At 70.1% G+C, this 106,759-nt stretch carries 101 protein-coding genes and 4 tRNA genes; 43 read left to right on the forward strand and 62 right to left on the reverse strand.

Going from position 1 to position 106,759, the window contains the following annotated elements; all coding sequences use genetic code 11:
• Positions 1–94: 94 nt before the first annotated feature.
• Together ACK4LS_RS04355 and ACK4LS_RS04360 are read right to left on the reverse strand one after the other, a co-directional pair.
• On the reverse strand, positions 95–757 hold the full coding sequence (locus ACK4LS_RS04355; RefSeq protein WP_409713707.1) for a DUF3027 domain-containing protein: 663 nt from the start codon (positions 755–757) through the stop codon (positions 95–97).
• Positions 741–1,124, reverse strand: a complete 384-nt coding sequence (locus tag ACK4LS_RS04360) for a cold-shock protein (protein WP_295781691.1) — start codon at positions 1,122–1,124, stop codon at positions 741–743. The genes ACK4LS_RS04355 and ACK4LS_RS04360 overlap by 17 nt, the downstream gene beginning before the upstream one ends.
• A 106-nt stretch (positions 1,125–1,230) precedes the next feature.
• Between ACK4LS_RS04360 and ACK4LS_RS04365 the strand changes: the two genes are divergently transcribed.
• The 5 genes from ACK4LS_RS04365 (at position 1,231) to ACK4LS_RS04385 (ending at position 7,600) form a co-directional block, all read left to right on the forward strand.
• Complete coding sequence (locus ACK4LS_RS04365; RefSeq protein WP_409713710.1) at positions 1,231–1,512, forward strand: multidrug ABC transporter ATPase; 282 nt, start codon at positions 1,231–1,233, stop codon at positions 1,510–1,512.
• A 1-nt stretch (position 1,513) separates the two neighbouring features.
• Entirely contained in the window at positions 1,514–3,241 is a 1,728-nt protein-coding gene (locus ACK4LS_RS04370; RefSeq protein WP_409713713.1) for a helicase-associated domain-containing protein, read from the forward strand.
• Between the two features lie 137 nt (positions 3,242–3,378).
• Positions 3,379–5,028: a DNA repair helicase XPB gene (locus ACK4LS_RS04375; RefSeq protein ID WP_409713716.1), complete on the forward strand. Its 1,650-nt coding sequence runs from the start codon at positions 3,379–3,381 to the stop codon at positions 5,026–5,028.
• A gap of 69 nt (positions 5,029–5,097) precedes the next feature.
• Positions 5,098–5,790, forward strand: coding sequence for a response regulator transcription factor (locus tag ACK4LS_RS04380; RefSeq protein WP_055838218.1), 693 nt, complete (start codon positions 5,098–5,100; stop codon positions 5,788–5,790).
• A 133-nt stretch (positions 5,791–5,923) separates the two neighbouring features.
• A complete protein-coding gene (locus tag ACK4LS_RS04385) occupies positions 5,924–7,600 on the forward strand; it encodes a sensor histidine kinase (RefSeq protein WP_409713987.1) in 1,677 nt (558 codons plus the stop codon).
• Between the two features lie 228 nt (positions 7,601–7,828).
• Here the strand turns inward: ACK4LS_RS04385 and groL are convergent, their stop codons facing one another.
• The 5 genes from groL to ACK4LS_RS04410 form a co-directional block, all read right to left on the reverse strand.
• On the reverse strand, positions 7,829–9,448 hold the full coding sequence (groL, locus tag ACK4LS_RS04390) for a chaperonin GroEL (RefSeq protein ID WP_409713721.1): 1,620 nt from the start codon (positions 9,446–9,448) through the stop codon (positions 7,829–7,831).
• Between the two features lie 170 nt (positions 9,449–9,618).
• Entirely contained in the window at positions 9,619–9,819 is a 201-nt protein-coding gene (locus tag ACK4LS_RS04395) for a cold-shock protein (RefSeq protein ID WP_108317321.1), read from the reverse strand.
• A gap of 130 nt (positions 9,820–9,949) precedes the next feature.
• Positions 9,950–10,552, reverse strand: a complete 603-nt coding sequence (locus ACK4LS_RS04400) for a LytR C-terminal domain-containing protein (RefSeq protein WP_409713724.1) — start codon at positions 10,550–10,552, stop codon at positions 9,950–9,952.
• Between the two features lie 36 nt (positions 10,553–10,588).
• Positions 10,589–10,843: a DUF3263 domain-containing protein gene (locus tag ACK4LS_RS04405; protein ID WP_409713727.1), complete on the reverse strand. Its 255-nt coding sequence runs from the start codon at positions 10,841–10,843 to the stop codon at positions 10,589–10,591.
• Between the two features lie 9 nt (positions 10,844–10,852).
• The gene (locus ACK4LS_RS04410; RefSeq protein WP_409713730.1) at positions 10,853–11,842 is read right to left on the reverse strand and encodes a DUF2332 family protein; all 990 of its coding nucleotides are present in this window, start codon (positions 11,840–11,842) and stop codon (positions 10,853–10,855) included.
• 71 nt (positions 11,843–11,913) lie between these two features.
• On the opposite strand from ACK4LS_RS04410, the gene msrB reads away from it, so the two are divergent.
• Together msrB and ACK4LS_RS04420 are read left to right on the forward strand one after the other, a co-directional pair.
• Complete coding sequence (gene msrB / locus ACK4LS_RS04415; protein WP_409713733.1) at positions 11,914–12,321, forward strand: peptide-methionine (R)-S-oxide reductase MsrB; 408 nt, start codon at positions 11,914–11,916, stop codon at positions 12,319–12,321.
• Between the two features lie 14 nt (positions 12,322–12,335).
• Entirely contained in the window at positions 12,336–12,884 is a 549-nt protein-coding gene (locus ACK4LS_RS04420) for a nitroreductase family protein (RefSeq protein ID WP_409713990.1), read from the forward strand.
• Between the two features lie 94 nt (positions 12,885–12,978).
• Here the strand turns inward: ACK4LS_RS04420 and ACK4LS_RS04425 are convergent, their stop codons facing one another.
• Entirely contained in the window at positions 12,979–13,920 is a 942-nt protein-coding gene (locus ACK4LS_RS04425) for a DMT family transporter (RefSeq protein ID WP_409713736.1), read from the reverse strand.
• Between the two features lie 208 nt (positions 13,921–14,128).
• Between ACK4LS_RS04425 and ACK4LS_RS04430 the strand changes: the two genes are divergently transcribed.
• A complete protein-coding gene (locus tag ACK4LS_RS04430) occupies positions 14,129–15,967 on the forward strand; it encodes an amylosucrase (protein ID WP_409713993.1) in 1,839 nt (612 codons plus the stop codon).
• A 13-nt stretch (positions 15,968–15,980) separates the two neighbouring features.
• On the forward strand, positions 15,981–16,262 hold the full coding sequence (locus tag ACK4LS_RS04435) for a hypothetical protein (protein WP_409713739.1): 282 nt from the start codon (positions 15,981–15,983) through the stop codon (positions 16,260–16,262).
• A 30-nt stretch (positions 16,263–16,292) separates the two neighbouring features.
• On the opposite strand, the gene ACK4LS_RS04440 is transcribed toward ACK4LS_RS04435, so the two are convergent.
• The 3 genes from ACK4LS_RS04440 to ACK4LS_RS04450 form a co-directional block, all read right to left on the reverse strand.
• Positions 16,293–16,365: transfer RNA gene (locus tag ACK4LS_RS04440), tRNA-Thr, on the reverse strand.
• 56 nt (positions 16,366–16,421) lie between these two features.
• The gene (locus ACK4LS_RS04445; protein ID WP_409713743.1) at positions 16,422–16,799 is read right to left on the reverse strand and encodes a hypothetical protein; all 378 of its coding nucleotides are present in this window, start codon (positions 16,797–16,799) and stop codon (positions 16,422–16,424) included.
• Between the two features lie 42 nt (positions 16,800–16,841).
• Entirely contained in the window at positions 16,842–17,801 is a 960-nt protein-coding gene (locus ACK4LS_RS04450) for a DsbA family protein (protein ID WP_409713746.1), read from the reverse strand.
• Between the two features lie 211 nt (positions 17,802–18,012).
• On the opposite strand from ACK4LS_RS04450, the gene ACK4LS_RS04455 reads away from it, so the two are divergent.
• On the forward strand, positions 18,013–19,116 hold the full coding sequence (locus ACK4LS_RS04455; RefSeq protein WP_409713749.1) for an ABC transporter ATP-binding protein: 1,104 nt from the start codon (positions 18,013–18,015) through the stop codon (positions 19,114–19,116).
• A gap of 81 nt (positions 19,117–19,197) precedes the next feature.
• Positions 19,198–20,520, forward strand: a complete 1,323-nt coding sequence (locus ACK4LS_RS04460; RefSeq protein ID WP_409713752.1) for a DUF4032 domain-containing protein — start codon at positions 19,198–19,200, stop codon at positions 20,518–20,520.
• Positions 20,521–20,583: 63 nt separating this feature from the next.
• Here ACK4LS_RS04460 and ACK4LS_RS04465 read toward each other — a convergent pair whose 3' ends face one another.
• The 3 genes from ACK4LS_RS04465 to cysS are packed head-to-tail and all read right to left on the reverse strand — an operon-like array spanning position 20,584 to position 23,639.
• On the reverse strand, positions 20,584–21,225 hold the full coding sequence (locus ACK4LS_RS04465) for an NAD(P)-dependent oxidoreductase (RefSeq protein ID WP_409713755.1): 642 nt from the start codon (positions 21,223–21,225) through the stop codon (positions 20,584–20,586).
• Between the two features lie 25 nt (positions 21,226–21,250).
• A complete protein-coding gene (rlmB, locus tag ACK4LS_RS04470) occupies positions 21,251–22,246 on the reverse strand; it encodes a 23S rRNA (guanosine(2251)-2'-O)-methyltransferase RlmB (protein ID WP_409713758.1) in 996 nt (331 codons plus the stop codon).
• Positions 22,239–23,639 (reverse strand): cysteine--tRNA ligase, encoded by a 1,401-nt coding sequence (gene cysS / locus ACK4LS_RS04475; protein ID WP_409713761.1) that lies wholly within the window; start codon positions 23,637–23,639, stop codon positions 22,239–22,241. Before cysS ends, rlmB begins: the two co-directional genes overlap by 8 nt.
• 68 nt (positions 23,640–23,707) lie before the next feature.
• Between cysS and ACK4LS_RS04480 the strand changes: the two genes are divergently transcribed.
• On the forward strand, positions 23,708–24,169 hold the full coding sequence (locus ACK4LS_RS04480) for a GNAT family N-acetyltransferase (protein ID WP_409713764.1): 462 nt from the start codon (positions 23,708–23,710) through the stop codon (positions 24,167–24,169).
• Here ACK4LS_RS04480 and ispD read toward each other — a convergent pair.
• Positions 24,166–25,368 carry a 2-C-methyl-D-erythritol 4-phosphate cytidylyltransferase gene (ispD, locus tag ACK4LS_RS04485; protein WP_409713767.1) on the reverse strand — a complete coding sequence of 401 codons (1,203 nt, stop codon included), beginning with the start codon at positions 25,366–25,368 and terminating at the stop codon, positions 24,166–24,168. The two genes, ACK4LS_RS04480 and ispD, sit on opposite strands and share 4 nt — an antisense overlap.
• Positions 25,369–25,414: 46 nt before the next feature.
• A complete protein-coding gene (locus ACK4LS_RS04490) occupies positions 25,415–25,897 on the reverse strand; it encodes a CarD family transcriptional regulator (protein ID WP_409713770.1) in 483 nt (160 codons plus the stop codon).
• Between the two features lie 145 nt (positions 25,898–26,042).
• Here ACK4LS_RS04490 and ACK4LS_RS04495 point away from each other — a divergent pair, with 145 nt between their 5' ends.
• Positions 26,043–26,618 (forward strand): DNA modification methylase, encoded by a 576-nt coding sequence (locus ACK4LS_RS04495; RefSeq protein ID WP_409713773.1) that lies wholly within the window; start codon positions 26,043–26,045, stop codon positions 26,616–26,618.
• Between the two features lie 57 nt (positions 26,619–26,675).
• Here ACK4LS_RS04495 and ACK4LS_RS04500 read toward each other — a convergent pair whose 3' ends face one another.
• Together ACK4LS_RS04500 and ACK4LS_RS04505 are read right to left on the reverse strand one after the other, a co-directional pair.
• Positions 26,676–27,359 (reverse strand): response regulator, encoded by a 684-nt coding sequence (locus tag ACK4LS_RS04500; RefSeq protein ID WP_409713775.1) that lies wholly within the window; start codon positions 27,357–27,359, stop codon positions 26,676–26,678.
• Entirely contained in the window at positions 27,356–28,570 is a 1,215-nt protein-coding gene (locus ACK4LS_RS04505; RefSeq protein WP_409713778.1) for a sensor histidine kinase, read from the reverse strand. Before ACK4LS_RS04505 ends, ACK4LS_RS04500 begins: the two co-directional genes overlap by 4 nt.
• 173 nt (positions 28,571–28,743) lie before the next feature.
• Between ACK4LS_RS04505 and phoU the strand changes: the two genes are divergently transcribed.
• Positions 28,744–29,421 carry a phosphate signaling complex protein PhoU gene (gene phoU, locus ACK4LS_RS04510; protein ID WP_409713781.1) on the forward strand — a complete coding sequence of 226 codons (678 nt, stop codon included), beginning with the start codon at positions 28,744–28,746 and terminating at the stop codon, positions 29,419–29,421.
• A gap of 57 nt (positions 29,422–29,478) precedes the next feature.
• On the opposite strand, the gene ACK4LS_RS04515 is transcribed toward phoU, so the two are convergent.
• Positions 29,479–30,231: a phosphoglyceromutase gene (locus ACK4LS_RS04515; RefSeq protein ID WP_409713784.1), complete on the reverse strand. Its 753-nt coding sequence runs from the start codon at positions 30,229–30,231 to the stop codon at positions 29,479–29,481.
• A 63-nt stretch (positions 30,232–30,294) separates the two neighbouring features.
• On the opposite strand from ACK4LS_RS04515, the gene ACK4LS_RS04520 reads away from it, so the two are divergent.
• On the forward strand, positions 30,295–31,083 hold the full coding sequence (locus ACK4LS_RS04520) for a class I SAM-dependent methyltransferase (protein ID WP_409713787.1): 789 nt from the start codon (positions 30,295–30,297) through the stop codon (positions 31,081–31,083).
• Position 31,084: 1 nt separating this feature from the next.
• On the opposite strand, the gene ACK4LS_RS04525 is transcribed toward ACK4LS_RS04520, so the two are convergent.
• From ACK4LS_RS04525 to ACK4LS_RS04540, 4 genes are all read right to left on the reverse strand, one after another.
• Complete coding sequence (locus ACK4LS_RS04525) at positions 31,085–32,194, reverse strand: FUSC family protein (RefSeq protein WP_409713790.1); 1,110 nt, start codon at positions 32,192–32,194, stop codon at positions 31,085–31,087.
• The gene (locus tag ACK4LS_RS04530; RefSeq protein WP_409713793.1) at positions 32,191–33,279 is read right to left on the reverse strand and encodes a YgfZ/GcvT domain-containing protein; all 1,089 of its coding nucleotides are present in this window, start codon (positions 33,277–33,279) and stop codon (positions 32,191–32,193) included. The genes ACK4LS_RS04525 and ACK4LS_RS04530 overlap by 4 nt, the downstream gene beginning before the upstream one ends.
• Before the next feature lies 1 nt (position 33,280).
• Positions 33,281–33,880 (reverse strand): FABP family protein, encoded by a 600-nt coding sequence (locus ACK4LS_RS04535; protein ID WP_409713796.1) that lies wholly within the window; start codon positions 33,878–33,880, stop codon positions 33,281–33,283.
• A gap of 130 nt (positions 33,881–34,010) precedes the next feature.
• A complete protein-coding gene (locus tag ACK4LS_RS04540; protein ID WP_409713799.1) occupies positions 34,011–34,301 on the reverse strand; it encodes a hypothetical protein in 291 nt (96 codons plus the stop codon).
• Between the two features lie 117 nt (positions 34,302–34,418).
• On the opposite strand from ACK4LS_RS04540, the gene ACK4LS_RS04545 reads away from it, so the two are divergent.
• From ACK4LS_RS04545 to ACK4LS_RS04560, 4 genes are read left to right on the forward strand one after another with little or no spacing between them, the layout of a single operon-like run.
• Positions 34,419–35,111, forward strand: coding sequence for a winged helix-turn-helix domain-containing protein (locus ACK4LS_RS04545; RefSeq protein WP_409713802.1), 693 nt, complete (start codon positions 34,419–34,421; stop codon positions 35,109–35,111).
• A gap of 56 nt (positions 35,112–35,167) precedes the next feature.
• Positions 35,168–37,336, forward strand: coding sequence for an RNA degradosome polyphosphate kinase (locus ACK4LS_RS04550; RefSeq protein ID WP_409713805.1), 2,169 nt, complete (start codon positions 35,168–35,170; stop codon positions 37,334–37,336).
• Positions 37,333–38,271, forward strand: a complete 939-nt coding sequence (locus tag ACK4LS_RS04555) for an NUDIX hydrolase (RefSeq protein WP_409713808.1) — start codon at positions 37,333–37,335, stop codon at positions 38,269–38,271. The genes ACK4LS_RS04550 and ACK4LS_RS04555 overlap by 4 nt, the downstream gene beginning before the upstream one ends.
• Positions 38,268–38,771 carry a hypothetical protein gene (locus ACK4LS_RS04560; protein ID WP_409713811.1) on the forward strand — a complete coding sequence of 168 codons (504 nt, stop codon included), beginning with the start codon at positions 38,268–38,270 and terminating at the stop codon, positions 38,769–38,771. Before ACK4LS_RS04555 ends, ACK4LS_RS04560 begins: the two co-directional genes overlap by 4 nt.
• Positions 38,772–38,809: 38 nt before the next feature.
• Here ACK4LS_RS04560 and ACK4LS_RS04565 read toward each other — a convergent pair whose 3' ends face one another.
• Both ACK4LS_RS04565 and ACK4LS_RS04570 read right to left on the reverse strand, forming a co-directional pair.
• Positions 38,810–40,108 (reverse strand): M1 family metallopeptidase, encoded by a 1,299-nt coding sequence (locus ACK4LS_RS04565; RefSeq protein WP_409713814.1) that lies wholly within the window; start codon positions 40,106–40,108, stop codon positions 38,810–38,812.
• Positions 40,105–44,049: a Pls/PosA family non-ribosomal peptide synthetase gene (locus tag ACK4LS_RS04570; protein ID WP_409713817.1), complete on the reverse strand. Its 3,945-nt coding sequence runs from the start codon at positions 44,047–44,049 to the stop codon at positions 40,105–40,107. Before ACK4LS_RS04570 ends, ACK4LS_RS04565 begins: the two co-directional genes overlap by 4 nt.
• 159 nt (positions 44,050–44,208) lie before the next feature.
• On the opposite strand from ACK4LS_RS04570, the gene ACK4LS_RS04575 reads away from it, so the two are divergent.
• The 4 genes from ACK4LS_RS04575 to pstB all read left to right on the forward strand — a co-directional run bounded on the left by ACK4LS_RS04575 (position 44,209) and on the right by pstB (position 48,389).
• A complete protein-coding gene (locus tag ACK4LS_RS04575) occupies positions 44,209–45,336 on the forward strand; it encodes a phosphate ABC transporter substrate-binding protein PstS (RefSeq protein WP_409713820.1) in 1,128 nt (375 codons plus the stop codon).
• 155 nt (positions 45,337–45,491) lie between these two features.
• Complete coding sequence (gene pstC, locus ACK4LS_RS04580) at positions 45,492–46,511, forward strand: phosphate ABC transporter permease subunit PstC (protein WP_409713823.1); 1,020 nt, start codon at positions 45,492–45,494, stop codon at positions 46,509–46,511.
• Entirely contained in the window at positions 46,508–47,590 is a 1,083-nt protein-coding gene (pstA, locus tag ACK4LS_RS04585) for a phosphate ABC transporter permease PstA (protein WP_409713827.1), read from the forward strand. The genes pstC and pstA overlap by 4 nt, the downstream gene beginning before the upstream one ends.
• Before the next feature lie 19 nt (positions 47,591–47,609).
• Positions 47,610–48,389, forward strand: coding sequence for a phosphate ABC transporter ATP-binding protein PstB (gene pstB, locus ACK4LS_RS04590; protein ID WP_409713830.1), 780 nt, complete (start codon positions 47,610–47,612; stop codon positions 48,387–48,389).
• 54 nt (positions 48,390–48,443) lie between these two features.
• Here the strand turns inward: pstB and ACK4LS_RS04595 are convergent, their stop codons facing one another.
• The 4 genes from ACK4LS_RS04595 to sigK form a co-directional block, all read right to left on the reverse strand.
• Complete coding sequence (locus ACK4LS_RS04595; RefSeq protein WP_409713833.1) at positions 48,444–49,328, reverse strand: aminodeoxychorismate lyase; 885 nt, start codon at positions 49,326–49,328, stop codon at positions 48,444–48,446.
• A gap of 393 nt (positions 49,329–49,721) precedes the next feature.
• A complete protein-coding gene (locus tag ACK4LS_RS04600) occupies positions 49,722–50,360 on the reverse strand; it encodes a DNA-directed RNA polymerase subunit beta (RefSeq protein WP_409713835.1) in 639 nt (212 codons plus the stop codon).
• A gap of 96 nt (positions 50,361–50,456) precedes the next feature.
• Positions 50,457–51,260 carry an anti-sigma factor domain-containing protein gene (locus ACK4LS_RS04605; protein WP_409713838.1) on the reverse strand — a complete coding sequence of 268 codons (804 nt, stop codon included), beginning with the start codon at positions 51,258–51,260 and terminating at the stop codon, positions 50,457–50,459.
• Positions 51,257–51,859 (reverse strand): ECF RNA polymerase sigma factor SigK, encoded by a 603-nt coding sequence (gene sigK / locus ACK4LS_RS04610; RefSeq protein ID WP_409713841.1) that lies wholly within the window; start codon positions 51,857–51,859, stop codon positions 51,257–51,259. The genes ACK4LS_RS04605 and sigK overlap by 4 nt, the downstream gene beginning before the upstream one ends.
• A 321-nt stretch (positions 51,860–52,180) precedes the next feature.
• On the opposite strand from sigK, the gene ACK4LS_RS04615 reads away from it, so the two are divergent.
• The 3 genes from ACK4LS_RS04615 (at position 52,181) to ACK4LS_RS04625 (ending at position 55,886) form a co-directional block, all read left to right on the forward strand.
• Positions 52,181–52,858, forward strand: a complete 678-nt coding sequence (locus tag ACK4LS_RS04615) for a fasciclin domain-containing protein (protein ID WP_409713844.1) — start codon at positions 52,181–52,183, stop codon at positions 52,856–52,858.
• Between the two features lie 451 nt (positions 52,859–53,309).
• Positions 53,310–53,385: transfer RNA gene (locus tag ACK4LS_RS04620), tRNA-Lys, on the forward strand.
• 542 nt (positions 53,386–53,927) lie between these two features.
• Positions 53,928–55,886, forward strand: coding sequence for an ATP-dependent nuclease (locus ACK4LS_RS04625; RefSeq protein ID WP_409713847.1), 1,959 nt, complete (start codon positions 53,928–53,930; stop codon positions 55,884–55,886).
• Here ACK4LS_RS04625 and ACK4LS_RS04630 read toward each other — a convergent pair.
• The 5 genes from ACK4LS_RS04630 to ACK4LS_RS04650 all read right to left on the reverse strand — a co-directional run bounded on the left by ACK4LS_RS04630 (position 55,883) and on the right by ACK4LS_RS04650 (position 60,948).
• The gene (locus ACK4LS_RS04630) at positions 55,883–57,040 is read right to left on the reverse strand and encodes a tyrosine-type recombinase/integrase (protein ID WP_409713850.1); all 1,158 of its coding nucleotides are present in this window, start codon (positions 57,038–57,040) and stop codon (positions 55,883–55,885) included. The two genes, ACK4LS_RS04625 and ACK4LS_RS04630, sit on opposite strands and share 4 nt — an antisense overlap.
• A gap of 1 nt (position 57,041) precedes the next feature.
• Positions 57,042–57,323 (reverse strand): hypothetical protein, encoded by a 282-nt coding sequence (locus tag ACK4LS_RS04635; protein WP_409713853.1) that lies wholly within the window; start codon positions 57,321–57,323, stop codon positions 57,042–57,044.
• Between the two features lie 3 nt (positions 57,324–57,326).
• Positions 57,327–58,082 carry a recombinase family protein gene (locus ACK4LS_RS04640; RefSeq protein WP_409713856.1) on the reverse strand — a complete coding sequence of 252 codons (756 nt, stop codon included), beginning with the start codon at positions 58,080–58,082 and terminating at the stop codon, positions 57,327–57,329.
• Positions 58,079–58,444: a hypothetical protein gene (locus tag ACK4LS_RS04645; protein WP_409713859.1), complete on the reverse strand. Its 366-nt coding sequence runs from the start codon at positions 58,442–58,444 to the stop codon at positions 58,079–58,081. Before ACK4LS_RS04645 ends, ACK4LS_RS04640 begins: the two co-directional genes overlap by 4 nt.
• Positions 58,445–59,196: 752 nt before the next feature.
• Positions 59,197–60,948: a glycosyl hydrolase gene (locus tag ACK4LS_RS04650; protein WP_409713862.1), complete on the reverse strand. Its 1,752-nt coding sequence runs from the start codon at positions 60,946–60,948 to the stop codon at positions 59,197–59,199.
• A 483-nt stretch (positions 60,949–61,431) separates the two neighbouring features.
• Between ACK4LS_RS04650 and ACK4LS_RS04655 the strand changes: the two genes are divergently transcribed.
• Complete coding sequence (locus ACK4LS_RS04655; protein ID WP_409713865.1) at positions 61,432–62,544, forward strand: YihY/virulence factor BrkB family protein; 1,113 nt, start codon at positions 61,432–61,434, stop codon at positions 62,542–62,544.
• Between the two features lie 12 nt (positions 62,545–62,556).
• Here the strand turns inward: ACK4LS_RS04655 and ACK4LS_RS04660 are convergent, their stop codons facing one another.
• On the reverse strand, positions 62,557–63,498 hold the full coding sequence (locus tag ACK4LS_RS04660) for a LysR family transcriptional regulator (RefSeq protein WP_409713868.1): 942 nt from the start codon (positions 63,496–63,498) through the stop codon (positions 62,557–62,559).
• Between the two features lie 122 nt (positions 63,499–63,620).
• Here ACK4LS_RS04660 and ACK4LS_RS04665 point away from each other — a divergent pair, with 122 nt between their 5' ends.
• From ACK4LS_RS04665 to ACK4LS_RS04685, 5 genes are all read left to right on the forward strand, one after another.
• Positions 63,621–64,613, forward strand: coding sequence for a putative oxygenase MesX (locus tag ACK4LS_RS04665; protein ID WP_409713871.1), 993 nt, complete (start codon positions 63,621–63,623; stop codon positions 64,611–64,613).
• A gap of 20 nt (positions 64,614–64,633) precedes the next feature.
• The gene (locus tag ACK4LS_RS04670; protein ID WP_409713875.1) at positions 64,634–65,671 is read left to right on the forward strand and encodes a methionine synthase; all 1,038 of its coding nucleotides are present in this window, start codon (positions 64,634–64,636) and stop codon (positions 65,669–65,671) included.
• An 88-nt stretch (positions 65,672–65,759) separates the two neighbouring features.
• On the forward strand, positions 65,760–66,800 hold the full coding sequence (locus tag ACK4LS_RS04675) for an aldo/keto reductase (protein WP_409713878.1): 1,041 nt from the start codon (positions 65,760–65,762) through the stop codon (positions 66,798–66,800).
• Positions 66,801–66,900: 100 nt separating this feature from the next.
• Complete coding sequence (locus tag ACK4LS_RS04680) at positions 66,901–67,086, forward strand: hypothetical protein (protein ID WP_409713881.1); 186 nt, start codon at positions 66,901–66,903, stop codon at positions 67,084–67,086.
• A gap of 68 nt (positions 67,087–67,154) precedes the next feature.
• The gene (locus ACK4LS_RS04685) at positions 67,155–67,997 is read left to right on the forward strand and encodes a hypothetical protein (protein WP_409713884.1); all 843 of its coding nucleotides are present in this window, start codon (positions 67,155–67,157) and stop codon (positions 67,995–67,997) included.
• 13 nt (positions 67,998–68,010) lie between these two features.
• On the opposite strand, the gene ACK4LS_RS04690 is transcribed toward ACK4LS_RS04685, so the two are convergent.
• Positions 68,011–68,709 carry a hypothetical protein gene (locus tag ACK4LS_RS04690; RefSeq protein WP_409713887.1) on the reverse strand — a complete coding sequence of 233 codons (699 nt, stop codon included), beginning with the start codon at positions 68,707–68,709 and terminating at the stop codon, positions 68,011–68,013.
• 149 nt (positions 68,710–68,858) lie between these two features.
• Positions 68,859–69,347: an Lrp/AsnC family transcriptional regulator gene (locus ACK4LS_RS04695; protein ID WP_409713890.1), complete on the reverse strand. Its 489-nt coding sequence runs from the start codon at positions 69,345–69,347 to the stop codon at positions 68,859–68,861.
• Between the two features lie 80 nt (positions 69,348–69,427).
• On the opposite strand from ACK4LS_RS04695, the gene ACK4LS_RS04700 reads away from it, so the two are divergent.
• The 3 genes from ACK4LS_RS04700 to ACK4LS_RS04710 all read left to right on the forward strand — a co-directional run bounded on the left by ACK4LS_RS04700 (position 69,428) and on the right by ACK4LS_RS04710 (position 73,267).
• The gene (locus tag ACK4LS_RS04700) at positions 69,428–70,360 is read left to right on the forward strand and encodes an EamA family transporter (protein ID WP_409713893.1); all 933 of its coding nucleotides are present in this window, start codon (positions 69,428–69,430) and stop codon (positions 70,358–70,360) included.
• A gap of 97 nt (positions 70,361–70,457) precedes the next feature.
• Positions 70,458–72,047, forward strand: a complete 1,590-nt coding sequence (locus ACK4LS_RS04705; protein ID WP_409713896.1) for a molybdopterin-dependent oxidoreductase — start codon at positions 70,458–70,460, stop codon at positions 72,045–72,047.
• A gap of 119 nt (positions 72,048–72,166) precedes the next feature.
• A complete protein-coding gene (locus ACK4LS_RS04710) occupies positions 72,167–73,267 on the forward strand; it encodes an ATP-binding protein (protein WP_409713899.1) in 1,101 nt (366 codons plus the stop codon).
• Positions 73,268–73,297: 30 nt separating this feature from the next.
• On the opposite strand, the gene ACK4LS_RS04715 is transcribed toward ACK4LS_RS04710, so the two are convergent.
• The 13 genes from ACK4LS_RS04715 to ACK4LS_RS04775 form a co-directional block, all read right to left on the reverse strand.
• Positions 73,298–73,876, reverse strand: coding sequence for an isochorismatase family protein (locus ACK4LS_RS04715; RefSeq protein WP_409713902.1), 579 nt, complete (start codon positions 73,874–73,876; stop codon positions 73,298–73,300).
• 46 nt (positions 73,877–73,922) lie between these two features.
• Entirely contained in the window at positions 73,923–74,318 is a 396-nt protein-coding gene (locus ACK4LS_RS04720) for a hypothetical protein (RefSeq protein WP_409713905.1), read from the reverse strand.
• A 229-nt stretch (positions 74,319–74,547) separates the two neighbouring features.
• Positions 74,548–74,620, reverse strand: a tRNA-Thr gene (locus ACK4LS_RS04725).
• 65 nt (positions 74,621–74,685) lie between these two features.
• Positions 74,686–75,357: a deoxyribose-phosphate aldolase gene (gene deoC / locus ACK4LS_RS04730; protein ID WP_409713908.1), complete on the reverse strand. Its 672-nt coding sequence runs from the start codon at positions 75,355–75,357 to the stop codon at positions 74,686–74,688.
• Positions 75,358–75,419: 62 nt separating this feature from the next.
• Positions 75,420–76,931 carry an alpha/beta hydrolase gene (locus ACK4LS_RS04735; RefSeq protein WP_409713996.1) on the reverse strand — a complete coding sequence of 504 codons (1,512 nt, stop codon included), beginning with the start codon at positions 76,929–76,931 and terminating at the stop codon, positions 75,420–75,422.
• 53 nt (positions 76,932–76,984) lie between these two features.
• Positions 76,985–78,163: a DNA polymerase III subunit delta' gene (locus ACK4LS_RS04740; protein ID WP_409713911.1), complete on the reverse strand. Its 1,179-nt coding sequence runs from the start codon at positions 78,161–78,163 to the stop codon at positions 76,985–76,987.
• Positions 78,164–78,357: 194 nt separating this feature from the next.
• A complete protein-coding gene (gene tmk / locus ACK4LS_RS04745; protein WP_409713914.1) occupies positions 78,358–79,032 on the reverse strand; it encodes a dTMP kinase in 675 nt (224 codons plus the stop codon).
• A complete protein-coding gene (gene topA, locus ACK4LS_RS04750; RefSeq protein WP_409713917.1) occupies positions 79,029–81,737 on the reverse strand; it encodes a type I DNA topoisomerase in 2,709 nt (902 codons plus the stop codon). Before topA ends, tmk begins: the two co-directional genes overlap by 4 nt.
• A 60-nt stretch (positions 81,738–81,797) precedes the next feature.
• Entirely contained in the window at positions 81,798–82,127 is a 330-nt protein-coding gene (locus ACK4LS_RS04755; RefSeq protein ID WP_409713920.1) for an Rv3654c family TadE-like protein, read from the reverse strand.
• On the reverse strand, positions 82,127–82,489 hold the full coding sequence (locus tag ACK4LS_RS04760) for a TadE/TadG family type IV pilus assembly protein (protein WP_409713923.1): 363 nt from the start codon (positions 82,487–82,489) through the stop codon (positions 82,127–82,129). Before ACK4LS_RS04760 ends, ACK4LS_RS04755 begins: the two co-directional genes overlap by 1 nt.
• Positions 82,486–82,734 carry a DUF4244 domain-containing protein gene (locus ACK4LS_RS04765; protein ID WP_409713999.1) on the reverse strand — a complete coding sequence of 83 codons (249 nt, stop codon included), beginning with the start codon at positions 82,732–82,734 and terminating at the stop codon, positions 82,486–82,488. The genes ACK4LS_RS04760 and ACK4LS_RS04765 overlap by 4 nt, the downstream gene beginning before the upstream one ends.
• 242 nt (positions 82,735–82,976) lie before the next feature.
• Positions 82,977–83,861, reverse strand: coding sequence for a type II secretion system F family protein (locus tag ACK4LS_RS04770; protein ID WP_409713926.1), 885 nt, complete (start codon positions 83,859–83,861; stop codon positions 82,977–82,979).
• A complete protein-coding gene (locus ACK4LS_RS04775; protein WP_409713929.1) occupies positions 83,858–84,946 on the reverse strand; it encodes a TadA family conjugal transfer-associated ATPase in 1,089 nt (362 codons plus the stop codon). The genes ACK4LS_RS04770 and ACK4LS_RS04775 overlap by 4 nt, the downstream gene beginning before the upstream one ends.
• A gap of 427 nt (positions 84,947–85,373) precedes the next feature.
• Here ACK4LS_RS04775 and acs point away from each other — a divergent pair, with 427 nt between their 5' ends.
• The gene (acs, locus tag ACK4LS_RS04780; RefSeq protein WP_409713932.1) at positions 85,374–87,347 is read left to right on the forward strand and encodes an acetate--CoA ligase; all 1,974 of its coding nucleotides are present in this window, start codon (positions 85,374–85,376) and stop codon (positions 87,345–87,347) included.
• Between the two features lie 217 nt (positions 87,348–87,564).
• On the opposite strand, the gene ACK4LS_RS04785 is transcribed toward acs, so the two are convergent.
• The gene (locus ACK4LS_RS04785) at positions 87,565–87,963 is read right to left on the reverse strand and encodes a VOC family protein (protein ID WP_409713935.1); all 399 of its coding nucleotides are present in this window, start codon (positions 87,961–87,963) and stop codon (positions 87,565–87,567) included.
• 91 nt (positions 87,964–88,054) lie between these two features.
• On the opposite strand from ACK4LS_RS04785, the gene ACK4LS_RS04790 reads away from it, so the two are divergent.
• Positions 88,055–88,609, forward strand: coding sequence for a MarR family winged helix-turn-helix transcriptional regulator (locus ACK4LS_RS04790; protein WP_409713938.1), 555 nt, complete (start codon positions 88,055–88,057; stop codon positions 88,607–88,609).
• Positions 88,610–88,712: 103 nt separating this feature from the next.
• Here ACK4LS_RS04790 and ACK4LS_RS04795 read toward each other — a convergent pair whose 3' ends face one another.
• Positions 88,713–89,180, reverse strand: coding sequence for a RidA family protein (locus ACK4LS_RS04795; protein ID WP_409713941.1), 468 nt, complete (start codon positions 89,178–89,180; stop codon positions 88,713–88,715).
• Positions 89,177–89,395, reverse strand: coding sequence for a hypothetical protein (locus ACK4LS_RS04800; protein ID WP_409713944.1), 219 nt, complete (start codon positions 89,393–89,395; stop codon positions 89,177–89,179). Before ACK4LS_RS04800 ends, ACK4LS_RS04795 begins: the two co-directional genes overlap by 4 nt.
• Positions 89,396–89,513: 118 nt before the next feature.
• On the opposite strand from ACK4LS_RS04800, the gene ACK4LS_RS04805 reads away from it, so the two are divergent.
• The 5 genes from ACK4LS_RS04805 to ACK4LS_RS04825 all read left to right on the forward strand — a co-directional run bounded on the left by ACK4LS_RS04805 (position 89,514) and on the right by ACK4LS_RS04825 (position 96,066).
• Positions 89,514–92,213, forward strand: a complete 2,700-nt coding sequence (locus ACK4LS_RS04805; protein ID WP_409713947.1) for a transglycosylase domain-containing protein — start codon at positions 89,514–89,516, stop codon at positions 92,211–92,213.
• The gene (locus tag ACK4LS_RS04810; RefSeq protein WP_409713950.1) at positions 92,210–93,133 is read left to right on the forward strand and encodes a metallophosphoesterase; all 924 of its coding nucleotides are present in this window, start codon (positions 92,210–92,212) and stop codon (positions 93,131–93,133) included. The genes ACK4LS_RS04805 and ACK4LS_RS04810 overlap by 4 nt, the downstream gene beginning before the upstream one ends.
• A 115-nt stretch (positions 93,134–93,248) precedes the next feature.
• Positions 93,249–94,748, forward strand: a complete 1,500-nt coding sequence (locus ACK4LS_RS04815) for a hypothetical protein (protein WP_409713954.1) — start codon at positions 93,249–93,251, stop codon at positions 94,746–94,748.
• A 213-nt stretch (positions 94,749–94,961) separates the two neighbouring features.
• Positions 94,962–95,038 (forward strand) — tRNA-Pro (locus ACK4LS_RS04820).
• A gap of 248 nt (positions 95,039–95,286) precedes the next feature.
• Positions 95,287–96,066 carry an HAD-IIB family hydrolase gene (locus tag ACK4LS_RS04825; protein WP_409713957.1) on the forward strand — a complete coding sequence of 260 codons (780 nt, stop codon included), beginning with the start codon at positions 95,287–95,289 and terminating at the stop codon, positions 96,064–96,066.
• Positions 96,067–96,272: 206 nt separating this feature from the next.
• On the opposite strand, the gene ACK4LS_RS04830 is transcribed toward ACK4LS_RS04825, so the two are convergent.
• The 7 genes from ACK4LS_RS04830 to ACK4LS_RS04860 all read right to left on the reverse strand — a co-directional run bounded on the left by ACK4LS_RS04830 (position 96,273) and on the right by ACK4LS_RS04860 (position 103,785).
• Positions 96,273–97,094 (reverse strand): siderophore-interacting protein, encoded by an 822-nt coding sequence (locus ACK4LS_RS04830; RefSeq protein ID WP_409713960.1) that lies wholly within the window; start codon positions 97,092–97,094, stop codon positions 96,273–96,275.
• An 11-nt stretch (positions 97,095–97,105) separates the two neighbouring features.
• Complete coding sequence (locus tag ACK4LS_RS04835) at positions 97,106–97,879, reverse strand: FadR/GntR family transcriptional regulator (protein WP_409713963.1); 774 nt, start codon at positions 97,877–97,879, stop codon at positions 97,106–97,108.
• Positions 97,880–97,941: 62 nt separating this feature from the next.
• The gene (galE, locus tag ACK4LS_RS04840) at positions 97,942–98,970 is read right to left on the reverse strand and encodes a UDP-glucose 4-epimerase GalE (protein ID WP_409713966.1); all 1,029 of its coding nucleotides are present in this window, start codon (positions 98,968–98,970) and stop codon (positions 97,942–97,944) included.
• Between the two features lie 50 nt (positions 98,971–99,020).
• Entirely contained in the window at positions 99,021–99,626 is a 606-nt protein-coding gene (locus ACK4LS_RS04845) for a thymidine kinase (protein WP_409713969.1), read from the reverse strand.
• A 7-nt stretch (positions 99,627–99,633) separates the two neighbouring features.
• Positions 99,634–101,106, reverse strand: a complete 1,473-nt coding sequence (locus ACK4LS_RS04850; RefSeq protein ID WP_409713972.1) for a malate:quinone oxidoreductase — start codon at positions 101,104–101,106, stop codon at positions 99,634–99,636.
• 98 nt (positions 101,107–101,204) lie between these two features.
• On the reverse strand, positions 101,205–102,275 hold the full coding sequence (locus tag ACK4LS_RS04855; RefSeq protein ID WP_409713975.1) for an aspartate-semialdehyde dehydrogenase: 1,071 nt from the start codon (positions 102,273–102,275) through the stop codon (positions 101,205–101,207).
• Between the two features lie 223 nt (positions 102,276–102,498).
• Positions 102,499–103,785: an aspartate kinase gene (locus ACK4LS_RS04860; protein ID WP_409713978.1), complete on the reverse strand. Its 1,287-nt coding sequence runs from the start codon at positions 103,783–103,785 to the stop codon at positions 102,499–102,501.
• Positions 103,786–103,965: 180 nt separating this feature from the next.
• On the opposite strand from ACK4LS_RS04860, the gene ACK4LS_RS04865 reads away from it, so the two are divergent.
• Positions 103,966–105,363: a threonine/serine exporter ThrE family protein gene (locus ACK4LS_RS04865; RefSeq protein WP_409713981.1), complete on the forward strand. Its 1,398-nt coding sequence runs from the start codon at positions 103,966–103,968 to the stop codon at positions 105,361–105,363.
• A gap of 228 nt (positions 105,364–105,591) precedes the next feature.
• On the opposite strand, the gene ACK4LS_RS04870 is transcribed toward ACK4LS_RS04865, so the two are convergent.
• Both ACK4LS_RS04870 and ACK4LS_RS04875 read right to left on the reverse strand, forming a co-directional pair.
• The gene (locus tag ACK4LS_RS04870; protein WP_409713984.1) at positions 105,592–105,765 is read right to left on the reverse strand and encodes a hypothetical protein; all 174 of its coding nucleotides are present in this window, start codon (positions 105,763–105,765) and stop codon (positions 105,592–105,594) included.
• Positions 105,766–105,788: 23 nt separating this feature from the next.
• The gene (locus ACK4LS_RS04875) at positions 105,789–106,562 is read right to left on the reverse strand and encodes a phosphate ABC transporter ATP-binding protein (RefSeq protein ID WP_409714002.1); all 774 of its coding nucleotides are present in this window, start codon (positions 106,560–106,562) and stop codon (positions 105,789–105,791) included.
• Positions 106,563–106,759 lie beyond the last annotated feature (197 nt).

Here is a 106,759-nt window from a genome sequence, read left to right on the forward strand (position 1 = left end):
CCTAGCGCCCACCCCCCCAGCCGCGCCCGCGGCCCCCCACCCCCCCAACCCCCCGGCCCGCCCCCCGCGCGGGGGAGGGCCTTCGTCGTCGGGTTCAGTAGCTGCGGTCGCGCTCGTCGTCGTCTTCGTCGAAATCCTCGTCCGAGTCGTCGTCATCCGAGTCGTCCTCGTCCGAGTCGTCCTCGTCCGAGTCGTCCTCGACCGTCGCGGAGTGATCGGCGTCGAGTTCGTCGATGTCGACTCCGTCGAGGTCCCCGGCGTGGAACCGTGCCTTCGGCTCGTCGTCGTCATCGGCGTCGTCGTCATCCGCGTCGTCGTCATCGTCGGACTCGTCGTCGTCGGACTCGTCCACGTCGTCCTCGGCATCCACGTCGAGGTCGGCGTCGTCGAGGTCACCGTCGTCGGAGTCGTCGTCGGCCTCGGCGGCGGCGACCTGCGCCGCCTGATACTCCGCGAGGCGGGTGGCCCAGGGAACCCAGTCGGGGGCGAGGAGCGCACCGTCGCCGGGCAGCAGCTCGACCTCGAGCACGGTCGGTTCGGCGTCCTCGACAACCGCCACGCTCACCGTCCAGTACCACCCCGGGTACCCCGACAGGCGTGTGTGGAACCGAAGCGACACCACGCCGTCGTCTTCGAGGGCGAAGGCGGCGGTGGGGCCGATCGAGTCGGCGGGGGTGATCTCGCGGAGTGCCGCGAGGGCGAGGTCGTGCGCGCCGGTCAGGCGTGCATCGGCGACCTGCTCAGGCTTCGAAGTCATCGGCGACCTTGCGCAGAACGGCGGCGATCTTCTGCGCGTGCGGGCCGTTGGGGTAGCGGCCGCGACGGAGGTCGCCACCGATGCCGTCGAGGAGCTTGACGAGGTCCTCCACGATGATCGCCATGTCGTCGGCGGGCTTGCGCGAGCGCTTCGCGAGGCTGACGGGCGCATCGAGCACGCGCACCGAGAGGGCCTGGGGACCGCGCTTGCCGTCGGCCACCCCGAACTCCAGACGCGTCCCGGCCTTGGGCGCGGGGGTTCCGGCGGGCAGAGCCGTGGCGTGCAGGAACACGTCCTGGCCGTCATCGGTGCTGATGAAGCCGAAGCCCTTCTCGTCGTCGTAGAACCTGACCTTGCCGGTGGGCATGGACACCTCGCTGGATATGTGCGCGATCGCGCGGCCGAACGCGGGAGCCGATCGGATCCCGGTCTTCCAGCCTACGGCACCACCGCCAGGCAGTAGGCTGAGGCCGATGAGCACCCGCACCTCCGGCGGCACCACGCCGGGCGACGACCTCCCGGTCCGACGTATCGATCGCATCCTGTCGTTCATGTCGCTGGGGCTCTTCGTGCTGGCTCTCGTCTGCTTCTTCGCGATCATCGCCGGGTCCACGGCCGGTGCCGACATGGCCTCCGGGGTCTGGCCCGTCGTCAGCCTGCTGGTCCTGGTCACTCCTCCCGTCGCCTTCGCCTGCCTCCTGGCCGTGCTCATCATGAGCTTCATCCGAAGGGCGCGGGCCAACAAGGCCCGCTGACGTGCCCGAGACCTCCGCTCAACGCGCACTGGCGGTCTCGTTGGGCGCGCGCTCCGATGCCGAGCTCGCGCGGTTGTTCGCCGGACGCCAGGTGTCGCCCTCCAGCACGTGGCGCGACATGTTCGACGCCGCCGAGGCCCTGCTCGACCCGGTGTCGGTCGCCCGGGAGCTCCCCGCCCTCACGCGCCCCGAGGCCACGGCCCTCCTCGCCGCCGCAGACGGAGAACCGGCGACCGGAACGGTGCGCGAGCACCTGGCATCCCGCGCCCTGATCGGCGACGACGGGCTGCCGTTCGCCAACGTCGTCACCGCCGTGCGCGAGGTCCTCCCCGGCGGCCTGCCCCCGGTCGCCCCCGGTCGACGCGCCCCCGCGGCCGCCGAGTCCGCTGCGGCCGCCTCCGAGGCCGCCTTCACCAACGCCGCCTCGGTCGCCGACATCCTCATGATCGCGCTCGAGTCGCCCCTCGGTCGCATCGGTTCGGGTTCGCTCGGCGCCGGCGAGAGACGACGCCTGGTCGATGCGGGGGCGGTGTCCACACCCGCCGAAGCCGACCTGCTCGTCGGGCTCGCGGCCGACGTGGGACTCCTGGGCGCCAACGACCGCGCGTGGCTCGTCTCGCCCGCCGGGCGCGAATGGCTGCGCCTGCCGACCCTCGACCGATGGCACCGCACCGCGCTGGCGCTGCGCGATGCGCTCCCCCGCGCCTACCGTGACGACGACGGCGGCTGGATCCCGAGCACGGAGTGGGCCGATGCGAGCCCCTTCGACCCCGAGGGTCCCGACCGCGCAGCCCTCTGGTCGCGTCGCCTGGTGCGGTGGGGCCTGCTCGACGCGACCGGGCACGTCGCCCCGTGGGCGCAGTCCCTCGCCGCGGGCGGCGACGCCGACACCTCGGCGCTGCGCGACCTGCTTCCCCCCGAGGTCGACCGCGTCTACCTGCAGAACGACCTGACCGCGATCGCCCCCGGCCCCCTGGCCCCTCATCTCGATGTGCGGCTGCGCACCATGGCCGCGCGCGAGTCGCGAGCACAGGCCTCGAGCTACCGGTTCAGCGCGGGCTCCATCGGCGCGTCGATCACCGCCGGCGAGACGGCGGACTCGCTGCGGGAGTTCCTCACCGGCATTTCCCTCACGGGCCTGCCCCAGCCGCTCGCGTACGTGATCGAGCGCACCTCTGCCGAGCACGGCCGGGTGCGCGTGGGCTCCGACCCCGAGACGCTGCTCACGCGGGTCGTCACCGACGACGAGACGCTGCGCCGGTCGATGGAGGTCGACCAGTCGCTGCGCTCGATCGCCCTCGCGCGGCACGACGACGACCTCGTGTCGCACGTGTCGGCCGACGTCGTGTTCTGGGCCCTCACCGACGCGCACTACCCCGCGGTGGCCGTCGACGCGGAAGGGCAACCGCGGGCGCTCGAGCGCGCGAGGCTGGCCGGCGGACCGAGCCCCGCGCCCGACCCGGACGCGACCTACGCTCCCCTTCTCGAACGCCTGCGCGCGGGAGCCCAGGACTCGGATGCCGCGTGGCTCGAGCGCGAGCTCGACCAGGCGGTGCGGGCGCGCGCGATCGTCGACGTCACGGTGCGCCTGCCCGACGGATCGGCACGCACGTTCCGCCTCGAGGCCACCGGGCTCGGCGGCGGGCGACTGCGCGGACGCGATCGTGCGGCCGATGTCGAGCGCACGCTGCCGCTGTCGCATATCGACGGCGTCGCCCCGGTGGACTGACGCCGCGAGCCCCCGCCGGCGGACGACACCACCGCGCCGGTCGCGACCGCACCGGCGGTCGGCCGCAGTGACGGCCGGGCGGGTCGGCGGGGGACGCGGCATCCCCGCCCTCCCAGACCCCGGTAGACTCGAACGCTATGGCTGACGGCCCCCTCATCGTTCAGAGCGACCGCACCGTGCTCCTCGAGGTCGCGCACCCCCAGGCGGAGACGGCGCGGCACGAGCTCGCGGTCTTCGCCGAGCTCGAGCGCGCTCCCGAGCACATCCACACGTACCGCATCACACGCCTGGGCCTGTGGAACGCCCGCGCGGCCGGTCACGACGCCGAGGCGATGCTCGAGACCCTCGACCGCTGGTCGCGTTTCCCGGTCCCGGCGTCGGTGAGCACCGACATCCGCGAGACGGTGAACCGCTACGGCCGCCTGGTGATCGAGCGCAACGACGACGGCGCCCTCGTGCTCCGGTCGACGGATGCCGCGGTGCTGGGCGAGGTGTCGCGCAACAAGCGCATCGCTCCGCTGCTCATCGGCCGCCCCTCGCCCGACAGCTTCCTCGTCGACGCCTGGGCGCGCGGTCACATCAAGCAGGAGCTGCTGAAGATCGGCTGGCCCGCCGAAGACCTCGCCGGGTACACCCCCGGCACGCCCCACCCGATCGACCTCGCCGAAGACGGCTGGAGCCTGCGGCCCTACCAGCGTCAGGCCGTCGAATCCTTCTCCGAGGGCGGCTCGGGCGTCGTGGTGCTCCCCTGCGGCGCGGGCAAGACGCTCGTGGGCGCCGGGGCCATGGCCGACACGCGCACCACCACGCTCATCCTGGTCACCAATACGGTCAGCGCCCGCCAGTGGCGCGATGAGCTGCTGCGCCGCACCACCCTGACCCCCGAGGAGATCGGCGAGTACTCCGGTCAGGTCAAGGAGATCAAGCCGGTCACGATCGCGACGTACCAGATCCTCACCGCCAAGCGGAAAGGCCAGTACGCCCACCTCGCGTTGCTCGACGCCCTCGACTGGGGTCTCGTGCTCTACGACGAGGTGCACCTGCTCCCCGCCCCCGTCTTCAAGCTCACGGCCGATCTGCAGGCACGCCGCCGACTGGGTCTGACGGCGACCCTCGTGCGCGAGGACGGCCGCGAGGGAGACGTGTTCAGTCTCATCGGCCCCAAGCGCTTCGACGCACCGTGGAAGGAGATCGAGGCCCAGGGCTTCATCTCCCCCGCCGCCTGCTACGAGGTGCGCATCGACCTCCCCGCCGACGAGCGCCTGGAGTACGCGGCCGCGGCCGACGAAGACCGCTACCGCCTGGCCGCCACGGCCCCGGCGAAGATCGACGTCGCGCGACGCCTGGTCGAGCGGCATCCGGGTGAGCGCGTGCTGGTGATCGGGCAGTACCTCGACCAGATCGACGAACTCGCCGAGGCCCTCGACGCCCCGCAGATCACCGGCGCCACCCCGATCTCCGAGCGCGAGGAGCTCTTCCAGGGCTTCCGCGACGGCAGCATCCCGCTGCTGGTGGTCTCGAAGGTCGCCAACTTCTCGGTCGACCTCCCGGAAGCCTCGGTCGCGATCCAGGTGTCGGGGTCGTTCGGCTCGCGGCAAGAGGAGGCGCAGCGGCTCGGTCGCCTGCTCCGCCCCAAGCAGTCGAACCACACGGCGAGCTTCTACACGCTCATCGCGCGCGACACGATCGACCAGGATTTCGCGCAGAATCGACAGCGTTTCCTCGCCGAGCAGGGCTACGCCTACACGATCCTGGATGCCGACGGAATCGACGCCGCGGCCGCCTGACGCATACCAGGGTGCGGCTTTCCGTTCCATATCCAGCGCATTGCTGGGTCGGGTCACGATAATGAGGGGATGACAGCTCCTCGCATCCTCGTCGTGGACGACGAACCGAACATCCGCGACCTGCTCATCACGAGCCTGCGCTTCGCCGGTTTCCAGGTGCGAGCCGTGGCCAACGGCGCGCAGACCATCTCCGCCGTGCTCGAGGAGGAACCCGACCTCATCGTGCTCGACGTCATGCTTCCCGACATGAACGGCTTCAGCGTGACGAAGCGTCTGCGCGGCGCCGGCTACACCGCTCCGATCCTCTTCCTCACCGCGAAGGACGAGACCGAAGACAAGATCATGGGGCTCAACGCGGGTGGCGACGACTACGTCACCAAGCCGTTCAGCCTCGACGAGATCGTCGCCCGCATCCAGGCCATCCTGCGTCGCACGATGCAGGCCGACGAGGAGTCGATCATCCGCACGGGTGAGCTGACGATGGATCAGGACACGCACGACGTCAGCGTCGGCGACGTCTCGATCGACCTCAGCCCCACGGAGTTCAAGCTCCTGCGCTACCTCATGCTCAATCCCAACCGCGTGCTGTCGAAGGCGCAGATCCTCGACCACGTGTGGGAGTACGACTTCAACGGCGACGCCGGCATCGTCGAGAGCTACATCTCCTACCTCCGCCGGAAGATCGACCCGCACTCCTCCGAGCCGCTCATCCAGACCAAGCGCGGCTTCGGCTACATGCTGAAGTCGGGCAAGACCGCCTGACCGGAGGCTCCCCCTGTCGCATTCCGACGACGCGTTGACGCGCTGGTGGCGCGGTCTGAGCCTTCGGACCAAGGTCACCGGCGTCACCGTCGCGCTCCTGGCGATCGGGCTGTTCACCGCCGGCATCGGCACGATGGTGTTCCTGCGCACCACGCTCGTGAACAACCTCGACGAGCAGCTCGCCCAGCAGGCCGCGGGAAGCATCGCCAACAGCATCTTCACCACCACTCCCGTCGAGGGCGGGATCGTCTTCTCGCAGGTCGAGAACGCCCCGCAGATCGGCTCGATGGTCGTCGTGTACGGTCCCGACGGCGACCGCGAGGCGTTCTACAACGGCACCGCATCGCAGACGCTGCCCGAACTGCCCGCCACCTTCACGCTCGAGCAGACCTACGTGCAGATCGACCGGCGCATCGAGCTGGAAGACCCGAACACCGGTCAGCACTTCCTCGCGCGGGTGGGGGTGCTCCAACCTCAGGGCAACCCCGGCGTCTACACCCAGATGGTGATCCAGCCGCTCGCCCCCACCGATCGCATCGTCGCCGCCTACGTGGGTATCTACTCTTTCGTGGCGCTGCTGATCCTCATCGCCACCGCCCTGCTGACCCGATGGCTCGTGACCCTCGCCTTCCGCAACCTGCGACAGGTCGAGACCACGGCCATGGACATCGCCGCCGGTGACTTCAGCCAGCGGCTCACCGACATCGTCCCCGACACCGAGGTGGGCAGGCTCAAGACCGCGATCAACGCGATGCTCGCGCGCATCGACGGTGCCCTCGGGCAGCGGGATGCCACCGTGCGCCAGATGCGCCGGTTCATCGGCGACGCCAGTCACGAGCTGCGTACCCCCCTCGTGACCATGCGCGGCTACGCCGAGCTGTATCGGATGGGGGCGATCCGCTCCGACGAGGACGTCGCCCAGTCGATGGAGCGCATCGAGAAGGAGGCGATCCGCATGGGAGCCCTCGTCGAGGACCTCCTCGCGCTCGCACGCCTCGACGAACGCCGCGACGTGTCCATCACCGCCCTCGACCTGCGCCCCATCGCCCGCGATGCCGCCCTCGACCTGCGGGTGACCTCGCCCCAGCGTGAGGTGACCGTCGACGACACCACCTCGCGCGACGAGATGATCCTGCCGATGATCACCCTCGACCCGCTGCTCGATTCGGGTGGGCACCCCGCCTCGAGCGCCGGCCGCCGCCGCGGCGCGCCCACGACGTCGGCCATGGCGATCGCCGGCGCGACTCTGTCGCGGCTTCGTCGTCGACCCAGGGATGCCGCGGACACGACGACCTCGACCGAAGACGCCGCCGTGGCCCCCGCGGCGCCGCCGGCCGGAGTGGTGCGCACACCCCCGCGCCTCGCGCCGATCGTGCTGGGGGACGAGAACAGGGTGCGCCAGGTGGTGGCCAACCTCCTGGGCAACGCTCGCCGCTTCACCGCCGACGACTCCCCCATCGGGCTGCGGGTCGGAGTCGACGTCGAGAACGACATGGGTTGGATCGAGATCATCGACCACGGCGAGGGCGTCCCCGAGCAGATCCGCGACCAGATCTTCCAGCGGTTCTGGCGCGCCGACACGTCCCGCACCCGCGAGACCGGCGGCTCCGGCTTGGGCCTGTCGATCGTGGCATCCATCGTCGACCTGCTCCACGGAACCGTCGACGTGCGCGACACCCCCGGTGGCGGGGCGACGTTCCGCGTGTCGCTGCCGCTGGCCGACCGCCGCGACGCGGCGGAGCACGCCCTCATCGAGACGCAGCCGATCGAGCGCCTTCCTGACGACTACCGCCCGGTGACCGACGCCTGACGCCGCGTTCGATACGCTCCGCCACGGCGTCAGACCCGGAACCCCATCGGCGGAGCCTGCGGCGACGGCCGCTCGATCTCCCCCGCCGGCCGCTCTCACCCGATTCCGCGCGGCCCGGCGCTCCCCCGCGAGCAGTCCGATGAGAATCCTCATCCGAGGAAGCCCTCCCCTGAGACGAAGAACGCCCCCTCCCGAAAGGAGGGGGCGTTCTCAGGCGTCAGGCGTGGATCAGAAGTCCATGCCACCCGTCGGGTCGCCAGCCGGAGCGGCGGCCTTCTCGGGCTTGTCGGCGACGACGACCTCGGTCGTCAGGAACAGGCCGGCGATGGATGCCGCGTTCTGCAGCGCCGAACGGGTCACCTTGGCGGGGTCGATGATGCCCTGTGCAAACAGATCACCGTACTCGCCGGTGGCCGCGTTCAGGCCGTGACCGACGGGCAGCTCCGCGACCTTGTTCGCCACGACGCCGGGCTCGAGACCGGCGTTCAGCGCGATCTGCTTGAGCGGGGCCTCGATGGCGACCTTCACGATGTTGGCGCCCGTGGCCTCGTCACCGACGAGGTTCAGGTTGCCGAGGGCGTTCTTGCCCGCCTGGATGAGCGCGACGCCACCACCGGCGACGACCCCCTCTTCCACAGCGGCCTTGGCGTTGCGCACGGCGTCTTCGATGCGGTGCTTGCGCTCCTTGAGCTCGACCTCGGTAGCCGCGCCCGCCTTGATGACGGCCACGCCGCCGGCGAGCTTGGCGAGGCGCTCCTGGAGCTTCTCGCGGTCGTAGTCGCTGTCGGTGTTCTCGATCTCGCGGCGGATCTGGGTCACGCGACCCTCGATCAGCTCCGACTCACCGGCACCCTCGACGATCGTGGTCTCGTCCTTGGTGATGATGACCTTGCGGGCACGGCCGAGCAGGTCGACGGTGGCGTTCTCGAGCTTGAGGCCCACCTCTTCGGTGATGACCTGGCCGCCGGTGAGGATCGCGATGTCCTGCAGCTGCGCCTTGCGACGGTCGCCGAAGCCGGGAGCCTTGACGGCCACCGACTTGAAGATGCCGCGGATCTTGTTGAGCACGAGCGTCGCGAGGGCTTCGCCCTCGACGTCCTCGGCGATGATGAGGAGCTCCTTGCCCTCCTGGATCACCTTGTCGACGATCGGGAGAAGGTCCTTGATGTTGGAGATCTTCTGGTTGGCGATCAGGATGTACGGGTCTTCGAAGACCGCTTCCTGACGCTCGGGGTCGGTGACGAAGTAGGGGTTGATGTAGCCCTTGTCGAAGCGCATGCCCTCGGTGAGCTCGAGCTCGGTGCCGAAGGTGTTGCTCTCCTCGACGGTGACGACGCCTTCCTTGCCCACCTTGTCGATGGCCTCGGCGATGAGCTCGCCGATCGCCGGGTCGGCGGCGGAGATCGACGCGGTCGCGGCGATCTGCTCCTTCGACTCGACCTCCTTGGCGGAGGCGAGGAGCTCGTCGGCGACGGCCTTGACGGCCTTCTCGATGCCCTTCTTGAGCGAGATGGGGTCGGCGCCGGCGGCGACGTTGCGCAGGCCCTCGCGCACGAGTGCCTGGGCGAGGACGGTGGCCGTGGTGGTGCCGTCACCCGCGACGTCGTCGGTCTTCTTGGCGACCTCCTTGACCAGCTCGGCGCCGATCTTCTCGTACGGGTCGTCGAGCTCGATCTCCTTGGCGATCGAGACGCCGTCGTTCGTGATCGTGGGGGCGCCCCACTTCTTCTCGAGCACGACGTTGCGACCGCGGGGGCCCAGGGTCACCTTGACGGCGTCGGCCAGCGTGTTGAGGCCGCGCTCGAGACCGCGCCGGGCCTCTTCGTCGAAAGCGATGATCTTTGCCATAAGTGTGTCGTCCCTCCCGGACGGGTGACTTCCAGATTTTGGCACTCGACGAAAGCGAGTGCTAACTCATTCTGGCACTCGCCCCTGGGGAGTGCAAGCCACGCCACCGTCTCCGACACGATGAACGCCGTGGCATCCGGAGTCGGATGCCACGGCGTTCGATGCAGCGCTCAGGCCAGTCGCACGGACTCCGCCTGCGGGCCCTTCTGTCCGCTGCCGACGGTGAATTCGACGGCCTGGCCCTCTTCGAGGACGCGGAAGCCCGACATCTCGATGCTCGAGTAGTGGACGAAGACGTCCTGCCCATCGGACACGGTGATGAAGCCGTATCCCTTCTCGGCGTTGAACCATTTGACGGTGCCCTGCGTCATGCGAATCTCCTGTTGCTGAACGACGAGGTCATCGTAAGCACGCGGGATGCCGCCGCATCGGCGTCTTCGGCCATTGTTGACGCGCGTGCAGCCAACTTGTTACTCCGCGGAAACACGCGGCATCCGGAGCTCAGGGGGCGGTGGCGGCGGGGGTGGAGCCGGGCGCCCGGTCGAGCCCGATCACCACGACGAGGCGCTTGACGTCGCTCTCGTCGTCGGGGGTGTTCGGATCGTCGGTGGGCTGCAGGAAGTCGCTCTGCGCGATCTGAGCACCGCCGATCGTCTGGGCGAGCCCCTCGGCCGCTGCCCGATCGGTGTCGCGAAGGTAGTAGACGGTGGTCTGGGCGAAGTCGGTCGTGTCGGAGTTGCCCGTCTCGACCGTGTCGTCGGCCCATCCCGCGGCGATCACCTGCTCCCGGAGCGACGCGGCCAGACCGTCCTCCGCGGTGCCGTTGAGCACGACGACGGTGTACGACGTGTCGATGACGGCAGGGGTCGTCGGCGACGCCGAGAACGTCGGGGCGGAGGCGTCGTCGGCGCCCAGGGAGATGCGGCCGGAGAGCACGAGGGTGCCGAAGATGCCGGCGATGATGAGCACGAGCGTCGCGATGGCCGCCCACAGGAACACGATCCACCCGCGAAGACGCGTGGGCTCCGCGCGGTGTGCGCCGATGCGGCCGGTCGCATCCGGCAAGTCGTCGAAGCGATCCCGAGGGAAGGTCGATCTGGCCATTGGTCGATGGTAGCGGTCGGAGCTTCGCGACCCCCGTCAGTGGGTGGCCGTGCGCCCCAGCCGGGATCGGTGCTGCGCCGCGGCGTCATCGCGACGCCGACGGAGTCGACGGACCAGCATCGGGTCGTGCGCCAGAGCGTCGGGGGTGTCGATCAACCGGCCGAGCAACTGGTAGTAGCGCGCCGGGGTCAGCTGGAACTCGGCGCGGATCGCCTCCTCCTTCGCACCCGCGTGGCGGCGCCACTCACCCTCGAAGGCGAGGAAGGCGCGATCGCGGTCCGAGAGAGGCATGCGGCAACGTTACGTCGCCGTCGAGGCGTTCCCCGGATGCCACGCCACCCACGCCCCGAGCGGATCGACCTCCGCCCGCACCACGCCGTCGACCGCGAGGGCGAAACCGCCGCGGGAGACCACGGGCCGGCGCGTCCACCCGTCGTGCAGGTCGGGCGCATCGAGCGTGATCCACCGCCCCGCGGTCCGCGCGGCGTCGATGACCGCGCCGCGCCGCGCCCGCGGAACGTGGGCGAGCACCCCGGGCGTCGTGACGACGAGGGTCGCGTCGCGCGGCGCTCGCGCAGCCAGAGCGGGCAGCGCGTCGGCGCCGTCGCCGGCGACGAGCAACGGCGGATCGGCGGCGGCGATGTCGAGCGCCCCTTCGATCCGCTCGCGCCGGCCCTCCTCCCCCGGCCACACCAATCCCGCCAGCCAGGCGCGGTCGTCGTCCCGGCGCGCGTCGAGCGGGTTGAGGTCGATCCCCGCCCGCCACACGATGCGCGGCATCCGCAGGACGGGGTCCCCGTCGAGGTCGCTGTCGAGCACGACCGCGCTGGGTCCCTCGGCGGGATCGAGCGCGACGACCTCATCGCCGCGGCGATAGCGGTAGGAGTACCGATCGGGGTACAGGCACAACCCCGCACTCGCGCCCACCTCGAGCAGGGCGATCGGCCCGTCGATGAGCGAGAGGGCCGGAAGGAGCGCCGCGCACCGCAGCGGCTCGTTGGTCTGCACGCTGCGCCGCGCGCACTGCGCGGCGATCGCGTCGCCGTGCTCCACGACCCAGGCGGCCCACGCCGTGACGTCGTCGAGGGGGGCGCCGAGCAGGCGCATCACGGCGAAGACGAGCGGGGGTTGACGCCGGGTCTCCGGGATGACGGCCAGCGTCGAGGCCACCGCCCGATCATCCACGACGCGCCGGGCCCAGGCCTCGTAGACCGCGGAACGACCCGGGGCCTCCGCGCGGGCGAAGCGCTCGTAGCGTGCGACGACGGCGGTCACGGCATCCTGGTCCACCCGGAGATCCTCCCACCACGGCCTGACCGCCGCCGGGCACGAGACAATGGAGGGGACGAAGGAGAGAACCCATGACCTACGCCGTCGACAAGTCCGACGACCAGTGGCGCGACGAGCTCAGCCCCGAGCAGTACGCCGTGCTCCGCCAGGCCGGTACCGAGCGCGCCTGGACCGGCGAACTGCTCGATGAGAGCCGCGCCGGCCTCTACGCCTGCGCCGCGTGCGGCGCCGAGCTCTTCCAGAGCGGCACCAAGTTCGACTCCCACTGCGGATGGCCGAGCTTCTACGAGTCGGTGCGCCCCGAAGCGGTCGAGCTCATCGACGACGACAGCCACGGCATGCAGCGCACCGAGGTGCGCTGCGCCAACTGCGGGTCGCACCTCGGGCACGTCTTCCCCGACGGCTTCGGCACGCCCACGGGCGACCGGTACTGCATGAACTCGCTCTCGCTCAGCTTCACCCCCGACGAGCAGGCGTGAGCGCACTCGAGGCGATGCGCGACCGCCGGTCGTGGTCGAAGGTCACCGACCTCGCCCCGACCGGACCGGAGCTCGAGGCGTTCGTCGCCGCGGCCGGTCGCGTCGCCGACCACAAGACCCTGCGACCGTGGCGACTCATCGAGATCCGCGGCGCCGACCGCGATGTCCTCGCCCGAGCGCTGAACAAGGCCGACGGGAAGAAGGGGTACTCCTCCAAGCCCCGGCGCGCGCCGCTCATCATCGCGGTCGTCGCCGACCTGCGCTCGAAGAAGATCCCCGCGTGGGAGCAGGAGGCCGTGGCATCCGGGGTCGCCCACATGCTCAGCCTGGTGCTCGACGAGGCCGGTTTCGGGGTCTTCTGGCGTACCGACGACAACACCCGCGGCAAGGTCCTCGCCAAGGCGCACGGCCTCGCCAAGGGCGAGGTCCTGCTGGGGTGGCTCTACGTCGGCGGCAAGCCGCCGCGCTCGCGTCCGGTGCGGCGCAAGACGGTGGATGCCGCGAAGCATCTGTCCCGTCTCCCGGGCGGCAAGAAGCGCAGAGTCGACGAAGCGGCCCTCTGACCCGTGTGAGTTCCCGACGCCGCCCCGGAGACCACCGTCTCGGGGCGGCGTCGTCGCGTGCGGCCCGGGTCGCGCTCCCGGGCGGGGCCGGCGCTCAGGCGCGACGGCGCCGCCAGGGCACGGCCGCGACGGCGACTCCGGCGATCGCGACGCCGGCGGCCAGCAGGGCCACCGCCGTGGCGGGAGCAGCCGGCGCGGGCCAGAGCGCGTCGAGCAGGACCGACGTGGTCAGCAGGCCGACCACCGAACCGAGCCCCAGCAGCAGCACTCCCGTGCGCTTGACGACGACCGCCGACAGGAAGATGTAGACGACTCCGATCGCTCCGCCGAGGTAGAGCCACGGTTCCGTGGGCACACCGCGCGGCACGGCGACCGAGGCGACGTGCACGACCGCCGCGACGAGGAGCACGACCGTGCCGCCGATGAAGTTGACCAGCGTCGCCGTCAGCGGGCTGTCGACGCGCACCCGCAGGCGCCCGTTCGTGCCCTGTTGCCAGGCGACACCCGCACCCGCGACGGCGGGCACGATCAGCATCCACGGCGGGACGCCCCCGAGGGCGTCGCCCGACAGGCACACGACGACGCCGGCGATCGCCAGCAGCGCCCCGACCACCCGGCGCACCGTCACGGGCACGACGCCGGCCGGACCGTGACCCACGCGATCGAGCACGAGCCCGCCGGTGGTCTGCCCGGCGACGAAGCCGACGGTGAACAGCGCCACGCCGATCGTCGCGACCGTCAGTCCCTGGCTCGCGACGGTGAAGGCCCCGGCGAGACCGCCCAGGACCATCCAGGCCGGGATCGAGCGGGACCGGATGCCGTGGACCAGGCGTGCGACGCCGCGGCGGCCCTGCGGAAGAAGGGCCGAGAGGGCGATGAGGATCAGCAGCCCCGAGCTGAACGAGATCGCGGCCGCCACGATGCCGTCGCCGATCTCGGCGCCGAGCGTGCCGTTGATGCGCGCCTGCAGGGCCGTGAGTGCGCCGATGAGGACGGCTCCCCCGACGGCGACGCCCACCGACCCGCGCTCCGACACGGCACTCCCCTCGCGCGCCCCCGTTGGAGGGCCATCGTCGATCGTACGACGGCTGCCGCGCGCAGCATCCCGTCGTGGATCACGGCGACCGGGCGACACCGGCCTCGCCGCACGTCGCTGTCGACCGCGCGGGTCCGGATGCGACAGGCTGTCACCCGTGACACAGCTCAGCCCCGGCCCCCACGACGTCTCGCGCATCCTCGGCGATCTGAACGCGGCCGACGCCGACCGCGAGTTCCTCGCCCACGCCGAACTGCACCTGCCCCGCCTGCACGAGCTGTTCAGCCGGTTGTACGGGGAGCGCGCCGACGGCCTCGAGCGCCTGGCATCCGTCGTCGATCTGGCGCGCCGTTCGTGGGCGGAACGCCCGCGCGCGCTGAAAGCGCTCGACCGCGGCCGGGAGAGCACCCCCGACTGGTTCGAGAGCGAGCGCATGATCGGCGGCGTCTGCTACGTCGACCGGTATGCCGGAGGGCTCAGCGGCATCCGGGAGTCGATCCCCTCCTTCCGCGAGCTGGGGCTGACGTACCTGCATCTCATGCCCCTGTTCGAGAGCCCCGAGGGCAACAGCGACGGCGGCTACGCCGTCTCGAGCTATCGGCGCGTGAATCCCGCCCTGGGGACGATGGAGGAGCTCGCCGCCCTGGCCGCGGATCTGCGCCGAGCGGGCATCTCGCTCGTGGTGGACTTCATCTTCAACCACACCAGCAACGAGCACGAATGGGCGCGCAAGGCGGTCGCGGGCGAGGCCGGGTACGAGGACTTCTACCTGATCTTCCCCGACCGCGAGATGCCCGACGCCTATGAGCGGACGACCCGGGAGATCTTCCCCGACGACCACGCCGGCTCGTTCGTGCAGCTCGACGACGGCCGGTGGATCTGGGCGACGTTCTACCACTTCCAGTGGGACCTCAACTACGCCAACCCCGCCGTCTTCGAGGCGATGGCCGGTGAGATGCTGTTCCTGGCCAACCAGGGCGTCGAGATCCTGCGGATGGATGCCGTGGCCTTCATCTGGAAGCAGCTCGGGACCGCGTGCGAATCCCTGCCCGAGGCGCACCTGCTCCTGCAGGCGTTCAACGCCGTGCTGCGCATGGCCGCCCCGGGCCTGCTGTTCAAGTCGGAGGCGATCGTGCACCCCGACGAGGTGGTCTCCTACGTCTCCCCCGACGAGTGCCAGCTCTCGTACAACCCCCTGCAGATGGCGCTGACGTGGGAGGCCCTCGCCACCCGCGACGGTCGGCTGCTGCAACAGGCGCTTCAGCGCCGGCACGCCCTGCCCGACGGCACCGCCTGGGTGAACTACGTGCGCAGCCACGACGACATCGGCTGGACCTTCGCCGACGAGGATGCCGCCGAGCTCGGCATCGAGGGCTACCCGCACCGTCGTTTCCTCAACGACTTCTACGTGGGCCGCGTCGAGGGGTCCTTCGCCCGCGGCGTGCCGTTCCAGGAGAACCCCCGCACGGGCGATGCCCGCGTGACCGGCACCACGGCATCCCTCGCCGGCATCGAGGCGGGCGACGCCGGCGGAGAGGACCGCGTGATCCTCGCGCACGCGCTCGCGCTGTCGACCGGCGGCATCCCGCTGCTGTATCTCGGCGACGAGGTGGCCCAGCTGAACGACTACGGCTACGCCGACCGCCCCGCCGAGGCCGGTGACAGCCGCTGGGTGCACCGCCCCGCGCGCCCCGCGCAGAACGATGTCGACCGCACGGATGCCACGACCCCGGCCGGTCGCGTCTTCTCGCGCCTGTCGCGGCTCATCGACGTGCGCCGGTCGACGCCGGAGTTCGCCGGCAACGAGCTCATCGCCTTCGACGCTCGCGTGCGCTCGGTCGTGGCGTTCCTCCGCCCGGGCGACGGCGGCTTCGACGTCCTCGTCGTGGCCAACGTCGCCGACTCGTCCGTCGAGATCGACGCCCTCACGCTGTCGGGGCTCGCACCCGAGGCTCTCGACCTGGTGGCCGCGGCCCCGGTGTGGCTGGGGTCCGGTCTCACGCTCCCCGCGCACGGGGTGCGGTGGCTCCGCGTGCGGGTGCGCTGAGCGGCGTCGGCGCGTGACGGACGATCAGGGAGCAGCCGGCGAGCAGGTGCGGCACCTCGCCGCCCTCGGCGCGGGGGTCGTGGCGATGCTCACCGTCGTCTGGGCGCCATCGGGCGCCGTGGGCGACCTGCTCATGCTCGTCGTCGCGGTCGCCGCCCTGCTCTTCACGCTCGACGCCGTCCGCCGACACGGACCGCTGCGGTGGGCCGCGATCGCCGGAGCGCTGCTGGCGGGACTCGTGACGATCGCGGCGGCGGGCATCGCGATCGTGGCCGTCGCGCGCCTGGTCTCCTGACGAGGAGGCGGCGGCGCGGCCGGGGAAGGGTGCCGGCTACAGGACTCGAACCTGCAACCCCCGTATTACAAGTACGGTGCGCTACCAATTGCGCCAAGCCGGCGGGAGACGCGGGGCGCCTCGCTGCTCGATTCTAGAGGGGGCGCCGCCGGGCCTTGTTCAGCGTCGGTGCGTGCCGCTCTCGCGGTCCCACTCGAGCGACTTCCACTGCAGGAAGGAGCACAGGTTGCCCGCCACGACCAGCTCGGCCGCGAGGCTGGCCATGTCGTGCGGCGACAGCGTGAGGTCCTCGGGCCGCGCCGTGAGGGTCGCCTCCCAGAGCGGCTCGTCGTACCCCTTCGGCTGCATGTAGATGGACGCCTTCGCGTTCATCAGGTTCATCACGACGAGCCCGGTGTCCTGGCTGTCGGCGTCTTCCTGCTCCACGACCTTGAGCCGGCCCGCGAACAGGTGTCCCTGCTCGCGGAACTCCTGCACCCACGAGACCAGCTGATCGTGGGACCGCCGCGGCGGAGAGTCCTCGAACTCGTCGTTCATGTCACCAGAATCTCATAGGAACGGATGCCGCGCGGCTCCGGATCAGCCGGCAGGCGTCGCCGACGCGGTAGGCGAGGGCGTGGGCGTCGCGGTCGAATAGTACGCATTGCTGTCGACCGTGAGCACGAACTGCGCGAACTCCTTCGCGTCATCCATGTTGCCGACGTACTCGGTGCCGTTGACGAGCACGGTCGGGGTGGCGGTGAGCGCCTGTCCCTTCGTGCCCGGAAGGCCCTTGATGGCACGGTCGGTCGCCGCTTTCGCCCACGCGGTGTACGTCTCGTCTTCGATGCAGTCGCGCACGGTGGCGACGTCGCTCACGCCCGCCCCCTGGGCCATGTCGGCCAACTGCTCGTCGCTGTACCCGTCGGAATCGACCGCGGGCTGGTTGGTGAGCAGCTCGTGGTTGAAGGCGAAGAAGCGGTCCTCCGCATGCGTGGCGACGCACGCGGCGGCACCCGCGGCGCGCAGGCTGTACTTGGTGCCGTTCGACTTCGACGTCAGCATCGCGACGGGGTAATACGTGAGGGTCGCAGCGCCGTCGTCGACCCACTTCGACAGCTGCGTGGCGTTGGCCGCCTCGAACTCGTGGGCCTCCGTCGACATGTAATCGACGTAGACGCGGATGTCGACGGGAGCGGCGGTGCCGGTGGGCTCGGGGGTGGGGGCGGCCGAGGGCGTCGCCTCGGTCGACATCGTCGTCGAGTCGCCGTCGACGGTCTGGTGCGCGAGGGGATCGGCCACGCCGGTGGCCGTCTTCACGACGAAACCGTCGTCGGGGGCGGCGGCCGGAAGGGCCTGCGACCGCGCCTCCCGCGAGTTCAGAGCGGCGGAAACCCCGACGGCACCCACGGCGATCACCGCGACGGCCCCGACCGCGACGAGCGAACGCCGGGCGATGCGCCAACGCGTCTGCTTGGCCTTCACCTGCTGCGCCTTCTCACGCACCGCCTCGCGACGGTCGCGTTCGGCGGGAACGTTCGGGGACTGGTCGTGGGACATGAAACCTTCCGGGCACGGACGAATGCCGCATGAAATCAGGGGGACGCACGGGTGGGCGATCGAGGATCGATGGTAGCCAGGCTGGCTGAGAAATGACCAGACACGTGCGATACTGACCGTGCGTCCAACGTCGGGCGCACGGGGTCGCCCCCGTTCATTCCATTCACTACGGATCGTCCGGCACGTACCTGCCGGTGAAGGAGAAGAGAAAATGGCGTCCGTCACCTTCGACAACGCAACCCGTCTGTACCCCGGCGGCACCCGCCCCGCGGTCGACAAGCTCAACCTCGACGTCGCAGACGGTGAGTTCCTCGTCCTCGTCGGCCCCTCCGGCTGCGGAAAGTCCACCTCGCTGCGCATGCTCGCCGGCCTCGAGGAGGTCAACTCGGGCCGTATCCTCATCGGCGACCGCGATGTCACCGATGTGCCCCCGAAGGACCGCGACATCGCGATGGTCTTCCAGAACTACGCGCTGTACCCGCACATGACCGTCGCCGAGAACATGGGCTTCGCGCTCAAGATCGCCGGTATCGGCAAGGAGGAGCGCGCGGCCCGCGTCCTCGAGGCGGCCAAGCTGCTCGACCTCGAGCAGTACCTCACCCGCAAGCCCAAGGCCCTCTCCGGTGGTCAGCGTCAGCGCGTCGCCATGGGCCGCGCCATCGTCCGTCAGCCCCAGGTGTTCCTCATGGACGAGCCGCTGTCGAACCTCGACGCCAAGCTCCGCGTCCAGACCCGCACCCAGATCGCGTCGCTCCAGCGTCGACTCGGTGTCACCACGGTCTACGTCACGCACGACCAGACCGAGGCGCTCACGATGGGCGACCGCATCGCGGTGCTCAAGGACGGCCTGCTGCAGCAGGTCGGCACCCCGCGCGACCTGTACGAGACCCCGAAGAACGTCTTCGTGGCCGGCTTCATCGGCTCGCCCGCGATGAACCTGTTCTCGGCCGACCTCGCGGAGGGTGGCGTGCGCTTCGGCGACATGGTCGTCCCCGTCGAGGCCGACACCATCGGCAAGGCGCACGGCTCCGAGGTCACCATCGGTGTGCGTCCCGAAGACATCCAGGTCGCCCCGGCCGACGGTCGCGGCCTCTCGGTCGTCGTCGACCTGGTCGAAGAGCTCGGCGCCGACGGCTACCTCTACGGCCACACCGACATCAACGGCAAGCGCACCGACCTCGTCGCGCGCGTCGACGGCCGTCGTCACCCCAACGCCGGCGAGACCGTCGTGCTGGCACCGGTCCCCGGACACGTGCACGTGTTCGACCTCGAGTCGGGCGAGCGCCTGACCGACCGGGCCATCGCCTCGGCCTGACCCACGCACCGACGCGGCGCGTCCCCGATCCCCGACCTCGTCGGGCCGGGGGCGCGCCGCACCGTTTTCCCGGAGGATCCCGTGTCCGAATCGCTCAGCATCACGGCCAGTTCGGTCGATCCCGGCCTCCTGCAGCTGCCCTGGTCCACCGGCCTGGCCGACTGGCCCAGCAGCCACATCGTGGCCCTCCCCAAGGGCATCTCGCGTCACCTGGTGCGTTTCGCCAACCTGTCCGGCCGCGTCGTCGCCATCAAGGAGACGACCGAGGAGATGGCACGTCGCGAGTACGACATGCTCGGCAACCTCGACCGCCTCGCCGCGCCCTGCGTCGACCGCGTCGCGGTGATCGCCGGCCGCACCGACGCCTCCGGCCGCCCGTTGCCCGCCGCCCTCGTGACGGCGCACCTGCGCTTCTCGCTCCCCTACCGCGCCCTCTTCACCCAGGTGCTGCGCCCGCACACCGCCACACGTCTCGTGGACGCCCTCGCGGTGCTGCTGGTGCGCCTGCACAACGTCGGGTTCTACTGGGGCGACGTGTCGCTGTCGAACACCCTGTTCCGGCGCGACGCGGGCGAGTTCGCCGCCTACCTCGTCGACGCCGAGACGGGCGAACTGCACGGCAACCGCCTGAGTCCCGGCCAGCGCGCCCATGATCTCGACATCGCTCGCACCAACATCGCGGGCGAGATCATGGATCTCGAAGCCGGCGGTCGCCTCGAGGGCGGAGTGGATGCCGTCGCGGTCGCCGACGGCCTCGTGGCGTCGTACCACTCCCTGTGGGCCGCGCTCACCGACAAGGAGACGTTCGCCGTCGACGAGTCCTGGCGCATCACCGAGCGCGTCCACCGCCTGAACGCCCTCGGCTTCGACATCGGCGAGATGTCGATCCGCACCGCGAGCGACGGCACCCAGGTCTCGATCCAGCCCAAGGTCGTCGACGCCGGACACCACCAGCGACGCCTGCTGCGCCTGACGGGTCTCGACGTCGAGGAGAACCAGGCTCGTCGCCTGCTCAACGACCTCGACGAATTCCGCGCCCGCGTCTCCCGCCTCGGCGCCGATGAGGAGATGGTGGCGCACGAATGGCTCACGCGCGTGTTCGAGCCCATCGTCATGGCCATCCCCTGGGACCTGCGCGCCAAGCTCGAGCCCGCCGAAGTGTTCCACCAGGTGCTGGAGCACCGTTGGTACATGTCGCAGGCGCGCGGGCGCTCCGTGCCCCTGGCCGAGGTGGTCAGCTCCTACATCGACGACGTGCTGCGTCACCGCCGCGATGAGGCCACCGTCATGGGCCCGCCCACCGACACCATGTCGATCGCGACCGTCTCCGACGCCGTGCCCCCCCGGCGGGGGGGGGTCCCCCCTACCCACCCCGCCCTCGTCGACGGGCGGGACGTGGTGTGACGGGCGTGGGCCGCGCCAGCGGGGGGTGAGCGGGGTGGCCGCGGCCTCGTCGTCGCGCGGGGATCAGTAGCCGACGGTGAACCGGCCCCGGGTGTGCTTCGGGTTCTCGATCTCGTCGAGCACGGCCACGGCGAAGTCGGCGCCGCCGATGAAGGAGTCGCCGTTGTCGTCGACGACCAGCACGTCGCCGCCGTCGCGGTACGAGCCGGTGCGCTCCCCCGGTGCCCACGAGCCGAAACCGCCGGCCGGGTGCACGTAGAACCAGTCCCGCCCGGTGTCGTCGGCCTGCAGGTCTTCGAGGATGCCGATGGCCTCGCGCGCCTCGGGCTTGTACTCGTCGGCGAAGCCGTCGGTGTCGATCAGGCGCGGACCGCCTTCGGCGGCGAGGGAACCGCCGGCGCCGCCGACGACGCCGATGCGCACGGACTCGGGCAGGGCCGCTACGAGCTGGGCGACCGCCGGGCGCAGCTTGCCCTCCATGTCGCCGCGCGGCGACACCGCGGACACGACCACGTCCACACCCTCGAGCTCGGCGACGAGGCCGGGGACGTCGAGGACGGTGCCTTCGATGTACGTGGCCCCCTCGACGCGGTCGGTGGGGACGGAACGGGCGACCGAGACCACGGTGTGGCCGCGGCGCACGGCTTCGGTGACGATGTGGCTACCGGCGTAGCCGGTTCCTCCGATGACGGCGATGCGGGGCACGTGGGTTCCTTCCTGGTGGGCGGGATCAGTCCGCCGCGCGCAGCGTCGACACCTGATATAGGGCGACCGACGCAGCGATACCGGCGTTGAGCGACTCGGTGGCAGTGGAGATCGGGATCGACACGACCTGGTCGCACGTCTCGGTGACCAGGCGCGAGAGGCCCTTGCCCTCGGACCCGACGACGATGACCACGGGACGGTCGGCGAGCTCGAGGGCGGGCAGCGACACGTCGCCGTCACCGTCGAGCCCCAGCACGAAGACGCCCTGCTTCTTGAACTCCTTGAGGGTGGCCGTGAGGTTGGCGGCGAGGGCGACGGGAATGCGCGCGGCGGCGCCGGCGCTGGTCTTCCACGCGGCGGAGTTGACGCTCGCCGAGCGCCGCTGCGGGATGATCAGGCCCTGGCCGCCGAACGCGCCCGTGGAGCGGATGATCGCACCGAGGTTGCGCGGGTCGGTCACGCCGTCGAGGGCAACGAGCAGCGGCACCTCACCGCGGTCGATGATCTGCTCGAGGAGGTCCTGCGGGTGCGCGTAGGAGTACGGGGGCACCTTGAGCGCGACGCCCTGGTGCACGCCGTCGAACCCGGCCATGCGGTCGAGTTCGGGGCGCGTGACCTCGAGCACCGGGATGCCGCGGTTCGTCGCGATCGACAGCATCTCCTTCACACGGTCGTCCATCTCGACGCGCTGGGCGATGTACATCGCCGTGGCGGGGATCTTCGCGCGCAGCGCCTCGAGCACGGAGTTGCGGCCGGTGACGGTTTCGGTGTCGTCGGCGGCCTTCGGGCTCTTGCGGTTGGGGTTGCCGACCGCGCGTACGCCGGGCCGGCCCTTGCCGCCCGCGGCGGCGTAGCGCTCCTCGGCCGCCTTGCGCTTACCGGCGGGGTGCCAGGCGCGGTCCTCCGCCTTCGGGGTCGGTCCCCGACCTTCGAGCGCCTTGCGGGAGTGCCCGCCGGTGCCCTTCAGGGGGCCCTTCTTCTTACCGGGGTTGCGGGCTCCCGGACGTCCTGGCTTAGGCATCGATACTCCAATTGGTTCCGGCCGGAGTGTCCTCCAGCGTGATTCCGGCGGCGGCGACGGCATCGCGGATGCGGTCGGCGGCAGCCCAGTCCTTGGCGGCGCGCGCGTCGGCGCGTCCAGCGATGAGCTCGCGCATGAGCATGTTCAGCTGTGACTCCGCTGCGGCGTCGGCCTGATCACGAGAACCCTCGAAGGCAGACCTGTCGAGTCCGAGTACTTGAACCATGCCGAGGACATCCGACGCATATCTTTCGATCTCCGTGCTGGGGTCGCCCGCCCAATCATAGGTTCTGTTCCCCGCGCGAACAGTCTCGTGCAAGACGGCGAGCGCGCGAGGCACGTTGAGGTCGTCGTCAAGCGCTTCCTCGAACTCTGCCGGAAGGGTTGCACCCACCGTAGAGCCGAACACCCGCTCGACGATGGCGAGGAAAGCATCCACCCGTCCGAGGGCGCTCGTCGCCTCGGCGAACGCGCGCTCCGACACGTCGAGGTTCGAGCGGTAGTGCGCCGCGGCGAGCGCGTAGCGCACCACACGCGGGTCGTGATCGTCGAGCACGTCGGCGGCGAGGGTGAAATTACCGAGCGACTTCGACATCTTCTGCCCGTCGACGGTGACGAGGCCGTTGTGCACCCAGTACCGGGCGAAGGCGTCGCCCGCGGCGGTCGACTGCGCGATCTCGTTCTCGTGGTGCGGGAAGCGCAGGTCGAGGCCGCCGCCGTGGATGTCGAACTCGGGGCCGAGGTAGCGGCGCGACATCGCCGAGCACTCGATGTGCCAGCCCGGTCGCCCGGCACCCCAGGGGGATTCCCAGCTCGCCGACGCGGGCTCGTCGTCCTTCGCGCCCTTCCACAGCGCGAAGTCGCGGGGGTCGCGTTTGCCCCGGGGATCCGCGTCGGCCGCGGGCTCCATGGCATCCAGGCTCTGGCGCGTGAGCTCGCCGTAGGCCGGCCACGACCGCACGTCGAAGTACACGTCACCGGCGGCGGCATAGGCGTGCCCGCGCTCGATGAGCTCGCCGATCAAGTCCTGCATCTGCGTGACCGAGGCCGTCGCCCGCGGCTCGTACGTGGGCGGAAGGATGCCGACGGCGGAGTACGCCCGGGTGAACTCGAGCTCCATGCGGTAAGCGAGGGCCCACCACGGCTCATCGGCGGTGGCGTTGGCGAGCACCTTGTCGTCGATGTCGGTGACGTTGCGCACGAAGGTCACGCGACCGAACCGGTGCGTCAGCCAGCGACGCAGGAGGTCGAAGGCGAGAGCCGCGCGGACGTGCCCGATGTGCGGTCCGGACTGCACGGTCGGCCCGCACACGTAGATCGTGACGTTCGAGGGGTCGAGAGGGACGAACTCGCGCAGAGTCTGCGCTTTCGTGTCGTGGAGCCGAACAGTCACCGCCCCAGCCTACCGGCCGCCCCTCCGCGTGACCCGTGCGCGAAACATCGCCGGGCTAGGGTTCCCGCGTGCCCCTCACGATCCGCGTCGATGACCTCTCCGGCGAGCCCACCCGCGCGCTGGTCGCCGCCCACCTCGCCGGCATGCTCGAGAACACGCCCGCCGAGAGCGTGCACGCCCTGGATGCCGACCGCCTCGCCGCCGAGGGGGTGACGATGTGGTCGGCCTGGGTCGACGACGAACTCGCCGGTATCGGCGCGTGCAAAGACCTCGACGCCGAGCGCGCGGAGCTGAAGTCCCTGCGCGTCGTCGACGCCTTCCTCGGCCAGGGCATCGGTCGCGCGCTGGTGCAGCACATCGTCGAGGACGCGAGGGAGCGCGGCATCCGGAGTCTGTGGCTGGAGACCGGCAGCACCGAGGACTTCCTCCCTGCGCGGCGCCTGTACGCGAGCGAGGGTTTCGTCGAGTGCCCGCCGTTCCCGCCGTACGCGGCGGATCCGCACTCGACGTTCATGACGCGGGAGCTCTAGACCGGCAGCACGAGGGCGGTCGCGAACGCCGCGACGCCCTCGGTGCGACCCGTGAAGCCCAGGCCGTCGGTCGTGGTCGCGCTCACCGAGACCGGTGCGCCGTCGAGGGCGGCGGACAGGACCCGTTCGGCTTCGAGACGTCGCGCGGCGAAACGAGGGCGGTTCGCCTGCACCTGCACCGAGACGTTCCCGACCCGCCAGCCCGCGGCCGAGAGCAGGCCGACGGTGTGCGAGAGGAAGGCGGCTGCGTGCGCTCCGGCGAACTCCGGACGGTCCGTGCCGAAGTGCGTCCCGATGTCGCCGAGGCCTGCGGCCGCGAGCAGGGCGTCGACGATCGCATGGGCAACGGCGTCACCGTCGGAGTGACCCGACAGGGCGGGTTCTCCGGGCCACTCCAGACCCGCGAGCCACAGCGTGCCGTCGCCGCCGAACCCGTGCACATCGGTGCCGATGCCGACGCGCGGGCCCGCGTGCTCGGGTCGGCGCGGAGCACGCGTCGGGGCGTCGTCGGTGAGAAGAGCCCGCGCTCGATCGAGGTCGGGCCCCGTCGTGATCTTGAAGGCCGAGGCGTCCCCCTCGACGGTGATGACGGGGTGACCGGCGGCGGCGACGAGTGCCGCGTCGTCGGTGTGATCGGCGTCGGCTCGGCGCAACGCCTCGAGCAGCACCGAGCGGCGGAAGCCCTGCGGGGTCTGCGCGGCGGCGAGCTCGGACCGGTCGACCGCGGCGACCACACGACCGGTGTCGTCGACCCGCTTGATCGTGTCGACCACGGGAACCGCGGGGATCACGGCATCCGCTCCCGCCTCCAGGGCGGCCGCGACCCGCTCGAAAACGGCGGGGGGAGTGAGCGCTCGCGCCGCATCGTGCACGAGCACGGTCTCGACATCGGCCCAGAGCGCCGCCAGGCCGGCGGCGACCGACGTCTGTCGAGTCGCTCCCCCGGTCACGACCGTGACCAGATCGGCCCGATCGCCCGCCGCGTCGCGCGCGTCGGTCAGCGCTTCGCCCTGGAACCCCTCGGGGACGACCACGACGACCTGGGCCGCGGGCCCCGCGAAGACACCGCGAAGGGCGTGATGCAGGATCGTGCGACCGTCGAGGCCGACGAAGGCCTTGGGCGCCCCGCCGCGCAGACGGGTCCCCGAACCGGCGGCCACGACGATGACCGCGAGACGCGGAACCGGAGGGAGAGTCACCCGTTCACGCTAGCGCGCCGCCGCGGGGGCGACGCGCGCAGCGGGATCAGGACGCGAGGACCTCGTCGAGCACGACGCCCGCGCGGTCTTCGTCGGTCTTCTCGGCGAGCGCGAGCTCGGACACGAGGATCTGGCGGGCCTTGGCCAGCATGCGCTTCTCGCCCGCGGACAGACCGCGGTCCTGATCGCGGCGCCACAGGTCGCGCACGACCTCGCTCACCTTGATGACGTCACCCGAAGCGAGCTTCTCGAGGTTCGCCTTGTAGCGGCGCGACCAGTTGGTCGGCTCCTCGGTGAAGGGTGCGCGCAGCACCTCGAACACGCGGTCGAGACCCTCTTTGCCGATCACGTCGCGAACGCCGACGAGATCGACGTTGTCCGCCGGGACCTCGATGACGAGGTCTCCCTGCGTGACGTTGAGCTTCAGATACTTCTTCGTCTCGCCATTGATGACGCGTTCCTTGACCTCGATGATCGTGGCCGCGCCATGGTGCGGGTAAACGACGGTCTCGCCAACCTCAAAAAGCATGGAGTTATGTCCTTTCGGCAACATCCAGGATACCACAGGGCCGCATGCAGTAAGGTTCCGCCCACCTCGCGGCATCCCTTCCCTCGCGCGCGGGGAGAAGCGCGGCGGACCGGGCCTCGGTCACGGACCGCGTAGGATGATGACGATGTCGTCTGCCGTCCTTGGAGGATCCGTGAAAACGCGCCTGATCGCGTCCATCGCCCTGGGTGCCGCTGTCGTGCTGGGCACGACGGGGTGCAACCTCATCGCACCGCAGGCGACCACCATCGACTACTCCGCCTCCGACGGCGTGAACGTCCCCGCCTCGGCGGGGCCGCTGTCCGTGCGAAACGCCCTCATCGTCGCCGACGACGAGGGCACGACCGGCAACTTCGTCGCCGCGATCGTCAACGACACGACCGAGCCGCTCACCCTGCGCATCGAGGTCGGCGAGGGCTCGTCGGCGGTGAAGTCGAACGTCATCGTCCCGGCCAACCGCACCCTCAGCCTCGGCGACCTCACCGACGACGTCGAGCCCCTGCGCCTGAACGGCATCGACGCCGTCCCCGGCTCCACGGTCCCCGTCTACTTCCAGTCCGGCGACGGCGAGGGCTCGCTCATGCAGGTCCCCGTGCTCGACGGCGCGCTGGAGTACCTGTCGCCGCTGGCTCCGACCCCGATGCCGTCGTCGTCGCTCACGCCGGCCGTGACGCCGTCTCCCTCCGCGACCCCCTCGTCCTGATCGAACGACGAAGGCGCCGACGATTCCTCGTCGGCGCCTTCGTCGTTCCCGGCGAGGTCAGGCTTCGAAGCGGTAGCCCAACCCGCGGACGGTCACGAGCATGGTCGGTTCGCTGGGGTTCTGCTCGATGCGCGAGCGGATGCGCTTGATGTGCACGTCCAGCGTCTTCGTGTCGCCGAAGTAGTCGGTCCCCCACACGCGGTCGATGAGCTGCCCGCGCGTCAGCACGCGTCCGGCGTTGCGCATCAGGACCTCGAGGAGCTCGAACTCCTTCAGCGGGATGCCGATCTCCGAACCGTCCACCGCCACGGTGTGGCGGTCGATGTCGAGCACCACGCGACCACCGGAGAGGACGCGGTCGTCCAGGTCGGCGTCATCCGGGGTGCGTCGCCGCAGGACCGCACGCATCCGCGCGAGCAGCTCGCGGGTGGAGTACGGCTTCGTCACGTAGTCGTCGGCGCCGAGTTCCAGCCCCACCACGATGTCGACCTCCGAGTCCTTCGCGGTGAGCATGATGATCGGCACCTGCGACGTCAACCGCAGCTGGCGGCACACCTCGGTACCGGGCATCCCCGGGAGCATGAGGTCGAGCAGCAGGATGTCGGCCCCGCGCTCGCGGAACGCGGCGAGGGCGAGCGCGCCGTCCTCCGCGATCTCGACCTCGTATCCCTCCCGGCGCAGGAGGTAGGCCAGGGGGTCGGCGAGATCGGGCTCGTCCTCGACGATCAGAACGCGGGTCATGCGGTGTCTCCCTTCGCGGGTACGGGGGTCGCGGCGGCGGTCTTGCGAGCTTTCCGACGCGGCTTGGAACGGACGCTGTCGAGGTCGGGGGTCTCGGACAGCGGAAGGCGGATGGTGAAGGTCGACCCTCGGTCGGGCTTGGACCACAGGCGCACTTCGCCGCCGTGCCGCTGCACGGCGTGCTTGACGATGGAGAGTCCGAGGCCGGTGCCGCCGGTCCGCCGTGAGCGCGCTTGGTCGGCGCGGTAGAACCGCTCGAAGACCCGGTGCTGGTCGCTCTCGTCGATGCCGATGCCCCGGTCTGTCACCGCGATCTCGACGACGCCGTCGTCGAGCTTGACACCGACGCCGACCTTCGAGCCCTGCGGCGAGTAGGCGATGGCGTTCGCGACGAGGTTCCCGAGCGCCTCGGTCAGGATCTGCGGCTCCCCGCGCACCCACAGCCCCTTGGTGCCGCCCCGGACCACGGTCACCTGGGCGGCGTCGGCTTGAATGGTGTGCGCCTCGACCGCGGCGGTGACGACCTCGTCGATCGACACGTCGCGCACGTCGCGCAGCTCATCGGCCGCCTGCAGACGGGACAGGCTCAGGATGCGATTGACCAGGGCGCTCAAGCGCGTCACCTCCGCCTGCAGACGCGACGAGAAGTGCCGCACCTGAGCGGGGTCGTCGGCGGCGGATTCGATGGCCTCCGCGAGCAGGCTCACCGCGCCGACGGGGGTCTTCAGCTCGTGGCTGGTGTTCGCGACGAAGTCGCGGCGCATCTCCTCGACGCGCTCGCGCTCGGTGATGTCGCGGAGCACGAGGAGCGTCAGCCGCCCCGAGATGGGGGTCGCCCGGACCGCGACCAGGCGGGGCTCGGCGGGGGCGGCCCCCCGGCGCAGGCGGAGGTTTTCGGCGATCCCGGCGCCGGTGTCGCGGGCGACGCGCGCGACGCGCTTGAGTTCCTCGCTCGAGATCACCTCGCCGACGTGCACGCCGAACACCTCTGCGGCCGACGAGAGCGCCAGCACCGTCGATGACGTGTCGCACACGAAGGCGGGGTCGTCCATCGCATCCAGCATGGCCTCCACGCCCTCCGGCACCTCGGTCGAGATGTCGGAGCGAGCGCGGTCCCGGGCGCGGACCGCGCCGACCACGAGGCCGACGACCGCGGCCCCGAGGAGGAGTCCCGCCAGGAGCGCGAGCAGCGCGAGCTGCGTCTGTTCCATACTCTCAGCGTAGAGGGGCGCGTCGGACGTCACCCGCCGTTCACCCGGGCTGGAGCAACGCCAGCGGATACTATTCACTGTCACAGCACCACTCGTTAACCTTCGCTGGGAAGAATCCCCAAGGGTTGCGGGACACCCATGTGCCGTGCCGCCGACGAGGAAGGTACCCCGCGATGCGCGAAGTATTCCACCAGTCCCTCGAGGACGTCCAGAGCCGCCTGGTCGAGATCGCCGACCTCGTGGCGGTCGCCATCGACCGCGCCACCCGGGCTTTCGGCACCAGCGACGTCGCCCTCGCCGAAGAGGTCATCGAGTCCGACGCGATCATCGACGAGAAGGCGCTCGAGCTCGACGAGCTCGCGATCGAGATCCTCGCCCGCCAGCAGCCCGTCGCCCGCGACCTGCGCATCGTGGTCACCGCCCTGCGGGTGAGCGCCTCGCTCGAGCGCATGGGCGACATGGCCGAGCACATCGCCCAGCTCGCGCGCTCGCGCTTCCCCGAGCGGGCCATCCCCCGGGGCCTCAAGACGACGTTCACCCGCATGGGCGAACTCGACGTCGAGGTGGCGCGCAAGCTCGCCGAGCTGCTGCGCACGCAGGATCTGCGCATCGCCGAATCGATCCGCGACGCCGACGACGACATCGACGAACTGCACGTGAGCGTGTTCGAGAAGGTCCTCGGCGACTCGTGGAAGGGAGAGGCCACGGCCACGGTCGACGCCACCCTCGCGAGCCGCTACCACGAGCGTTTCGCCGACCACGCGGTCTCCGTCGCGAAGAAGGTCGTCTACCTCGCCACCGGCGATTGGGCGGGCGCCGACGACGAGGCCGAGCCCAGCCCGTCCATCTGAGCACCGACGAAAAGGGGGGTGGATGCCGATCGGCATCCACCCCCTTTCTCGTTCGGGTCAGTGCTTGTTGCCCTGGGCCGCGACGGCGGCCGCTCCGGCGGCGGCGGCCTCGGGGTCGAGGTACTCGCCCGGACCGAGCGGCTTGAGGTCGGCGTCGAGGCGGTAGACGAGCGGGATGCCCGTGGGGATGTTCAGCTCCGCGATGTCGGCGTCGCTGATGCCCTCGAGGTGCTTGACGAGACCGCGGAGCGAGTTCCCGTGGGCCGTCACGAGAACCGTCTTGCCGGCCTTCAGGTCGGGCACGATGTCGCTGTGCCAGTAGGGCAGCATGCGGTCGATGACGATCTTGAGCGACTCGGTGTCGGGCACCTCGCCGTCGATGCCGACGTAGCGGGGGTCGCCCACCTGGCTGTACTGGTCGTCGGCGGGCAGCGCCGGCGGCGGCACGTCGAACGAACGGCGCCACAGCATGAACTGCTCGTTGCCGAACTCCTCGAGCGTCTGCGCCTTGTCCTTGCCCTGCAGAGCGCCGTAGTGACGCTCGTTGAGACGCCACGACCGCTTGACCGGGATCCACAGGCGGTCGGCGGCGTCGAGGGCGATGTTCGCCGTCTGGATCGCGCGGCTGAGAACGGAGGTGTGCAGCACGTCGGGCAGCGCACCGGACTCGGCCAGCAGCTCGCCGCCGCGCTTCGCCTCGGCCTTGCCCTGGTCGGTGAGTCGCACGTCGACCCAGCCGGTGAACTGGTTGGTCTTGTTCCACTCGCTCTGCCCGTGGCGGAGGAGGATCAGCGTGTAAGGCGCGGTCATGCCTCCATGCTATCGAGGCGACGCCGTCGATCAGGGGCCGGTGACGCCTGGCATCATGTTCGGGTGACCCCCTCCCCCGTCGGCCGCCCCACGCGCGGCACGACCGGAGTCAATCGCCTGCGTCGAGTGGATCGGTGGGTCGCGCGACACCCCGTGCTGCGTCGGTCCGATGATCCGCTGGTGGTCGACCTGGGCTTCGGCGCGAGCGCCGTCACCCCGCTCGAGCTGCCCGCCCGCGTGGCGAAGGTACGACCGGATGCCACCGTGCTCGGCCTCGAGATCGATCCCGACCGGGTCGCCCGAGCCCGCGAGCAGGCCGCCGGGGTGGCCGGTGTCTCGTTCGCGCGCGGGGGGTTCGAGATCCCCGTCCCCGGCGGTCGCCGGCCCGCCGTCATCCGGGCGATGAACGTGCTGCGCCAGTACGACGAAGGCGACGTCGCCGACGCGTGGGCGCGCATGTGCGCGCGTCTGCAGCCGGACGGCATCCTGGTCGAGGGCACGTGCGATGAGATCGGGCGCATCGCCACCTGGGTGGAGGTGGGGGCGGATGCCGCCGCGCGAACCCTCACGATCTCGCTGCGCCTGGCCGAGCTCGACTCCCCCGCGATCGCCGCCGAACGGCTCCCGAAGGCCCTGATCCACCGCAACGTCGACGGCGAGCGGGTGCACGGGTTCGTGGCGGCCCTGACCCGGGAGTGGACGCGCGCGGCCGTGGTCGCCCCTTTCGGGCCCGTGCACCGGTGGCGGACGACGATGCTCGCCCTCACCGACGCCGGCTGGCCGCTCGTGCGCCGCGAACGCTGGCGACTCGGCGAGGTCGGCGTCGCGTGGGACGCGGTCGCGCCGCTCTGACTCAGATTCGCGGCAGGAGCCCGCGCGCCTCGGCGGAGGGCATGCCCGCCGCCACGAGCAGATCGACCGCGAGCGGGCGGAGGGCGGCCAGGAGATTCTGCTCGCCCGCTCCCCCGTCGGGCAGCAGCGCCGCGGGGTCGAGCCGGCGCGTCAACGCCGCGAGCGTCTCGCGGGCGACGGGCTCGAGGGAGATGTCGTCGAGGCCGTCACGCACCAGACCGGCCGCGCGTTCGAGTTCGGCGAGCAGGTCGGCCGTGACCGGGCGCGGCTGACCGTCGGCGCACAGATAGGCAGCGCGTCGGGCGATGACGCGCAGATTCCGGGTGGCCAGGTCCAGCGCCGCGCGCACGCGCTCGTGCCGCTGCAGCTCCGCACGCTGGCGCCGGAGGAACGGCGAGATGCGGGCGACCTCGCGACCCGACTCCAACGACCCGCTCCACGCGTCGACGTAGGTCTGCAGCGCCCGCGCGCGTTCCAGCCCCCGCTCCGCGCGACCGCGGTCCCCTCGGCGCAGCGCGCGGACGATCGTGGCCATCGCCGCATCGAGGGCGTCGAAGAGCTCGTCGGCGTCGCGCAGCTCGGTGCGGCGGAGGGTGCGCGGGATGAGCGCCGTGACGACAAGAGCGGCGACGCCGCCGACCGCGCCGTCGATCAGCCGCAGGAACGGGGCACCCGTGACCACCACCAGCGCGATGAGCGACTGCACCACGGCGGCGAGCGCGAAGCCGGGTTGCGGCGAGAGGAATCGGGCGATCACGAGCGTCGCAGTCATCGCGAGGGCGATCTGCCACCACCCGCTGCCGGCCGTCAGGAGCACGACCTCGGCGATCAGGATGCCGACGAGCATGCCCATCACGGTCTCGGCGACGCGCCAGGGACGCGCATCGCGCACGAGACCCAGGCTCGACACCGTGACGGTCGCGGCGAGCAACGGGACCGGGTGCCCGAGCACGAAGTGGGCGAAGGCGTAGGCGGCGGTGGCGGCCACCACGATCTGCGCGATCGCGGGCATCGACTCGCGCACCCGGTGCGCGCGGCGCGCGAGCGTCGAACGCCACCGCGAGCGAGGCACGACGACGCCGACGGTCGTCGACGACTCGTCGGCGCTCATTCCGCGGCGCGGCGGCGGCCCAGTCGCGGCAGACGCGGCACGGCGGCCGTGGCTCCGGCATCGGCCGGGACGACGGTCTCCGCCGCGGCGGCGAGCGGTCCGTCGGCGGTGTCGACCACGAGCTCCACGCCCTCCGGCGCGGTGCGCTTGATCAGGGCCAGAGCGATCGGCCCCTCCTCGTGGTGCACGGCGACCGAGGTGATCGCGCCGATGACGGTGTCGCCGGCGCGCACGGCGTCGCCACGGGCGGGAAGGACGTTGTCGCTGCCGTCGAGCTGCAGCGCCACGACGCGGCGGGGCGGGTGGCCGAGGTTGTGCACCTTCGCGACGGTCTCCTGACCGCGGTAGCACCCCTTCGAGAGATGGACCGCGGTGCGCAGCCAGTCCATCTCGTGCGGCAACAGCCGCTCGTCGGCGTCCACGCCCACGCGGGGTCGCCATGCCGCGACCCGCAGGGCCTCGACCGCGTCGAGCCCGGCCAGCGCGATCTCGCCGCGCACCGCGCCCTCGATGACGCGCTCGTACTCCGTGGCGTCCACGATCGCTTCGGCCCAGTCGCGTTCGGCGCCGGGGTGCGGGTCGACGCGCGCGTAGGCCCAGCCGCCCGGAGAGACGTCGGGCCAGGGATCCACCCATACGGGGGCGACGGCGCGCAGCGCGCCGACCGCGGCCCGGGTTCCGCCCACGACGAAGAGCTCCCCCGAGCGCTCGCGCACCTCGACGCGCAAGCGGAAGCGCATGCGGCCCAGCCAGGTCGCCAGAGCATCGGCATCGGAGGCGTCCACGATGAGCCAGGTCGTCTCGCCGTCGTCGACGACCGACGCCGCGTGTTCGACCCGGCCCTGCGGGTCGAGGATGAGCAGCTCGGTGGAGACGCCGGGAGGGAGGTGCGTCAGCGCTTGCGACGACAGCGAGTCCAGCCAGCTGCGGCGGTCCTCGCCGCCGACGGAGACGACGCGGCGGTCGCCGAGGGGGGCGAGGGCCGCGCCGGATGCCAGCTTGCGCTGCTCCGCGACGGGTGAGCCCACGTGGCGCAGGCCGCGCTCGTCGAGGACGGCGCCGGGGACGTCGGTGAGGGGGGTCATGTCACTCCGCCCGCGCGAGGCGCGCCGACGCGTGCGAGCCCAGGGCCCGACCGAAGGCGGCGATGTCCCACGCCCACAGGAGGTGGTTGTCGACGAGGCCGTAGAGGCGGGTGGCCGCGGTGTAGGGCTTGGCTCCAGCCGTGCGCACGACGGCATCCGTGGCCAGGTCGATGCGCGGGCCCTTGACCTGCCCCACGTAGAGCTCCAGCACGCCGTCGGCGTGGGCGATGCTCACCTCGATGTCGAAACCACCGTCGGCGTTGCGCAACGCCTCGACATCGTCGGCGGTGCGATCCACGGGCGCGGCGGTCGGCGGCAGCAGCGCGGGTCCCGCGTCGGCGTCGCCGACCGGACGGGCGACACGCCAATAGCCGATCTCGGACACCAGGGGGCGCCGCTCGTCGCCGTCGAGCAACCAGGCGTTGGCGGAGTAGTTGAGGAAATCGCCGCCGTCATGGCTGAAGCTCACGCGGTGGGCGAACTCACCCGAGAAGGAGCGACCGTCGGCTTCGTAGTCGATGACGCCGGTGCCCTCCCAGACACCCACGAGCCACGACAGCGGGACGAGGTCGGCGGGGAGGTCGGTCGGGATCTCGATCACGGGAGCGTCAGCGCTGGCCGCGGTAGAGGTTCCAGATGACCGTCCCGGACACGAAGGCGATCGCCAGCGAGGCGAGACCGAGAAGTCCCACGAAGAACAGTTCGAGCGCGAGGAGGTCCATGACTCGATTCTAGAGGGAGACGAGCGCGGCCAGCGCGAAACCGGCGGTGATGACGCCCAGCACCACGAGCGCGCCGAGGCTGCTCAGCGCCATGCGCTGGATGAAGGCCTGCGACCGGCCGTACCAGAGCTGCACCGCGAACGAGACGATGAGGCAGCCGCCGAGGGCGACGCTGATCCACTGCCCGCGCCACCCGGCCGGAACGAACAGACCGATGGCGACTCCGGCCACGGCCGCCAGTACCCAGACCGCGATGATGCCACCGAAGGTGCGCCGCGGGGTGAGGTCGGGAGTCGACATGCCCCCATCATCGCCCAGGAGCGCCCGCCGGCGCACGTGCGGCGCCGGTGACGGCGCGGCGTGGCGCGTCACCCTAAGATGATCGGGTGCGCGGCAGGTCCGCGCGGGGAGGTCCACGTGGCTCAGCTTCTCGTTCTCAGCTCCGCCCCGGGCGGCGGTGCCGCGCTGCCCGCGCTCGAACTGCTGAGCCATCGGGTACGGCAGATCCCCGCCGAGGCGGCGCAGTTGATCAACGCCCCCAGCGCCGACGTCATCTTCGTCGACGCGCGCTTCGACCTCGTCGGCGCCAAGTCGCTGTGCAAGATCATGTCGACCACCGGCGTCGAGGCGCCCCTCGTTCTCATCGTCACCGAGGGCGGTCTCACGGCCGTCTCCACCGACTGGGGCATCGACGACGTCGTGCTGGTGGGCGCCGGCCCCGCCGAGATCGACGCCCGCATCCGTCTCGCCATGGGTCGGCGCACCGTCGACCAGGTGTCCACCCGCATCCAGACCTCGGGCATCACGATCGACGAGTCGTCGTACTCGGCGAAGGTGCACGGTAAGCCGCTCGATCTGACCTACAAGGAGTTCCAGCTCCTGCACTTCTTCGCGACGCACCCGTCGCGCGTCTTCACGCGCGAGCAGCTGCTCAGCGAGGTGTGGGGCTACGACTACTTCGGCGGCACCCGCACGGTCGACGTGCACGTGCGGCGTCTGCGCGCCAAGCTCGGCGACCTCGAGCAGCTCATCGGCACGGTGCGAAACGTCGGTTACCGCTTCAACGTCTACGAGGACGACCCGCCGGCCGCGGCATCCGCCCCCGCCTGACACTCGTACCACCGCGTGTTCACTCCCGTGTCACCGACCCCTGCAATGATGTGGGGATGATGGAACACGACGCGCTGGATGCCGGCCTCGGCGACGCCGACGACGACGACTTCGACGAAGCGGTCGAGGCCCAAGACGATCAGCTCCCCGACCACCGCTACCTCGACCGTGAGGTCAGCTGGCTGGCGTTCAACCAGCGCGTGCTCGAGCTCGCCGAAGACCCCACCATCCCGGTCCTGGAGCGCGCGAACTTCCTGGCCATCTTCGCCAGCAACCTCGACGAGTTCTTCATGGTGCGCGTCGCCGGCCTGAAGCGTCGCATCGTCACCGGTCTGGCCGTCCCCACCAACGTCGGCCGGGCTCCGCTCGATGTGCTCGCCGACATCTCCGCCGAGGCGCACCGCCTGCAGCTGCGTCACGCCGCGGCGTGGACCGAGAAGGTGCGTCCCGCCCTCGCCGAGGCCGGTATCGAGGTCGTGTCGTGGAACTCGCTCGACGAGGCCACCGCTGCGCGCCTGACCGAGTACTTCCAGCGCAACGTCTTCCCGGTGCTCATGCCGCTCGCGGTCGACCCGGCGCACCCCTTCCCCTACATCTCCGGGCTGTCGCTGAACCTCGCGATCCGCATCCGCAACGCCCGCACCGGCCGCCAGGAGTTCGCGCGCCTGAAGGTGCCGCCGATGCTGCCGCGCTTCGTCGAGGTGCCGGGCGACGGACCGGGCGTGCGCTACCTCCCGCTCGAGGAGCTCATCTCCAACCACCTCGGCGATCTCTTCCCCGGGATGGAGGTGCTGGACCACCACGCGTTCCGCCTCACCCGCAACGAAGACATGACGATCGAAGAGGACGAGACCGAGAACCTCATCCAGGCGCTCGAGGCCGAGCTCCTGCGTCGACGGTTCGGCCCCCCGATCCGCCTCGAGATCACCGACGACATGGACGACCTGACGCGCGACCTGCTGCTCAGCGAGCTCGACATCACCGACCAGGAGGTCTACCGTCTGCCGGGCGCCCTCGACCTGCGCGGCCTGTTCGACCTGTCCCGCATCGATCGGCCCGACCTGCACTACCCGCCGCACGTGCCCAAGACCGCCCTGGCGTTCCAGCCGCCGGAGCAGAACGGCCGCGCCGATCTGTTCGGGGCGATCCGCAAGAGCGACGTGCTCGTGCACCACCCGTACGAGTCGTTCGCGACGAGCGTGCAGGCCTTCCTCGAGCAGGCCGCGCGCGACCCGCACGTGCTCGCCATCAAGCAGACGCTGTACCGCACCTCGGGTGACAGCCCCATCGTGCAGGCGCTCATCGACGCCGCCGAGGCCGGCAAGCAGGTCCTCGCGCTGGTGGAGGTCAAGGCCCGCTTCGACGAGGCCAACAACATCGTCTGGGCCCGCAAGCTCGAGAAGGCGGGCGTGCACGTCGTCTACGGCCTCGTCGGCTTGAAGACCCACTGCAAGCTCGCCCTCGTCATCCGCGAGGAAGAGGGCCGCCTGCGCCACTACAGCCATGTCGGCACGGGCAATTACAACCCGAAGACGAGCCGCATCTACGAGGACTTCGGCCTGTTCACCGTCGACGACCAGGTGGGCCGAGACCTCACCCGCCTCTTCAACGAACTGAGCGGCTACGCGATCGAGAAGAAGTTCAAGCGCCTCCTCGTCGCGCCCCTGCACCTGCGCAAGGGGCTGCTGCGCCACATCGACAAGGAACGTCGCAACGCCCTGGAGGGCAAGCCCTCCGGCGTCCGCATCAAGGTCAACTCGATGGTCGACGAGCAGATCATCGACGCGCTGTACCGGGCGAGCCAGGCCGGGGTGCCCGTGGAGGTGTGGGTGCGCGGAATCTGCTCGATCAAGCCGGGCGTGCCCGGCATGAGCGAGAACATCACCGTCCGCTCGATCCTCGGCCGCTACCTCGAGCACTCGCGCATCTTCAGCTTCGCGAACGACGGCGACCCGCAGGTCTTCATCGGCAGCGCCGACATGATGCACCGCAATCTCGACCGCCGCGTCGAAGCGCTGGTGCGCGTCGTCGACGAGGGGCAGGTGCGCGAGCTCACCGCGTTGTTCGATCTGGCCATGGACGACGGCACGAGCTCGTGGCGCCTCGGCTCCGACGGCGAATGGACGCGCCACAGCGCCGACGCCGACGGCACGCCGCTCGTCGACCTGCAGGATCACACCATGGCGCTGGTGCAGCGCAAGCGGCGCGCCCGGACGGCGCGGTGACCGAAACCGCCGTCTACGCCGCCGGCGGGGTCGTGTGGCGCCTCGTCGAGGGCAAGCTGCGCGTGCTCCTGATCCACCGCACCAAGTACCGCGATTTGACGCTGCCCAAGGGCAAGGTCGACCCCGGCGAGACGCTCGCCGAGACGGCCGTACGCGAGATCCGCGAGGAGACCGGCATCCGGGTCTCCCTCGGCGTCCCCGTCGGGGTGTCCCGGTATCGGATGCCGAGCTCCCGCACGAAGATCGTGCACTACTGGGCGGCCGAGGCCACCGACGCCGCCGTGCGCACCTCGACGTTCGTGCCGAACAAAGAGGTCGCGGCGCTCGAGTGGATGAGCCTGAAGAAGGCACGGAAGAACCTCAGCTACCCCGTCGACATAGAGATCCTCGACGAGTTCCACCGTCTCGTCGACGAGGGGGCCCTGCCGACCTTCCCGATCGTCGTGCTGCGCCACGCGAAAGCGCGTTCGCGCGATGACTGGGAGGGTGTCGACGAGGCGAGGCCCCTGACCACACGCGGACGCCGGCAGGCCGAGGCCATCGTGGGACCTCTTCTCGCCTTCGGCGTGCGACGGGTGATCTCGAGCCCGGCCGAACGGTGCATCCGCACCGCGACGCCCATCGCGCAGGCCCTCGGTCAGCGCATCCAGCTGTGCGAGGCGATCGGCCAGGACGCCTGGGAGCAGGGCCGCGCCGATGCGCGGTCGGTCGTCGGCCAGCGCGTGCGCTCACGCAAGCCCGTCGTGCTCACCAGCCACGGTCCCGTGCTGCCCGACATCCTGCACGAGCTCGCTCTCGCCACCGGCACGATGAGCGGGTCGTACCTCGGCAGCGCCTCGGCCCTCGAGCCCGCGGCCTTCTCGGTGGTGCACGTGCCCGCCGAGCACCCCGGAGCCGGGATCGTCGCGATCGAGACCCACGAGCCGCAGGTGTGACGCTCCCCGACGGCATCCACGTCGCCTGGCGCGAGGTGCGCGTGGGCGTCCCCCGCCGCGACGTCTCGCGCGCGCTCCTCGCGGAGGCACTGCCGGGCGTGCGCTTCGACTCCCGCTGCGCCTCGTGCGGCGGCGACCACGGCCCGGTGCACGCGGAGGGGACGGATGCCGCGGTCTCGGTGTCGTATGCACCGGGGTGGGCGGTGGTCGCGGTGGCGCGCCATCACGCGCGCGTGGGGGTCGACGCCGTGCCGGACGATGTCGGAGGGCTGGAGCGCGTGCTTCCCCCCGGCGCCGACGCGGCGCGCGCGTGGGCGCGTATCGAGGCCGTGCTCAAGGCCGACGGCCGGGGCCTGGCGGTCGACCCCGCCCGCATCGACGTCGTCTCGATCGACGGCCGAGCCTGGGAGGCACGTCTCGACGAGCGGTCGTGGCGCGGATGGGACCTGCCCGGTCCCGACGGTGTCGTCGTCGCCGTCGCTGCGTCGTCGCCTCGCTGACACGGCGGTACGCCCCGCGGCGTCGTCATCTCCGGCCCCTACGGGCGCGGGGGAAGCGGCATCCGGTCGATCCACGCCGACAGCACCGCGGCGGCACCCGCTCCCCCGGCGTGCTCGACCGCTCGACGGAAGTCGTCGGTCGTCACCAGGGAGTGGCGGTGGGCGCTCGTCCATTCCCGGAGCAGGCCGAAGAACGCCGCGTCGCCCAGTGCACGCCGCACCGCGTGCAGGGCGAGGGCTCCGCGCTTGTACACGCGGTCGTCGAACATGTCGTCGGGGCCCGGGTCGACCAGCAGCAGATCGCGGGGCTTGGCGGCCAGACGCGCGTAGTACTCGGCGACGCACGTCTCCACGTCGGCTCCGCCCGACTCCTGCGACCACAGCCACTCGGCGTAGCAGGCGAACCCCTCGTTCAGCCAGATGTCGCTCCAGCGTGCGAGGCCGACGCTGTTGCCGAACCACTGGTGCGCGAGCTCGTGCGCGACCAGGCGCTGCGCGGCGGGCACGAGGTGGTTCATGCCGAACACGGCGAGCCCCTGGGCCTCGAGGGGGATCTCCAGCTCGTCGGCCGTGACGACGAGCGAGCACGCCTCCTGCGGGTAGGGGCCGAAGAGCCGGTCGAAGAGCCGGAGCATCGCGGGGACGGTCGCGAACGCGCGATCGGAGGCCGCGGCCAGAGCGGGCGGGGCCGTCACGCTCACCGCCGGCACGACGTCGACGCCGCTGCCGGCGAGCGGCCGCGTGCGGTAGCGACCGACGTGCACGGCGGCGAGGTAGGTGGCCGTCGGCACGTCGGAGGTGAAGACGGTGGTCAGGCGGCCGCCGCGGCGGGTGGTGGCGCCCGTGACGCCCGTGGCGGCGACGGTGTAGCCGTCGTCGACGGTGATCTGCATCCGCATGCGCGCCCGATCGTCGGGGCGGTCGTTGCACGGGAACCACGTGGGGGCGCCGATCGGCTGCCCCGCCACGATCGCGCCGTCGGTCAGCTCCTCCCAGCCCACCGTCCCCCACCGCGACCGGCGCGGCGCGGGCGCCCCGGCGTAGGCGACCTCCACCTCGAAGGGTTCTCCCGCGGGGAGCGGCGTCGCCGGTGTGACGCGCAGGGCGTGCGGCGCCGCCGAGAAGCGCGCAGCCGACCCGTTCACGCGCACACGACTCGTGCGCAACCCGACGAGGTCGAGGCTGAACGACGACAACGCCTCGCGCGGGACGGCGGCGATCGTCGCGACGCCCTCGAGCCGGTTGGTGCGCACGCGATAGCTCAGGGCGAGGTCGTAGGACCGCACGTCGTACGAGGTGTCTCCGCTCTGGGGGGCGTAGGGGTCTGCCACGCTCACGTCGTCGACTGGTAGGCGCGGACCTTCACCGCGCGCCAGGGTCCGATGGGATTGCCGCTCCACCGCGAGCCCACCGGGACGGTCTCGCCGCGCATGACGAGGGAAGCCGGGCCCACGGTCGCGTGCGCGCCGAGGGTGGATGCCGGCAGCACCACGCTGTGGGGACCGAGCGTGGCACCCGGTTCGAGCTCGACGGTGTCCATGCTCATGATTCGATCATGGAACAGGTGCGTCTGCACGACGCAGCCCCGATTGACCGTCGACGCATCGCCCAGGGTCACCAGATCGGGCTCGGGCAACCAGTAGCTCTCGCACCACACTCCCCGACCGATGGTCGCCCCGAGGCTGCGCAGCCAGACGGCGAGGGCGGGGGTGCCGGCCGCGGCGCGCGCGAACCAGGGAGCGGCGACCATCTCGGTGAAGGTGTCCGACACCTCGGTGCGCCACACGAAGCTCGACCACAGCGGCTGCTCGCCCGCGCGGATCACACCGACGATCGCCCACTTCGCCGCGGTCGAGATCCCCGCGGCCACGGCGCCGGCCGCCAGCAGCACCACGCCCGACAGCAGCAGCGTCCACACGGGACCCAGCCCCTCCCACAGCGCGGCGAGGGTGAACAGCACGCTCACCCCGATGCCGCACGTCACGACCACCGGGACGAACCGGCACAGTTCCCACAGCGTGCGCGCGAGCCGCAGCGCCGGGGTCGGACGATACGTGCGCGATTCGTCGCCCTCGGCCGACAGTCGGCGGAGCCGCACCGCGGGAGACCCGAGCCACGACGACCCCGCCTTGGCCTTCCGCGGGGCCGCCGACAGCACGGCCACCAGGCCGTCGCGCGGAACCCGGTGACCGGGAGCAGCCATACCGGAATTGCCGAGGAAGGCGCGCTTGCCGATCCGCACGGGCCCGATGCGCAGCCAGCCCGCGTGCAGCTCGTACGAGGCCACCATCGTGTCGTCCGCGAGGAACGCCCCGTCTTCGATGCGCGCCATCGAGGGGATGAGCAGCACCGTGGACGCCTCGACGTCGCGGCCGACGCGCGCGCCGAGCATCCGCAGCCACACGGGGGTGAACAGCGACGAGTACAGCGGGAAGAGCAGCGTGCGCGCGGCATCCAGAAGACGCTCGATCGTCCAGGCCTGCCAGGCGACGCGGCTGCGCACCGGGTGCGTGCCCTCGACCAGACCGATCGAGAACACCCGCACCAGGAGCACGACGGATGCCGCGAACACCACGCCCGTGACGGCCACCGCCGGCACGAGCCAGACGAACGCCCACCCGGCGGCGTCGAGCAGCGAGTCCGCACCCCGGATGCCCTGCGCGAGGACGAGCCCGCCCACGGTGAAGGCCGCGAGCGGCAGCAGCGCCAGCAGGACCGCCGACGCCGCGTAGGCCCACAGCCAGCGGGTGGGGGCCGCGGGGCGCGTCGAGGGCCAGTCCTTCGCGGTGCCGCCGACGCGCACCGCGGGCGAGCCCGCCCACGACTGATCGGCCTTGACGCGGCCGAAGACGGCCGACCCGGGGGCGATCTCGGCGCGTCGACCGATACGCGTGCCGGGAGCGAGCGTCGACCGCGCGCCCACCGTGGCCTCCGCGCCGATGCGCACCTCGCCGATGCGAACGAGGTCGCCGTCGATCCAGTACCCGGTCAGATCGACCTCCGGCTCGATCGAGGCGCCGTCGCCGATCACGAGCAGCCCGGTCACCGGGGGCAGGGCGTGAAGGTCGACGTCGCGTCCGATCCGCGCGCCGAGCGCCCGGGCGTAGTACGACACCCACGGCGCCCCGGCCAGGCCCACGGCATCCACCTGATCGGCGATCTGCTCGGCCAGCCAGAGCCGGGTGTGCACCCACCCGCCCCGCGGGTAGTCGCCGGCCCGCACGCCCGTCAGCAGCAGACGAGCGGATGCCACGGCGATCGCCATGCGTCCGAACGGCGTCGCGAACACGAGCAGGCCCACCACCAAGACCGGCCACGGCACCGACGGCAGCACGTCGAAGCCGGGCAGCAGCCGCAGGATCGCGGAGGCGGTGAGCAGGTACAGCAGCCACCGCACGCCCGAGAGGATGAACAGCGGCGCGCCCACCACCGTCTGCACCCACTGCGTGGCGCGCGGCGTCGGGGCGGCGCGGTGGAACGACGACGGGGTGTCGTCGCGGAGCTGCGGCCCGAGCGCCTTGGCCATCGCCCCCAGGCGCGGGACGTCGTAGATGTCGGCCACGGAGAATTCGGGCACCCGGGCGCGGATGCGCGAGACGAGCTGGGCGGCGGCCAGTGACCCGCCGCCGAGGTCGAAGAAGTCGGACTTGCGCTCGGTCACGGGCAGGCCCAGCACCGCCTGCCACTGCTCGGCAAGCCACGCCTCGTCGGCGGAGAAGCCGGTGGCCACGGGCGCATCCGCTCCCGGGAGCGGCCACGGGAGCGCCGCCCGATCGACCTTGCCCGAGGTGCGCACGGGCAGCGCGTCGACGACGCCGAGCAAGGGGATCGTCGCGGCGGGCAGGCGCTCGGCCAGCGCCGCACGCGCCGCGTGGCGGTCGAGCTCCCGGCCCTCCTCCATCACGAGGTAGCCGACGAGCACGGGGACCCCCGCCTCGGTCGTGCGCACCGCGACGGTCGCCGCGCTCACCTGCGGGAGATCCTGCAGCGCGGACTCCACCTCGCCCAGCTCGATGCGCCGGCCACCGACCTTCACCTGGTCGTCGGCCCGGCCCTGGAAGACGAGCCCCGCCGACTCGAAGCGGACGAGATCGCCTGAACGGTAGGCGCGCTCCCACCCGAGAGAGGGCATCGGCGCGTATTTCTCGGCATCCTTCGCCGGATCGAGGTATCGCGCGAGACCGACGCCGCCGATGATGAGCTCGCCCACCTCGCCCTCGGCGACGGGCAGGCCTTCGGCGTCCACGACCGCGAGGGCCCAGCCGTCGAGCGGAAGACCGATGCGCACGGGGAGAGACCCGTCGAGGGGCGCGGCGCACGCCACGACGGTGGCCTCGGTGGGACCGTAGGTGTTCCAGACCTCGCGTCCCTCGGCGACGAGTCGGGCGGCGAGCTCGGGCGGGCAGGCCTCGCCGCCGAAGATGAGGAGCCGCACGTTCTCGATCGAGTCGGCGGGCCACATCGCCGCGAGTGTCGGCACCGTCGAGACAACGGTGATGCCCTGGCGCAGCAGCCACGGCGCGAGGTCTTCGCCCGACCGGACGAGGGATCGCGGCGCCGGGACGAGGCACGCGCCGTGCCCCCACGCGAGCCACATCTCCTCGCACGAGGCGTCGAAGGCGACGGAGAGTCCGGCCAGCACGCGGTCGCCGGGTCCGAGCGGCTCGTCCCGCAGGAAGATGCGACCCTCCGCCTCGACGAAGGCGGCCGCCGAGCGGTGCGACACCGCGACGCCCTTCGGTACGCCGGTCGAACCCGAGGTGAAGATGATCCACGCGTCGTCGTCGACCGTGGGCGGAGCCACGACGGGGAGGGCGTTGGTGCTCGGGTGCGGAGCGGCACCGTCGTACAGCCGCACGAGGCCGCCGCCGTCCTCGGCCGAGACGAATTCGCCGTCACCCGCGACGATGCCGCGCACCCCGGCCTCGCCGAAGACGAGGCGCGCCCGTTCGTCGGGATCGTCGGCGTCGACGGGCACGTAGGCCGCCCCCGCCGCCATGACGGCGAGGATCGAGACGTACAGCTCCTTGGAGCCCGAGGGCATGCGCACCCCGACGCGGTCGCCGCGGCGCACGCCCGCGTCGTGCAGGGCCCCCGCCGTACGCCACACGCGTGCCAGCAGCTCGCGGTAGCTGAGGGCGCCCGATCCGTCGTCGATCGCGGACGCTTCGGGATGCCGAGCGGCGACGTCGGAGAGCAGGTCGATGAGCGTGCGCGCGGGGGCCGCGGCATCCGTTCGATCGAGCGGAGCCTGGGCGGCGGAAGCAGAGATCGTCACGGGGGTGAAGAGTACAAGGCCCGGGGAAACACCCCGGACGGGTCCCCCCGGTTCACCTTCCGTTCACCCGTGCAACGCAGACTCTTAAGAGTCGCTGTTTACCGTTCCCGACGAACCCTGCACCGGGTTCCGTCCCCAAACATGCGAAGGATTCACATCGTGAAGCTCTCCCGACTCGCCCAGCTGGGCACCGTGGCCGCCGTGGCCTCCCTGACCCTCGCCGGCTGCGCCGGCCCCTCGGGCTCCGGCGACGCCGCGGGCTCCTCGCCCTCCGCTTCGTCGTCCGACGTCGCGTTCCAGATCGACCCCAACCTCTCGGGCACGATCACCGCGGGTGGCTCGAGCGCCCAGTCCAACGCGCAGGCCGCCTGGACCAGCGCCTACAACGCGCAGGCCAAGGGTGTCACGGTCAACTACGACAAGTCGCAGGGCTCCGGCGGTGGAGTCACCAACTTCCTCAGCGGCGCCTACGACTTCGCCGGCTCCGACGCCCCCCTGAACGCCGAGCAGACGGCGCAGTCCGAGGCGCTGTGCACCGAGGGCGGCGTCAACATCCCCGTCTACCTCGACGGTGTCGCGATCATCTTCAACATCCCCGGCGTGACCGAGCTGAAGCTCTCCGGCGAGACCATCGCCAAGATCTTCGCCCTCCAGATCACCGACTGGTCCGACCCGGCGATCACCGCCGACAACGGCACCGAGCTCCCCGCCGGCACCATCACCACGGTGGCGCGTTCCGACGGCTCGGGCACGACCCAGAACCTGACCAACTACCTCGCGGCGACCCAGTCGTCGGTGTGGACCTCGCCCGCGGGCAAGGACTGGCCCATCGAGGGCAACGTCTCGAAGCAGAAGGGCGGCTCCGGTGTCGTCGAGGCCGTCAAGGCCGGCTCCGGCACCATCGGCTACGCCGACCACTCCGCCATCGGCGACCTGAACGCCGCCGCCATCATCCAGGACGGCACGGCGATCCCCTACAGCGCCGAGGCCGTGACCGCGACCTTCGAGGCCGCCGCCGTCGACGCCTCCACCGGTGTGGCCGGCGACCTGGCGAAGGAGTTCGACTACTCGAAGCTCACCGCCGAGACGTACCCGATCCCGCTGGTGTCGTACGCGATCACCTGCAGCACCTTCAAGGACGCCAAGCAGGCGGAGCTCGTGAAGTCGTACCTCGGCTTCGTGACCAGCTCGCTCGGCCAGGAGGTCGCCGCCAAGAACGCCGGTTCGGCTCCCCTGCCCGACTCCGTGCTCGAGGCCGCTGCCGAGACGCTCGCCGCCATCAAGTAAACACTCTTCGGACTCGGCCCGGCTCGCACCTTCCGTGCGGGTCGGGCCGGGCTGATCGGAACGGTCGAGAACCGACGAACGTTCCGCTGAGCCGAATCCTCAGAGAACACCCGACCGAGGAGCACCCATGACCCGTGCCGAGCGTGAGGTCCCCCGTGACTGACACCGTCGCTGACACAGAGACCGCCCCGTCGTCCCCGCCGCCGCCTCGCACCACCATCGTCGGAAAGCGTCGCCTGGGCGACAGCGTCTTCCTCGGTCTGTCGACCACCGCCGCCGTGTCGATCATGATCATCCTCGCCGGCGTCGCGATCTTCCTGATCCTGCGGGGCCTTCCCGCGATCACCGCCAACTGGAGCGAGGGCGACCTCGCCGGATACCAGAACGGTTCGTGGACCAACTTCTGGGAGTACGTCGGTCCGCTGCTGTTCGGCAGCATCTGGGCGGCCCTCATCGCCATGGTCATCGGCACGCCGGTCGCCATCGGCATCGCCCTCTTCATCTCGCACTACGCGCCCCGTCGGATCGCCGGTGCGCTCGGCTACGTCGTCGACCTGCTGGCCGCGGTCCCCTCGATCGTCTTCGGCCTGTGGGGCATCATCGTCATGCGCCCGCTGCTGCTGCCGGTCGGTGAGTTCCTCAACCAGTACCTGGGCTGGATCCCGCTCTTCCAGGGCCCCGTGTCCAGCACCGGCTCCACCATGCTCACCGGTGGCGTCGTGCTCGCCGTCATGATCCTGCCGATCGTCACGTCGATCACGCGTGAGATCTTCCTGCAGACGCCGCGCCTGCACGAAGAGGCCGCGCTCGCCCTCGGCGCCACGCGCTGGGAGATGATCCGCCTCTCCGTCTTCCCCTACGCCCGCAGCGGCATGGTCTCGGCCACCCTGCTGGGTCTCGGTCGGGCGCTGGGCGAGACGATGGCCATCGCGCTCATCATCTCCCCGAGCCTCATCTACTCGGTGCTGCTGCTCACCGACGGCTACAACTCGCAGACCATCGCGGCGAACATCGCGCTGAACTTCCCGATCGCGACCGACCTGCAGCGCTCCGCCCTCATCGGCACCGGCCTCATGCTGTTCGTGGTCTCGCTCGCGGTGAACATGTTCGCCCGCTACATCATCGGCGCGACGGGCCCCGGCGCCAAGGGTCGCAAGAAGGGCAAGCGCTCATGACCGTCACCGCCCCCTCCACGCCCCTGGCGCTGACGAGCGGTCAGCTGCCCCGCTACATCGAGCCGATGCTGCTCGGGGGCGTGGCCGTGATCGTCGCCGGCCTCCAGCTGCTGCTCGGCGGCTTCAACCTCGCCACGTGGCTGATTCTGACCGCCGTGATCTACCTGGTCGCGATCGGCATCGGTTCCTCCATCGTCGAGAACCGCCGGAAGGCCGTCGACCGGGTCGTGCGCGGTCTGGTGACCGCGGCGTTCCTTTTGGCCGTCGCCCCGCTGATCTCGACCCTCTATACGGTCGTCTCCAAGGGCCTCGCCGTGGTCAACCTGCAGTTCATCACGCAGGTGGGCGGCACGGCCTTCGATCCCGACACGCTCGAGGTGGTCGCGACCGCCGGCGCGTGGCAGGCCGTCGCCGGCACGCTCATCATCACGGGCATCGCCGCGCTCATCTCGGTTCCGATCGGTGTGCTCGCGGCCGTCTACCTCGTCGAGTACGCGCAGCCGAACAACCCGCTGCGCCGCGCGATCACCTTCCTCGTCGACGTGATGACGGGCATCCCCTCGATCGTCGCGGGTCTGTTCGCGTTCTCGCTGTTCAGCCTCGTGGTCGGACCGAAGGCGTTCAGCGGGTTCTCGGCCTCCATCGCCCTGTGCGTGCTGATGATCCCGATCGTCATCCGCTCCACCGAGGAGATGCTGCGCCTCGTGCCGGCCGACCTCCGGGAGGCATCGTTGGCCCTGGGCGTCCCGCGCTCGGCGACCATCATCAAGGTCGTGCTGCGCACGGCCGCGAGCGGCATCATCACGGGCGTCGTGCTCGCGGTGGCCCGCGTGGTGGGTGAGACCGCGCCCATCTTCATCGCCGCGAGCTTCACCGACAACTTCAACGCCAATCCGTTCGAGGGCCCGATGCAGACCCTCCCGGTCATGGCCTACACCGCGTACAGCTTCCCCGGCCAAGACATCGACGCGTCGCAGGCGAACGCCTGGGGTGCGGCATTCCTGCTGGTCGTCCTCGTCGTCATCTTCAACCTGATCGCCCGTATCGTGGCGGCGGTGTTCGCGCCCAAGGCGCGCTGAGCCCAGAAAGGCACACTCCGTGTCCAAGAGCATCGAGGTCCAGGACCTCAACGTCTACTACAGCGACTTCCTCGCGGTCGAGGGCGTCTCGATCGACATCGAGCCCCGCTCCGTCACCGCCTTCATCGGCCCCTCGGGCTGCGGCAAGTCCACCTTCCTGCGCACGCTGAACCGCATGCACGAGGTCATCCCCGGCGGTCACGTGAAGGGCCGCGTGCTGATCGACGGCGACGACCTGTACGGTCCCGGCGTCGACCCGGTGCTGGTGCGCCGTCACGTCGGAATGGTCTTCCAGCGTCCCAACCCGTTCCCGACGATGTCGATCCGCGAGAACGTCCTGGCCGGTGCGAAGCTCAACGACAAGCGCATGTCGAAGAGCGACGCCGACGCCCTCGTCGAGAAGTCGCTTCAGGGCGCGAACCTGTGGAACGAGGTCAAGGACCGCCTCGACAAGCCCGGCGGCGGCCTGTCCGGCGGTCAGCAGCAGCGCCTGTGCATCGCGCGCGCGATCGCCGTCTCCCCCGACGTGCTGCTGATGGACGAGCCGTGCTCGGCCCTCGACCCCATCTCGACCTTCGCGATCGAGGAGCTCATCTCCGAGCTCAAGAGCGAGTACACGATCGTCATCGTCACTCACAACATGCAGCAGGCCTCGCGCGTGAGCGACAAGACGGCGTTCTTCAACATCGCCGGCACCGGCAAGCCCGGCAAGCTCATCGAGTACAACGACACCTCGACGATCTTCACCGCGCCCACCGTCCAGGCCACCGAGGACTACGTCTCGGGGCGCTTCGGATAAGCCACCCACGACGAAGACCCCGCTCCGGCGGGGTCTTCGTCGTTTCCGCCGCGATCAGTCGCGCGGCGAGAGCAGGTAGGCGTTGAACTCGTCGGTGAGGGCGCGATCGACGGCCTTGGCCTCACCGTCGACGGCGGAGACGGGCGCGGCGAGCCGCACGCTCGACAGCAGCCAGGCGGCGTCCGCCCGCGCGAGGTCGGCGAGGGGCACCGTCTCGTAGGCGGTGTCGAATCCGCGCTGCGCGAGGAAGGCGAACAGGCTGATCTGCGTCGTGCCGTGGAGGATGCCGACGCTCGGCGCCGGGGTGATGACACGGTCGCCCGTTCGGAGGACCACGGATGCCGTCGGCGCCTCGAGCACGAACCCGTCGCTCGACACGAACACGGCGTCGTCGGCCCCGCGCCGCTTCGCCTCTCGGATGGCGGCCATGTTCACCGCGTAGGAGAGCGTCTTGGCGCCGAGCTGAAGCCACGGCGCGCGGGCGGGCACGTCGAGTGCGTGGCCACGATCGAGGGTGACCACGCGGACACCCCCGGTTCGCGACCGGACGTTGTCGGGGGCGGAGGCCAGGGTGATCCACGCCGTCGGAACGGTCTGACCCTCGACTCCGCGGCTGAGGGTCAACTTCATGACGTTCTCGCCCGCCCCGGCATCGGCGGAGACCTGCGCGATCGCCGCACGCCACTGTCCGAGGTGGGGCGCGGGCAGGTCGCACAGGCGGGCCGAGTGCGCGAGTCGTTCGAGGTGCGGCCCGACCTCCTGCACGTGTCCGTCGACGACGCCGAGCGACTCGAAGATCCCGTCGCCGCGCTGCGCACTCAGATCGCCCACCCGCAGCGCCGGGGCATCCGGATCGAAGGGGTGAAGGGTGCCTGCGAAGTCCTCGCGCCGATCGTCGGATGCCACGGGGTCGATCATGAGAGCGGAGCGCCAAGCCATGGGGCGAGCCTATGCCGTCGTGCCGACACGCCCGGGCCTTGTCAACGGGGCGGCCGGAGGGAATGTGCGGGCCCGGCGCTTGTTACACTCTCATAGCCGGGCCGCAGTAACCCCGGGCTCCATCTTCTGCCGCTCTGAGCGGCCTTGCGCCGAGAGGCGTTCTGCGGTCCGGCACTTTCTTTCTCCGCACGACTCGTGTTCACACCGGGTCATCGCGGATCGGTCGGCGCACACGACGATCCCCTTCGTCGACGCCGAGACCGCGCACCCGTCCCCCGGCCCGACCCCCGTCGAGTGTTCAAGACACGCCGAACATGCGGCGTTCCTGGACACTGACGGCTCGCGTGACCCGCGCCGACCCCGGATGCCGTGCACGCGGGCCGTCGCGTGGTGTCACGTCAGGGCGTCACGGCGCCACAGCGAGGCGGACGCCGAGAGATCGTCGGCGTAGGTCGCGAGGCGCAGCGCCCGGGTGGTGAGCGCCGTGGCACGCTCCGACTCGGTGTGCTCGTAGTCATCGGCGAGATGCGTCGAGCCCGCCGCCTGTACACGGCAGAACGCGGCGGCACGGTCGAGCGCCACGGCGAAGTCCCCCTCGAAGAGCCCCCGCAGGATCGTGTCGATGAGCCGCACGAGCTCCTCGGGGCCTGCCGGAGCCGGTGCACCCGCGACGACCGCGTCGACGGTCGCGATCTCGACCCGGCCACGCTCGTAGAGCAGCGCCGCGGTCGCCGCATCGTCGTGGATCATCAACTGCAGCAGGTAGAGGCGCCAGAGCGCGCCCGGTAGCGAGCGCGCGGGTGAGCGCGACCACAGCTCGGCGATGTCGTCGATCCCGTGGTCGTCGGTGAAGGCCACGAGACGCTCCACCACGTCGACGCTCGGGTCGGCGCGCACACGCGATAGAAGGGCCTGAGCGGTGCTGTGGGCGACGCGCGACACCTCGGCGGGGTCTTCGGCCGAGAAGAGACGGTCGAACAGCTCGGCGGGACGCCTCACCGGCTTGTGGAACTCGCGGGGTGAATCGCTCATCGTTCCAGGCTAGGGCGTGGCCCTGAACGGCGGGCCGCCAGCCGGCATCCATCCGCCCGCCGTCACCCCACGCGGGCTATGGCGGACGGACGCGCGTCAGGCCGTGGCGACGGCGACGACGGGCGCGGTGCTCGGTGTGCCGTCGGGCGAACCGCCGTCGGGCTCGATCGTCACGGCGATCACATCGCCCGCGTGCATCTCACCCTCGAGCACGGCGGTCGCTTTGCCGTCGGCATCCGGTTCGAAGGTACCTGCGGCGATCGGCGTCTGATCGCGCACGAACCACAGCTCGTAGGTCTTGCCCTCGTCGAGGGCCGGCATCCCGTCGGCCACGAGTACGCTCCGGCCGGCAGACTCCGACCAGTGGGCGGTCGCCACGGTGCCGTCGGCCATGGTCGCCGAGGCCGACTGCGCGTCGGGCGCCTCCTCGATCTGCTGGAGGGCGACCACCGCGGCGGGGGGCGCGAACACCTGGCTGATGGTCACCGCGCCGAACCCGAGGACGAGCACGGCGGCGAAGGAGGCCGCGAGGGTGAACCATCGCCGCGGTCCCCACGCGGACACCGCCGTGGGAGCGGTCGAAACGGTCGTACGCTCGGGCGCGACAGGCGCGCCACCCGCGGCGGCGAAGTCCTCGTCATCCGCGGCGGCGTCGACGGGGTCGGCTGACTCCTGGGGCAGCTCGGAGATACGGGCGAACAGCGCGGCCCGCACCGAGGGCGGGGGCTCGACGGGCTCGATGGAGGCGCTGAGGGCGGCGACGGAGTCAGTCGCGTCGCGCACATGGTGGTCCCAATGCGGATTACCCGCCAAAGCCTCCTGGTACGCGCGTTCATCAGCCTCCGACAGCGCGTTCAACGCGTGCCCGACGGCGAGGTCGGCGAAATCCCTCTCGTTCACTTGTCCACCCCCATCTCCATCCTCAGACGCGACAATCCGTCGCGCATCCTGGTTTTGACCGTACCGAGCGGCGCCCCGACGAGAGTAGCGATCTCACTCTGGCTGTACCCACCGAAGTAGGCGAGCGTGAGTGCTTCTTTTTGCGCGTCGGGGAGCGTCGCCAGTGCATCGACGACGCGCCGCCCTTCCATTTTCATCTCGACTTTTTCCGAGACGTCGTCATAGGCGACGTCCATATCCCGGAAGCCCGCACGTACGTCGCGATCAGTGCTCGACTGCGATGACCGCACGCGGTCCACCGCTCGTCGGTGCGCGATCGTGAGGACCCACGATCTTCCTTGACCTTTGTTCGGAGTGAAACGCGAGGCGGATTGCCAGATCTCGAGAAAGACCTCCTGCAGGACTTCCTCGCTCTGCGCCCGGTCGACCAGCACACGGAGGATCAGACCGAAGGCGCGGGCGGACAGGGTGTCGTACACCTCGGCGAAGGCGGCTCGGTCGCCGCCGGCTACGCGTTGGAGAAGCACACCGACGTGGTCGACCTGTCCGCCCCCATCATCGGGAAGGTCGAATCCGTCGATCACCATGGCATCCATCATTCCCTACGCCCGCCAGGTCCCCTCGCACGTGCGCGCGCGTCGCGAATCGTCTAGTGAACGCAGCTCGCCCGGCCGCCAGGGGCGCCCTCATCACTGCGCGGCACTGGATCCAGAAATATTCTGGAGAATATTTAATTTGCTCTGGCCTGGTCTTTTCACGTCCAGCGACGTCACTTTCCGGGCCGATTACTCATAATCCGCAATCCGATCCCGCGGGGGTCCCGAAGACCCTGTGTAAGCCGCTCCACGGCGAACCGCCCCTCGCACCGGGGTGTCCCTGACGGGTCGCAGACGCGATCCGAACGATTTCGGAGGAATGTCATGCTCACCAACAAGAAGCCTGTCGTCGCCGGTCTCGCCCTCGTTCTGGGCTCGGCCTTCGCTCTCACCGCATGTTCGGGTGGTACCACCTCGGGCGGCACCACGACCGACGAGTCCTCGTCGATGCCCTCGATGTCGGCCTCGCCGTCGGCCTCCACCTCCTCGGGCACCATGGACCCCGCCTCCAACCTCGTCGGCCCCGGCTGCGCCGACTACGCCGCAGCCGTCCCGTCGGGTGCCGGTTCGGTCGAGGGCATGGCCGCTGACCCGGTCGCCGTCGCCGCCTCGAACAACCCGCTGCTCACCACGCTGACCGCTGCCGTCAGCGGCCAGCTGAACCCCAACGTGAACCTGGTCGACACCCTCAACGGTGGCGAGTTCACGGTCTTCGCTCCGGTCGACGAGGCGTTCGCCAAGATCGACGCCGCCACGATCGAGTCGCTCAAGACCGACACCGACACGCTGACCAAGATCCTCACGTACCACGTGGTCCCCGGCCAGATCGCGCCCGACGAGATCGAGGGCACGCACGCCACCGTCGAGGGCCAGGACGTCACCGTCGCCGGCTCGGGTGACTCCATCACGGTCAACGAGACGAGCAACGTGATCTGCGGTGGCGTTCAGACCGCCAACGCGACCGTGTACCTCATCGACTCGGTGCTGATGCCCCCCATGTAAGACCTCGGAGCGTGAGCGATCACGCTTCCGACCGATCGACGACCGATCGGACCTGACGGCGAGCGCCGGACCCCAGGCGAGGGGGTCCGGCGCTCGCTTTCGTCGTTCCCGAAGCCGGCGGAGTCGGCGACGCGGACGGCCCGTTCTCATCCCGCGGGCAACTTGGAGGCTGCGACCACGGGACCGCGGGAGTGCCCGCCGGGTCATCCCGTTCCACTCTGCAGCCCGGCCTGCCGGATGCCCGGCATCAGCGGCACTCCTCCGACCGACCCCGCCGCGGCGGGCGCGACCGTGCCGCTCGTCACCGACATCGTCGCGCATCGGCAGCCCGCTCCCCCGCCGTCGACAGTTGCCGGTCATCGGCCTCGTGCGCGGTACTGCCCGTTCGTTGTTGCGGCGCACACGCGGCGGTGAGCGGACGCTCCGTCGATCCCGGTAGGCTGGGACGCGAGGGCCTGTAGCTCAGTTGGCAGAGCATCGGACTTTTAATCCGCGGGTCGAGGGTTCGAGCCCCTCCGGGCCCACCAGTCAGGCACCGGGATCGCGCGACCACCGTTGCGACCCGCAAAAGGAAATCCCGGCGACATCCCGGCCCAGCAGTTGACAGCAAGCTTGCGCACGTGCCATCTTTGGCGTGTTGACGCCCCACGAACGGGCGCTGGAGGTCCAGGAACCCCAACACGTTGATGAGCGACAGGAGTCGCTCCGTCATGCCGTTGGAGGAGTGATGGGCCGTTCAGAAAAATCTCGCACAATTTCGGAGACCGAGGCGTCTCTGCGCGCGTCAGAGGCCGGTTGGGGAGTGACCGTTCGGTTCGCCCTCATCACGCTCCTGCGTAACAAGTGGGTGACAATATCAGGCGCGGGCACCCTCACACTGCTCAGTGCTGCGCAAGCTCTCCTTCCATGAGGCCCGGAAGACTCGGTATCGCAGCTGACCGGTGGGGTGCGTCTGCCGTTCATCCGGCCCGCACGCAACCGACCGTTCTGAGCCTGTCACGGGCGAAACCGCGAGCAATGTCGGCGCTCCCCACTACCCTGTGATCCACGACATGCGTGAGGGGACGTCATGAGACTGAAGGCCGTAACGGTTCAGAAATTCCGCAATTTCGTCGAGCCGCAGAGGATCGAGGTGGAAGATGACGTAACCGTTCTCGTCGGAAAGAACGAGTCGGGTAAGACGACCGTGCTACGTGCTCTCCACCGGCTGAAGCCCGCAAACGGCGACCAGAAGAAGTTCGATTTGGTCACGGAGTACCCCCGCTGGCGACTTTCTCGCGATCGTCGAGAAGGGAATCTGGAGAAGGTCCGCCCGGTTGTGGCGGAATTCGTAGCGGACCTGGCGGACGCGAACGCCCTGGAAGGGAAGCTTCCCGGCCCTCTCCTGCCCACAACTGTCGTTCTCGCTGCCCGCGACTACGCAAACTCATATTTTGTCTGGATGAAGACTCCGCCTGCGGACGTCGTCGCTGAAGCTGGGGCCTCGGCTGGCGTCGACTCATCCGATCTAGAAGATCTCGTCGCCACAAACGACTTGGATGCGGCGATTGACCTCGCGAAGGAACGCGGCAAGGAACTGAAGGAAGCCGCTCCGCCTCGGTCGAAGGCTCTTCTTGCCTTCCCGAAGGCTGCCGAGCTCCACCGATTCCTGATCTCCGGGTCGCTGGAAGATGACGAGCGCAACGCGCTGGCTGGCCGTATCCCCAGTTTCTTTTACTTCTCCAACTACAGCGTTCTACCTGGCGAGGCCGATCTGACCGCACTGGCGCAGAAGGTTCAGGAGGATGAAGCACTCGATGAAGACGAGCAGACGGTCGTCTCGCTGCTCGCGCACGCGGGAGTGGAACCGACCGACTTCCTGGACGACAACTACGACAGCCGTAAGGCCGAACTTCAGGCGGCGAGTAGCGACCTGAGTCGCGAAGTCTTCCAGTATTGGAAGGCGAATACCGACCTCGATGTTGTCTTCGACGACGACAATGTCTCCGTTCAAGACGCCTATGGCACGGTGACCCAGCATCGAATCTTGAAGATCGAGCTGAGGGACGCGCGTCACGGGAACGTCGAGACGAACTTCTCGACGCGATCAACTGGCTTCCAATGGTTCTTCTCGTTCTTCGCGGCCTTCAGCGAGTACTTGCACCGAACCCGCCCAGTCGTGGTGCTGCTTGACGAGCCCGGGACGAGTCTGCACGGTGAAGCGCAGAAGGATTTCGTCAATTACATCTTCAACGAGCTGGGGGCATCGAAGCAGACCATCTACACCACACACTCTCAGTTCATGATCGATCCGAGCACGTACGAGAAACTGAGGGCGGTCCACGATAAGGCGACCCGGCAAGACCAGGAGGCCGGGGTTGCCGTCACGCACGTGAACCTTTCCTCGGATCGTGACACGGTACTCCCGGTGGAGTCCGCCTTGGGTTATTCCATTAGCCAACACCTATTCTTGGGCTCTGGGAAGCATCTGCTCGTGGAGGGAAGTAGCGACTTCGTCTACCTGATGCGCATGAGCGCCTATATGGAAACGAAGAAAAAGACTCCGCTCGACCCCAACATTGCACTCATCCCTGTCGGCGGCATCACAAATATGCCGGCATTCGTCGCTCTCATGGGGCGGAGGTTGCAAGTGTCAGTTCTCGTTGATGGCCCCCGGAGCTCCTCGGTACTCGATCGAGTTCGGAAGGCAGCGGCACAGAACGGCCTGCCCGAAAGGAGAATTGTCGCAGTTTCCGAGGTGGACACATCACTCCCAGCGACAGCGGACGTGGAGGACCTCTTTGCGCCCGCCGATTATCTCAAACTGTACAACTGGGCTTTCCGCGATTCCGTCCAGCCCGAGGACCTCCCCGAGACCCCCGTACCCATCATCAAGAAGCTGCAAGATTATAAAGGCGGGGAATTTGACCACGCTCTTCCCGCGCATGCTCTGACCGATCACCAGAGCGAGTTCTTTTCAAACTTGGAGCCGTCGACAATCGCAAACTTTGTGGCTCTCTTCAAGCTTTTGAATAAGTCGGCTTCCTAGCCGGCTGCGAATCGCTCGAACTGGGCCATGTGCTGTGAGTAGTCAGTGGGGTACAGGTGTGAGTAGATCGTGTCGGTCGTGACGACGCTCGCGTGACCGAGCCAGCGACTTACCTGGTACGACGGGAAGCCCGCCGCAAGCCAGAGAGAAGCGGCGGTGTGGCGCAGATCGTGCACGCGGATCGCCGGTAGCTGCGCTCGAACCAGGGCGGGCTTGAAGTAGTTGCGGCGGAACGTCGCGACGTCCCAGACGCGGTCGTAGTCCACTCGGTGCGAGCCCGGCGTCCGTCCCGGCCAGAACAGCGCGTCCCCGTCGCCCGAGCGCGGGTGCTGCATAGTCAACGCCTTCAGATCGGCCAACAGCTTCCGGTCCAGGATGGGCACGTCGCGGGACGAGCGCCGAGACTTGGGCGTTCCAAGTACCCATTCGCCTGTCTCGTTCTCTATGCGCTTGATCCACTGCGCGGTCTGCCGAACTGAGATGTGGCCCGCGTTCAGGTCGATATCGCGAACGCGCAAACCCGCTACCTCACCAGCCCGGAGGCCGGTGTACGCCATGAACCGCACCAACACGTCGTACGGCTTGAAGGTCGCTAGCTCGGCGGCGGCGGCTTCGACCTGCGCCACGGTCAACACAGAGAGTTCGCCGTCGTTTACGTTCTGCGACTTAGGCAGGTCGATGCCGTCACATGGGTTGAAGGCGATGCGCCGATCCCAGAGCGCGTGCTTCATCACCTTGCGTAGCGCGACGTAGCAGTGGTGAACCGTCGCGGGTGCCAGCCCCTCTGCCGCGAGCTCGTTAATCCACGTCTGCACCTCTGCGCGCGTCACGGTCGAGATACGCCGTGACCCGAACTTCGGCAAGACCCGTCCCGCATACAGGCGCTCGTTGCCGTGAAATGTTCTCGGCTTCAGACGTGGGCGAGACGCCTCCAGGGACACAAGGACCATCTGCGCGACGGTGGTTGTGTCCTTCACGAGGGAACGCGTCGTGTCCCCCAGGTCTCTTGCGGCTTCCACCTTCACCGCGAACCGCTCTGCCTCCCGCTTTACGGAGAAGGTGCGCTGCAACTTCTTGTCGCCGTCACGCCACAGCACCTCGTACGCGACACCGTTGGGCGCCTTCTTCCTGGCAACCTCGCGGATGTGTGCCATGTCAGTACTCGCCTTTCCGTGCGCGTTCGATGAGGTGGTTCTTGTCGTATCTGCCCATGAGCCAGGGCTGTTCGTGGTCGGCCTGCCAGATGTACCGGGCGCGAATTAGCCATCCGAAGCTACTCATGTGGCTCTCGACGACGCGGGCGGGGTGGTCTGGGCCTTCGAGAACGACATCGCCCGCGCGCACGCTCCGAACCGGGACGGCGTCGGTCTCGGGGCGCAGGTTGTAGGCGGTCCCGAGGGTCTTGTGTCGGGGCAGGGGTCGCCCGGCGCGTCCCACGGGTCAGCCCTCCGAGCCGGCCACGGCCAGCGCGGGCTCCGGCGTGGGGTCTCGGGCGATCTGCACGGAGGGAACGGGCGGGCGCGACAGAATGCGAGACACAACAGGGCTCGTCCATCGCCCTCCGCGCTTCGTCGGGTAGCCCTCGTGGGAGAGCGCCGCCGCGATGAAGGCGCAGGTCTGGCCCGCGGCCCGCAGGTTCCGCATGAGGGTGAGGGCGTCTTGCTCGGCGGGGATGGGGCGGAGCATCCCGGATTGCGCGCGATAGCCGTACGGGGCGGGGCCGACAGCCCTCCCGCCGTGGGCGGCTTTGGCTCGGCGCCCGTCGCGCATGCGTTTGACGACCATCCCGCGGTCTAGCTGCGCAAACACCCCTGCCATCTGCCGCATCGCCGTTCGCATAGGGTCGTCGGGGTCGTCTCTCATGACCTCTCCGACATCGACCGAATGGACGGCGCGGTGGTGCTTCCAGACTTGCGCGAGGACGGCCTCCTGCACCGTCAGCGAGCGGGCGAGTCGGTCCAGGCGAGCCACCAGCAGCGCGTCTGCGTCGCCGTGGCGAAGGCGAGCCAGAGCCGACATGAGCCCGTCGCGGTCGGTGGCCTCCAACGTCCCGGACACGCCCTCGTCTCGGAAGGTGGCGGCGACCTGGAGGCCGTTGGCTTTCGCGTAGGCGCGGCAGGCTTGCTCCTGCACGTCCAACCCGAACCCGTCGAGCTGGCCCAGCGTGGACACGCGAAGGTAGACGACGGCGTTCATGCGGCTTCCGTCTGCTTCGCTTCGGCGGCGGCGAGGATGGCCCGAGCCCGCTCGATCTGGGCGGCGTCGCGTGCGGCCTTCTTCGCGGCACGTTCGGCGGCCCCGGCCTCGCGCTCGGCACGGCGGGCGGCGCGAGCTACGGCGTCCTGGGCGTTGCGGGCCTTCGCCTCCGCAAGGCGGGCCTGGTTGCCGTCGGACTTCTGGAACTTCCCGCGAAGCGCGCTCGCCAGCGCGACGGACTGCGGGTCCACGTCGTAGCCGGTCTGCGCCTTCAGCCACGCGACGTAATCCCGCATGGTCGGGGTCAGCGGCTTGGTCGCGTACTCGGCGAGGGCGGGTGCCTGGGTGGTCTTGGTGGCCATGTCCTTCTCCTTGGTTTCTCGGGGTCGCCGCCGATTCCGTAGAACTGGCGGCGGGTAACGAGAGGGAAGCGAACCCTGAGATGCGGCAAATCACATCCATTCCGCTCCGACTACTCCATTCCGAGGATCCGATTTGCTGGCCCGAGGAAGGCCGGCCCGGCCGTGTTCGATGACCACGTGCTGCGGGTGTTCCCGCGCCGACGCCCCGAACCGGGGCTGGCTGACCGAGATCATCGAGCACCGCACCACCACAGCGGGCAAGCTCTAATGCTGTGCGCTAAGGAGCGTTCTCGAACGGGATCGTCGGCCAGGCAAGCAGCCACCACATGACAGCGAAGCTTGCCGTTGACGCGCTCCGCGACGCCGTTGTCAGGCGTGGCAAGGTCGCCGGATGCCTCCTGCATGCCGATCGCGGCGACCAAGTTTGCAGTCCGGCCATAACCCCCGAACTACGCCGGCACGACAAGGTCGGAGCAATGGGTGAAGTTGGCGCCGCCAGAGACAGGGCGACTGTGGAGATCTTCTGGTCGCTGCTTCTAACGAACGTCCCTAACCAGCACGATGAGCATCCGGCAGGACCTGCGCCTTGTGATCGTCGTCTGGATCGAACGGGAGTATCACCGCCAACGACTTCAGGACACCCTCCGCGGCTTGACACCGATCAATTTCAAAGCGGACCTGACCAAACCGCTCACACTCGCGGCCCAATCCAGAACTGTCACCAGTTCGTTCCTCACGCCCCCGAACTGCGGCTACCGATCACCGGCGCCGCGCGACGAGCGCCGCACCACCCGGATGACCGCGTAGAGGATCGCCGCGGCGACGATGACGGCTCCGAGAAGCACGAGAGCCTTCACCGCATCGGCCGGCTGCACGCTCCGTCCCGCATCGGGGGCGGCCGACGCGGTCGCGTCGCGTTGCACCGGCGCAGGTTGCGCGGTCGGGAGCGGCGAGTCGCTCGACTCCACGAACAGCGGTGAGGACGAGATCCTCTGGTCGATCCCCCGCGCACCGTCGCTCGTGGAGGCGACGCGATCGCCGTCGACGTTCACGACGGAGGTGTACTTCTTCCCCGACGTCGGGATCGTCACGGGCACCGTCGCGGAATCCAGCGAGCGGAACGTGTCCGTTCGCCACACCACCTGGCGGATGTTCCCTTCTCCATCGCCGAAGACGTACGACACGACGTTCGAGGCCAGCTCGTCGGTACGCACGTAGTGATATCCGTCGAGCTCCGTGCGCATCACGTAGAAGGCGATGGCCGATCGCTTCGGCTGATACCCCGCGACGTTCGGGGTCGCGTCTTGGAAGAGACCGAAGTTGTACTCCGTCGCGGTGGATCCGGAATCGATCGCCTGGTACCAGTTCACGCGGGCGACCTGCGGGCTCGCCTGCGGAGCGATGAAGCTGTAGACCAGTTGGTCCGCTTGCTCAGCCTCCGTCCTGACCTTCGCGGGGTTGCCGGACGATTCGTCGGAGATCGACCAGCCGACCTCGCTCAGGTAGAGCGGCTTGCCGACCCCGTCGTTGCCCCTCTTGATCAGCGTCATGACCTCGGCGGCCACTTCGTCGAGTCGGGAGGGCGTCAGGTTGTACGGGTGGTACGAGAAGGCATCGCCGTAGGCCGCCCCGCCGCCCGAGAAGAAGTCGCGCCACCAGTTCAGGCTCACATTCGCGACACCGCCCGCGATGACGGTGACATCCGGATGCCGCGCCTTGACGAACGGGTACACCGTCTTGGCGATGTCCAGGTAACAGGCCGCCGTGGCGCCGCACGCGCTGTCATTCGTCCCATTGAACTCGTTGAACATCTCCACCAACCGCACCTGAGGATGCTCGGTGAGGAACGCGTCGATGTATTCCGCGTACGCCTGGATCGCGGCGGGTGAGGAGGGGAGCTTTCCGTCGTCGTAGAGGGGGTTCCCACTCCCCGCCGTCCACAGGAGGTCCATTCCATATTTGGCGTCATCGTCGAGGACGCGCGCAACGGAGGGCGGCGTGACGTAGGCGCCCGGCGACTGCTCGTACTCGCTCCAATAGACGGAATCACGTCGCGACGAGAAGCCCAGATCCTTGAGCATCGGGATGATCCGGTGCATGTCGACCCGATAGATCCCGCCCTGGTGCGCGCTGAGCGTCTGGACGCTGTAGTACGTGTCGTCCGAGGGCGCCGGCCCCGTCACCCCGAACGCCGCGGTGACCTCGTCATCGGATGCCGAGGAGAACGAGAACGTGTAATAGCCGGTCGGGATCGCTCGGCCGATGGCGATCTTGGCCGTGCGGCCGCGCGATTTCTCGGACCCCGTCGCCACGGTGTCGCCGTCGGCATCCTTCACGGTCCAGGAGACGCTCCCGGTCGCCCCCGAGACCGTGAACGCGACCGCCCCCGGATCCGGAAAGAGCAGGACGGGGTTCTGCAGGACCAGGCGCGATGCGGCCTCCGCGCGGTGGGGAGGAGACGCCACGAGGAGAATGACGACGACGGCGAGGATCGACGTGCACATCCGCGTGAGTCGTCGGGTTCTCGTCCGTCGCATCTTCGTGCTCAGCTCGCTTCTGCAGGGGAGACCCGCGATGAGGGTCGGGGAGGTGCGGGAACGGGACGACGAGCGCCGGTGACGACGGCGGCCCCGCCGCCTGGATGCCCAGACGGTTGCCGACCGACGCCCGTGCTCGACGAAATCCACGCTAGCAACGGGCGCCGTGAAAGCGCCGACACCGCCCCTCCGCGACAGCCCACTCGTGGCGGCTCGAGTGGAGCACGGGCGACCTGACTCCTCCCCGTGCACAGGTGCGTCGACGACGCAACCCGTTCGGCGATCCGGCCTCAGCCGTATTACACCGAGGTGACGACCCGCCCGGTCGTCGGCGAGCGCGAACGGTTTCGGCCGCACCGCGCGCTCACCCGCGAGACAAGATCCCCCCACCGAGAACCGAACCAGCGCACCGGGACGACGAGCGTGTCCACCCGGTGACGCGGAGGCACCATGGCACGGCAGAAGACCACGCACGACGCGACCGACAACGCACCCGCCCCGGAGGCGGACGGCAAACCCGACTCCCCGACCCAGCTCGAGAAACGGTCGTGGGGGTACGTCCTGAAGAAGACCGTGAGGGAGTTCTCCGCCGACCAGTGCACGGACGCCGCCGCGGGCCTGGTCTACTACTCCGTGCTCGCCCTCTTCCCGGCTCTCATCGCCATCTTCTCGGTCCTCGGCGTGATCGGTCAGGGGGATGCCGCCGCCTCGGCGGTCCTCGACATCATCCGTCAGGTCGCGCCCGACGCCGCCGGGACCCTGGAGGGTCCCATCCAGCAGATCGCATCCGCCCCCGGCGCCGGACTGGCGCTCGTGCTCGGCATCCTGCTGGCCCTGTGGTCGGCATCCGGGTACGTCGGCGCCTTCAGCAGGGCCATGAACCGCATCTACGAGATCCGGGAGGGGCGTCCGTTCTGGAAGCTGCGCCCCATGCAGCTGATCGTCACCGTCATCGCGGTGGTCTCCCTCGCGCTCGTCGCCCTGGGACTGGTCATCTCCGGCGATGTCACCACTGCGATCGGCGATGCCCTGGGCCTCGGTCAGGGCGTGCAGATCGCGTGGGACATCGCCAAGTGGCCGGTCATGCTCGTGGTCATCGTGTTCCTGGTCGCCGTGCTGTATTACGCGACACCCAACGCCAAGCAGCCGAAGTTCCGGTGGATCAGCATCGGTGCCGTGATCGCCATCGTCGTCCTCGCGGTCGCCACGGCGGGCTTCGGCTTCTACATCGCGACCTTCTCGAACTACGACCGCACCTACGGCTCACTGGCGGGCGTCATCGTCTTCCTCCTGTGGCTGTGGATCGCGAACCTCGCCCTGCTCTTCGGTGCGGAGTTCGACGCCGAATTGGAGCGCGGGCGCGAGCTGCAGGCCGGCATCGCCGCCGAACGCGACCTGCAACTCCCCGCGCGCGATACGCGCAAGAGCGACAAGCAGGAACGCAAGGAACAGGCCGACGTCGACGAGGGCCGTCGCATCCGCACCGGCGGAACCGAGAGCCCCGCCGCCGAGGCGCCGTCCGCCGGCCGTCGCCGCCGGTGGTGGGGCGGCAAGGGCCGCTGAGCGGCCGGCCACTCAGTCGAGCAACGCCACCCCGAACCCCCTCACCACGTCGCGCACCTCACCGAGGTACCGCTTCGCCTGCTCCGTGAGGGGGATCGCGGTGCGACCGATCCAGCCGATCTCGATGCGTTCCTTGACGTCCAGGGGCACCGCGACGATCTCGGGGTCGAGGTCGTCGCTGATGATGCCGGTCGAGATCGTGTACCCGTCGAGGCCGATCATGAGGTTGAAGATCGTCGCGCGGTCGGAGACCCGGATCTCCTGCTTGCTCGAGAGGGTGGAGAGGATCTCCTCGGCGAAGTAGAACGAGTTGTTCGCGCCTTGGTCGAAGGTGAGGCGCGGAAGGTCGACCAGGTCGTCGAGCGTCGCGCGGGAGCGGGATGCCAGCGGGCTCCGCCGCGACACGAAGATGTGCGGGTCTGCCACGAAGAGCGGGTGAAATGCCAGGCCCGATTCCCGCAGCAGCTTGTCGAGCACGTTGCGGTTGAAGTCGTTGCGGAACAGGATGCCGAGCTCGCTGCGCAAGGTGCGGACGTCCTCGATGATGTCGAAGGTGCGGGTCTCACGGAGCGAGAATTCGTACTCGGCCGCGGGTGTGCTCTTGACCATCCGCACGAACGCGTCGACCGCGAACGAGTAGTGCTGGGTCGACACGCCGAGCAGCCGCCGCGACGGCGGTCGGCCCAGGTAGCGCTGTTCGAGCAGTTCCGCCTGCTCCACGACCTGCCGCGCGTATCCCAGGAATTCGACGCCGTCGGTGGTGAGCGTGACACCTCGCGCAGAGCGCGTGAGCAGATCGCGGCCCACCCGCCCCTCCAGGTCTTTCATCGCGGCCGACATGGTCGGCTGCGCGACGAACAGGAGGTCGGCCGCCGCGCTGATCGACCCCTCGGCCGCCACCTCGATGAAGTACTGGAGGTGCTGCAGAGTGATGCCGCTCGCTCGTCGAGACATAGTCTGATTCTATACTCGCGCATAGTCGACGCGGATTACCCGATGACTCGGCGTTGTCGACACCATGGAGACACCGACCACCCGGGGCCGATCCGGCCCCCACCCTCCTGGATGGGCACCCCATGGCGAGCGACATCACGTTCAGCATCCGCACGACCCGTTTCGACGAGGACTACGCTCCCGCCGAGAACTCGCGCATCACGACCAACTTCGCCAACCTCGCGCGCGGCGAGAACCGTCGACAGAACCTCCGCAACGCCCTGTCGATGATCGGCCGTCGCTTCAACGACCTCGTCTCGTCCGACGATCCGCGCGGTGACCGTTATCGCGTCGAACTCGACATCGTCTCCGTGCAGCTGCAGTTCGCCGACGGCGCCGACGACGAGGAGTTCCCGGTGATCGAGGTGCTCGACGTGCACATCGTCGACCAGCTCACCGGCGAGCGCCACCGCGGCATCGTCGGCAACAACTTCTCCTCGTACCTCCGCGACTACGACTTCAGCGTGGTGCTGCCCGCCGCCAACGCCGCGGGCACCGGGTTCACGGTCCCCGACGACTTCGGCGACCTGCACGGAAAGCTCTTCCAGCACTTCCTCGAATCATCCGCGTACGGGGAGCATTTCCCGCAGTCGCCGGTGATCTGCATCAGCGTCTCGACGAGCCGCACCTACCGCCGCACGGGCACCATCCACCCGGTCCTGGGCGTGGAGTATGCGCAGGACGCCTTCTCCCTCACCGACGAGTACTTCGGCAAGATGGGCCTGCAGGTGCGCTACTTCATGCCGCGCGGCAGCGTTGCGCCCCTGGCCTTCTACTTCCGCGGCGACCTGCTGGCCGATTACGGCGACCTGCAGTTGGCCGGCACGATCAGCACGATGGAGACGTTCCAGAAGATCTATCGCCCGGAGATCTACAACGCGAACACCCCCGCGGGCGACGTGTACCGCCCCACCCTGGAGCAGGCCGACTTCTCGCCGACCGACATCACCTACGACCGCGCCGAGCGCAGCCAGCTCGCGGTCACCCAGGGCCGCTACGCGGAAGAGCACTTCGTGAAGCCCCACCGGCGCGTGCTCGACGAGTGGGCCGCCCGCTACCCCGTTCCCGTCCGATGACCCGCGAAGGATCCGCCGCCGTGCCCACCCTCCTGCCCACCTCGATCGTCGGGAGCCTCCCGAAGCCCGCGTGGCTCGCCAAGCCCGAGGTGCTGTGGTCGCCGTGGGAGCTCGAGGGCGACACCCTCGTCGAGGGCCAGCACGACGCCCTGCGAGCCGCGGTGCAGGAACAGCGCCGCCGCGGCATCGACATCGTCAGCGACGGGGAGCAGACGCGACAGCACTTCGTGACGACCTTCATCGAGCACCTCGACGGCGTCGACTTCGAGAACCGCGAGACCGTCCGCATCCGCGACCGTTACGACGCGAGCGTCCCGACCGTGGTCGGTGAGGTCAGCAGGCGCAAGCCGGTGTTCGTCGAGGATGCCGCGTTCCTGCGCGCGCAGACCGATCAGCCGATCAAGTGGGCTCTCCCCGGGCCCATGACGATGATCGACACGCTCGCCGATCGTCATTACCGCAGCCGCGAGAAGCTCGCGTGGGAGTTCGCGACGATCCTCAACCAGGAGGCCCGCGAGCTCGAAGCGGCGGGCGTCGACGTCATCCAGTTCGACGAGCCCGCGTTCAACGTGTTCTTCGACGAGGTGAAGGAATGGGGCATCGCAACGTTGGAGCGCGCCGCCGAGGGGCTGCGTGCCGAGACGGCCGTGCACATCTGTTACGGCTACGGCATCAAGGCGAACACCGACTGGAAGGCGACGCTCGGCTCCGAGTGGAGGCAGTACGAGGAGTCGTTCCCGCTCCTGCAGGCCTCGAGCATCGACATCGTCTCGCTCGAGAGCCACCGCTCGCGCGTGCCCATCGAGATCATCGAACTCATCCGCGGCAAGAAGGTGATGCTGGGGGCGATCGACGTGGCGAGCACCGACGTCGAGACCCCTGAGGAGGTCGCCGAGACGTTGCGCCGCGCCCTGAACCACGTGGATGCCGACAAGCTCATCCCGAGCTCCAACTGCGGCATGGCCCCCCTCCCCCGCGCCGTGGCGTTCGACAAGCTCAGCGCTCTCTCCGCGGGGGCGGCGATCGTGCGCGAGGAGCTGGCGCGCCCGGCCTCCTGACCTGACGTGTCCGCCCACGGGGCGGCACGAGAGACGGGAGGACCATCCGTGGCAGAGTCGGGGGGACGCTTCCGTTCAGAGGAGAACAATGCCCATCGCCGCCGATGACCCCCGTCTGACCTCCCCCTTCGAGGCCGCCTCGACCCGCTACGACGACGTGCCGTTCCTGCGCGCCGGCGCCAGCGGCATCCCTCTCCCCCGCATCTCGCTCGGCCTGTGGCAGAACTTCGGTAGCGGTCGGCCGCTCGACACCCAGCGCGAGATCCTGCATCACGCGGTGGACCGGGGCATCGTGCACATCGACCTCGCGAACAACTACGGCCCCCCGTACGGCGCGGCGGAGTCGACCTTCGGCACCGTGCTCGACAGCGACCTGCGCCGATACCGGGACGAGCTCTTCCTCTCCACGAAGGCCGGCTATGACATGTGGCCCGGGCCGTACGGCGACGGCGGATCGCGCAAGTACCTCGTGCGCTCGCTCGAGCAGAGCCTCGCCCGCATGCGCACCGACTACGTCGACGTGTTCTACTCCCACCGCGTAGACCACGAGACGCCGATCGAGGAGACCGTGCACGCCCTGGCCGACATCGTGCGAAGCGGCAAGGCGCTGTACGTCGGCATCTCGAACTATCCCGCCGATCTCACCCGTCGCGCCCACGAGCTGCTCGCCGCCGAGGGTGTGCGCCTGTTCATCCACCAGCCGCGCTATTCGCTGTTCGACCGCACCCCCGAGGCCGAGCTCTTCCCGGCTCTTCGCGACCTCGCCGTCGGCAGCGCGGTGTTCTCGCCGCTCGCGCAGGGTCTGCTCACCGCGAAGTACCTCGACGGCACCGTCCCGGCGGACTCGCGCGCGGCCGACAGCCGCTTCCTCGACGCCTCGGCGTTGACGGACGACTACCTCGAGCGCATCCGCGGTATCGACGGCGTCGCGCGCGCGGCCGGGCTGTCGATCCCGCAGCTCGCCGTGGCCTGGGTGCTGCGCGATCCCGTCGTGACGACGGCGATCATCGGCGCCTCGCGCACGAGCCAGATCGACGACGCGGTCACCGCCAGTACGACGACGCTGACGGATGACGTGGTCGCCGCCCTCGAGCCGTTCGCCGCCGCGGTGGGTGAGCGGATCGCCTGAGCCCCCGAGCTGCACACGTCGGCCCGGGGCGCAACCGCCCTGCCTTTCCCAGCGGCGTGCTCTTGGGTGAGATCTCGTCACCTCGACAGAAGGAGCCCCCATGGGAGTCGCACGTTGGATCGGAACCGGAGCGGTGGGCCTGGCGGGAGCCGTGCTCGCCCGAACCGCGATCGGACGCGCGGTCGCCGCGGGCACCGTCGCCTACCGCGTGTGGACCGACCCGAAGGTGCAGCGCGTGCGCCGCAAGGTCGTCTCGAAGCTCGCCAAGCAGCGCCGCGCGCGCTGACCCGCCGTTCCCCTCGCGTTCACGCTGCGCTCGTATCGTGACGCAACGACGCGGGGAGAGGGAACGGGATGCCGACGACGCGGCGCGGGTGGATCGGGATCGCCGTCGTGGTCATCGCGGTGGTACTGACGGGCGGGGCGGCAGTCGTGCTGTTCTCGTTGATGGTCGATGAGACGCACTTCGCGCGACCCGACGCGGGATTCGATGAGCTCGGCAAGCGGGTCGCCGCCGTCGACGGCGTGCGCGAGGTCCAGAAGGAGCGCTGGGTGGAGGCGCCCCTGTTCTCGCATCCGTCGTCGATGATCTCGGTCACCGCCGACGCCGGGTCACTGGCCGAGGTGGTGCGGGTGGCGTGCACGCAGGACTACCGGGATGCGGTGTGGTGGGTCTTCGACCTGGAGACGACGTCGGGTGCGCGCGTCTCGCTCTCGTCCTCTGGGGAGGCGCAGGGGTGTCCGGCGTTCGGATTCGACCCGGAGCCCGTCGTGTCGGAGTTGGATCGGGCCGCGCCCGGCCTCCCCGTACAGGCGGCGGTCTGGGAGACGGGTCGCTTCGCACTCTCCTCGCTCGACGCGACGGGCATGAGCGATCTGATCGCCCTCGTCTCGCGCGCCGAGGCGGTCCGCACCGCCGCGGGTCTTCCCGCGGACATGCCCATCGAGGTGGCCGGGTCGATGCTGGCCGTGGAGATCGAGACGGGCGAGAGTACGACCTACGCGGAGCTGCTCACCCGCCTTTCGAATGACCTCGGCGCGACCGGCTTCTTCGCGGGCGGCGGCGGGACCCCCGCCGACGGCGTCGAGCGGGTGCAGATCACCGCTCCGAAGCGGTACCACGCGGCGATCGAGGCCGCGATCGCGTCGTCGCGTCTGCCCATCGCCGACCTACCGGTGCGGTTCCTGTCGGAGTGACGCTCGGCCCGGCTCAACGGCCGGGCAGCACGCCCAGCACCAGGCAGGCGACACCGGCGACCGCCAAGACGACCGCGTACACCGGGCGGTGATCCAGGCCGCTGACGTGCGTGTAGAGACCGTTGACGCGTGCGGCCGTGCGGGGGAACCGCGACCAGGCGGTCGCCAGGAGCACGAACGGCGCGGCGAGCGCCCCCAGAAACACCGCGTACGCGAGCCAGCGCAATGCGGGGTGATCGCTGACCCCGTCGGCGACCCGGCCGGTCATGTACATGATCGGCAGCGTGGTGAAGCCGATGATCGAGCAGCTGACGCCGAGCACGTAGGAGCTCCAGCCGTGTGCGCGCGCCGCGGGAGCGCGCCGGTGCGGCGGGCGGACGGGCCGACGCAGTCGCCACATCGCCACGAGGGCACCGCCGATCAGGAACACGGCACCGGCGACGAGGTCGACCCGACGATCGAGCACGGCATCCGTGGTGCGTCTCTCCGCGGCGCTGACGAACTCGGTGGGGTCGACGCTCTGCAGCACGAGATAGAGGATCGTGGCACCGGTGGCCAGTCCCGCGACCATCCACCCGACGCGGGCCGCGACGCGCGTGTTCTGCGCGAGGGCGTCGGCCGTGGCCGCGTAGAGGGCCGGGTTCAGCCCGAGCGTCACGCCGAGGCCGACCATCGTCGTCAAGGCGGCCGACCAGCGGGCGAGATCGTCCACGGCGGTGGGCTCCTTCCCCGGCGGCGCCCCTGACACCGCTCCGGCGGGGGTGCTCACATCGTACGAGGCGGGCGGGCGCCGTCGCCAGACGTCGATCCCGAGGGCCGACCACCACGGCGGGCGCCGTCGAGGCGGCCCGCGAGGGTGCCTCAGCTCGAGCGACGGATGCCGCCGGCGTGAACCGGCAACGGCGACAGGGGCTTGGTGACCCCGAACGCGAACGTCGTGTCGATCGATGACAGCGACGGGATCGCCCGCAGGTGCTCGCGCAGCAGGGCCTCGTACGCCTCGAAGTCGGGCGTCACGATCCGCACCAGGTAGTCCCAGTCGCCCGCGAGCAGGTGCGCCTCGACGATCTGCGGGATCGCGCGCAGCCGTTCCTCCACGGCATCCACCGTGGCCCCCTCGTGCGAGGCGAGGCGCAGGCGCACGAAGGCCGTGATCTCCAGGTCGACCGCCGTGGGCGAGACGACGGCGCGATAGCCCGCGATCACACCTGCCTCCTCGAGCCGTCGCACGCGCCGTAGGCACGGAGAGGGCGACAGACCGACGCGGTCGGCGAGGTCTTGATTCGTCAGCCGGCCGTCTCGCTGCAGCTCGGCGAGGATGAGGCGGTCGATGGCGTCGAGTGTCTGCACGCAGCAGATTCTGCCAACGACGCGGGTCCCAGGGCAATTTTCGCAATCGTCTGCGCCGTCGCTCTTCCTACGCTGACGGGGTGACCGCGCTCGTCGTCCCCCGCCCCGCCGCGCCGCCTCGCCGTACGGTGGTCGGCGTCGCCGCGGTGATCGCGGTCGTGTGCCTGTGGTCGTCGTTCGCCCTGTCGACCCGGGCCCTCGAGACGGCCGGACTCACGACGGGGGATGCCGCGATCGTTCGCTTCGCCGTCCCCGCTCTCGTGCTCGCCCCCTGGATCCCACGGACCCTCCGCCGCCTGCGCGGTGAGCGACCGGTCGTGCTGGCCCTCGTGCTGCTCGCGGGCCTGCCCCACTTCGTGCTCTTCGCCGGGGGCGCGCATCTGACCTCGGCGGCGCTGACGGGGCTGCTCGTCCCCGGCACCGTGCCCCTCTTCGTCACCGCCCTGCTGTTCCTGCGGGCGCGGCGCAGGATCTCGCGCCGGCGCCTCTTCGCCCTCGGCGCGATCGTCGCCGGGGTCGCGGCGAGTGCGCTGCTCATCGGCGGACCGGTGGGCCCGGGCGGAATCACCGTGCTGCTCGCGGCGGGACTGGTGTGGGCCGTCTACACGATCGCCCTCGCCCGCACGCGACTCGACCCGGTCGGGGTGATCGTGATCGTGTCGCTCACCTCCGTGGTCGCCGCCCTCGCTTTCGCCGCAACGGGCGTCCTCCCCTCGCACCTGTTCACCGGTGGCGTCGACCTCCCCGCTTGGGGGGCCTACGCCCTCGTGCAGGGCGTCGGGACGGGCCTGCTCTCGACCGGGTGCTACGTCGTCGCGGTGAAGAACCTGGGCGGGAGCATCCCCGCCGCCGCCGGGGCGCTCAGCCCCGTGCTCACAGCCGTGGTGGCCGTCCCCTTGCTGGGAGAGCCCCTCAGCGCCGGGCTCCTGGTCGCGCTCGCCCTCATCGTCTCGGGCGTGGCGGGGTTCGCCCTCGCGCCCGCCGATACCGAGGCCCGCCCGGGCGTACGCTGACGGCATCCGGTCGGCCCGTCGGCATCCGATCCCCCGTCCGCTCCGAAGACATACCGAGGTGGATCGCGCTCGCGCGACCCCGGGAACGAGGGATGCCATGACGACCGACACCGCGGCCCAGACCGAGACGACACGGAAGACCCGCAAACCGCACGCGTGGCTGTGGGCGGCTCTCGCGGGGATCGTGTCGGCCGCGGCCCTGCTCGCCGTCGCCGAACTCTTCGCGGCCCTGGTGGCGCGCTCGGCGAGCCCCGTGCTGGCCGTCGGATCGTTCATCGTCGACATCGTCCCGCGCCCCCTCAAAGAGCTCGCGATCACGCTGTTCGGCGAGACCGACAAGATTGCCCTTCTCGCCGGCGTCGGCCTCGGCGCGGCCGTCGCGGCCGCTGTGGCCGGCGTTCTGCAGTACCGGTTCCGTCCCGTGGGCGCGGTGCTGCTCGGCATCGGCGGCGCTCTCGCGACCGCGGCGATCATCACGCGCGCCGGGGCGGGCGCCCTCGCATGGCTTCCCCCGCTTCTGGGTACCGCCGCGGGCATCGTGGTGCTGGTCTTCAGCATCGCGCGTCTGAAGCGATGGGTCTCCGCGGCCGAGGCCCGCGACGCCGAAGCGGTCGGGACGGGTCGCCGCCAGTTCCTGCTCTTCACCGGACTGACCGCCGTCGGCGCCGTGGTCGTCGGCGTCGGCTCGCGCATCCTCAACGCCACCACCGCCTCGGTGGCCGCGGCGCGCGATGCCCTCCGGCTGCCCGCCGCCCGCTCCACCGTCACGGTCCCCGAGGGCGCCGACTGGGACATCGACGGCCTGAGCCCGATCATCACCCCGAACGGCGACTTCTACCGCGTCGACACCGCGCTCACCGTCCCCAACGTCGATCCGACGTCGTGGCGCCTGCAGATCGACGGCATGGTCGACACCCCCGTCGAACTGAGCTTCGACGACCTCGTGAACATGGGCCTCGACGAGTACGGCGTGACCCTCACGTGCGTCTCGAACGAGGTCGGCGGCGGTCTCGTCGGCAACGCCATCTGGACCGGTGTCCCCATCCGCGACGTCCTGCGCATGGCGGGGGTCCAGGGCGACGCCGACATGGTGTTGTCCGAGAGCGTCGACGGGTACACGGCATCCACTCCCCTGTCGTCGTTGACCGATGACAACCTCGACGCGATCTTCGCGGTCGCGATGAACGGCGAGCCGCTTCCCTTCGAGCACGGCTTCCCCGTGCGCATGGTGGTCCCCGGCCTGTACGGCTACGTGTCGGCGACCAAGTGGGTCACCAAGCTCACCGTCACCCGCTTCGATGAGGCCGAGGCCTACTGGACGCCCCGCGGATACGCGGCCCAGGCGCCGATCAAGATGTCGTCGCGCGTGGACACGCCCAAGATCGGCACGCCGGTCGCCGCGGGGACCGTGGTCATCGCGGGTATGGCGTGGGCGCAGCCCGTGGGCGTCGCCAAGGTCGAGGTGAGCATCGACGACGGCGACTGGCAGGAGACGCAGCTCTCGACGCCGATCAACGACCAGTCGTGGGTGCAGTGGCGTCTGGAGTGGACCGCCGACGCGGGGTCTCACTACATCTCCGTGCGGGCGACGGATAAGCAGGGCAACGTGCAGATCCAGGATCAGGCGCCCATCGCCCCCGACGGCTCGAGCGGATGGCAGCGCACGCTGGTCACCGTCTCGTCGTGACCGCGAGCGGGGTGGAAGCCGCGATGTCAATCGCTGTTCATCGCCCCGCGCCGCCGTCATGATCGACACATGCCTTCAGCAAGCATCACGAACCCGCCCGGTGCCGCCGCATGACCACGATGCCCGATGAACCGGACGTTGTCCGCGACCGCCCCGGGGCGGTCTCCGACCATCCCCTGACCAGCATCCGCCGCTCCATCCCGCGCGACTGGGATGAGCAGGTGGATCTGTTCGCCATCGTCAAACTCGACAGCGGCGGCTTCGTTCGCGGCTGGAACCTCGGCGCCGAACTCATCAAGGGCTACCCCGAGGCCGACATCATCGGCTCGCACTTCTCGCGCTTCTACCGAGAAGACGCCCGACGTCGCGGTGTGCCCGATCAGCTGCTCGCCGCCGCCCAGCGCGACGGCCACGTCGAAGACACCGGGTGGCGCGTTCGCAGCGACGGCACGGAGTTCTGGGCACGCGTGACGATCTCGGCGATCCGCAACGATCAGGGGCAGGTGCTCGGGTTCGTCAAGATCGTTCGCGATCTGACGTCCGAGAAGCAGGCCGCCGATGAGCGGGCGGCGCTGCAACGCACCTTCGCCCACGACCTGCTCTCCCCCGTCACCGCGCTGCGAGGGTATCTCGATCTCCTGGCCGAGGAGCTTCCCCCCGACCACCGCCTGCTCCGGCTGGCCGAGGAAGCCGGCGACCACATCGTCGCCATGGCCCAGGCGCTCATGGCCGACGTCGACGCGGCATCCGAACGCGGGCGGCGCCTCACGACTCTCGACCTCATCGCCCGGGGCGCGGTGGCGCTCGTGCTGCCGGGCGATCTCGGTCGCGTCCACTTCGGTCAGATGGATGCCGTCCCGGTGCAGTGCGACGTGCTGGGCCTGCGCCGTGCGATCGCGAACGTCCTCGAGAACGCGGCGAAGTACTCCGACGACGTCATCGAGATCGACGCCTTCGAAACCGACGAGGGCGCCGCCGTCCGCGTGCGTGATCACGGTCGCGGCATCCACCCCGACGACCTCTCCTCGATCACCCAGGAGGGCCGGCGCGGCCGCTACGCCGTGTCGTCCGACGGCGGGCGCGGCATCGGCCTGGCCAGCGTGCACCGCATCGTGTCGGAGCACGGTGGCACCCTGCGCATCAGCAGCGTCCCCGGCGAGGGCACCAGCGTGACGCTGACGATCCCCCGCGCCGACGACGAAGCCGATCCCGTCGTCTGACGGGCCGGCCGGCGTCTCCGACCTTCCGGCTCAGTCCGCCGCGTGCGCCAGCTCGGCGCCGGCGGTCTCGATCTCGCGCAGCGCCGCGGCGCTGGAGTCGGGGTGCACGCCCGCGATGAGGTCGGTGAACACGCGCACACGACGCCCCGCCGCCACCGCGTCGAGGCTCGACGCGCGCACGCAGTAGTCGGTCGCGATGCCGACGATGTCGATGTGACGGATGCCGTGGGCCTCGAGGATCTGCGCGGCCGTCTCGCCCCCGTCGGAGACGCCCTCGAACAGCGAGTAGGCGGGCTTGCCCTGCCCCTTCTTGAGGTGGTGGGTGACGCGGGAGGTGTCGAAGACCTCGTCGTAGTCGGCCCCGTAGGTCCCCGCGACGCAGTGCACCGGCCAGCTGTCGACGAAATCGGGATCGGGAGAGAAGTGCCCGCCGTTGTCGTCGTCGCCGTGGTGCCAGTCGCGCGACGCCACGATCACCGCATAATCGTCGGCGTGCTCGTCGAGGTATCGCGAGATGCGCGCGGCCACGGCGTCACCGCCCTCGACCCCGAGGGCTCCGCGCTCGGTGAAATCGTTCTGGACGTCGACGATGAACAGGGCCCGGCTCATGCTCCGAGCCTACGCGCGTCGGCATCCGGGTGCCCCGCCCACGAAGTCAGCCGCGCGCGAAGAGCAGGACGATCGAGGCGACGAACGCCACGACGCCGAGGGCGAGCACACCCGCGGCGAGCAGCGAGACGAAGCGGACGACGGGCGAGGAACGCGTCAAGCGCATGCGGTGCGCGCTGCCGCGCCGGTAGAAGATGTCGGCCATGTCGGCGGGACCGACCTTGGCGTCGTCGTGCGCCGAGAGGGGTGCTTCGTTGACGCCGCCCTGGTCGTCGAACCACCGGACGACGCGCCCGTCTCCGACGTGCTCCACGACCGCGCGCGTCGGCATCCAGGTTCCATCCAGCAGGAGCAGGAAGACCGCGGCGAAGGCCAGCAGCAACCCGCCCCCGAGACCGACCCACGTGAAGATCTCGATGAGGGCATCGAGGGCGTTCGACACGGGAACTCCTGCGGGTGGCGGATGAAGGGCGGCTCCGCGGGACGGCGGACCAGGGGTGGAGTCAGCCTATCGGGCGGCGCGGGACTCCCCTCGTGGGCTCGCACGCGCGGGACGCGGCGACGTCGGGGAGACCGGTGGAGCCGGACCGGGGATGGCGCAACGGCGGGCCGGCGGCATCCGGGGGTCTAAAAAAGGCCCCCACCCGGTGGAAGCGGGTGAGGGCCTTCGGAGCCGCCTAAGGGAATCGAACCCTTGACCTATTCATTACGAGTGAATCGCTCTGCCGTCTGAGCTAAGGCGGCATGTGCTCGCTGTGGCGTGCACGATCATCGATCTTACATGCTCCAGCGGGCTTCGCGGAACGCGCTCAGTAGTCGCCGGTGGCGGAGCGGTCGGCGAGGATGTCACGGCTCGACGACAGGCCCAGCCGGGTGGCGCCCGCGGCGATCATCTCCTCGGCGGCGGCGCGCGTGCGCACACCTCCGGAGGCCTTGACCTCGGCGCGGTCGCCGACCGTGCGCTTCATCAGCTGGACGGCGTGCACGGTGGCTCCTCCGGCGGGGTGGAAGCCCGTCGAGGTCTTGACGAAGTCCGCCCCGGCGGCGACGGCCGCCTCGCACACGGCCACGATCGCCTCGTCGGGCAGCGCCGCCGACTCGATGATGACCTTGAGCACGGTGGGGGCCGGAGCTGCAGCGCGCACCGCGCGGATTTCGGCCTCGACGATCTCGTAGCGGCCCTCGATGGCGGCACCGATGTCGATGACCATGTCGATCTCGTCGGCGCCCTGGGCGACCGACAGCGCCGCCTCGGCGGCCTTGACCTCGGCGTGGTGCTTGCCGCTCGGGAAGCCGCACACGACCGCGAGCTTCACACCCTCGGGGAGGGCGACGGGCAGGAACGACGGCGAGAGGCAGACGCTGTAGGTGCCGAGCTCGGCACCTTCGGCGATGACGCGCTCCACGTCGGCGCGGGTGGCCTCGGGCTTGAGCAGCGTGTGGTCGATGTAGCTCGCCAGGTCGGCGACGGGCGCGGTCATAGGGGTCTCCTCGGGGTGTGACGTGTCAAGCCTAGGCGGGCGGGGAGCCGGCGGTGGCGGAGCTATTCGCAGCGGAGGTCGGCGGCGGGGACGGTTCCGTCGACGAGGTAGTCGTCGACGGCGCTGTTCACGCAGTCGTTCCCCTTGTTGTAGGCGAGGTGACCCTCTCCCACATAGGTCACCAGGACACCTTGCGAGAGCTGACCCGCGAGGGCCTGCGCCTCGGCGTAGGGCGTCGCCGGATCGCCGGTGGTGCCCAGAACCACGATGGGCGGCGAGCCCGGTGCGGTGATGACGCCGGGCGTGCCCGTCGGGGGCGCGGTCCACGCCGCGCACGCGTCGGGCCCCACCCAGTAGGGAGCGACGACGGGGGCTTTCTGCGCCAGCTCCTGTTCGACGGCCGCTTGGTCGGCCTCATCTTCACGCGGGTTGTCGACGCAGTTGTAGGCGCGCAGGGCCTGCATCGTGTTGTCGCTGTACTGGCCGTCGACCCGACCGTTGTAGAAGTCGGCGAGCTGGAAGGCCACCGACGGGTCGCCGTTCTGCACGTCGACGAGGGCGACCCGCAGGTAGGGCCAGCTCTGGTCGCTGTAGAGCGCCGCGACGATCGATGTGAGCAGGGTGTCGGCGCCGAGCTGTCGTCCGTCGGCGTTGGTGAGCGGGCGCGCATCGGCGCGCTCGAGGAGCGACGACACATCGGCCATCGCGTCGTCGACCGACCCTGAGAACGGACAGTCCGAGGTCGTCAGGCAATCGGCGGCGAAGGCGCGCAGCGCGTTCTCGAACCCCACGGCCTGGGCGATTCCGCTCTCGCTACCGTCGAGGCTCGGGTCGATCCCGCCGTCGAGCACCATGCGTCCGACCCGGTCCGGGAAGAGCCCGGCATAGGTCGCCCCGAGGAGCGAGCCGTAGGAGAAGCCCAGGTAATTCAGCTTCGCGTCACCCAGCACGGCCCGAAGCAGGTCCATGTCGCGCGCGGCGTTCTCAGTCGAGATGTAGGGAAGCAGCCCGTCGCTGCCGGCTTCGCACGCCTGCGCGAAGTCCGCCTGGCGCTGCTCGAGGGCTGCGTTGCGCTCCTCGCTGCCGCGGTCGCCCGGTGGGACGTCGTAGAGGTACGCATCCATGCCGGCGGCGTCGTAGCAGGACACCGCCGACGACTGGCCGACACCGCGGGGATCGAATCCGATCACGTCGTAGGAGCGGGTGAGCGTCTCGTCCGCGACGAGCGAGAGCGAATCGCGCACGGTGTCGACGCCGCTCACTCCGGGACCACCGGGGTTGGTCAGCAGAGAGCCCAGGGGCTCCCCCGACGTGGCCCGGTGTCGGATGACCGCGAGCTGCAGGTCGCCCGCGGAGGGGTCCGCGTAATCGCGGGGTGCGGTGACGGTGGCGCAGTCGAAGCCGGCACCCCCGCACGCCGCCCAGGTGAGGGTCTGACCGTAATAGGGCAGGAGCGCGGCATCGATGCCCTCGGTCTGCGGTGCGAGGGAGCGCCCGCCGTCGGGGGCCATGGGCGGGATCTGCGCATAGAGGCAGCCCGAGAGCGAGAGGGCGAGACCGGCGATGCCCGCCATCGCGGCGACGAGCCGACGCCGGACGCTCCCCCGCTCGCGGGGGCCGCGCACACTCACGGGGTGGATCCGTTCGCCACGGTGATCATGAGACTCTCCAAGGCCAGCAGGGGTGCGGCGTTCTGTTCGAGGTTGCGACGGGTGACCGAGATGCGGTCGAGCACCCCCAGCGTTCGGGCGGGTGTCCACTGCGCGGCGAGGGCGCGGAGGGTATCGAGGCGTTCGCTGTTGACGAGGTCGCCCTCTCGCCCGTACTGGATCATCACCACGTCGCGGAAGAGCGACTGGAGATCGGTGAGCACGCGGTCGATGCCGTCGCGCAGGCTGCGGGTGGCGCGCCGCTTCTGGTCGTCTTCGAGCGCATTCACCTGACCCCGCACGGAGGGGGGAACGGCCGCTCCCTCGGCGACGCCGAGCATGCGCAGCAGCGAACGTCGCTCCTCCTCGTCGCGCGTGGCGGTCAGGGCCTTGGCATCGTCGGTGGCCAGGCGCACGATGCGCCCCGCGACCTCCACGGCGTCGCCGATCCCGCGCACAGCCAGAACGGCGGCGAGCGTCTCCGCCCGGCGGCCGCGCGCGTCGTCGTCGGTGGCGAGGCGCTGGGCCATGCCGATGTGCCGCTGCGCATGGCGCGCGGACTCCTCGGCCACGTCGGGGGCGACGCCCGTCCGCTCGACGATGAGGTCGGCGACGTCGGCGACCGAGGGCTCGCGCAGCCGTAATACCCGCACGCGCGAGCGGATGGTCGGCAGCAGATCGGCGTCGCTGGGCGCGCAGAGCACCCACACCGTCTTCTCAGGCGGTTCCTCCAGCGCCTTGAGCAGCACGTTGGAGGTGCGCTCGGCCATGCGGTCGGCATCTTCGACGACGATGACGCGATGTCGGCCGAGCGAGGGCGCGAAGGAAGCCCGTTCGACGAGTCGGCGGGCCTCGTCGATGCGGATGACGACCTGCTCAGTGCGCAGCGCCGTGAGGTCGGGGTGGGTGCGGGCGAGCACCTGATGCTGCGCGCGCTCGTCGCCGGGGTCGGCGATCAGCGCGGCGGCGAACGCGTAGGCGAGGGTGGATCGGCCCGAACCGGGCGGTCCGGTGATGAGCCACGCGTGTGCGAGCGCGGCCGGGTCGGACGCCGCGTGCCGCAGGGCCTCGACCGCCTCGCTCTGCCCCCACACGGCATCCCACGGGAAGGGCGCCGCACCGGCGGTTCGCGGAGACGGCTCGAGCGTGACGGACATGCGTTCAACCCTAATCCCGGGGTGCGACACGACCGCGGGCCGAGCCTGTGGATGAGCTGCCGGGCCGGGGCCCGACCCATGGATGCCGCGGCCGCGCGCCCGCATCGACGCCCGGTCGGGAGGTGAGGCACGGGCCGCCCCGCCCCGCCCCGCGGGCGGCGATGACGCCGACCTGGGTGCGAGGCGGGCCGCCCTCAGGCCAGGCGCTGTTCGACGGCGTCGCGCACGCGGGCGGCCAGCACGTCGGGCGCCTCGGTCGCGTCGAGCACGAGGAATCGCTCCGGTTCGCGGTCGGCCAGCGCGAGGAAACCCGCCCTCACGCGCGCGTGGAAGTCGCTTTTCTCGGCCTCGAGCCGGTCGAACGGCTTGTCGTCGGCGTCGAGGCGACGCCGCGCGGCATCCGGGTCGAGGTCGAGCAGCACCGTCAGATCGGGAAGCAGCCCGTCGGTGGCCCAGAGTGACAACGCACGCACGTCGTCGGCATCGAGCACCCGTCCCGCCCCCTGATAGGCGACGGAGGAGTCGAGATATCGATCCTGGATGACGACGTCACCGCGCGCGATCGCCGGCTGCACCACGGTCTCGATGTGGTGAGCTCGGTCGGCGGCGTAGAGCAGGGCCTCGGCGCGCGCCGCGATGTGCCCACGATGGTGCAGCACGATGTCGCGGATCCGGACGCCGACCTCGGTGCCACCGGGCTCGCGCGTGCGGACCGTGGCGCGACCCTTCTCGGTGAGCCACCGCTCGAGCAGCGAGGCCTGGGTCGTCTTGCCCGCGCCGTCGCCGCCCTCGAAGGTCACGAAGAGCCCGGGTCCCCCGGCCGTGGACGCCCGAGGGGCGTGCAGCGGCCGGGGAAGCTCGGCGGTCACGACTTCTTCGCCGGGGCCTTGCGGGTGGTCGTGGTCTTGCGCGCGGGGGCCTTCTTGGGCGCCGGCCCCTTCGCCCGCTTGTCGGCGATCAGCTCGACGGCGCGCTCGAAGGTGATCTCCAGGGCGTTCTCACCGCGCGGGACCGTGGCGTTCGTCTCGCCGTCGGTGACGTAGGGGCCGAAACGGCCGTCCTTGAGCTTGAGCGGTTTGCCGCTGACAGGGTCGGCGTCGAACTCCTTGAGCGCGCTCGACGCACGACGGGCGCCGTACTTCGGCTCCGCGTACTTGGCGAGCGCCTCTTCGAGAGTGACGTCGAAGATCTGCTGCTCACTGTCGAGCGATCGCGAATCCGTGCCCTTCTTCAAGTAGGGGCCGAAGCGACCGTTCTGCGCAGTGATCTCCGCTCCGGTCTCGGGGTCGAGACCCACGACACGCGGGAGGGACAGCAGTTGCAGAGCGGTGTCGAGATCGATCGTGTCGACCGACATCGACCGGAACAGCGACGCCGTGCGGGGCTTGGGCGCCGCTTCTTTCTTGGCCCCGCGCTTCTTGGGCTGCTCGACGACTTCGCCCGTGGCCTGATCGACCTCTTCGGGCTCCTCGGCGTCGACCTCTTGCACGTAGGGACCGAAGCGGCCGTCTTTGACGACGACGAGCTTGCCGTTCTCGGGGTTCTCCCCCAGCACGCGATCGCCCGCGACCGGGGCGTCGATGAGCTCCTGTGCCTTCTCCGGCGTCAGCTCGTCGGGAGCCAGGTCTTCGGGGATGTTGACGATGCGCGGCTTTGCCTCGGCGTCGGCTGCGGGGTCGGTGACCTCGAGGTACGGGCCGTACTTGCCGAAGCGGAGCGTGGCGGTGTCGGTGATGCGCGTGGAGTTGAGCTCGCGTGCGTCGATCTCACCGAGGTTGTCGACGATGTGTCGCAGGCCCACCTGCTTCTCCGAGCCGAAGTAGAACGACTTGAGCCACTCGGTGCGGCGCTGCTCTCCACGCGCGATGGCGTCGAGGTCGTCTTCCAGGGCGGCCGTGAAGTCGTAGTCGACCAGGTCGGCGAAGTGCTCCTCGAGCAGACGCACGACGCTGAACGCGAGCCAGCTCGGCACCAGGGCCTGACCGCGCTTGGTGACGTATCCGCGGTCGAGGATGACGCCGATGATGCTCGCGAAGGTGGAGGGACGGCCGATGCCTTTCTCCTCGAGCGCCTTGACCAGGCTCGCCTCGGTGTAGCGGGGCTTGGGCGAGGTGCTGTGCCCCTTCGGCTCGACATCGCTCATCGCGAGCTCGTCGCCCACCGACACGGCCGGCAGCGACTGGTCGGCGTCGTCATCGTTGCGCTTCTCGTCGGCGCCCTCCTCGTATGCCTCGAGGAAGCCCTTGAACGTGTAGACGGTGCCGGAGGCCGTGAACTCCGCGACCTGCTTCTCTGCCTGCACGGTGAGGGTGACGGTGGTCGTCTCGTACTTGGCATCCGACATCTGGCTGGCGACCGTGCGCTTCCAGATGAGGTCGTAGAGCTTCTGCTCGTCGCGGTCGAGCGAAGACGCCAGCGACGCAGGCGTGCGGAACTCCTCGCCCGAGGGACGGATGGCCTCGTGCGCCTCCTGCGCGTTCTTCGACTTGCTCTTGTAGACGCGCGGGTTGGCGGGGACCGCCTTGTCGCCGTAGAGCTTGACGGCCTGCGCGCGAGCAGCCGAGACGGCCTGACCCGAGAGGGCGACCGAGTCGGTACGCATATAGGTGATGAAGCCCTTCTCGTACAGACGCTGCGCGACGCCCATGGCGTGCTTCGCGCTCATCGAGAGCTTGCGGCCGGCCTCCTGCTGCATCGTGGAAGTCGTGAAGGGGGCGCGAGGGCTGCGGGTTCCGGGCTTGGCCTCGACCTTGGCGACCGTGGCGCGGCCGGCGGCGGTGATGGCGTCGGCGAGGGTACGCGCTGCGGCTTCGTCGAGGACGACGACGGCCTTCTTGAGCTTTCCGTTGTCGTCGTAGTCGCCACCGCGGGCGATGGGCGCACCGTCGAGACGGTTCAAGCGCGTGGTGAAGGAGGAGCCGGACTGGGATGCCAGTGCCTCCACGTCCCAGTACGACGCCGACACGAAGGCCATGCGCTCGCGCTCGCGCTCGACGACCATGCGGGTCGCGGCGGACTGCACGCGGCCGGCACTGAGTGCCGTGCCCTCGCGACCGGAGCCGACCTTGCGCCAGAGGACCGGGGAGACGTCCCAGCCGTAGAGACGGTCGAGCACGCGTCGGGTCTCCTGCGCGTCGACGAGCGACTCGTCGAGCTCGCGGGTGTGGTTGACCGCGTCGCGGATGGCGTCCTTGGTGATCTCGTGGAACACCATTCGGCGCACGGGGACCTTGGGCTTGAGCACCTCGCGAAGGTGCCACGCGATGGCCTCGCCCTCGCGGTCACCATCAGTGGCGAGCAGGACTTCATCGGCCGTCTTGAGGGCCCGCTTGAGCTCGGCAACCGTCTTCGTCTTGCGGTCGTTGACCACGTAGAAGGGGTCGAAGTCGTTCTCGACGTCGATGGAGTACTTGCCGTACGCCGCCTTCTTGTCGGCCGGGATCTCCTTCTTCGACGCGAGGTCTCGGATGTGACCGACCGAGCTGAGCACCTCGTAGTCGTCGCCGAGGTATCCCTGGATCGACTTCATCTTCGTCGGGGACTCGACGATGACGAGCTTCTTTCCGTTTGCCACTGGGGTCCTTTCGTCGATGCACACCATACACACGCCTCCCTGTTCGGGTTCCGGGAGGTCCTACGGGCTCGAGAGATCGGGGGGTCCGGCCCGTGAGCGCGCATCGAATGGAATCCCACCGTACGCCCCAGCGACGGTGACCGTGGCGACGAGGCCGTCCAGGCGACATTCGCGAAGGCCCGCGCCCGCTGCCCTCGCGACCCGCTCCGCGGCCTCGCAGGGGTAGCCGGGCACCGCGCCGCTGAGGGTGTCGGCCGCCGCGAGTGCCGCGGCGTCCGCCGTCCCCGCGAGGCGCTGAGCCGCCACGGCCGCCGCCCCCAGAGCGCCGACCGTCACGACGAGCGCGGCCAGGACGGAGACGACGCCCACCGTCGAGACGGTGCCGGCCATCAGCGTCCTCCATCGAGAGCGCAGGCCCGTACGGCGATCGGGGGAAACGGCAGGGGAACCGGCAGGGGCGTCGTCGCGGACGCGGACACGCACACCACCCCGTCACCCCGATTCGTCGACATCGTGCCGCCCGCCTCAGCGACGGCGGCGACGGCGCGGGTCTCGTCCCCACGACCGAGAAGGCGAGCGGCCTCGGTCGCCCCGTGCTGCAGGCGTACCGAGCTCGCCGCGGTTGCTGACACGCCGACGCCGAGGAGGAGCACCAGGATGACGGCGGGGAGGGTCACGGCGAACTCCGCCGCGACCGCTCCTCGTTCGTCCAAGCGGGCCAGTCCGAACGCGTGAGCGATGATCCGTCTCATTGCACGGTCAGGGCGCGGCGGACGAGGTCGGTGAGGATGCCGCGCACCTCGTCGCTGCGCATGATGACGACGAGGAGCCCCGCGAAAGCGACCGCGGCCATGGTGGCGATCGCGTACTCGGCGGTGGCGGCGCCGCGCTCGTCGAGGAGAAGGCGGCGGGCACCGAGAGAGGTGAGGGGCGGAAGCGCTTCGGCCGAGGGCAGGGCGAGTGGCACGGTGCGAGCGAAACGGCGGGGGCGGGGGATGTTCACGGGGTTCTCCTTCTGGGGTGGACGGATGTGGTCGATGGGCGCGGGTCGCGCGCAGACGCCCGGCTGGGGGCTCGGAAAAGAGGCCAGGGTGGCGGCGGGCAGGGTGGTCGAGGGGGCGCGGGACCTGGGCGACGTTGGCGGAGCACGGCTCGGGCGGCGACACTCCGCTTCGCGGCCGGGAAGACGCCGACTGCGCCGGCGGGTGGGGTGCCGGGGTGTGCACGCTTCGCCCGCTCTCATGGCACGAAGCCTGATCGGAGCAGTCCCAGCATCAGCGGCGCGACCGCGAGTACGAGGAACGCCGGGAGCGTGCAGACCCCGAGGGGGATGAGAAGTCGCGTCGACAGCCGCGCCGCCGCCTCACGGCCCTCGGTGCGGGCACGGTGGCGCGCCGACCACGCGTCGGCGCGCAGCAGCTCCGCGGCCGGGACGCCCGCGCGTGCCGCGAGGTCGAGGGTCGCGTCGACGGGCGACGACCCCGCCGGGGCCACGGCATCCGATCCCGCCGTGATCGCCGCCCGCGCTCGATCCGCCGATGCCCCGGCCGACAGGGCGACCGCCCATAGCTCCGCCTCGAGCCCCGGGACCCTGGGCGGCGGCTGGGCCGAGCGGATGAGGCGCCGGCACCAGATCCGCGAGATGACGATGAGCGCCGCTCCCCCCGCCAGGCAGAGTCGTCCGACCGGGTCGCCGAACAGGGTCGCAAGCGTGTCGAAGCCCAGGATCGCCCCGAGGGGGATTCCGCCGACGGGGAGCCAGGCAAGGAGGCGCGCGGTCGCGGCCGGCTCCGCCAGCGCCACGGTCACCTCTGCCGAGACCTCCGACGCCTCGCGCAGGGCGACGGCGACGGTTCGCAGCGTCTCCGCGAGCGGCGCGCCGGTCTCGACCGCCACCGCGTAGACCGCGGCGATGTCGGGCCATGAGCCGCCCGCGGCGCGAAGCACCGCGGCGACGTCTCCGCCTCGGTCCGCCGCGGCGGAGGCGGACCGCAGCGTCGGATCGCCGCCCGCCGCGAGGTGCTGCCAGGCGAGTGCCGGGGAGGCACCCCCGCTCAGGAGGACCGCGAGGCGCATCACGACCGAAAAGGGGTCTTCTCCCGCCGCCGCGGGGGATCGCCTCATGTCCACTCCTCCGGCTGGATATGCAGGCGTCCGCCCTCAACGACCGGCCGCCCCCACCCTGTGACCCGTCGGCCGTTCGTTGTCCGTTCGAGATGGAGCACGACGCCGATCGCGCTCGCGCTCTGGCGCGCTGTGCTGACGGCATCCATTCCCGCCAGCGCGCAGAGAGCCTCGAGCCGGGCGGCGACATCGACGAGGCTGCTCGCGTGCAGGGTGCCGGCGCCTCCGTCGTGCCCGGTGTTCAGGGCCATGAGGAGGTCGCGGACCTCTTCTCCGCGGCATTCGCCCAGCACGAGCCGGTCGGGCCGCATGCGCAGCGCTTCGCGCACGAGGCGGGACAGCGGGATACCGCCCGCCCCCTCGATGTTCGCCTGCCGCGCCTCGAGCGCGACGTGATGCGGATGGGCGGGCCGCAGCTCGGCGACCTCCTCGATGGTCACGATGCGTTCGACGGGTGGGACCCCGGCGAGGAGGGCTGCGAGCAGCGTCGTCTTACCGGCCCCCGTCGAACCTGCGATCAGGATGTTCTCCCGGCGCTCGACGAGGTCTTCGAGCCGACCGCGTTGGGAGGCGGTGAACATTCCCGCGCGCTCCAGGACCGCCAGGTCGGGGGCGGCCCATCGAGGTACCCGGATCGAGACACTCGTTCCACTGACCGCGACCGGGGCCAGCACGGCGTGCACACGGACGCCGCCCTCGAGCCGCACGTCGACGCAGGGCGAGGCGTCGTCGAGATGCCGGCCGCCGAGCGCGATGAGCCGCACGGCGAGGCGTCGCACCTCCGTCTCGCTCGCCCTCCAGGACCGCACGCGTTCGATGCCCTCACCGCGATCGACGAACAGACCCCGGTCGCCGTTGACGAACAGGTCGGTGACCGCGGGATCGTCGACGAAGGGACGCAGGAACGCGAGCGCCGGGTCGCTCCACGCTGAGGTCGTCGCGAGGGGCTGCGAGGGACGCTGTTCCGCGAGCGGATCGGCGCCGGGCGCTCGGGCCGGGTGGGTCCTCGACCTCGGAGGGAATGCCACCGGGCCGGGAGTCCCGTCCACAGATCCGGCACCCGGGAAGGAGATGAGCGACGACATGACGACGACGGTAGGGAATCGTCGGCTTCTGACGCGGCGTTCGCGACCGGTCTGTGGACCAGGACGGGAAGTCGGCGGGTGGGGAGGAGCGCCGCGCCGGGGAACCGGCGAGAGAAGCGCTCTCCGAAAAAAGAAGGGGCGGCATCCCTACAGTGGGGGGCGAGGGATGCCGCCGCGCGCCGGGGGAAAATTGGGGGGCTCCCCCCGACACGGTTGCCGGAAGCGATGTTCGGGCGTTCCTAAGATTACGCGCGGACCTGAGCCGAACCAACTCATGCGTCTTATTCATCGCGATATATCACCTGTTTCCCATGAAGGCGGATGCCAACTATCGGAGGTGGCTCCTTCGCGGGGGCCTCGCTAGCGTGACCCGAGTACGACGCCGCGCATCGCCGCGGGCGAGACGTGAACGCGAAGGAGCGCCGCGATGAGCAGCCAGATCGACCACCTTCTGAACGAGACCCGGCGGTTCGCCCCGTCGGCTGCATTCGCCGGGAACGCCGTCGCCGACCGCCGCCTTTACGAGCGTGCGGCCGCCGACCGGGAGGGGTTCTGGGCCGACCAGGCCCGCGAACTTCATTGGCACACGCCTTTCTCGACGGTGTTGGACTGGTCGAAGCCGCCATTCGCCGAATGGTTCGCCGACGGCGAGCTCAATGTCGCCTACAACTGCCTCGACCGACACGTCGAAGCCGGTAACGGCGACCGCATCGCCCTCCGGTGGGAGGGCGAGCCGGGCGACCAGCGCAACGTCACCTACGCCGAGCTGACCGACGAGGTCAAGCGGCTCGCGAACGTTCTCACCGACCTGGGCGTCGAGCAGGGCGATCGCGTGGCGCTGTATCTGCCGATGATTCCGGAGGCCATCGCGTCCATGCTCGCCGTGGCCCGCATCGGTGCGGTGCACTCCGTCGTCTTCGGGGGATTCTCGGCCGACAGTCTTCGCGCGCGCATCGATGACGCCGGGGCGAAGGTCGTCATCACCGCCGACGGCGGGTGGCGCAAAGGCAAGGTTTCGCCCCTGAAGCCCGCGGTGGACCAGGCACTCGCCGACCGCAATGGATCCGGCATCCAGGAGACCGTCGAACACGTGCTGGTGGTCAAGCGCGGTGAGAACGAGGTGGAGTGGACCGACGACCGCGACATCTGGTGGCACGACGTCGTCCCGCAGGCCTCCGTCGAGCACGAGGCCCGGGCGTTCCCCGCCGAGACGCCCCTGTTCATCCTCTACACCTCCGGCACGACGGGGAAGCCGAAGGGCATCCTGCACACCTCGGGCGGCTACCTGACGCAGGCGGCGTTCACGAATCGCGTGGTGCACGACGTGCACCCCGAAACCGACGTGTATTGGTGCACCGCGGACATCGGGTGGATCACCGGTCACACCTACGTCACCTACGGCCCGCTCGCCAATGGGGCGACGCAGCTCCTCTACGAGGGTACCCCCGACACCCCGCATCCGGGACGCTGGTGGGAGCTCATCCAGAACCACGGTGTCACGGTGTTCTACACCGCGCCCACCGCGATCCGTTCGTTCATGAAGATCGGCCGTGACGTACCGCAGAGCTTCGACCTGTCGTCGCTGCGCCTGCTCGGCTCGGTCGGCGAACCCATCAACCCCGAGGCCTGGGTCTGGTACCGCGAGATCATCGGCGCCGACGAGGCGCCGATCGTCGACACGTGGTGGCAGACCGAGACCGGCGCGATCATGATCTCGGCCCTGCCCGGGGTCACCGAGACCAAGCCCGGCTCAGCGCAGGTCCCGGTGCCCGGTATCTCGATCGCCGTGGTCGACGACAGCGGTGAGCCGGTCGGCAACGGCAGCGGCGGCCTTCTGGTGGTGACCGAGCCCTGGCCGAGCATGCTGCGCGGCATCTGGGGCGACCCCGACCGCTACCGCGAGACGTACTGGGAGAAGTTCGCCGACAAGGGCTACTACTTCGCCGGCGACGGCGCGCGTCTCGATGACGACGGCGACGTGTGGCTGCTGGGTCGCGTCGACGACGTGATGAACGTCTCGGGACACCGGCTCTCGACCGCCGAGATCGAGTCCGCGCTCGTCGGCCACGAGGGCGTCGCCGAAGCGGCCGTGGTGGGGGCCTCCGACGAGACGACGGGGCAGGCGGTGGTGGCCTTCGTGATCATCAAGAGCCGCTATCTGAAGCAGAACCCCGTCGAGGGACTCGGCGACGAATTGCGCAAGTGGGTGGGCGAGCAGATCGGCCCGATCGCGCGCCCCCGCGACGTCTACATCGTCGGGGAGCTGCCGAAGACCCGCTCGGGCAAGATCATGCGGCGCCTCCTCCGCGATGTGGCGGAGGGCCGCGACGTCGGCGACACGACGACACTCGCCGACACGATGGTCATGAGCACGATCAAGGGTCAGGTCGTCAAGAAGTAGTGCCGTCCCCTTCCCCCCCCGTCGTCACCTTCGCTCGTTGAACATCTCGGTGTTCACGACCGCTGGCGACGACGAGTCTTCGACGTGGCTGCCACGGGGCCGTTCCGCCGGAGGCGAGGCGTCCGGTGATCCGCCGTAGCCTGCCCGTGTCCGCTCGTGCGCCTCATGGCCCAGCGCGGGCAACGGGCAGGGTTGCGGCGGTCCTCCGGGTGGCTGATCAGCGGCCGGCGAACCGCGCCTTCGCATCGTCGGTGTGGGGGGCGTACAGGTTGACGCGGTTGCCGTCCGGATCGGCGAGCATCATCGCCCGATTCCCCCAGGGCATCGTGGTGGGCTCTTGCAGCACCGGCACCCGGTCGCCGAGGCGGATGCGCTCCTGATCGACATCCTCGACCTGGAATTCGAGGATCGCGCTGGTGTTGGCTGCGACGGTCAGGCCCGTGCCGGGAAAAAGAGGAAGCGTGGCGTCACCCCCGATCGCGAGGGCTCCAGCGTCGGTGACCAGCTCGGCGAACACCGGATTGGGACGCTGGAAGCTGGCACGGGTGACGAGCTCGTAGAACTCCACCAGTTCATCGAGGCGGCTGGTGAGCAGGCGGATGGAAGCGAGTTTCATGGGTGTCCAATCGGCGAAGAGGCGTGCGGCGACAATCCCGAACAATATCAGGCACCTGATATTATCGGGACGACGACGATGAGGAGGATCCTTGGCCGAGGACTTCGGGCGACGACTGCCCTACCTGCTCCGCAGGGTCAACAGTGCGCTGTCGCAGCGTCTGGACGAGGATCTGCGAGCCTTCGACGTGACGCAGTCGCAGCTGTCCGCTTTGGCGATCCTCGCCCTCACACACCCTGGCGGACTTTCCGGGGCGGCGCTCAGCGTCCGATCAGGGGTCACCCCGCAATCGATGTCCGCGGCGATCACGGGGCTGGTCGAGCGGGGCCTCGTGGAGCGTTCCCCGCATCCCTCGCATGGTCGGATCTTGGAGTGCCGGATCACGCGGTCGGGCGAAGAGGTCCTCGAGCGCATACAGCGAACCACGCACGACAGCGGTCGATATGACGCCGGCCTCAGCGCCCCTCAGCAGGAGCAGCTCACAGCACTGCTCACCGACATGATGCGCCACCTCGGCCTCTACCTCCCGTCCGACGACAGTGCAGCGTCCACAGGGCCACACGCGACGGAGGCGGCTCATCTTCGCGAAGGACGACCTCCGGCGATGCGGTCATCGCCTTCGTCGTCCTCGAGACCCGGCGCCTGAGGCGGAGCCTGTCGAGGAGCTCGGCACGAGGTGCGCGAACCCTACCGATTCGCCCGCGGAGGTGGTTCCGGATGCCGCACGCCGGCGGCATCCGGGTCATCGCTCACGCGACGGTGAAGACGACCTCCACCTCGACCGGGCTGTCGAGGGGAAGAACGGGAACGCCGACGGCGGAGCGCGCGTGCGCTCCGGACTCGCCGAACACCTCGCCGAGGAACTCGCTGGCCCCGTTGATCACACCGGGCTGACCGGTGAACTCGGGGACGGATGCCACGAATCCCGTGAGCTTGAGCACGCCCGTGAGGTTGTCGACACCGCCGACGACGGCAGCCGCGGCGGCGATCGCGTTCAGCGCGCACTGGCGCGCGTAGGTCTTGGCATCCGCGGGAGGGACGAGCCCGTCGGACTCGCCGACCTTGCCGGTCGCGGGCAGAGCGCCCTGCACCATGGGCAGCTGGCCCGAGGTGTAGACGAGATCGCCGTGACGCGTGGCCGGGATGTAGGAGGCGACCGGGGGCACCACGGCGGGCACCTCGACGCCCAGGGCCGCGAGACGCTCCGAGACGCTCACTGCTGGCCCTCGAACTGGCGCGCGGCGACCGCGGCGGCACCGAGACCGGCGTTGGCGTCGCCGCCGCCGACGGGGCGCTTGAGGTAGGCGACGAGCCCGCCCTCGGGTCCGGTCACCACCTGCACGAGCTCCCACCCCTGCTTGCCCCAGTTGTTGAGGATGGCCGCGGTGTTGTGGATCAGCAGCGGCGTGGTGAGGTACTCCCACGTGGTCATTCGTAGCTCCCGGCGGTGGCTCGGAGCGCGCAGAGTCGTGCGCGCGGGGACGGATACGTGCGCGCGCGAGCGCACGCCTTCGAGGCATCGCCCAGCAACGTCGCTTACCATCAACCCTATGCCCGAGAACAAACGAACGGCTAGTGGTGCCCTCGGGGGCATCGTCGGCCTCGTCGGCCTGAGCGCTGTCGCCGGACTCCTCGTCACCGCCGCTGTGACGCCGGCCATCGCCGTCTCCGGCGCTGCCGCCTCCAGCGCCATCACGATCTTCGACAAGATGCCGAGCTACCTGCAGCCCGACGAGCTCATGCAGCCGACGACGCTCATGGCCGGCGACCAGGTGCTGGCGAAGTTCTTCGACCAGAACCGCTCCCCCGTCACCTTCGACCAAGTCTCGCCCGTCATGTACGACGCGATCCTGTCGTCGGAGGACCCGCGCTACTACCAGCACGGCGGCGTCGACCTCATCGGCACGACCCGCGCCCTGCTGAGCAACGCCTCGGGCGGCGAGACGCAGGGTGGATCCTCCATCAGCCAGCAGTACGTCAAGAACGTGCTCGTGCAGCGATGCGAGCGCGACGCCAAGGCCGTCGAGAAGACCGACACCGATCCGGGGATGTCGCGCGACGAGGCGCTGCAGAAGTGCGCCCTCGAGGCGATCCAGGCCGACGGTGTCGAGGGCTACCAGCGCAAACTGCAGGAGATGCGGTACGCGATCCAGCTCGAGAAGGAATTCACGAAGGATCAGATCCTCCTCGGCTACCTCAACATCGCCAACTTCGGCGGTGTGACGTACGGTATCGACGCCGCAGCCAAGCGGTACTTCAACGTCCCGGCCTCGCAGCTGAACATCGGCCAGTCGGCCGTCCTCGCGGGCATGGTGCAGAACCCCAACCGCTTCCGCATCGATCAGGCCGAAGGCTCGATCTTCGACAACGACGGCACCGCCTACAACAAGGCGCCCGACGGATCGATCGACGACGTCGACCAGGGCACCATCCAGGCGCTGTACACGTTGCGCGACAACGGCGAGATCACGCAGGACCAGCTCGTCGCCGCCGCCGACGGTTACAGCGAGACCAAGGGCCGTCAGCTCTATGTGCTCAGCCGCATGGAGGCCGACGGAAAGATCACGCACGAGCAGTACGTGCAGTTCGCCGTCGAGCCGATCACCCCGCAGATCACCTCGACCGACCAGGGCTGCGCCGCCTCGTCCGCCCCGTACTTCTGCCAGTACGTGGTCTCGACGATCCTGAACGACCCCGCCTTCGGCGCCGGGACCGATGATCGGGTGCGCGCCCTCCGGCAGGACGGACTCACGATCCAGACCACGCTCGACTGGCGCGTGCAGGATGCCGCGCAGAACGCGATGAGCGAATACGCCCCGCAGAGCTACGACGGCATCAAGTTCGGTTCGACCGCGGTCAACGTGGAGTCCAAGACCGGTCGCGTCCTGGCGATCGCCCAGAACACGAAGTTCACCCAGGACGCCTCGCTCGCCCAGACGGATCCCACCTACAACTCCGTGGTGTTCGCCGGCGACAGCAACAACGGCGGATCGATCGGCTTCAGCGCAGGTTCGACCTTCAAGCTCTTCACCCTCGTGGACTGGCTCGAGAAGGGGCATTCCCTGAACGAGACATTGAACGGGCGTCTCGGGCCGGTTCCGAGCATGACGAACTCGTGCACCGGGAACTACGTCAACACCAGCCGCACCGTGATCAACAACTTCAACAACGACCGCGGCTACGTGGGCACCCCGTTGCGCTTCACGCGCGACTCGCTGAACACCGGGTACCTGCAGATGGCGTCGGAGCTCGACCTCTGCGACATCGCCAAGACGGCCGCGAAGCTCGGGGTCACGCGTGGCGATGGGTCGCCGATCGAGATGAAGTACCCGAACAACGTCATCGGCGACGACAACGTCTCACCCATCGCGATGGCCGCCGCGTACGCCACGGTCGCCAACGGCGGAACCCTCTGCCAGCCGAAGGTCATCGACAAGGTCACCGCGAGCGACGGCTCCGAGCGCGCCATCCCCGAGCGCACCTGCTCTCCCGCGCTCTCGCCCGAGGTCGCCGCCACCGCCGCCTACGCCCTGCAGGGCGTCATGGCCGGCGGAGGCACGGGCTCCCGCGCGAACCCCGGCGACGGCACCCCCATGCTCGGCAAGACCGGCACGCACGAGGGTCACGAGACGTGGATGATCGAGTCGTCCACCAACACCACCACGGCCGTCTGGGTGGGCAACTACAACGGAACGGTCGACCTGTTCCGTAAGTACTTCAACGGTCTCCAGCTCGCGGACATCCGGTACCCGCTCGCCCGCGACATCCAGAGTGCGTCGAACGACTTCTACGGTGGCGACCGGTTCCCCGACCCGGCATCGAATCTCCTGCGCACCCAGCAGCGCGACCTTCCCGACGTGGTCGGCGACAGCATCGACAGTGCACGCTCGACGCTGGAGGGCCTCGGCTTCCGCGTGTCGGTCGGCGACCCCGTCGATTCCGAGCTCGGCGGTGACAAGGTCGCGGCGCAGAACCCGGGTGCGGGATCCGCTCCGGCTGGTTCGTCGATCACCTTGAACCCGGGCAACGGGAAGGGCGGCACCGTCCCCGACGTGATCGGCCGCACCTTGAGCGCGGCGCAGAACGACCTCAAGGCCGCCGGCTTCGAGAACGTCGCCATCGGTCCGTGCAAGGAGAGCGACAAGGCTCCCGACGGCGGCCAGGTCACCGCGACCGAGCCCGCCGCGCGGACGGCGACGAGCAAGAGCACGCCGGTCACGCTGTCGCTCAGCGCCAAGGACTGCCCGTGACGGGCCCCGTGCTGAAGGCCGCCCTCGCGCCCCTCGGGGTGGCGGGGGCGGCCGCTGTCGGGGCGGCCGTGTGGGGAATGGGCGTCGAGCGCTATCTCTTCACCGTCCGCTATCACGCGCTGCGCGTGCTCCCCAAGGGCGCTGAGCCCCTCCGCATCCTCCACGTGTCCGACGCCCACATGGCGCCGTGGCAGCACCGCAAGCAGGAATGGATGGCACGACTGGCGGAGCTGCAGCCCGACCTCGTCGTGAACACCGGCGACAACCTGGGGCACCGTGACGGACTCACCGGCATCCGTGAGGCGTTCTCCTCGCTGCGGGGCGTGCCCGGCCTCGTCGTGCACGGGTCCAACGACTTCCAGGAGCCCGCGCCTCGCAACCCGCTGCGCTACTTCCTCGGCCCGTCGGGCAGCGTTCCCGCGCACAAGCACCTCGACGTCGATGCCCTCGACCGCTTCTTCACCGACGACCTCGGGTGGAGCATCCTCGACGACACGGCAGTGTCGCTCGAGGTGAAGGGGCTGCGTCTGACCGCCTTCGGTGTGAACGACGCCCACCGCGACTGGGACAAGCCGGAGCTCATTCCGCCCGTCCTCGCGACCCTGGATGCCGCCGACCTCACTCTCGGCGTTCTGCACGCGCCCTATCGGCGCACCCTCGACACCTTCACGGGCTTCGGCGCCGACGTCCTTCTGGCGGGGCACACGCACGGCGGGCAGGTGCGCGTGCCCTTCAGTCGGAGGGCGCTCGTGTCGAACTGCGACCTCCCGCTGGATCAGGCGCGCGGTCTGAGCGAGTGGACCTCCGGCGGGCGCACGGTGCCCTTGAACGTCAGCGCCGGACTCGGCCACTCGATCTACGCGCCGGTGCGCTTCGCGTGCCGCCCCGAGGCGAGCCTTCTGACACTGCTCCCCCGCTGACGAGTCCTCCCCACCCACGAAGGGGGCCGATCCATTCACGGATCGGCCCCTTTCGCCATCTCAACGCGGTGCGTTTCCCGCAGGATCGAGACTCCTCGACCGAAGGGACCACCCGATGCACCATCCCCCTCCCCGCCGCCGCCGTGTAACGGCCGCCCTCGCTCTGCTCACCCTGGCCGTCAGCACCCTCGCTCTGGCACCCGCAGCGCATGCCGCCGACCAGGGCACCGGATTCGGTACCTGGACGCCGCTGTCTCGGACGGGCTGGCACGGCTCGATGCGCGTGGGTGACGTGCACACGTACTGCATCCACCCCGGCCTCCCGGTGGCGACGGGCACGACCACCGATCGCGGCACGACGACCGAGGTGAACGGTCTCACTCCGCAACAGCTGATGTCGATCAACCATCTGGTCACCACCTACGGGCAGACCGACGATCCGGTGCAGGCGGCGGGCGTGGGGTGGGCGGTGAAGGCGATCGCCGACCGTGACACGACCCTGCACTCCTGGGGTTACACCGGCGACGACCTCCCGGGGGCGATCGACCACATCATGCGCCGGGCGAGCCCCGCGAACAGCGCCGCCGTGCAGGCGCGGGCCGTTCGCTACCTCGCCGAGGCCGAGAGCGTCGCGGTTCCCCGCATCGGCGGCTCACTCGCGCTGTCGACCGATGCCGACGATCCCACCCGCGGGACCGTGACCGCCGATGTCGATCCGGCCGCGACGGGGGTGCTGCACCTCGAGAACGCGGTGTTCGCCGACACCGGCGGTGCCGACCGCACCGACGTACGGGCCGGCGTGGTGTACCCGATCCTGGCCCCCGCCACCTCCTCGGAGGACGGGCGACCCTATGTCGTGCGCGCGTCGGGTTCGTTCTCGGTGCGCTCGGCCGCCATCCGCTACTTCTCCACCCCGGGGCAACAGGAGTCCGCCGGGCCCGCCGAGCCGACGAGGTTCGACCTGGCCACCGAGGACGCCGCTGCGCGCCCTGTCCGGTTCTCGCCCCGGATCGCGACGGCCGCGCACATCGATGACGGCCGGTTCGTCGACGACGTGACATTCTCGTCCGCCGACGGCGTCTGGCCGCGGCACGCCGACGGCACGTTCGTGTCGGTGTCAGCGACCGCGGAGGTCTTCCGCACGAGCGCGTGGCCCGCGGAGTCGGCCGAGATCCCCTCGAACGTCCGCCCCGTGCTCAGCATCTCGCTCCGTACCGACCCCGGCCGCGGCGCGGGCACCTACACGGCGCTGACGGAGAAGCTCCCCGGTCCCGGGGTGTACACCGCGGTCTGGCGGATCGAGCGGACGGCGCAGGATGCCGACACCACCCCGCACTTGCCGCTCGGCTTCGTGTGGACGGAACGTTTCGCCTCCCCCACCCAGACGGAGCAGTTCGCGCCGCCGGCACCGAGCGATCCGCCCTCCCCCACTCCGGTCGCGGCCACGCCCCCACCCGCGCCGGTCGCCGGCGCCGCCCCCGCACCGGCGGCCCTGGCGGCGACCGGTGTGTCCACGACCCCTCTCGGCCTCGCCACTTCCGTCGCGGCGGCCCTTGCCGCTGTCGGCCTCGTCGCCGGTGGAATCGCGCGGCGCCGAAAGGCAGCGGGGGCATGATCGGCGCCCGGGACGGCGGCCGATCGGCCGCAACGGCCGTCGTCCCGGGTTCGAGCAGGGACCGCATGCCGCGGCCCACGGAACCGTGTGGTCCCGTTCCGCACGGCTCGGCGCCAGGCACTGACGATCGGCGCACGGACGCCCACGGCAGGCCTTGATCCCGTGCGTGGTTCGGAGCATGGCCTCCGGCAGGGTAGACTTTTCAAGTTGCAACGGGGTGTGGCGCAGCTTGGTAGCGCGCGTCGTTCGGGACGACGAGGCCGCAGGTTCAAATCCTGTCACCCCGACCACGCATCATCGAGAAGGGCTTCCGCCGAGCGGGGGCCCTTCTCGCATTCCGCCCACCGCTGCCGACCCCGTGCCGGTAGGCGAACGTCCCCCTACGCCCGTCGGTCCCCCACCCGCCCGCGTCCGCACCCCGGACGAAGACGCCGCCGAGCCCCCCGTAGAATCGAGGCAGCCGCGTGGCATCCGGAGGGTGCCGCTCGACCGCCGCCCGCGTGCCCTCGGCGCGCGACGACCATTCACTAGGAGCACCGTGTCCGCCGCCTCGCCCCGCCTCGTCGCCTTCGACCTCGACGACACCCTCGCCCCCTCGAAATCGGCCATCGACCCCCGCATCGGCGACCTGCTTCTCGCCCTCGCGGAGCGCGTGGAGGTGGCGATCATCTCCGGCGGACAGCTGCAGCAGTTCCGCAGCCAGGTCGTCGAGCGTCTCCCCCAGGCGGCCCCCGCCCTGCTCTCGCACTTCCACCTCATGCCGACGTGCGGCACGCAGTACTACCGCCTCACCTCGAACGGGATCGAGACGGTCTACGCGCACTCCCTCACCGACGACGAGAAGCAGCGCGCCCTCTCCGCCGTGCGCGAGGAAGCCGAGCGCCTCGGCCTGTGGGAGGCCGAGCCCTGGGGCGAGATCCTCGAGGATCGCGGTTCGCAGATCACGTTCTCCGCGCTCGGGCAGTCCGCTCCGCTCGACGCCAAGATGGCCTGGGACCCCACGGGCGAGAAGAAGAACACCCTGCGGGAGGCCGTGGCCGCGCGCATTCCCGACCTCGAGGTGCGGTCGGGCGGTTCCACCTCGGTCGACATCACCCACCGCGGCATCGACAAGGCCTACGGCATGGGCAAGCTCGCCGAGGCCACCGGCATCCCCCTCGACGACATGCTCTTCGTCGGCGACCGCCTCGACCCCGACGGCAACGACTACCCCGTCCTCGCCATGGGCGTCGACTGCCAGGCCGTGCACGGCTGGGAGGACACCGCGGCGTTCCTCGAGAAGCTCGTGCCCACGCTCCCCGACCGCGTCGGAGTCTGAACGGGATCACCGCGGCCCGTCCGCACCCCCGCGAGACGACTACCCACGGTCGCCTCGACGAGCTCGGCAGCGCCGTCGTACCGACCTCATCCATCGCCCCATCGCACCGACCGCACGGACGACGACGACGTTCTCCTGCTCGCCGCGGCTTCGACGGGTTCCGTGAGGTCGTGGGGGTCCCCCGCCGCACAGAACCCGGGTGCCCGTCAGAGGATCTGGCCGATCGGCTCGCGCTTCTCGGCCTGGAAGCGGTCCTCGGTGCGCCCGAAGGCCCAGTAGCCCGAGAGCGACACCTGCTCGCGGGCGAGGCCCCACCGCACGAAGAGCAGGTCGCGCAGAGCCTTCATGGCCCCGCGCTCCCCGTGCGCGAACACGTGTCCCCGGCCGTCGAGCGGATGCCAGCGACCCACGGCCTCCGCCAGCACCGGTGTCGCCCCCGCTTCGGCGCGTCCACGGTGGACCCACGTGAGGGCGATACCGGCGGGCGCGACGATCGGCAGCTGCTCCTCGGGGCTCTGCACCTCGAGGAACGCCGCGCCGACGGCATCCGGGGCCAGCGCTTCGAGAGCCGCGGCGATCGCCGGCAGAGCCGACTCGTCACCGATGAACAGGTGCCAGTCAGCCGCGGGATCCGGGGCGTACCCGCCGCCCGGTGACGACACGACGAGGCGGTCGCCGGGCTGTGCACGCGCCGCCCACGGCCCCGCGAGACCCTCGTCACCGTGCACCACGAAGTCGATCGTGATCTCGTCGCCGTCGACGGCGCGCACCGTGTAGGTGCGGGTGACGGGGAGGTCGTCGGGCGCGAGCGTCTCGCGCAGGGCCGCGAGGTCGTAGGGGGGCTCGAGCCCCAGCTCGGGCTTGGCGAAGGTGATCTTGACGTACTTGTCGGTGTGGGAGTTCTCGCGGAAGGACGTCAGGTCGTCGCCGGCGGCGCGCACGCGCACGAGGTGCGGGCTCAGTCGCTCGGTCGAGACCACGTGCAGCACGTGCTGGGGGCGCGGCGGGCGCGCGGGTCGATCGGTCACGGGACTTCCTCTCAGGTCGTCGTCGACGCGCGCACGGCGGCGCGGGCGGCATCGCCGACCGCGGCCTCCGCGGCGTCGGAGGGGCTCAGCGCCTGGGCCACCTCGGTGTAGTAGTCGGTGATGTGCCGGCGCACGGCCTCGCGCGCGCCGTCGGCGTCGCCGCGCGACACCGCGTCGACGATGCGGCGATGCTCGTGGCGGAGTCGATCGGCCCCCACCGACCAGGAGTCGAGCTTGGCGGCACCCGCCTGCGTGTACGCCTCGATCGAGCTGCGCAGTCCCGCCATCATGGCCGAGACGACGGCGTTGCCCGATGCCTCCGCGAGCGACTGGTGGAAACGCGCGTCGAGGGCGAGGAACTCCTCCGAGGTGAGGGTCTCGGCATCCATCGCGTCGAGGATGCCGACGATCTCGCCGAGGTCGGCGTCGGTCGCCGACAGGCGCTCGGCGACGTCGCACTCGAGCACGATGCGCGTGCGCACCACGTCGGTGAGGGGAAAGCCGTTCGCGGCGACCTGCAGGCGCAGGAACGCCGCCAGTCCGCCGCGCGGCGTCGTGACGATCATGGCGCCCGCGGTCGGTCCGGAGCCGGTCGCCGTGCGCACGACCCCCAGAACCTCGAGCACCCGTACCGCCTCGCGCACGCTGGAGCGGCCGACGCCCAATTGGGCGGCGAGCTCGCGCTCGGGCGTCAGGCGGTCGCCCGGCGACAGGCGTCCATCGCGCAGATCGCTCTCGATGCGTTCGAGGACGACCTGCCATGCCCGCGGTGCGCTGTTCGGCATCGCATCCCCCGTCCGTCCGACCACGATGATGCGGCCGGACCACCACACCCTACGCGGGGGCGTCAGACCTCGGTCGCGGTTGCGTACCCGGCGGGGTTGGTGGTCTGCCAGTTCCAGTAGTCGCGACAGGCGTCGTCGATCGTGAGGCGCGTGCGCCAGCCGAGCACCTCGGCGGCCTTCGCGGGGTCGCAGTAGGTCGCCGCGACGTCTCCGGGCCGGCGAGCGAGGATCTTCTTGGGAAGCTCGTGCCCGACGGCCTTCTCGAACGACGCCACGAGCTCGAGAACGCTCACCGGGCGACCGGTGCCGAGGTTGAACACCTGGTGACCGGGCTGCGCCTGCTCCAGGGCGACGACGTGGCCCTCGGCGAGGTCGACGACGTGGATGTAGTCGCGCAGACCGGTGCCGTCGGGGGTGTCGTAGTCGTCGCCGAACACGCCGACCTCGTCGAGCGTGCCGATGGCCACGCGCGAGACGTAGGGCATGAGGTTGTTCGGGATGCCGGCCGGGTCTTCGCCGATGAGACCGGACGGGTGCGCCCCCACGGGGTTGAAGTAGCGCAGCACGGTGACGTTGAGGTCGGGGTTCACCCGCGCCACGTCGGCGAGCACCACCTCGTTCATGCGCTTGGACTTGCTGTAGGCGTTCGACAGGTCGACGCTCGTGGTCGACTCTTCGGTGAAGGGCAGATCGGCCGGGTCGGAGTAGACCGTGCCGGTGCTCGAGAAGACGAAGGAGCGGATGCCGTGGGCGATGCCGACCTCGAGCAGCGTGAAGGTGGTGTCGAGGTTGTTGGAGTAGTACTCCAGCGGCTTCTGCGTCGACTCCCCCACGGCCTTGAACGCAGCGAGGTGGATGATCGCCTCGATCGGGCCGTGCTCGTCGAACACCCGTGCCACGACGGCCTCGTCGGCGGCGTCGCCGACGACGAGAGGGGCGGGCTTGCCGGTGATCCGCTCGACGCGCTCGGCGGCGACGGCGTGCGTCCCCGACAGGTCGTCGAGCAGCACCACGTCGTGGCCCGCCTCGAGGAGAGCGACGGCCGTGTGGGTTCCGATGTAACCGGCACCGCCGGCCAGGAGTACGCGCATGCCTCCAGGCTATCGCCCGCCGCCGCGCCCCGCCGTCGCCGGGCGGTCGTTCACCGACCGTCCAGTCGCCCGCCCGACTCGCGCAGGTAGCAGGCCGCGCACATCGACTCGTACGTGACGTCGCCCGCGATCTGCGCTTCGTCGATCGCGACCTGGTCCCCGTCGAACACGAACCGTCCGCCCACGAGCCGGGCGTTGAAGATCGCCTTCCGCCCGCAGCGGCAGATGGTCTTGAGCTCTTCCAGGCTATGCGCGATCTCCATCAGGCGCGCCGATCCCGGGAACGCCTCCGTGCGGAAGTCGGTGCGGATGCCGTAGGCGAGCACCGGGATGCCGTCGAGCACCGCGATGCGCAGAAGGTCGTCGACCTGCCCGGCGGTGAAAAACTGCGCTTCGTCGACGAGCAAGCACGCGACGGGCGCGTGACCCGCGGCCGCGTAGAAGGTCTCGCGCAGGTCGTCGTCGGGCGCGACGAGGAAGTCGACGGGGCGCGAGACGCCGAGGCGGCTGTCGATCTGGTCGGCGCCCTTGGTGTCGATCTCGGGCTTGGCCAGCAGCACGCGCTGCCCGCGCTCCTCGTAGTTGTACGCCGCCTGCAGCAGGGCTGTGGACTTGCCCGAGTTCATCGCGCCGTAGCGGAAGTACAGCTTGGCCACGCCGGCCTCAGGGGTTGATCGCGAGCGCGCGGGCCGTGGCATCCAGCTCGTGGCGGGCCGCGTCGGGGTTCGTGTTCAGCGTCTGCCCGTAGCTCGGAATGAGCTCGCGCAGCCGCGGCTCCCACTGCGCCATGCGCTCGGGGAAGCAGGTCTTGATCAGCCCGAGCATGATCGACACCGCGGTCGACGCCCCGGGAGAGGCGCCGAGGAGCCCCGCGATCGAGCGGTCCTCCGACGTGATGACCTCGGTGCCGAACTGCAGCACGCCGCCCTTGGCCTTGTCGCGCTTCATGACCTGGGCGCGCTGACCGGCGTCGAGCAGCTCCCAGTCCTCGTCCTTGGCGGTGGGCATGAATACCCGCAGGCTGTCGACCTTCTTCGAGTGGGTCTTGAGCAGCTCGCTGACGAGGTACTTGATGAGGCTGGGGTTGTCGACGGCGACCTTGAGCATCGGCCCGATGTTGTGCGGCCGCACCTGCGTGACGATGTCGAGCATCGAGCCGTTCTTGAGGAACTTCGGGCTGAAGGTGGCGAACGGCCCGAACATGAGTGCCGCCTCGCCGTCGACGACGCGGGTGTCGAGGTGCGGCACCGACATCGGCGGGGCGCCCACCGAGGCCTGCGAGTACACCTTCGCGCGGTGCCGGGCCACGATGTCGGGGTTGGACGTCTTCAGCCACTGACCGCCGATGGGGAAGACGCCGTACCCCTTGATCTCGGGGATGCCGGAGCGCTGGAGCAGCTTGAGCGCCCACCCGCCCGCGCCGACGAAGACGAACTTCGCGTTGATCGATCCGGGGGTGCCGCCGATGAGGTGGCGGTAGGAGGCCTGCCAGGTGCCGTCCTTCTGCTTCTTCAGCTTCCGGACGTCGTGGTTGGTGACCACCTCGACGCCCTTCTCGCGCAGGTTCGTGAAGAGCTGACGCGTGAGCGATCCGAAGTCGACGTCGGTGCCCGCGGGGACGCGCGTGGCGGCGAAGGGCTCGCCCTTCCGACGCTTCTGCATGAGCAGCGGCGCCCACTGGTTGATGACGCGGGAGTCCTCGCTGTACTCCATGCCCGCGAACAGGGGCTGCTTGCTGAGCACCTCGTAGCGCTTGCGGAGGAAGGCGACGTCTTTCTCGCCCCGCACGAAGGTCATGTGCGGAGTGGCGTTGATGAACGTCGACGGCTCGTCGAGCACACCCTCCGCCACGAGCGTGGCCCACAGCTGGCGACTCTGCTGGAACTGCTCGTTGATCGTGACCGCCTTGGCGGGGTCGATCACGCCGTCCTTGCCCTCGGGCGTGTAGTTGAGTTCGCAGAGGGCGGCGTGGCCGGTGCCGGCGTTGTTCCACGCGTTGGAGCTCTCCTGCGCGACGTCGCTGAGGCGCTCCAGGACCGCGATCTTCAGATCGGGCTGGAGGTCTTTCAGCAGCGTGCCGAGGGTCGCGGACATGATGCCGCCACCGATGAGGAGAACATCGACGTTTTCAGTCACCCGTCGATTCTAGGTGCGGGCCGTGAGGTGTCTCGACATCGAGAGATCCGTCGGTTCGATGTCGAGACACCTCGGCGGCGGCATCCGGATGACGTGCCTCAGACGGTCGCGAGGCGCTTCCGGGCGACGAGCTCGGCGATCTGCACAGCGTTGAGCGCGGCGCCCTTGCGCAGGTTGTCGTTGCTGATGAACAGCACGAGACCCTTGCCCTCGGGGGCGGACTGGTCGGCGCGGATGCGGCCGACGTAGCTGGGATCGGTGCCCGCGGCCTGGAGAGGGGTGGGCACCTCCTCGAGCTGCACGCCGGGGGCGTCCGCGAGGAGCTCGCGGGCGCGCTCGGGCGTGATGTCGCGGGCGAACTCGGCGTTGATGCTGAGCGAGTGACCGGTGAAGACGGGGACGCGCACGCACGTGCCCGCGACGCGGAGGTCGGGCAGCTCGAGGATCTTGCGGCTCTCGTTGCGGAGCTTCTTCTCTTCGTCGGTCTCGTTGAGGCCGTCGTCGACGAGGTTGCCCGCGAAGGGGATGACGTCGAACGCGATGGGGGCGACGTACTTCTCCGGCTGGGGGAAGTCGAGGGCGGAGCCGTCGCGGACGAGCCGCTCGACCTCGCCCTGGGCGAGGACGCCCTCCACCTGCCCGAGGAGCTCTTGGGCGCCGGCGAGACCGGAGCCGCTGACGGCCTGGTACGTGCTGACGATGAGTCGCTCGAGGCCCGCCTCGGCGTCGAGGACCTTGAGCACCGGCATCGCTGCCATCGTGGTGCAGTTGGGGTTGGCGACGATGCCCTTGACCGCCTGGTCGATCGCGTGCGGGTTGACCTCGCTCACGACGAGGGGGACCTCGGCATCCATGCGCCAGGCGCTGGAGTTGTCGATCACGAGGGCGCCGGCCTCGGCGAAGCGGGGGGCGTGGGCGCGCGAGCCCGTGGCACCGGCCGAGAACAGCGCCACCTCGACGCCGGTGGGGTCGGCCGTGGCGACGTCCTCGACGACGACGGACTGACCGCCGAACTCGATCGAGGTGCCGGCGGAGCGGGCAGTGGCGAACAGACGCAGCTCGCGGATCGGGAACGAGCGCTCGGCGAGGATCTCGAGCATGACGGTGCCGACCTGGCCGGTGGCGCCGACGACGGCGAGGGAGATTCCGGAATCGGAGATGCGGGTCATGCGGGTACCTCGGTGGTTCGGGTGGTGGATGCCGCGAACGCGGCGTTCGGGTCAGGCTAGCGTGCGCCGCTGAGGCTCTGGCGACGGCCGGGACACGTCGCAGGAGATTTGACCGCCACGCTGCGCGAGGTGGCGGAATTCCGCCGACGCGATCGCCGCGGAAGCGGAAAAGTCCTGCGTCGTGTGGAGGGACGCGGCGTCCCGGATACGTGGCGGGTGAGACTCAGCGACCGGTGCCGGCGTGGACGGTCGCCTCGGCGTCGCCGTCGAGACCGTAGGCGGTGTGCACGAGGCGGGCGGCCTCGGCGAGGTCGACGCCGCGGACGACGACCGAGATGCGGATCTCGGAGGTCGAGATCATCTCGATGTTGACGCCCGCCATGCTCAACGCCTCGAACAGCGTCGCCGAGACGCCCGAGTGCGTGCGCATGCCCGCACCGACCACCGAGAGCTTGCCGATCTGGTCGTCGTGCACGAGGCTCTCGAACCCGACCTCGGCCTGCTCGCCCGCGAGGGCGCGCAGGGCGGTCGCCGCATCGGTCTTGGGAAGCGTGAACGAGATGTCGGTGCGCGCGGTCGCGGCCGCCGAGACGTTCTGCACGATCATGTCGACGTTGGCGCCCGACTTGGCGACGATCTTGAAGATGTCGGCGGCTTTGCCGGGAACGTCGGGGACGCCGATGACGGTGATCTTGGCCTGGCTGAGGTCGGTGGCGACGCCGGCGACGATGGGCTCTTCCATGGTGGCTCCCTCGGGGACGAGCGGGGATTTCTTCGAGGCGTCGAGCACCCAGGTGCCCTCGCCCGAGCTGAACGTGGACCGGGCGTGGATGAGCACGCCGTGGCGCCGTGCGTACTCGACCGCGCGGATGTAGAGGACCTTCGCGCCGTTGGCGGCGAGCTCGAGCATCTCTTCACTGCCCACCCGGTCGAGCTTGCGCGCGAGCGGCACGACGCGCGGGTCGGCGGTGAAGATGCCGTCGACGTCGCTGTAGATCTCGCAGACGTCGGCGTTCAGCGCCGCGGCGAGCGCGACGGCGGTGGTGTCGGAGCCGCCACGGCCGAGCGTGGTGATGTCGCGGGTGTCGCGGTTGAAGCCCTGGAAGCCGGCGACGATGACGATCGCGCCCTCATCCAGCGCCTCGCGAAGCCGCACGGGGGTCACGTCGACGATGCGGGCGGCGCCGTGCGTGGCATCCGTGATCATGCCCGCCTGGCTGCCGGTGAACGAGCGCGCTTCGAAGCCCATCGAGTGGATCGCCATCGCCAGCAGCGCCATCGAGATGCGCTCTCCGCTGGACAGCAGCATGTCGAGCTCGCGGGGTGCCGGTATGGGGGCGACCTGGCCCGCGAGGTCGAGCAGTTCGTCGGTCGTATCGCCCATGGCGCTGACGGCGACGACGACCTCGTGGCCGGCGCGACGCGTGTCGACGATGCGCTTGGCGACCCGCTTGATGCTCTCGGCGTCGGCGACGGAGGAACCGCCGTACTTCTGGACGATCAGAGCCATGAGGAGAACTCCCGGAGGGGTCGTGCGTCGGGATGCCACGACGGGGCGCTCGTGCCGCACCCGTGCATCATCCTAGAGGCGCGCGCATACCGGCTCCGCCATGCGCACGACGCCGGTGATCGTGCAGGCGCCCGCGGATAGGATCGTCGGGTTCCACCCCTTCCCCCCTGGAGCGATCGAATGCCGCTCACCCCCGGCCGCTGGCTGTCGTCGCTGCGACGGATCGTGCACACCGACGCCGAGACGTCGACCGACACGACGCTCCTGCCGGTCATCGACGAGGCCCTGGCCACCCGCATCCTGGATCTGGCGATCCGCGTGGGCGAGACCATGCTCGTCGTCGGCGCCCCCGCGAACGAGGTGACGCTGACCATCGTGCGGGTGTGCGGCGCGTACGGACTCGACCCCGTGCACGTCGACGTCACCTACAACTCCATCACCATCGCGCACAGCCGACCGGGCGCGAACCACCCGACGACCCTGCTGCGGGTCGTGCGCGGATCGGTACCCGATCACGCGAAGCTCCAGCGACTGCAGGCGCTCGTGACCGAGATCACCTCGGGGCTCGCGCTCGACGACGCGATCGCGCGGTGCCGCGCCATCCGCCGCCTTCCCTTCCGCTACCGCCCCGCGATCGTCGTCGCCTCGCAGGCATCGCTCGCAGCCGGGGTGGCGATCATGTTCGGGGCCAACTGGCTGGCCCTCGTGCTGTCGTTCATCGCCGCCGCCCTCGCCGCCACCACGCAGTTCGTCCTGGCCCGCGCGCGCGTCCCTTACTTCTTCGCGCAGATCGCCGGCGGCTTCGTCCTCACCGTCGTGGCCGCACTGTCGCCCCTGCTCCGCTACACCGGTCTCGACGCGGCGGCGGCCATTCGACCGTCGGTGATCGTGGCATCCGGGATCGTGCTGATGCTCGCCGGGCTCACGGTCGTGGGCGCGGCGCAGGATGCCATCGACGGCTTCGCGCTGACGGCGACGGGACGCATCCTCGAGCTCACGACGCAGACGCTGGGCGTCGTGCTGGGCATCCTCGCGGGGCTCGAGACCGTGCGTGTCATGGGCCTCGGGATGTCACCACCCTCGAACGCGCTACCCCTGGGGCCGATCAGCGTGCAGTTCGTCGGCGCCGCGGTCATCGCCGTGGCGGTGGCGGTGTACAACGGCGCCGGGGCGCGGATCATCGCCGTCAGCGCCGCGCTGAGCCTGGTCGCGTGGGCGGGCTACGTCGCGGCCTCGGGCCTGGGATTCGAAGTCGCCGCCGCGAGCGGTGTGGGCGCCTTCATCGGCAGTTTCGTCGGCATCGTCGTGGCCTACCGCCTGCACGTGCCGTCGGTCGCGATCACGACCGCCGCGATCCTTCCTCTCGTCCCCGGAGCGGCGGTGTTCCGGGGTCTGCTCGGCATCGTGGAGTCGGGCGACGACCCCGCCGTGCTCATGACCGGGGTCACGACCCTCGCGGGGGCGGCGACCATCGGCATCGCGCTCGCCGTGGGCGCTTCGCTCGGCATCTACCTGGGGCAGCCGGTGCGGGCGACGCTGTCGAGCGTCACGCGCGTGCGGGCGCGGGCCCGGCGGTAGCGCCGGGGGACTCGGGATTCCACGGCCCCGGGATGCCGCGGTCCCGCGGTGCCCGGGGGTGAGAGCCGCCCGCAGCGCGGGTGGGACGTCGAGAGTCCGCGAGTGAGCGGGCTCGTGAGGGCCGGATGGACGGAACCTGTGGGGCCGTTGAAGCTCACGCAGGGCCCGGGGAAGTGTTCCGATTCCCCGCGTGTTCCTTCTCCGACTTCGTGAGTGATGACGCATAGGTCACTTCTCGGCCACGGCGTGCTGCACCTGCGCTCGGACGATGGCGTCGACCGTCCCGAACATGGCGACGATGATGGCGAGCAGAAGGACCACCAAGGGGACGACCAACCCCATCGTCGACGCGCGCTCGGTATCCGCCCGCCCTTCCGTGCGGTCGGGCGAAGGCGGGAGCACGACGGTCCGCTCCTAGGAGAGAGTCATCCGAACCGACCGTTCACGTAGTCGTAGGTGCGCGGGTCGATGGGCGAGTCGAACATGGCATCCGTGTCGCCGTGCTCGACGATGTGGCCGGGCTGGCCCTGGGATGCCAGGAAGAACGCGCACTGCTGGGACACGCGCTGCGCCTGCTGCATGTTGTGCGTGACGATGACGATCGTCAGCTCCTTCTGCAGCTCCCCCATCGTCTCCTCGATGACGCGGGTGGAGGTGGGGTCCAGCGCCGAACACGGCTCGTCCATGAGCAGCACGCGGGGCTTGATCGCGAGCGAGCGGGCGATGCACAGGCGCTGCTGCTGGCCGCCGGACAGGCCACCGCCGGGGGCGCGCAGGCGATCCTTGACCTCTTTCCACAGACCCGCGCTCTGCAACGACGTCTCGACGAGGTGGTCCTTCTCGTCGCGCGAGGCGCGCATGCCGGTGAGCCGCAGCCCCGCGATGACGTTGTCGTAGATCGACATCGCCGGGAAGGGGTTGGGCTTCTGGAACACCATGCCGATGTGCTTGCGGGCGTCGATGAGCCGGTGGCCGGGGTCGTAGATGTCGTCGCCGTCGAGCAGCACCTCCCCCGCGAGCGAGGCGGAGGGCACCAGCTCGTGCATGCGGTTCAGGATGCGCAGGAACGTGGACTTGCCGCAGCCCGAAGGGCCGATGAGCGCTGTCACCTGCCCGGCGGGCATGGTCAACGAGACGTCGAGGAGCACCTGGTGGTCGCCGAACCACGCCGAGATCGAGCGCGCATCGAGCTCCGACAGCGCCGCTCCCGCCGCGTGCACCCCCTGCGGCCACGCGGCCGGCGTCTGCGCGGTGAGCCCCGGAGCGGTGAACACGGACGTGGCGGCGGATGCCGGGAGCACCGCCGTGTGGGCGTCCGCGGCGATGAGAGCGGGGGTCCCGCCGACCTGCGGCGCGGCGGCGCGGCGCAGGAACGGGCGGCCGCCGCGACGCGACC

The sequence above is a fragment of the Microbacterium sp. genome, assembly GCF_046295495.1.
Lineage (GTDB): Bacteria > Actinomycetota > Actinomycetes > Actinomycetales > Microbacteriaceae > Microbacterium.

Excerpts from the sequence above, each read along its gene's own strand:
- ACK4LS_RS04355 (WP_409713707.1), bottom strand. The coding sequence starts at position 757 with ATGACTTCGAAGCCTGAGCAGGTCGCCGATGCACGCCTGACCGGCGCG.
- ACK4LS_RS04360 (WP_295781691.1), bottom strand. The coding sequence starts at position 1,124 with ATGCCCACCGGCAAGGTCAGGTTCTACGACGACGAGAAGGGCTTCGGC.
- ACK4LS_RS04365 (WP_409713710.1), top strand. The coding sequence starts at position 1,231 with ATGAGCACCCGCACCTCCGGCGGCACCACGCCGGGCGACGACCTCCCG.
- ACK4LS_RS04375 (WP_409713716.1), top strand. The coding sequence starts at position 3,379 with ATGGCTGACGGCCCCCTCATCGTTCAGAGCGACCGCACCGTGCTCCTC.
- ACK4LS_RS04380 (WP_055838218.1), top strand. The coding sequence starts at position 5,098 with ATGACAGCTCCTCGCATCCTCGTCGTGGACGACGAACCGAACATCCGC.
- ACK4LS_RS04385 (WP_409713987.1), top strand. The coding sequence starts at position 5,924 with ATGGTGTTCCTGCGCACCACGCTCGTGAACAACCTCGACGAGCAGCTC.
- groL (WP_409713721.1), bottom strand. The coding sequence starts at position 9,448 with ATGGCAAAGATCATCGCTTTCGACGAAGAGGCCCGGCGCGGTCTCGAG.
- ACK4LS_RS04395 (WP_108317321.1), bottom strand. The coding sequence starts at position 9,819 with ATGACGCAGGGCACCGTCAAATGGTTCAACGCCGAGAAGGGATACGGC.
- ACK4LS_RS04400 (WP_409713724.1), bottom strand. The coding sequence starts at position 10,552 with ATGGCCAGATCGACCTTCCCTCGGGATCGCTTCGACGACTTGCCGGAT.
- ACK4LS_RS04405 (WP_409713727.1), bottom strand. The coding sequence starts at position 10,843 with ATGCCTCTCTCGGACCGCGATCGCGCCTTCCTCGCCTTCGAGGGTGAG.
- msrB (WP_409713733.1), top strand. The coding sequence starts at position 11,914 with ATGACCTACGCCGTCGACAAGTCCGACGACCAGTGGCGCGACGAGCTC.
- ACK4LS_RS04420 (WP_409713990.1), top strand. The coding sequence starts at position 12,336 with ATGCGCGACCGCCGGTCGTGGTCGAAGGTCACCGACCTCGCCCCGACC.
- ACK4LS_RS04445 (WP_409713743.1), bottom strand. The coding sequence starts at position 16,799 with ATGAACGACGAGTTCGAGGACTCTCCGCCGCGGCGGTCCCACGATCAG.
- ACK4LS_RS04450 (WP_409713746.1), bottom strand. The coding sequence starts at position 17,801 with ATGTCCCACGACCAGTCCCCGAACGTTCCCGCCGAACGCGACCGTCGC.
- ACK4LS_RS04455 (WP_409713749.1), top strand. The coding sequence starts at position 18,013 with ATGGCGTCCGTCACCTTCGACAACGCAACCCGTCTGTACCCCGGCGGC.
- rlmB (WP_409713758.1), bottom strand. The coding sequence starts at position 22,246 with ATGCCTAAGCCAGGACGTCCGGGAGCCCGCAACCCCGGTAAGAAGAAG.
- ACK4LS_RS04490 (WP_409713770.1), bottom strand. The coding sequence starts at position 25,897 with ATGCTTTTTGAGGTTGGCGAGACCGTCGTTTACCCGCACCATGGCGCG.
- ACK4LS_RS04495 (WP_409713773.1), top strand. The coding sequence starts at position 26,043 with ATGTCGTCTGCCGTCCTTGGAGGATCCGTGAAAACGCGCCTGATCGCG.
- ACK4LS_RS04500 (WP_409713775.1), bottom strand. The coding sequence starts at position 27,359 with ATGACCCGCGTTCTGATCGTCGAGGACGAGCCCGATCTCGCCGACCCC.
- ACK4LS_RS04505 (WP_409713778.1), bottom strand. The coding sequence starts at position 28,570 with ATGGAACAGACGCAGCTCGCGCTGCTCGCGCTCCTGGCGGGACTCCTC.
- phoU (WP_409713781.1), top strand. The coding sequence starts at position 28,744 with ATGCGCGAAGTATTCCACCAGTCCCTCGAGGACGTCCAGAGCCGCCTG.
- ACK4LS_RS04515 (WP_409713784.1), bottom strand. The coding sequence starts at position 30,231 with ATGACCGCGCCTTACACGCTGATCCTCCTCCGCCACGGGCAGAGCGAG.
- ACK4LS_RS04525 (WP_409713790.1), bottom strand. The coding sequence starts at position 32,194 with ATGAGCGCCGACGAGTCGTCGACGACCGTCGGCGTCGTCGTGCCTCGC.
- ACK4LS_RS04530 (WP_409713793.1), bottom strand. The coding sequence starts at position 33,279 with ATGACCCCCCTCACCGACGTCCCCGGCGCCGTCCTCGACGAGCGCGGC.
- ACK4LS_RS04540 (WP_409713799.1), bottom strand. The coding sequence starts at position 34,301 with ATGTCGACTCCCGACCTCACCCCGCGGCGCACCTTCGGTGGCATCATC.
- ACK4LS_RS04550 (WP_409713805.1), top strand. The coding sequence starts at position 35,168 with ATGATGGAACACGACGCGCTGGATGCCGGCCTCGGCGACGCCGACGAC.
- pstA (WP_409713827.1), top strand. The coding sequence starts at position 46,508 with ATGACCGTCACCGCCCCCTCCACGCCCCTGGCGCTGACGAGCGGTCAG.
- ACK4LS_RS04595 (WP_409713833.1), bottom strand. The coding sequence starts at position 49,328 with ATGGCTTGGCGCTCCGCTCTCATGATCGACCCCGTGGCATCCGACGAT.
- ACK4LS_RS04600 (WP_409713835.1), bottom strand. The coding sequence starts at position 50,360 with ATGAGCGATTCACCCCGCGAGTTCCACAAGCCGGTGAGGCGTCCCGCC.
- sigK (WP_409713841.1), bottom strand. The coding sequence starts at position 51,859 with ATGATGGATGCCATGGTGATCGACGGATTCGACCTTCCCGATGATGGG.
- ACK4LS_RS04615 (WP_409713844.1), top strand. The coding sequence starts at position 52,181 with ATGCTCACCAACAAGAAGCCTGTCGTCGCCGGTCTCGCCCTCGTTCTG.
- ACK4LS_RS04625 (WP_409713847.1), top strand. The coding sequence starts at position 53,928 with ATGAGACTGAAGGCCGTAACGGTTCAGAAATTCCGCAATTTCGTCGAG.
- ACK4LS_RS04630 (WP_409713850.1), bottom strand. The coding sequence starts at position 57,040 with ATGGCACACATCCGCGAGGTTGCCAGGAAGAAGGCGCCCAACGGTGTC.
- ACK4LS_RS04640 (WP_409713856.1), bottom strand. The coding sequence starts at position 58,082 with ATGAACGCCGTCGTCTACCTTCGCGTGTCCACGCTGGGCCAGCTCGAC.
- ACK4LS_RS04645 (WP_409713859.1), bottom strand. The coding sequence starts at position 58,444 with ATGGCCACCAAGACCACCCAGGCACCCGCCCTCGCCGAGTACGCGACC.
- ACK4LS_RS04650 (WP_409713862.1), bottom strand. The coding sequence starts at position 60,948 with ATGTGCACGTCGATCCTCGCCGTCGTCGTCATTCTCCTCGTGGCGTCT.
- ACK4LS_RS04655 (WP_409713865.1), top strand. The coding sequence starts at position 61,432 with ATGGCACGGCAGAAGACCACGCACGACGCGACCGACAACGCACCCGCC.
- ACK4LS_RS04660 (WP_409713868.1), bottom strand. The coding sequence starts at position 63,498 with ATGTCTCGACGAGCGAGCGGCATCACTCTGCAGCACCTCCAGTACTTC.
- ACK4LS_RS04665 (WP_409713871.1), top strand. The coding sequence starts at position 63,621 with ATGGCGAGCGACATCACGTTCAGCATCCGCACGACCCGTTTCGACGAG.
- ACK4LS_RS04675 (WP_409713878.1), top strand. The coding sequence starts at position 65,760 with ATGCCCATCGCCGCCGATGACCCCCGTCTGACCTCCCCCTTCGAGGCC.
- ACK4LS_RS04680 (WP_409713881.1), top strand. The coding sequence starts at position 66,901 with ATGGGAGTCGCACGTTGGATCGGAACCGGAGCGGTGGGCCTGGCGGGA.
- ACK4LS_RS04685 (WP_409713884.1), top strand. The coding sequence starts at position 67,155 with ATGCCGACGACGCGGCGCGGGTGGATCGGGATCGCCGTCGTGGTCATC.
- ACK4LS_RS04705 (WP_409713896.1), top strand. The coding sequence starts at position 70,458 with ATGACGACCGACACCGCGGCCCAGACCGAGACGACACGGAAGACCCGC.
- ACK4LS_RS04710 (WP_409713899.1), top strand. The coding sequence starts at position 72,167 with ATGCCCGATGAACCGGACGTTGTCCGCGACCGCCCCGGGGCGGTCTCC.
- ACK4LS_RS04715 (WP_409713902.1), bottom strand. The coding sequence starts at position 73,876 with ATGAGCCGGGCCCTGTTCATCGTCGACGTCCAGAACGATTTCACCGAG.
- deoC (WP_409713908.1), bottom strand. The coding sequence starts at position 75,357 with ATGACCGCGCCCGTCGCCGACCTGGCGAGCTACATCGACCACACGCTG.
- ACK4LS_RS04735 (WP_409713996.1), bottom strand. The coding sequence starts at position 76,931 with ATGGCGGGCATCGCCGGTCTCGCCCTCTCGCTCTCGGGCTGCCTCTAT.
- ACK4LS_RS04740 (WP_409713911.1), bottom strand. The coding sequence starts at position 78,163 with ATGTCCGTCACGCTCGAGCCGTCTCCGCGAACCGCCGGTGCGGCGCCC.
- ACK4LS_RS04755 (WP_409713920.1), bottom strand. The coding sequence starts at position 82,127 with ATGGCCGGCACCGTCTCGACGGTGGGCGTCGTCTCCGTCCTGGCCGCG.
- ACK4LS_RS04760 (WP_409713923.1), bottom strand. The coding sequence starts at position 82,489 with ATGAGACGGATCATCGCTCACGCGTTCGGACTGGCCCGCTTGGACGAA.
- ACK4LS_RS04770 (WP_409713926.1), bottom strand. The coding sequence starts at position 83,861 with ATGAGGCGATCCCCCGCGGCGGCGGGAGAAGACCCCTTTTCGGTCGTG.
- ACK4LS_RS04775 (WP_409713929.1), bottom strand. The coding sequence starts at position 84,946 with ATGTCGTCGCTCATCTCCTTCCCGGGTGCCGGATCTGTGGACGGGACT.
- acs (WP_409713932.1), top strand. The coding sequence starts at position 85,374 with ATGAGCAGCCAGATCGACCACCTTCTGAACGAGACCCGGCGGTTCGCC.
- ACK4LS_RS04785 (WP_409713935.1), bottom strand. The coding sequence starts at position 87,963 with ATGAAACTCGCTTCCATCCGCCTGCTCACCAGCCGCCTCGATGAACTG.
- ACK4LS_RS04800 (WP_409713944.1), bottom strand. The coding sequence starts at position 89,395 with ATGACCACGTGGGAGTACCTCACCACGCCGCTGCTGATCCACAACACC.
- ACK4LS_RS04805 (WP_409713947.1), top strand. The coding sequence starts at position 89,514 with ATGCCCGAGAACAAACGAACGGCTAGTGGTGCCCTCGGGGGCATCGTC.
- ACK4LS_RS04815 (WP_409713954.1), top strand. The coding sequence starts at position 93,249 with ATGCACCATCCCCCTCCCCGCCGCCGCCGTGTAACGGCCGCCCTCGCT.
- ACK4LS_RS04835 (WP_409713963.1), bottom strand. The coding sequence starts at position 97,879 with ATGCCGAACAGCGCACCGCGGGCATGGCAGGTCGTCCTCGAACGCATC.
- galE (WP_409713966.1), bottom strand. The coding sequence starts at position 98,970 with ATGCGCGTACTCCTGGCCGGCGGTGCCGGTTACATCGGAACCCACACG.
- ACK4LS_RS04855 (WP_409713975.1), bottom strand. The coding sequence starts at position 102,275 with ATGACCCGCATCTCCGATTCCGGAATCTCCCTCGCCGTCGTCGGCGCC.
- ACK4LS_RS04860 (WP_409713978.1), bottom strand. The coding sequence starts at position 103,785 with ATGGCTCTGATCGTCCAGAAGTACGGCGGTTCCTCCGTCGCCGACGCC.
- ACK4LS_RS04865 (WP_409713981.1), top strand. The coding sequence starts at position 103,966 with ATGCCGCTCACCCCCGGCCGCTGGCTGTCGTCGCTGCGACGGATCGTG.